Annotated in this window: 102 protein-coding genes and 1 tRNA gene (1 of these 103 only partly in view); 35 read left to right on the forward strand and 68 right to left on the reverse strand. The window is 72.1% G+C overall.

Translation table 11 applies throughout. The annotated features are described in order from the left end of the window. Positions 1–101: 101 nt before the first annotated feature. The 3 genes from AB0B40_RS19270 to bldG all read right to left on the reverse strand — a co-directional run bounded on the left by AB0B40_RS19270 (position 102) and on the right by bldG (position 4,007). Positions 102–2,507, reverse strand: a complete 2,406-nt coding sequence (locus tag AB0B40_RS19270) for a sodium-translocating pyrophosphatase (RefSeq protein WP_345053379.1) — start codon at positions 2,505–2,507, stop codon at positions 102–104. Between the two features lie 350 nt (positions 2,508–2,857). Continuing rightward, positions 2,858–3,292, reverse strand: coding sequence for an ATP-binding protein (locus tag AB0B40_RS19275; protein WP_345053376.1), 435 nt, complete (start codon positions 3,290–3,292; stop codon positions 2,858–2,860). A gap of 373 nt (positions 3,293–3,665) precedes the next feature. After that, complete coding sequence (gene bldG, locus AB0B40_RS19280) at positions 3,666–4,007, reverse strand: anti-sigma factor antagonist BldG (RefSeq protein WP_009189842.1); 342 nt, start codon at positions 4,005–4,007, stop codon at positions 3,666–3,668. Positions 4,008–4,088: 81 nt separating this feature from the next. On the opposite strand from bldG, the gene AB0B40_RS19285 reads away from it, so the two are divergent. After that, complete coding sequence (locus AB0B40_RS19285; protein ID WP_362264637.1) at positions 4,089–6,698, forward strand: DEAD/DEAH box helicase; 2,610 nt, start codon at positions 4,089–4,091, stop codon at positions 6,696–6,698. Between the two features lie 95 nt (positions 6,699–6,793). Here AB0B40_RS19285 and AB0B40_RS19290 read toward each other — a convergent pair whose 3' ends face one another. The 7 genes from AB0B40_RS19290 to ssd form a co-directional block, all read right to left on the reverse strand. Next, the gene (locus AB0B40_RS19290) at positions 6,794–7,243 is read right to left on the reverse strand and encodes an Rv3654c family TadE-like protein (RefSeq protein WP_362264639.1); all 450 of its coding nucleotides are present in this window, start codon (positions 7,241–7,243) and stop codon (positions 6,794–6,796) included. Positions 7,244–7,404: 161 nt separating this feature from the next. Continuing rightward, positions 7,405–7,797 (reverse strand): TadE family type IV pilus minor pilin, encoded by a 393-nt coding sequence (locus AB0B40_RS19295; protein WP_362264642.1) that lies wholly within the window; start codon positions 7,795–7,797, stop codon positions 7,405–7,407. Next, positions 7,784–7,984 (reverse strand): DUF4244 domain-containing protein, encoded by a 201-nt coding sequence (locus AB0B40_RS19300; protein ID WP_345053366.1) that lies wholly within the window; start codon positions 7,982–7,984, stop codon positions 7,784–7,786. Before AB0B40_RS19300 ends, AB0B40_RS19295 begins: the two co-directional genes overlap by 14 nt. A 111-nt stretch (positions 7,985–8,095) precedes the next feature. Continuing rightward, the gene (locus AB0B40_RS19305; protein ID WP_362264644.1) at positions 8,096–8,875 is read right to left on the reverse strand and encodes a type II secretion system F family protein; all 780 of its coding nucleotides are present in this window, start codon (positions 8,873–8,875) and stop codon (positions 8,096–8,098) included. A gap of 58 nt (positions 8,876–8,933) precedes the next feature. After that, on the reverse strand, positions 8,934–9,851 hold the full coding sequence (locus tag AB0B40_RS19310) for a type II secretion system F family protein (RefSeq protein WP_362264646.1): 918 nt from the start codon (positions 9,849–9,851) through the stop codon (positions 8,934–8,936). 151 nt (positions 9,852–10,002) lie between these two features. Further along, positions 10,003–11,193, reverse strand: coding sequence for a TadA family conjugal transfer-associated ATPase (locus AB0B40_RS19315; RefSeq protein WP_362264648.1), 1,191 nt, complete (start codon positions 11,191–11,193; stop codon positions 10,003–10,005). Next, entirely contained in the window at positions 11,190–12,296 is a 1,107-nt protein-coding gene (gene ssd, locus AB0B40_RS19320) for a septum site-determining protein Ssd (protein ID WP_362264650.1), read from the reverse strand. Before ssd ends, AB0B40_RS19315 begins: the two co-directional genes overlap by 4 nt. A 592-nt stretch (positions 12,297–12,888) precedes the next feature. On the opposite strand from ssd, the gene AB0B40_RS19325 reads away from it, so the two are divergent. Further along, the gene (locus AB0B40_RS19325) at positions 12,889–13,719 is read left to right on the forward strand and encodes an HAD-IB family hydrolase (RefSeq protein WP_345053352.1); all 831 of its coding nucleotides are present in this window, start codon (positions 12,889–12,891) and stop codon (positions 13,717–13,719) included. 349 nt (positions 13,720–14,068) lie between these two features. On the opposite strand, the gene AB0B40_RS19330 is transcribed toward AB0B40_RS19325, so the two are convergent. Then, positions 14,069–14,893 carry an oxidoreductase gene (locus tag AB0B40_RS19330; RefSeq protein WP_345053350.1) on the reverse strand — a complete coding sequence of 275 codons (825 nt, stop codon included), beginning with the start codon at positions 14,891–14,893 and terminating at the stop codon, positions 14,069–14,071. A gap of 101 nt (positions 14,894–14,994) precedes the next feature. On the opposite strand from AB0B40_RS19330, the gene AB0B40_RS19335 reads away from it, so the two are divergent. Next, positions 14,995–15,975: an ATP-binding protein gene (locus AB0B40_RS19335; protein WP_362264652.1), complete on the forward strand. Its 981-nt coding sequence runs from the start codon at positions 14,995–14,997 to the stop codon at positions 15,973–15,975. A gap of 3 nt (positions 15,976–15,978) precedes the next feature. Here AB0B40_RS19335 and AB0B40_RS19340 read toward each other — a convergent pair whose 3' ends face one another. Beyond that, positions 15,979–17,244 (reverse strand): hypothetical protein, encoded by a 1,266-nt coding sequence (locus tag AB0B40_RS19340; protein ID WP_345053345.1) that lies wholly within the window; start codon positions 17,242–17,244, stop codon positions 15,979–15,981. A 336-nt stretch (positions 17,245–17,580) separates the two neighbouring features. Between AB0B40_RS19340 and AB0B40_RS19345 the strand changes: the two genes are divergently transcribed. The 6 genes from AB0B40_RS19345 to AB0B40_RS19370 all read left to right on the forward strand — a co-directional run bounded on the left by AB0B40_RS19345 (position 17,581) and on the right by AB0B40_RS19370 (position 25,517). Beyond that, positions 17,581–19,938 carry a SulP family inorganic anion transporter gene (locus AB0B40_RS19345; protein WP_362264654.1) on the forward strand — a complete coding sequence of 786 codons (2,358 nt, stop codon included), beginning with the start codon at positions 17,581–17,583 and terminating at the stop codon, positions 19,936–19,938. Between the two features lie 91 nt (positions 19,939–20,029). Further along, positions 20,030–21,985, forward strand: a complete 1,956-nt coding sequence (gene acs, locus AB0B40_RS19350; protein WP_345053343.1) for an acetate--CoA ligase — start codon at positions 20,030–20,032, stop codon at positions 21,983–21,985. A gap of 204 nt (positions 21,986–22,189) precedes the next feature. Continuing rightward, positions 22,190–23,632, forward strand: coding sequence for a Na+/H+ antiporter NhaA (gene nhaA / locus AB0B40_RS19355; protein WP_362264656.1), 1,443 nt, complete (start codon positions 22,190–22,192; stop codon positions 23,630–23,632). A 125-nt stretch (positions 23,633–23,757) separates the two neighbouring features. After that, positions 23,758–24,246: a phage holin family protein gene (locus tag AB0B40_RS19360; RefSeq protein WP_345053338.1), complete on the forward strand. Its 489-nt coding sequence runs from the start codon at positions 23,758–23,760 to the stop codon at positions 24,244–24,246. Beyond that, positions 24,243–25,178 (forward strand): alpha/beta hydrolase, encoded by a 936-nt coding sequence (locus tag AB0B40_RS19365; protein ID WP_345053336.1) that lies wholly within the window; start codon positions 24,243–24,245, stop codon positions 25,176–25,178. The genes AB0B40_RS19360 and AB0B40_RS19365 overlap by 4 nt, the downstream gene beginning before the upstream one ends. A gap of 159 nt (positions 25,179–25,337) precedes the next feature. Beyond that, positions 25,338–25,517, forward strand: a complete 180-nt coding sequence (locus AB0B40_RS19370; protein WP_237538643.1) for a hypothetical protein — start codon at positions 25,338–25,340, stop codon at positions 25,515–25,517. Positions 25,518–25,532: 15 nt separating this feature from the next. On the opposite strand, the gene AB0B40_RS19375 is transcribed toward AB0B40_RS19370, so the two are convergent. From AB0B40_RS19375 to nth, 3 genes are all read right to left on the reverse strand, one after another. Further along, a complete protein-coding gene (locus AB0B40_RS19375; RefSeq protein ID WP_345053331.1) occupies positions 25,533–26,732 on the reverse strand; it encodes a MarP family serine protease in 1,200 nt (399 codons plus the stop codon). Positions 26,733–26,821: 89 nt separating this feature from the next. Beyond that, on the reverse strand, positions 26,822–27,517 hold the full coding sequence (locus AB0B40_RS19380; RefSeq protein ID WP_362264659.1) for a CoA pyrophosphatase: 696 nt from the start codon (positions 27,515–27,517) through the stop codon (positions 26,822–26,824). Between the two features lie 55 nt (positions 27,518–27,572). Then, a complete protein-coding gene (gene nth / locus AB0B40_RS19385; protein WP_345053326.1) occupies positions 27,573–28,634 on the reverse strand; it encodes an endonuclease III in 1,062 nt (353 codons plus the stop codon). A gap of 275 nt (positions 28,635–28,909) precedes the next feature. Between nth and AB0B40_RS19390 the strand changes: the two genes are divergently transcribed. Then, on the forward strand, positions 28,910–29,584 hold the full coding sequence (locus AB0B40_RS19390; RefSeq protein ID WP_073887802.1) for a Crp/Fnr family transcriptional regulator: 675 nt from the start codon (positions 28,910–28,912) through the stop codon (positions 29,582–29,584). A 169-nt stretch (positions 29,585–29,753) separates the two neighbouring features. Further along, on the forward strand, positions 29,754–30,593 hold the full coding sequence (locus AB0B40_RS19395) for a nucleotidyltransferase domain-containing protein (protein WP_362264662.1): 840 nt from the start codon (positions 29,754–29,756) through the stop codon (positions 30,591–30,593). Positions 30,594–30,646: 53 nt separating this feature from the next. Here AB0B40_RS19395 and AB0B40_RS19400 read toward each other — a convergent pair whose 3' ends face one another. From AB0B40_RS19400 to AB0B40_RS19415, 4 genes are all read right to left on the reverse strand, one after another. Next, on the reverse strand, positions 30,647–31,477 hold the full coding sequence (locus AB0B40_RS19400; RefSeq protein WP_362264664.1) for an MBL fold metallo-hydrolase: 831 nt from the start codon (positions 31,475–31,477) through the stop codon (positions 30,647–30,649). After that, positions 31,474–32,361, reverse strand: coding sequence for an NUDIX hydrolase (locus AB0B40_RS19405; protein ID WP_345053320.1), 888 nt, complete (start codon positions 32,359–32,361; stop codon positions 31,474–31,476). The genes AB0B40_RS19400 and AB0B40_RS19405 overlap by 4 nt, the downstream gene beginning before the upstream one ends. A 64-nt stretch (positions 32,362–32,425) precedes the next feature. Then, complete coding sequence (locus AB0B40_RS19410) at positions 32,426–32,890, reverse strand: RidA family protein (RefSeq protein ID WP_345053318.1); 465 nt, start codon at positions 32,888–32,890, stop codon at positions 32,426–32,428. Further along, positions 32,887–33,057, reverse strand: coding sequence for a DUF4177 domain-containing protein (locus tag AB0B40_RS19415; RefSeq protein ID WP_107069317.1), 171 nt, complete (start codon positions 33,055–33,057; stop codon positions 32,887–32,889). The genes AB0B40_RS19410 and AB0B40_RS19415 overlap by 4 nt, the downstream gene beginning before the upstream one ends. Before the next feature lie 106 nt (positions 33,058–33,163). Between AB0B40_RS19415 and AB0B40_RS19420 the strand changes: the two genes are divergently transcribed. After that, positions 33,164–34,141, forward strand: coding sequence for an ArsA-related P-loop ATPase (locus AB0B40_RS19420; RefSeq protein ID WP_345053314.1), 978 nt, complete (start codon positions 33,164–33,166; stop codon positions 34,139–34,141). Then, positions 34,138–35,517, forward strand: coding sequence for an ArsA family ATPase (locus tag AB0B40_RS19425; RefSeq protein ID WP_362264667.1), 1,380 nt, complete (start codon positions 34,138–34,140; stop codon positions 35,515–35,517). The genes AB0B40_RS19420 and AB0B40_RS19425 overlap by 4 nt, the downstream gene beginning before the upstream one ends. Positions 35,518–35,891: 374 nt before the next feature. Here AB0B40_RS19425 and wblA read toward each other — a convergent pair whose 3' ends face one another. Then, positions 35,892–36,230 carry a transcriptional regulator WblA gene (wblA, locus tag AB0B40_RS19430; RefSeq protein WP_063777071.1) on the reverse strand — a complete coding sequence of 113 codons (339 nt, stop codon included), beginning with the start codon at positions 36,228–36,230 and terminating at the stop codon, positions 35,892–35,894. Between the two features lie 570 nt (positions 36,231–36,800). Between wblA and AB0B40_RS19435 the strand changes: the two genes are divergently transcribed. Next, positions 36,801–39,140: a transglycosylase domain-containing protein gene (locus AB0B40_RS19435; protein WP_362264669.1), complete on the forward strand. Its 2,340-nt coding sequence runs from the start codon at positions 36,801–36,803 to the stop codon at positions 39,138–39,140. A gap of 478 nt (positions 39,141–39,618) precedes the next feature. On the opposite strand, the gene AB0B40_RS19440 is transcribed toward AB0B40_RS19435, so the two are convergent. Beyond that, positions 39,619–40,086 (reverse strand): GatB/YqeY domain-containing protein, encoded by a 468-nt coding sequence (locus AB0B40_RS19440; RefSeq protein WP_345053304.1) that lies wholly within the window; start codon positions 40,084–40,086, stop codon positions 39,619–39,621. A 92-nt stretch (positions 40,087–40,178) separates the two neighbouring features. Between AB0B40_RS19440 and AB0B40_RS19445 the strand changes: the two genes are divergently transcribed. The 3 genes from AB0B40_RS19445 (at position 40,179) to AB0B40_RS19455 (ending at position 42,321) form a co-directional block, all read left to right on the forward strand. Further along, complete coding sequence (locus tag AB0B40_RS19445) at positions 40,179–41,105, forward strand: metallophosphoesterase (RefSeq protein ID WP_362264671.1); 927 nt, start codon at positions 40,179–40,181, stop codon at positions 41,103–41,105. 317 nt (positions 41,106–41,422) lie between these two features. Further along, positions 41,423–42,181, forward strand: a complete 759-nt coding sequence (locus AB0B40_RS19450; RefSeq protein ID WP_362264672.1) for a Pr6Pr family membrane protein — start codon at positions 41,423–41,425, stop codon at positions 42,179–42,181. Positions 42,182–42,247: 66 nt separating this feature from the next. Then, positions 42,248–42,321: transfer RNA gene (locus AB0B40_RS19455), tRNA-Pro, on the forward strand. Between the two features lie 432 nt (positions 42,322–42,753). Here the strand turns inward: AB0B40_RS19455 and AB0B40_RS19460 are convergent. The 3 genes from AB0B40_RS19460 to AB0B40_RS19470 form a co-directional block, all read right to left on the reverse strand. Beyond that, on the reverse strand, positions 42,754–42,999 hold the full coding sequence (locus AB0B40_RS19460) for a hypothetical protein (RefSeq protein WP_345059164.1): 246 nt from the start codon (positions 42,997–42,999) through the stop codon (positions 42,754–42,756). Continuing rightward, complete coding sequence (locus AB0B40_RS19465) at positions 42,999–43,256, reverse strand: hypothetical protein (RefSeq protein ID WP_345059166.1); 258 nt, start codon at positions 43,254–43,256, stop codon at positions 42,999–43,001. The genes AB0B40_RS19460 and AB0B40_RS19465 overlap by 1 nt, the downstream gene beginning before the upstream one ends. A gap of 257 nt (positions 43,257–43,513) precedes the next feature. Continuing rightward, positions 43,514–43,963, reverse strand: a complete 450-nt coding sequence (locus AB0B40_RS19470) for a hypothetical protein (protein ID WP_362264675.1) — start codon at positions 43,961–43,963, stop codon at positions 43,514–43,516. A 369-nt stretch (positions 43,964–44,332) separates the two neighbouring features. Between AB0B40_RS19470 and AB0B40_RS19475 the strand changes: the two genes are divergently transcribed. Beyond that, positions 44,333–44,872: a winged helix-turn-helix domain-containing protein gene (locus AB0B40_RS19475; RefSeq protein ID WP_362264677.1), complete on the forward strand. Its 540-nt coding sequence runs from the start codon at positions 44,333–44,335 to the stop codon at positions 44,870–44,872. After that, positions 44,869–45,396, forward strand: a complete 528-nt coding sequence (locus AB0B40_RS19480) for a transposase (protein WP_362264731.1) — start codon at positions 44,869–44,871, stop codon at positions 45,394–45,396. Before AB0B40_RS19475 ends, AB0B40_RS19480 begins: the two co-directional genes overlap by 4 nt. 5 nt (positions 45,397–45,401) lie before the next feature. Here AB0B40_RS19480 and AB0B40_RS19485 read toward each other — a convergent pair whose 3' ends face one another. From AB0B40_RS19485 to AB0B40_RS19495, 3 genes are all read right to left on the reverse strand, one after another. Continuing rightward, on the reverse strand, positions 45,402–45,668 hold the full coding sequence (locus tag AB0B40_RS19485; RefSeq protein ID WP_345054978.1) for a DUF5958 family protein: 267 nt from the start codon (positions 45,666–45,668) through the stop codon (positions 45,402–45,404). Between the two features lie 44 nt (positions 45,669–45,712). Further along, the gene (locus tag AB0B40_RS19490) at positions 45,713–46,252 is read right to left on the reverse strand and encodes a hypothetical protein (protein ID WP_362264679.1); all 540 of its coding nucleotides are present in this window, start codon (positions 46,250–46,252) and stop codon (positions 45,713–45,715) included. Between the two features lie 446 nt (positions 46,253–46,698). Then, positions 46,699–46,956: a hypothetical protein gene (locus AB0B40_RS19495; protein WP_345054983.1), complete on the reverse strand. Its 258-nt coding sequence runs from the start codon at positions 46,954–46,956 to the stop codon at positions 46,699–46,701. A 619-nt stretch (positions 46,957–47,575) separates the two neighbouring features. Between AB0B40_RS19495 and AB0B40_RS19500 the strand changes: the two genes are divergently transcribed. Together AB0B40_RS19500 and AB0B40_RS19505 are read left to right on the forward strand one after the other, a co-directional pair. Beyond that, positions 47,576–48,589 (forward strand): ATP-binding cassette domain-containing protein, encoded by a 1,014-nt coding sequence (locus tag AB0B40_RS19500; RefSeq protein WP_362264681.1) that lies wholly within the window; start codon positions 47,576–47,578, stop codon positions 48,587–48,589. Then, the gene (locus AB0B40_RS19505) at positions 48,586–49,416 is read left to right on the forward strand and encodes an ABC transporter permease (RefSeq protein ID WP_362264683.1); all 831 of its coding nucleotides are present in this window, start codon (positions 48,586–48,588) and stop codon (positions 49,414–49,416) included. The genes AB0B40_RS19500 and AB0B40_RS19505 overlap by 4 nt, the downstream gene beginning before the upstream one ends. On the opposite strand, the gene AB0B40_RS19510 is transcribed toward AB0B40_RS19505, so the two are convergent. The 4 genes from AB0B40_RS19510 to AB0B40_RS19525 all read right to left on the reverse strand — a co-directional run bounded on the left by AB0B40_RS19510 (position 49,395) and on the right by AB0B40_RS19525 (position 56,557). After that, positions 49,395–52,637, reverse strand: coding sequence for a BTAD domain-containing putative transcriptional regulator (locus AB0B40_RS19510; RefSeq protein WP_362264685.1), 3,243 nt, complete (start codon positions 52,635–52,637; stop codon positions 49,395–49,397). The two genes, AB0B40_RS19505 and AB0B40_RS19510, sit on opposite strands and share 22 nt — an antisense overlap. Positions 52,638–52,727: 90 nt before the next feature. After that, positions 52,728–54,545, reverse strand: coding sequence for an APC family permease (locus AB0B40_RS19515; RefSeq protein WP_362264686.1), 1,818 nt, complete (start codon positions 54,543–54,545; stop codon positions 52,728–52,730). 183 nt (positions 54,546–54,728) lie between these two features. Continuing rightward, positions 54,729–56,060: a diaminopimelate decarboxylase gene (gene lysA, locus AB0B40_RS19520; protein WP_362264688.1), complete on the reverse strand. Its 1,332-nt coding sequence runs from the start codon at positions 56,058–56,060 to the stop codon at positions 54,729–54,731. Positions 56,061–56,074: 14 nt separating this feature from the next. Further along, positions 56,075–56,557 carry an SAV_915 family protein gene (locus AB0B40_RS19525; RefSeq protein ID WP_362264689.1) on the reverse strand — a complete coding sequence of 161 codons (483 nt, stop codon included), beginning with the start codon at positions 56,555–56,557 and terminating at the stop codon, positions 56,075–56,077. Between the two features lie 281 nt (positions 56,558–56,838). Here AB0B40_RS19525 and AB0B40_RS19530 point away from each other — a divergent pair, with 281 nt between their 5' ends. Continuing rightward, positions 56,839–57,405, forward strand: a complete 567-nt coding sequence (locus AB0B40_RS19530) for a universal stress protein (RefSeq protein WP_345054996.1) — start codon at positions 56,839–56,841, stop codon at positions 57,403–57,405. A gap of 328 nt (positions 57,406–57,733) precedes the next feature. Here AB0B40_RS19530 and AB0B40_RS19535 read toward each other — a convergent pair whose 3' ends face one another. Beyond that, a complete protein-coding gene (locus tag AB0B40_RS19535) occupies positions 57,734–58,123 on the reverse strand; it encodes a hypothetical protein (RefSeq protein ID WP_362264691.1) in 390 nt (129 codons plus the stop codon). A gap of 200 nt (positions 58,124–58,323) precedes the next feature. Here AB0B40_RS19535 and AB0B40_RS19540 point away from each other — a divergent pair, with 200 nt between their 5' ends. Beyond that, positions 58,324–60,384 carry an NAD(+) synthase gene (locus AB0B40_RS19540; RefSeq protein ID WP_362264693.1) on the forward strand — a complete coding sequence of 687 codons (2,061 nt, stop codon included), beginning with the start codon at positions 58,324–58,326 and terminating at the stop codon, positions 60,382–60,384. 24 nt (positions 60,385–60,408) lie between these two features. Here AB0B40_RS19540 and AB0B40_RS19545 read toward each other — a convergent pair whose 3' ends face one another. Further along, positions 60,409–61,125, reverse strand: coding sequence for a TIGR03943 family protein (locus AB0B40_RS19545; protein ID WP_345055004.1), 717 nt, complete (start codon positions 61,123–61,125; stop codon positions 60,409–60,411). Then, positions 61,122–62,141 (reverse strand): permease, encoded by a 1,020-nt coding sequence (locus tag AB0B40_RS19550; RefSeq protein WP_362264695.1) that lies wholly within the window; start codon positions 62,139–62,141, stop codon positions 61,122–61,124. The genes AB0B40_RS19545 and AB0B40_RS19550 overlap by 4 nt, the downstream gene beginning before the upstream one ends. A 158-nt stretch (positions 62,142–62,299) precedes the next feature. Here AB0B40_RS19550 and AB0B40_RS19555 point away from each other — a divergent pair, with 158 nt between their 5' ends. Then, positions 62,300–64,135 carry an NAD(P)-binding protein gene (locus AB0B40_RS19555; protein ID WP_362264733.1) on the forward strand — a complete coding sequence of 612 codons (1,836 nt, stop codon included), beginning with the start codon at positions 62,300–62,302 and terminating at the stop codon, positions 64,133–64,135. A gap of 28 nt (positions 64,136–64,163) precedes the next feature. On the opposite strand, the gene AB0B40_RS19560 is transcribed toward AB0B40_RS19555, so the two are convergent. Then, positions 64,164–65,969 (reverse strand): prolyl oligopeptidase family serine peptidase, encoded by a 1,806-nt coding sequence (locus tag AB0B40_RS19560; protein WP_362264697.1) that lies wholly within the window; start codon positions 65,967–65,969, stop codon positions 64,164–64,166. Between the two features lie 209 nt (positions 65,970–66,178). On the opposite strand from AB0B40_RS19560, the gene AB0B40_RS19565 reads away from it, so the two are divergent. Further along, on the forward strand, positions 66,179–66,970 hold the full coding sequence (locus AB0B40_RS19565; protein WP_362264699.1) for an SURF1 family protein: 792 nt from the start codon (positions 66,179–66,181) through the stop codon (positions 66,968–66,970). A 151-nt stretch (positions 66,971–67,121) separates the two neighbouring features. Here the strand turns inward: AB0B40_RS19565 and AB0B40_RS19570 are convergent, their stop codons facing one another. The 7 genes from AB0B40_RS19570 to AB0B40_RS19600 all read right to left on the reverse strand — a co-directional run bounded on the left by AB0B40_RS19570 (position 67,122) and on the right by AB0B40_RS19600 (position 73,592). Beyond that, positions 67,122–68,255 carry a hypothetical protein gene (locus tag AB0B40_RS19570; protein ID WP_362264701.1) on the reverse strand — a complete coding sequence of 378 codons (1,134 nt, stop codon included), beginning with the start codon at positions 68,253–68,255 and terminating at the stop codon, positions 67,122–67,124. Between the two features lie 143 nt (positions 68,256–68,398). Next, entirely contained in the window at positions 68,399–69,079 is a 681-nt protein-coding gene (locus tag AB0B40_RS19575; RefSeq protein WP_345055016.1) for a SigE family RNA polymerase sigma factor, read from the reverse strand. 324 nt (positions 69,080–69,403) lie between these two features. Next, complete coding sequence (locus AB0B40_RS19580; RefSeq protein ID WP_362264704.1) at positions 69,404–70,480, reverse strand: aspartate-semialdehyde dehydrogenase; 1,077 nt, start codon at positions 70,478–70,480, stop codon at positions 69,404–69,406. Next, the gene (locus AB0B40_RS19585) at positions 70,480–71,751 is read right to left on the reverse strand and encodes an aspartate kinase (RefSeq protein ID WP_345055021.1); all 1,272 of its coding nucleotides are present in this window, start codon (positions 71,749–71,751) and stop codon (positions 70,480–70,482) included. Before AB0B40_RS19585 ends, AB0B40_RS19580 begins: the two co-directional genes overlap by 1 nt. A 168-nt stretch (positions 71,752–71,919) precedes the next feature. Further along, the gene (locus tag AB0B40_RS19590) at positions 71,920–72,582 is read right to left on the reverse strand and encodes a DUF5063 domain-containing protein (protein ID WP_345055024.1); all 663 of its coding nucleotides are present in this window, start codon (positions 72,580–72,582) and stop codon (positions 71,920–71,922) included. Then, complete coding sequence (recR, locus tag AB0B40_RS19595; RefSeq protein ID WP_345055026.1) at positions 72,575–73,174, reverse strand: recombination mediator RecR; 600 nt, start codon at positions 73,172–73,174, stop codon at positions 72,575–72,577. Before recR ends, AB0B40_RS19590 begins: the two co-directional genes overlap by 8 nt. A 73-nt stretch (positions 73,175–73,247) precedes the next feature. Then, positions 73,248–73,592, reverse strand: coding sequence for a YbaB/EbfC family nucleoid-associated protein (locus tag AB0B40_RS19600; RefSeq protein ID WP_094215804.1), 345 nt, complete (start codon positions 73,590–73,592; stop codon positions 73,248–73,250). Positions 73,593–73,853: 261 nt separating this feature from the next. On the opposite strand from AB0B40_RS19600, the gene AB0B40_RS19605 reads away from it, so the two are divergent. Then, positions 73,854–74,603 carry an SLATT domain-containing protein gene (locus AB0B40_RS19605; protein WP_345055033.1) on the forward strand — a complete coding sequence of 250 codons (750 nt, stop codon included), beginning with the start codon at positions 73,854–73,856 and terminating at the stop codon, positions 74,601–74,603. Between the two features lie 302 nt (positions 74,604–74,905). On the opposite strand, the gene AB0B40_RS19610 is transcribed toward AB0B40_RS19605, so the two are convergent. After that, on the reverse strand, positions 74,906–77,038 hold the full coding sequence (locus AB0B40_RS19610) for a serine/threonine-protein kinase (RefSeq protein ID WP_362264707.1): 2,133 nt from the start codon (positions 77,036–77,038) through the stop codon (positions 74,906–74,908). Positions 77,039–77,272: 234 nt separating this feature from the next. Between AB0B40_RS19610 and AB0B40_RS19615 the strand changes: the two genes are divergently transcribed. The 3 genes from AB0B40_RS19615 to AB0B40_RS19625 all read left to right on the forward strand — a co-directional run bounded on the left by AB0B40_RS19615 (position 77,273) and on the right by AB0B40_RS19625 (position 80,242). Further along, positions 77,273–78,628: an aspartate aminotransferase family protein gene (locus AB0B40_RS19615; protein ID WP_345055037.1), complete on the forward strand. Its 1,356-nt coding sequence runs from the start codon at positions 77,273–77,275 to the stop codon at positions 78,626–78,628. Between the two features lie 155 nt (positions 78,629–78,783). After that, positions 78,784–79,479, forward strand: a complete 696-nt coding sequence (locus AB0B40_RS19620; protein ID WP_345055039.1) for a GntR family transcriptional regulator — start codon at positions 78,784–78,786, stop codon at positions 79,477–79,479. A gap of 112 nt (positions 79,480–79,591) precedes the next feature. After that, a complete protein-coding gene (locus AB0B40_RS19625; RefSeq protein WP_345055041.1) occupies positions 79,592–80,242 on the forward strand; it encodes a hypothetical protein in 651 nt (216 codons plus the stop codon). A gap of 79 nt (positions 80,243–80,321) precedes the next feature. On the opposite strand, the gene AB0B40_RS19630 is transcribed toward AB0B40_RS19625, so the two are convergent. The 3 genes from AB0B40_RS19630 to AB0B40_RS19640 all read right to left on the reverse strand — a co-directional run bounded on the left by AB0B40_RS19630 (position 80,322) and on the right by AB0B40_RS19640 (position 83,912). Continuing rightward, positions 80,322–82,145: a 5'-nucleotidase C-terminal domain-containing protein gene (locus AB0B40_RS19630; RefSeq protein ID WP_345055044.1), complete on the reverse strand. Its 1,824-nt coding sequence runs from the start codon at positions 82,143–82,145 to the stop codon at positions 80,322–80,324. Between the two features lie 187 nt (positions 82,146–82,332). Further along, positions 82,333–82,545 carry a hypothetical protein gene (locus tag AB0B40_RS19635; protein WP_362264710.1) on the reverse strand — a complete coding sequence of 71 codons (213 nt, stop codon included), beginning with the start codon at positions 82,543–82,545 and terminating at the stop codon, positions 82,333–82,335. An 83-nt stretch (positions 82,546–82,628) separates the two neighbouring features. Continuing rightward, on the reverse strand, positions 82,629–83,912 hold the full coding sequence (locus tag AB0B40_RS19640; RefSeq protein WP_345055048.1) for an adenylosuccinate synthase: 1,284 nt from the start codon (positions 83,910–83,912) through the stop codon (positions 82,629–82,631). Between the two features lie 197 nt (positions 83,913–84,109). On the opposite strand from AB0B40_RS19640, the gene AB0B40_RS19645 reads away from it, so the two are divergent. Both AB0B40_RS19645 and AB0B40_RS19650 read left to right on the forward strand, forming a co-directional pair. After that, the gene (locus AB0B40_RS19645; protein ID WP_362264712.1) at positions 84,110–84,949 is read left to right on the forward strand and encodes a diacylglycerol kinase; all 840 of its coding nucleotides are present in this window, start codon (positions 84,110–84,112) and stop codon (positions 84,947–84,949) included. Positions 84,950–85,074: 125 nt separating this feature from the next. After that, positions 85,075–86,586: an APC family permease gene (locus AB0B40_RS19650; protein WP_345055053.1), complete on the forward strand. Its 1,512-nt coding sequence runs from the start codon at positions 85,075–85,077 to the stop codon at positions 86,584–86,586. A gap of 50 nt (positions 86,587–86,636) precedes the next feature. Here AB0B40_RS19650 and AB0B40_RS19655 read toward each other — a convergent pair whose 3' ends face one another. From AB0B40_RS19655 to AB0B40_RS19730, 16 genes are all read right to left on the reverse strand, one after another. Then, entirely contained in the window at positions 86,637–87,857 is a 1,221-nt protein-coding gene (locus AB0B40_RS19655; protein WP_362264714.1) for a cytochrome P450, read from the reverse strand. Positions 87,858–87,947: 90 nt separating this feature from the next. Further along, positions 87,948–88,613: a response regulator transcription factor gene (locus AB0B40_RS19660; protein WP_345055058.1), complete on the reverse strand. Its 666-nt coding sequence runs from the start codon at positions 88,611–88,613 to the stop codon at positions 87,948–87,950. Continuing rightward, positions 88,610–89,962 (reverse strand): histidine kinase, encoded by a 1,353-nt coding sequence (locus AB0B40_RS19665; protein ID WP_345055127.1) that lies wholly within the window; start codon positions 89,960–89,962, stop codon positions 88,610–88,612. Before AB0B40_RS19665 ends, AB0B40_RS19660 begins: the two co-directional genes overlap by 4 nt. Before the next feature lie 177 nt (positions 89,963–90,139). Next, positions 90,140–91,087 carry an alpha/beta hydrolase gene (locus AB0B40_RS19670; protein ID WP_362264716.1) on the reverse strand — a complete coding sequence of 316 codons (948 nt, stop codon included), beginning with the start codon at positions 91,085–91,087 and terminating at the stop codon, positions 90,140–90,142. Positions 91,088–91,324: 237 nt separating this feature from the next. Further along, positions 91,325–92,536: a kynureninase gene (gene kynU, locus AB0B40_RS19675; RefSeq protein ID WP_345055064.1), complete on the reverse strand. Its 1,212-nt coding sequence runs from the start codon at positions 92,534–92,536 to the stop codon at positions 91,325–91,327. After that, positions 92,529–93,377, reverse strand: coding sequence for a tryptophan 2,3-dioxygenase family protein (locus AB0B40_RS19680; protein WP_345055067.1), 849 nt, complete (start codon positions 93,375–93,377; stop codon positions 92,529–92,531). The genes kynU and AB0B40_RS19680 overlap by 8 nt, the downstream gene beginning before the upstream one ends. A 182-nt stretch (positions 93,378–93,559) precedes the next feature. After that, positions 93,560–94,867 (reverse strand): MFS transporter, encoded by a 1,308-nt coding sequence (locus AB0B40_RS19685; RefSeq protein ID WP_345055069.1) that lies wholly within the window; start codon positions 94,865–94,867, stop codon positions 93,560–93,562. 109 nt (positions 94,868–94,976) lie between these two features. Then, positions 94,977–95,390 (reverse strand): DUF3151 domain-containing protein, encoded by a 414-nt coding sequence (locus AB0B40_RS19690; protein WP_345055072.1) that lies wholly within the window; start codon positions 95,388–95,390, stop codon positions 94,977–94,979. 79 nt (positions 95,391–95,469) lie between these two features. Beyond that, positions 95,470–96,924 (reverse strand): MFS transporter, encoded by a 1,455-nt coding sequence (locus AB0B40_RS19695; RefSeq protein WP_345055074.1) that lies wholly within the window; start codon positions 96,922–96,924, stop codon positions 95,470–95,472. A 63-nt stretch (positions 96,925–96,987) separates the two neighbouring features. Next, positions 96,988–98,010 carry a class II fructose-bisphosphate aldolase gene (fbaA, locus tag AB0B40_RS19700; protein ID WP_345055077.1) on the reverse strand — a complete coding sequence of 341 codons (1,023 nt, stop codon included), beginning with the start codon at positions 98,008–98,010 and terminating at the stop codon, positions 96,988–96,990. A gap of 143 nt (positions 98,011–98,153) precedes the next feature. Then, positions 98,154–98,702 carry an orotate phosphoribosyltransferase gene (pyrE, locus tag AB0B40_RS19705; protein ID WP_345055080.1) on the reverse strand — a complete coding sequence of 183 codons (549 nt, stop codon included), beginning with the start codon at positions 98,700–98,702 and terminating at the stop codon, positions 98,154–98,156. Between the two features lie 10 nt (positions 98,703–98,712). Continuing rightward, the gene (locus AB0B40_RS19710) at positions 98,713–99,501 is read right to left on the reverse strand and encodes an aldose 1-epimerase (RefSeq protein WP_345055130.1); all 789 of its coding nucleotides are present in this window, start codon (positions 99,499–99,501) and stop codon (positions 98,713–98,715) included. Between the two features lie 87 nt (positions 99,502–99,588). Next, a complete protein-coding gene (locus tag AB0B40_RS19715; RefSeq protein ID WP_345055082.1) occupies positions 99,589–100,419 on the reverse strand; it encodes an SRPBCC family protein in 831 nt (276 codons plus the stop codon). 59 nt (positions 100,420–100,478) lie between these two features. Further along, entirely contained in the window at positions 100,479–102,113 is a 1,635-nt protein-coding gene (locus tag AB0B40_RS19720) for a polyamine aminopropyltransferase (RefSeq protein WP_362264720.1), read from the reverse strand. A 99-nt stretch (positions 102,114–102,212) separates the two neighbouring features. Beyond that, positions 102,213–102,737: a DUF2617 family protein gene (locus AB0B40_RS19725; RefSeq protein WP_345055087.1), complete on the reverse strand. Its 525-nt coding sequence runs from the start codon at positions 102,735–102,737 to the stop codon at positions 102,213–102,215. A 332-nt stretch (positions 102,738–103,069) separates the two neighbouring features. Then, positions 103,070–103,456: a hypothetical protein gene (locus tag AB0B40_RS19730; RefSeq protein WP_362264722.1), complete on the reverse strand. Its 387-nt coding sequence runs from the start codon at positions 103,454–103,456 to the stop codon at positions 103,070–103,072. Between the two features lie 140 nt (positions 103,457–103,596). Here AB0B40_RS19730 and AB0B40_RS19735 point away from each other — a divergent pair, with 140 nt between their 5' ends. Next, the gene (locus tag AB0B40_RS19735) at positions 103,597–104,781 is read left to right on the forward strand and encodes a pyridoxal phosphate-dependent aminotransferase (RefSeq protein WP_345055092.1); all 1,185 of its coding nucleotides are present in this window, start codon (positions 103,597–103,599) and stop codon (positions 104,779–104,781) included. Positions 104,782–104,841: 60 nt separating this feature from the next. Here AB0B40_RS19735 and AB0B40_RS19740 read toward each other — a convergent pair whose 3' ends face one another. Continuing rightward, positions 104,842–105,372, reverse strand: coding sequence for a YbjN domain-containing protein (locus AB0B40_RS19740; RefSeq protein WP_345055094.1), 531 nt, complete (start codon positions 105,370–105,372; stop codon positions 104,842–104,844). A gap of 401 nt (positions 105,373–105,773) precedes the next feature. Then, entirely contained in the window at positions 105,774–108,371 is a 2,598-nt protein-coding gene (gene clpB, locus AB0B40_RS19745; RefSeq protein WP_345055097.1) for an ATP-dependent chaperone ClpB, read from the reverse strand. A 125-nt stretch (positions 108,372–108,496) separates the two neighbouring features. On the opposite strand from clpB, the gene AB0B40_RS19750 reads away from it, so the two are divergent. Continuing rightward, positions 108,497–108,910 (forward strand): TIGR03618 family F420-dependent PPOX class oxidoreductase, encoded by a 414-nt coding sequence (locus AB0B40_RS19750; RefSeq protein WP_345055099.1) that lies wholly within the window; start codon positions 108,497–108,499, stop codon positions 108,908–108,910. Between the two features lie 139 nt (positions 108,911–109,049). Here AB0B40_RS19750 and AB0B40_RS19755 read toward each other — a convergent pair whose 3' ends face one another. Continuing rightward, positions 109,050–109,385, reverse strand: coding sequence for a hypothetical protein (locus AB0B40_RS19755; RefSeq protein ID WP_345055102.1), 336 nt, complete (start codon positions 109,383–109,385; stop codon positions 109,050–109,052). Between the two features lie 312 nt (positions 109,386–109,697). Between AB0B40_RS19755 and AB0B40_RS19760 the strand changes: the two genes are divergently transcribed. Then, positions 109,698–110,708, forward strand: coding sequence for a helix-turn-helix transcriptional regulator (locus AB0B40_RS19760; RefSeq protein WP_345055105.1), 1,011 nt, complete (start codon positions 109,698–109,700; stop codon positions 110,706–110,708). Between the two features lie 4 nt (positions 110,709–110,712). Further along, entirely contained in the window at positions 110,713–110,877 is a 165-nt protein-coding gene (locus AB0B40_RS19765; RefSeq protein WP_362264726.1) for a hypothetical protein, read from the forward strand. On the opposite strand, the gene AB0B40_RS19770 is transcribed toward AB0B40_RS19765, so the two are convergent. The 3 genes from AB0B40_RS19770 to AB0B40_RS19780 all read right to left on the reverse strand — a co-directional run. After that, on the reverse strand, positions 110,840–111,868 hold the full coding sequence (locus tag AB0B40_RS19770) for a LuxR C-terminal-related transcriptional regulator (RefSeq protein WP_345055110.1): 1,029 nt from the start codon (positions 111,866–111,868) through the stop codon (positions 110,840–110,842). The two genes, AB0B40_RS19765 and AB0B40_RS19770, sit on opposite strands and share 38 nt — an antisense overlap. Positions 111,869–112,053: 185 nt before the next feature. Next, positions 112,054–113,160: a substrate-binding domain-containing protein gene (locus AB0B40_RS19775; RefSeq protein ID WP_345055112.1), complete on the reverse strand. Its 1,107-nt coding sequence runs from the start codon at positions 113,158–113,160 to the stop codon at positions 112,054–112,056. Positions 113,161–113,527: 367 nt separating this feature from the next. Beyond that, positions 113,528–113,589: the 3' end of a helix-turn-helix domain-containing protein gene (locus AB0B40_RS19780; RefSeq protein ID WP_345055113.1), read on the reverse strand. It continues 388 nt past the right edge of the window; only the last 62 of its 450 coding nucleotides appear in the window; its start codon lies off the right edge, out of view — the gene reads right to left on this strand; the stop codon is at positions 113,528–113,530.

Consider the following 113,589-nt stretch of genomic DNA (forward strand, 5'->3'; position numbering starts at 1 on the left):
TGATGCTGGCGTCGGCGGTGACGCGGGCGCAGGAGCCGGAGCGGATGGCCGCCGCCGCCGCCGCGCACCGCCCGCCCGTCGACCAGGCCCTTCGTCCTGACCTACGAAACCACCGCCGCGTCGGGTGAGTTGGCGACCCGCTCGGTGCTCTCGTCGTCCCCGACGGCGATGCCGCGCCGCTTGGAGACGTACACGGCGATGACGATCACCAGGAGCGCGAGGACCGCGACACCGATCCGCACTCCGAGGTTCTTGTCGTCACCGTAGGAAAACCTGATCACCGCCGGTGCGATGAGCAGCGAGACCAGGTTCATGACCTTCAGCAGCGGGTTGATCGCGGGTCCGGCGGTGTCCTTGAAGGGGTCGCCGACCGTGTCGCCGATCACTGTGGCGGCATGGGCCTCACTGCCCTTGCCGCCGTGGTGGCCGTCCTCCACCAGCTTCTTCGCGTTGTCCCAGGCGCCGCCCGAGTTGGCCAGGAACACCGCCATCAGCGTCCCCGCGCCGATGGCGCCGGCGAGGTAGGAGCCGAGAGCGCCCACACCGAGCGTGAACCCGATGAAGATCGGCGCCATGACGGCGAGCAGGCCCGGCGTGGCCAGCTCCCGCAGGGCGTCCTTGGTGCAGATGTCGACGACACGGCCGTACTCGGGCTTCTCGGTGTAGTCCATGATCCCGGGGTGCTCGCGGAACTGCCGCCGCACCTCGAACACGACCGAACCCGCCGACCGCGACACCGCGTTGATGGCCAGCCCCGAGAAGAGGAAGACGACCGCGGCTCCCGCGATGAGGCCGACGAGGTTGTTGGGCTGCGAGATGTCCATGGACAGGCTGAGCGGCGCTCCAGGCCCGGACAGCTTCGCCCCGACGTCCTGCACGTTGGTGGTGATCGCGTCGCGGTACGACCCGAACAGCGCCGACGCGGCGAGGACGGCGGTGGCGATGGCGATGCCCTTGGTGATGGCCTTGGTGGTGTTGCCGACCGCGTCCAGGTTGGTGAGGACCTGCGCACCCGCGCCCTCGACGTCGCCGGACATCTCGGCGATGCCTTGCGCGTTGTCGGAGACCGGCCCGAAAGTGTCCATGGCGACGATCACGCCGACCGTGGTGAGCAGGCCGGTGCCGGCCAGGGCGACCGCGAACAGCGCCAGCATGATGGACGTACCGCCGAGCAGGAACGCGCCGTACACGCCGAGCCCGATGAGCAGGGCCGTGTACACGGCCGACTCCAGGCCGACCGAGATGCCGGACAGGACGACGGTGGCCGGACCCGTGAGGGAGGTCTTGCCGATGTCCCGCACCGGGCGGCGGGTGGTCTCGGTGAAGTAGCCGGTCAGCTGCTGGATGACGGCGGCGAGCAGGATGCCGATGGCCACCGCGACCAGCGCCAGGATGCGCGGGTCGCCGTCCTTGCCCTTGATCGCGGCGTCGGTGACACCGGCGAGACCCGCGTACGTCGACGGCAGGTAGAAGTAGACCGCGACCGCGACCAGCACCAGCGAGATCACCGCGGAGATGAAGAAACCGCGGTTGATCGCGCTCATGCCACTGCGGTCGGCACGGCGTGGGGCGACCGCGAAGATGCCGATCATCGCCGTGATGACGCCGATGGCGGGCACCAGCAGCGGGAAGGCCAGTCCGGAGTCGCCGAAGGCTGCCTTGCCGAGGATCAGCGCGGCGACCAGGGTCACGGCGTACGACTCGAAGAGGTCGGCCGCCATGCCCGCGCAGTCGCCGACGTTGTCGCCCACGTTGTCCGCGATGGTCGCGGCATTGCGCGGGTCGTCCTCGGGAATGCCCTGTTCGACCTTGCCGACCAGGTCGGCGCCGACGTCGGCGGCCTTGGTGAAGATGCCGCCGCCCACCCGCATGAACATCGCGATCAGGGCGGCACCGAGGCCGAAGCCCTCCAGCACCTTCGGCGCGTCGGCCGCGTACACCAGCACCACGCAGGAGGCGCCCAGCAGGCCGAGCCCCACCGTGAACATGCCGACGACGCCGCCCGTGCGAAATGCGATCTTCATCGCGGTGTGCGAGACGGTGGTGAGATCCTTTTCGGGCTCGCCTTCCGCCGGGGTGGCTTCCCGGGCCGCCGCGGCGACCCGCACGTTGCTGCGCACGGCGAGCCACATGCCGATATAGCCGGTGGCCGCCGAGAACAGCGCTCCGATCAGGAAGAACACCGAGCGGCCGGCCCGCTGATTCCAGTCGTCCGCGGGCAGCAACAAGAGCAGGAAGAACACGGCGACGGCGAATACGCCGAGCGTGCGCAACTGCCGGGTGAGATAGGCCTTCGCGCCTTCCTGGACCGCCTCGGCGATCCGTTTCATGCTGTCGGTGCCCTCGCCCGCCGCGAGCACCTGACGTACCAGGATCCCCGCGACCACCAGCGCGGCCACGGCGACCGCCGCGATGACGGCCACGAGGATCCGGTTGTCGTCGGTCAGGACCGCGGCTGCGAGGGATGTGGGGTGACCCAACTGATGAGGGGTAGAAAGCCCCGCCATTCGTCCTCCTTGACGCTTGGGCTGAGCTCAAGATGTGGACGGATTGTAGGTACCCCTGAGTGATCTAAAAAGGGGACGGTAAACGGAATCAGCCTTCTCATGCTCTTCAGCAAATGATCGAGGTAACGACACGTAGCCCGAAAGGGGTAATGCCCTAAAAGCATTGACGACCGCATTGGCTCTTGATCGAATTATCGGGCCATTGATCGTGAATTACTTCACGAATTCCGGGCGCTCATCGGAAAACACGACAAGGGCCCTGCTCAGCAGGGCCCTTGGGGTGTGCACGGCGAACGTGGGGGTGTGCACGGCGAACGTGTGCCGCGGCTCGGAGGCGAGCGGCGGGCAGCTCAGACGAGTGCCGTGGCCGGCGGTGTGATCGGCCAGGTCATGCGGATCAGGCCGCCGTTCTGCCCGGTGGTGACCTCCACGTCGTCGACGAGGCCGCTGATGACCGCGAGGCCCATCTCGTCCTCCTCGACCTCCGCGTCGGCGTCCGGGCCGCCGCCGGGCGTGTCGCTGCCCGGCGTGGCGTGCGGCGCCTCGTCGCCGACCTCGATGGAGAACTGTTTCTCCTCTTCGATCAGCGCCACCTTCACCGGTGCCGTGACGCCGCTGCTCTGGTGCAGTCCGACAGCACGGGAGCACGCCTCGCCCACGGCGAGCCGGACCTCGTCGAGGACGGCCTCGTCCACTCCGGCCCTGCGCGCCACCGCTGCCGCCACCAGCCGGGCGGTCCGGACGTGCTCGGGCAGCGCGCTGAAGCGGAGTTCGACGGTGGCCATGCATCCCCCTCGCGACTACGGGCGTGCGGTCGGGGGCGGGGCCGTCGAGCGCCCGCAACCCCTGCTGTACTTCGGTGCCCCGGGCCGCTTCACCGGCCCGGAACCGGACCATCGAGCGCCTGGCACCGGGACCGTCCACTGGCCCGGACCGGACCGCTCACCGGCCCGGCACGGGGCCGGGGCGGCCATCGGTCCGGCCGGAAGCGGTCATCTGCCCGGCACGGACACCGGCCCGGCACGGTCACCGGCCCGGCACGGACACCGATCCGGCACCGTCCCCGGCACGGACACCGGTCCGGACCGGCCGACAAACCGGCCGGGTCCGGCGACGTCCGGCCCCGGCAGGAGCCCGACGCCGGCGACCGGTCCGAGGTCAGTCGGTGGCCGCCACCGCTTCGTCGACCGAGGTGTGGATCGGGAACACCTTGGTGAGACCGGTGATGCGGAAGATCTTGAGAATGCGCTCCTGGTTGCAGACCAGGCGCAGCGAGCCCTCGTGGGCACGAACACGCTTCAGGCCGCCGACCAGCACGCCGAGCCCGGTGGAGTCGAGGAAGTCCACGCCCTCCATGTCGACGACGAGGTGGAAATTCCCGTCGTTCACCAGCTCGACCAGCTGCTCGCGCAGCTTGGGCGCGGTATATACGTCGATTTCGCCACCGACCTCGACGACCGTACGATCGCCGACGGTACGGGTCGACAGGGACAGGTCCACGGATCCTCCAGCACCTTGCTATCGAGCGGTCGCCCCTCGGGCATCTCGGCTTACGGCCCTCAGGACGCTTCGCCAGCCGCGATGGCATTCAATCACTTACCGGCAGGCGTGCACGACGCCTTGACTCCATTGTCCGTCACGCCAGTGACACACTCGGTGCCAATGGCCAAGAATCACCGATCCGATCGAACCCCGGCGGACCCGGCGTCCCGCCCGTCTCCGGGCGCGGTCCTGGACCGGCTCGCCTCGGGGCCGAGCCGGGCTGCGCGCATCACTCATACGGAGCACTTGCCCCCGCGCACGGGTCGCCATGCCCTCTGGCCTGACCGTATTCGGGCCGAGGTGATCGCGGCCGTCCAGGCGTGCGGCATCGAGCACCCCTGGGCGCACCAGGCGCTGGCCGCCGAGCACGCCCTGGACGGTGACTCGGTGGTCGTCGCCACCGGCACCGCCTCCGGCAAGTCCCTGGCGTACCTCGTGCCCGTCCTCTCCACCCTCCTGGACGGCTCCGATGCGCCGAACGGCCGCGGCGCCACCGCCCTCTACCTGGCTCCCACCAAAGCGCTCGCGGCGGATCAGTGCCGCTCGGTGAAGGAACTCTCACAACCTCTCGGCAGCGCCGTGCGCCCCGCCGTGTACGACGGTGACACCCCGTTCGAGGAGCGCGAGTGGATCCGCCAGTACGGCAACTACGTCCTCACCAACCCGGACATGCTGCACCGGGGCATACTTCCCTCCCACCCGCGCTGGTCCTCCTTCCTCAAGTCGCTGCGGTACGTCGTCATCGACGAGTGCCACACCTACCGTGGCGTCTTCGGCTCACACGTCGCCCAGGTACTCCGCCGGCTGCGCCGCCTGTGTGCCCGCTACGGCTCCTCCCCCGTGTTCCTGCTGGCCTCGGCGACCGCCGCCGAGCCCTCGGTCGCCGCCCGCCGGCTGACCGGTCTGCCGGTCGTGGAGGTCGCCGACGACGCCTCCCCGCGCGGGGAGCTGGTGTTCGCCCTCTGGGAGCCCCCGCTCACCGACCTGCGCGGTGAGAAGGGCGCACCGGTACGGCGTACCGCCACCGCGGAGACCGCCGACCTGCTGACCGACCTCACCGTGCAGGGCGTGCGCTCCGTCGCCTTCGTACGCTCCCGGCGTGGCGCCGAGCTGATCTCGGTCATCACCCAGGAGAAACTCTCCGAGGTCGACCGCTCCCTGGTCCGGCGGGTCGCGGCCTACCGAGGCGGCTACCTCCCCGAGGAGCGCCGCGCCCTGGAACGCGCCCTGCACTCGGGCGAACTCCTCGGCCTCGCCGCCACGACGGCCCTGGAGCTGGGCGTGGACGTCTCCGGCCTGGACGCGGTGGTGATCGCCGGCTACCCCGGCACGCGCGCGTCCCTGTGGCAGCAGGCGGGCCGTGCGGGCCGCTCCGGCCAGGGCGCCCTCGCGGTCCTGGTGGCCCGCGACGATCCGCTGGACACCTTCCTCGTCCATCATCCCGAGGCCCTGTTCGACCAACCGGTGGAATCGACGGTCCTCGACCCCGACAACCCCTACGTCCTCGCCCCGCACCTGTGTGCCGCCGCCGCGGAGCTGCCGCTGACCGAGGAGGACCTGGACCTCTTCGGCCCCGCCTGCGCGGACGTGCTGCCGCAGCTGGAGGCCGCCAAGCTGCTCCGCCGCCGTACGAAGGCCTGGCACTGGACCCGCCGGGAGCGGGCCGCCGACCTCACCGACATCCGCGGCGCGGGCGGCCGTCCCGTGCAGATCGTCGAGGAGGGCACCGGTCGCCTGCTCGGCACCGTGGACGCGGGCGCCGCGCACTCCACCGTCCACGAGGGCGCCGTCCACCTGCATCAGGGCCGTACCTACCTGGTGCGTTCCCTGGACCTGGAGGACTCGGTCGCCCTGGTCGAGCAGGCCGACCCGCCGTACTCGACGGTCGCCCGCGACACCACGGCGATCTCCATCCTGGAGACGGACACCGAGATCCCGTGGGGCACCGGCCGCCTCTGCTACGGCTCGGTGGAGGTTACCAACCAGGTGGTCTCCTATCTCCGCAGACGCCTGATCACCGGCGAGGTGCTGGGCGAGACGAAACTCGACCTCCCCCCTCGTACGCTGCGCACCCGCGCGGTGTGGTGGACGGTCACCGAGGACCAGCTGGACGAGGCCCGCATCACCCCGGAGATTCTCGGCGGCTCCCTGCACGCCGCCGAGCACGCCTCCATCGGCATGCTGCCCCTCTTCGCGACCTGCGACCGCTGGGACATCGGCGGCGTGTCCGTCCCCCTGCACCCGGACACCCTCCTGCCCACGGTCTTCGTCTACGACGGCCATCCCGGCGGCGCGGGCTTCGCCGAGCGTGCCTTCCACACGGCCCGCGCCTGGCTCTCCGCCACCCGCGAGGCCATCGCGTCCTGCGAGTGCGAGGCCGGCTGCCCGTCCTGCATCCAGTCCCCCAAGTGCGGCAACGGCAACGACCCGCTCCACAAGAGGGGCGCGGTACGGCTGCTCACGGTGCTGTTGCGTGGGGCACCGGAGGAGCAGCCGACGGAGGAGACGCCAGGGAAGCCGACGGAGGGGACGGACAGGCCCGGGGAGGAGTCCCGTACCCCGACGGAGAGGACGGAGCAGCCCGCGGAGGAGTCCCGTACGCCGACGGAGGAGTCCCGTAGGCCGACGGAGGGGGCGGAAGCCGGCTAGAGCGTGTCGGAGGGAGCCGGGCGAGGTGGCGACGGGCCTTAGGTCATCCCGGCCGGCCCCGGGGGCTGGTCATCCCGGCCGGCCCCGGGGGCTGGTCATCCCGGCCGGGCCCGGGGGCTGGTCATCTCGGCCGGGACCGGGGGCTCGCTCGGCGGGGGTTCGCCAGGCGGTACCGGACCCGCCGGCCCCGCTCTCGCCCTGACCTCCGCCGTGAACGGCCCTCTCCCGGCAGCCGCCGTCACGTCCGAGGTGTCGCCCACGATCGCGCACCGCACCAGCCGTACGCCCTGGGCCGCCGCCAGCCGCCCGGCCCTGGCACAGGCCGCCGTGCCGCCCTCGGCCCAGTGGTCCGCCGCCGCGAGTGCCGCGAGGTCGGCGCCGCCGGCCGCCCGATGCCGTACGGCGACGGCCTGCCCGAGTGCGAGCACGGCGCCGAACACCGCGCACAGCACGGCGATCGCCCCCAGGCTCCACACGGTGGCCGACCCCCGGTCGGACTCCTCCCGCCGGTCCCGGCGTCCTCGTCGCCGGTGCCCCACGTTCACCCCGGCCCACCCCGTGCCCAGCCGCGAACGACACCACCGGCCCACCGCCCTAGCGGGGTCCTCCCGGCCGGTCAGCCCCTTCGAGCCCGTCCCCCGCCCCCGGCCGGCCCACCGCCCCTGCCCCGGACATCGCCGCCCGGCGTCCGGCTCAGCCCCGCGCTTCACGGCCCCGCCTCCCCCACTCGCACCGTGGTCCCCGCCCCCGGGGTGTCCTCGGCGAGTGCCACGGCCTCCTCGCGTACCTCGAACGGCAATCCGCTCAGCACCGGCGGCTCGGCCACCACCGTCACCCGGACCCGGTCGCCCTCGCGCCCGACGGTCACCCGTGCTCCGCGCGGCGCCGCTTCCCGGGTCACCGTCACCACCGCCTCGGCCGGATCCTGACGGGCGGCGGCCCGGGCGCCCGCGCGGGCCGCGTCCACGCACTCGATCTGCGCCGCGACCACGAGCAGGCCCCAGACCAGCGCCATCGTGAACGCGACCAGCACGGAGAGCACCACAGCCGCCTCCGCGGTCACGAACCCCCGGTCGCCGCCCCGCTCACATCCGCGCACTGAGGGCCTTCTTCACGATGGCCGCCAGCTCCGCCCGGACCTGACCGCTGGTGACGACCTCGTACAGCAGCACCGCGAACCCGACCGCCGCGATGATCCCCATGGCGTACTCGGACGTCACCATTCCGGCGTCCCGACGGCTCGTCCCGCACAACCGGACCGCCGTCTTCCTGATCTTCCCGAACATCTCAACCCCCGTAAGGTTCTGGCCCTTGGCTTTTTCCGCGCTCATCTCGCCTCATCACGCGCTCATCCCGCGCTCATCCCACGTCTGCGTGCCCGTCCGTTCCCGTGCGCCTCACCCCCCTCCCTTCGCCCGGCCGGCCAGCCCGATCACGACGGGCAGCACTCCGACCGCGATGAAGGCGGGCAGGAAGCACAGACCGACCGGCGCGGAGATCAGTACGGCCGCCCGGCGCGCCCGGGCCGTCGCCGTGCGGGCCCACTCCGCGCGCGCGTCCGACGCGAGACGGGCCACCGGGCCGGCCGCGGGAAGTCCGGACTCGTCGGCCCGTTCCAGCAACCGCGCCAGGGCACCGGCGCCGGGCAGCAGGGCCAGAGTCCGCCAGGCGTCCGCCGGTGCACCGCCGAGCCGGACCTCCGCCGAGCCGCGCGCGAGCGCCTGCCCGACGGGGCCGTCCAGGGCCTCGCCCACCGCGTGGGCGGCGATCACCGGACCGGCACCTGCGGCGATGCAGGCCGCCAGCAGATCGGCCGCGAGCGGGAGTTGACGCGCGGCCCCGGCGGTATCGATCGCCTCCGCCCGGCCGGCCGCCGTCTGCCCGGCCCGCCACCGCCAGAGCAGGACGCCGACGCCCACCCCCAGCACGGCCCCGACGGTCCCGCCGGCCAGCACCCACGCACCGCACGCGGCCCCGGCCGGCGGCAGCCACCGCCGCACGGCATCCGGGATCGCGAACGCCGTTCTGCCGGAGGACACTTCCCGCCCCAGCAGCCCGGCCACCCGGCGCCGGGCCTGCCGCCGTCGGCGCACCAGGTCCAGCCGTCGCACCCCCCAGCCGAGGGCCAACACCGCGATCCCGGCCATCCCCAACCTGTGGACAACTTCCCCGCTCACACCGCCCGCCCTTCCTCACCTCTCGGACACTCGCGCTTCGCCCACCCCGGACCGCGTCTCACAGCGCCTCGGCCTTCCGTACGATCCACACCGCCCACCACACCCCGGCCCCCTCGAACACCGCCCCGGCCGCAAGACAACCGAGGCCGGCCGCGCTGTGCAGCAGTACGCGCAACGGGTCCGCGCCCATGGCCGCGCCCAGGAGCAGGCCGAGGGCGGGCAGTGCGGCGAGCAGCACCGCGGTGGCCCGGGCTCCCGCCAACTGGGCCCGCAGGTCCCCTCGCTGGTCCCGCTCGGCGCGCAGGGCCCCCTCCAGCCGGTCCAGGCCGGCGGCGAGTCCGGCACCTTGGTCCACGGCCACCTGCCAGCACGCGGCGAGTCCGAGCAGGCCCTCAGCACCCGGTTGCCGTGCCGCCGCGGCCAGCGCGCCGGGCACGTCTCCGCCGAACCGCGCCGCCGCCACCACGGCGGCCTGGGCGTCGCCGAATCCGCCGGACTCGCCGCCGGACTGGCCGCCGAATCCGCCGCAGTCCCGGGCGGCCCGCAACAGCGCCGCCCCCGGCTGCCGTCCCGCCCGCACCTCCCCGGCGAGCACACCGCACAGGGCGATCACCGCGTCGGCCCGCCGCTCCCGGTCGCAGCGGGCGCGCCGGGCCAGCCGCACCCGGCGCAGCACCGGCACCCCGGCCGCCCCCGCGACGACCGGAATCACCGAGGAACCCAGCAGGGCGATCACCAGTCCGGCGGCCAGCGCCCACCACTCCGCGCCCAGCCGGCTGCCCCACCGCCGCAGTTCCGCGAGGACCTGCTCCGGGGCGGGCGGTCCGGTCGCCACCACCCCGCCGCCGGCCAGCAGCAGCCGGGCCTTGCGCACCCCGTAGTGCCGACCGCCCAGCAGCCAGACCATCGCGCCGATACAGAGCAGCGCGGCGCCCACGGACGTCTCACCGATCACTTCCGTCACCTCTCTCGTCATTCCCCAGGGCCTCACCCGCTCCGGAATCCCGACCCGCACGTGGACCCCGACCCGCTCCGGAATCCCGACCCGCTCGTGGACCCCGACCCGCACGTGGACCCCGACCCGCTCGGGAATCCCAACCGGCTCGTGGATTCCGCCCGGTCGAATCTCACCCGTCCGTGAACTCGTCCGAGGAGCCCAGGAGGTGCCGCAGCCGCTCCCACCCCCGCTCCCGCGCGAACGCCCGCTCGCCCCAGCGCAGTGCCGGTACCGTCCGCACCAGCCCGGTGGCGTCCCGCTCCAGCACATGCACCTCGTCGATCCGGCGCCGCCCGGACCGGTCCCGCACGAGGTGCACCACCACCGAGACGGCGGCTGCCAGCTGGCTGTGCAGCGCGGCCCGGTCCAGCCCGGCGGCCGTGGCCAGCGCCTCCAGCCGGGCCGGTACGTCCGCGGCGGCGTTGGCATGGATCGTGCAAGCGCCGCCCTCGTGGCCGGTATTGAGGGCCGCGAGCAGATGCACGACCTCGGGTCCGCGCACCTCGCCGACGACCAGCCGGTCCGGCCGCATCCGCAGCGCCTGCCGTACGAGGTCCTCCAGGGTGACCAGGCCCGCGCCCTCCTGGTTGGCGGGCCGGGTCTCCAACCGGACGACGTGCGGGTGGTCCGGCCGCAGCTCGGCCGAGTCCTCGGCCAGCACGATCCGTTCGCCCGGTCCGACCAGGCCGAGCAGTGCGCTGAGCAAGGTGGTCTTGCCGCATCCCGTGCCGCCGCTGACCAGGAAGGAGAGCCGGGCTCCCAGCAGCGCCCTCAGGATCCGGTCGCCGCCGGGCGGCACCGTCCCGGCCGCGACGAGCTCCTCCACGGTGAAGGCCCGGGGCCGTACCACCCGCAGGGCCAGGCAGGTACAGCCGACGGCGACCGGGGGCAGCACCGCGTGCAGCCGGGTTCCGTCGGGCAGCCGTGCGTCCGCCCAGGGCCGGGCGTCGTCCAGCCGGCGCCCGGCCACGCCGGCCAGCCGCTGGGCAAGGCGCCGTACGGCCGCCGCGTCCGGGAAGGTCACCGGGGTCAGCTCCAGGCCGCCGCCGCGGTCCACCCACACCCGGTCCGGGGCGGAGACCAGGACGTCGGTGACGTCCGGGTCCGCGAGCAGCGCTTCCAGGGGACCGGTGCCCACGAGTTCGGACCGCAGGTGCTCGGCGGCGCCGAGGATCTCCGCGCCGCCGAGCACCCGGCCCTGTTCGCGCAGTGCCTGGGCCACGCGCGCGGGTGTGGGTTCGGCACCGCTCTCGGCGAGCCGGCGGCGGACGCCGTCGAGCAGGGCCGCGCCGTCGGCCCGGTCGAGTCCGGGCAGGGTCATCGGGTGCCTCCCGCCTCGACCAGCGCGCGCTCCCAGAAGTGCGCGCAGAAGCGGGCCAGTGGGCCGCGCCCGGACGCGCCGGGGGGCTTCGCGCCACCCTGAGGGCGCAGCAGCGCCGGTTCGACGGGGACCTCGCCGGCCAGTGGCAGGCCGAGCAGCCGGGCCACCTCGTGGCCGTCCAGGCCGGGTGCGTAGGGCCCGCGGACCGCTACCCGCAGGTCCCGTACGACCATGCCGACGGCGGAGGCGACACGGCCGGCGGCTGCGAGCGCCCGCAGTTCCGCCGGGACGACGAGCAGCGCCAGGTCGAGCTGGGCGAGGGCTTCGGCGACCCCGTCGTCGAGACGGCGGGGCAGATCCACCACGACCGTGCCGCCGCGTCGCCGGGCGGCGGCCAGCACGGCGCGCACCGCGGGCGACGGAACGGCGACGCAGTCGCCGCGGTCCCAGCTGAGCACGCGGAGGGAGTGCAACTGGGGCAGCGACTCCTCCAGGGCGCCGCCGCCGACCCGGCCGCGGGAGGCGGCGAAGGCGGGCCAGCGCAGCCCTTCGGCCCCCTCGCCGCCGAGAAGTACGTCGAGTCCGCCCCCGAGCGGATCGGCGTCCACCAGAAGGGTGCGCAGCCCCTCGCGCGCGGAGGTGACGGCGAGCGCGCACGCGAGCGTGGACGCTCCGGCCCCACCCCGGCCGCCGATCACTCCGACGGTGAGGGCCGGGCGGCCGACGCCCTCGGCGACGTCGGCGATACGGTCCACAAGCCACGCCTCGCCGTCGGGAAGCATCAGGACATGGTCGGCACCGATCTGGACGGCTCGTTTCCACACCCCCGGGTCATCCTGGTCACGGCCGACCAGCACCACTCCGGGACGGCGCGCGGCACCGCTCACCCGGCGGGCGGCGTCGTCGCCGACGAGCACGAGCGGGGCCGCCGCCCAGCCGTCGCCGGATTCCGGTACGCCGTGATGGACCTCGGGTGTGGCGCCCGCCGCCGCGCACAGGCGCAGCAGATCGTCCAAGAGCGCCGCGTCCTCGGTGACGATGAGCGGCCGGCATGCCCGGCCGCCGGGGCCGGGCGGCGGATCGTGGGTGACGGTTCCGGTCACGGGTGTTCCCCCTTCGCTGCGTGGGCCCGCGCAACCCCGCGGGCACGCGATTCCCAAAGGTGTGAAGAACCTGCAAACGGTCTCCATATGAGCGGCCGATAGGAACCGGCCATACGCACACCGGCAATCGGAACCGGCCATGAACTCGCCGGAGCCGGAGGGCGCTGGAATCACGGTGCAGCGAGCCGCGAAATAATGTGGATCTTGGTCGATAACTGTGGACAACCCCGACCCTGTGAATAACTTCGTCACCCCTACCGGTGACTCGTGTACTGATCCGTGTGCGAGTTCCACAGAGCAATCCGATGATTACGGTGCGTTACCGATCACGGGCAGGCGGAGGCGGCGGCCATGGCGGTGCGACGCCGGCCCTGGGGCTGTGTGACGAGAGGAGAGGAGGGAGAAAACCCATCCGGACATGCGACGACCCCCGCCGGGGGGGAGAGCGGGGGTCGTCCCCACGGCCGACTCGGGGGGGGAGGAGTCGGGCCGGGTTAGCACGGTCGCGAACGATCCGTGACTTCCATGGTGTACCCGAGAGCCCTCTCAGGCAAACCCACGCGCCCCACCTTACGCCGAATGGTGGGCGCCTATGCTCTGGGACGTGGAAAACCACTCCTTGCCCCGTGCGGCAGCCTTCTTTGACCTGGACAAGACGGTCATTGCGAAGTCGAGCACGCTCACCTTCAGCAAGTCCTTCTACCAAGGCGGGCTGATCAACCGCAGGGACGCCCTGCGTACCGCATACGCCCAGTTCGTCTTCCTGGCCGGCGGCCTGGACCACGACCAGATGGAGCGCATGCGGGAGTATCTCTCCGCGCTGTGCCGAGGCTGGAACGTCCAGCAGGTGCGGGAGATCGTCGCCGAGACCCTGCACGACCTGATCGACCCGATCATCTACGACGAGGCCGCCTCGCTCATCGAGGAGCACCACGCGGCCGGCCGGGACGTCGTGATCGTGTCCACCTCGGGCGCGGAGGTGGTCGAGCCGGTCGGCGAACTGCTGGGCGCGGACCGGGTGGTCGCCACCCGCATGGTCGTGGGTGACGACGGCTGCTTCACCGGAGAGGTGGAGTACTACGCCTACGGCCCGACGAAGGCCGAGGCCGTCAAGGAACTGGCCGCGTCCGAGGGCTACGACCTCGAGCGCTGCTACGCCTACAGCGACTCGGCGACCGATCTGCCGATGCTCCGGACCGTCGGGCACCCGCACGCCGTGAACCCGGACCGCGCGCTGCGCCGCGAGGCACTCGCGCGCGGGTGGCCGGTGCTGGAGTTCCGCCGCCCGGTCCCGCTCAAGAAGCGGCTGCCCACGTTCTCCGTGCCGCCCCGCCCGGCGCTGGTCGCGGCGGCGGCCATAAGCGCGGCGGCGGCGACCGCCGGGCTCGTCTGGTACACCAGCCGGCGTCGCGGCACGACCTGACCGTCGCCCGTTTCGCCACGTTTGATCCCGAAAGTAAAGAAGTGCGGGCAGGGGTTCCGCTTCATCCCGGCTCGGGGTACAAAGAACGTAGGCCCGCGAGACCAAAGGACATCCGCGAGGATCCCCTACTACTACGCACTTGGCCCACGGACCCAGCATGAACACCGGGCACCCACGCGACGTCGACCCGTCGATTACGGGCCAGCCGCACCAGGTGACGGGCAAAGCATCCCGACCTGATGGGCGACATTTCGAGGACGCTTGGTAACCGGGTGAGCATGCCAGCGGCGGTACGAGCACTCGTACCGCCGCAACCCTTGTCCGGGAAGCTCCTCCGCCCGGGAACCCCTCAGGCCGCGCCGCGCTGCAGCGCCTCGCACACCGCCGTCGACTCGCGCGCGCCCAGCTCCACCGCCCGGCCGCAGTGGGTGATCCACGCCGCCATGCCCTCGGGGGTGCCGGAGACGTAGCCGTCGAGGGCGGCCAGGTAGGAGGCGCGGCCCAGCTCGGCATAGCCGACCTCGGCCGGGCAGACCGCCTTCGGGTCCAGGCCGCTGCCGATCAGCACGATCCGCTCGGCCGTGCGCGCGACCAGGCCGTTGTGGGAGACGAAGGGCCGCAGCGCGAGCAGCTCGCCGTGCACCACGGCGGCCGTCACCAGCGCGGGGGCCGAGGTGCCGGTGATGATCAGGTCCGCCAGCCCCTCCAGCCGGCCCGAGACCTCCGCCGCGTCCGGCAGCGGCAGCTCGATCAGCGGCTCGTCCACCGGTTCGCCGGCCTGGCGCGGCCTGCCGACCCGGTCGTCGCCGCTCGCCGCGGCCACCAGGTGCAGCCGGGCCAGCACCCGCAGGGGCGACTGGCGCCAGATGGACAGCAGCTGGCCCGCCTCGGCGGACAGCCGCAGAGCCGCGCCCATCACACGGGCCTCGGTGTCGACACTGAAGTCGGTGCGCCGCCGCACCTCCTCCAGAGCCCAGTCCGCGCCGGACAGCGCCGCCGAGCCGCGGGCTCCGCGCAGGGCCGCCTCGGAGGTGATCTCGTTGCTGCGGCGCCGCATGACCCGGTGCCCGTAGACCCGGTCCACGGCCTTGCGCACGGATTCGACGGACTCGGCCACACCGGGCAGTGCCCCAAGGGCCGCGAGCGGATCGGCGGCCGCACCTGTCGTACTCATGAGTACGACAGTACGCACCCGGCCGCCCCACCCCACGAAGGAGTGGTCTTCTTCACTCTCCGACGACACGCACAGCTATCTGCCAACTACTGTTGGTGAACATGAAAATTGCTTTCGTCGGAAAGGGCGGCAGCGGCAAGACCACGCTCTCCTCCCTCTTCATCCGCCATCTCGCGGCCGTCGGCGCCCCGGTGGTCGCCGTCGACGCGGACATCAACCAGCACCTCGGCCCCGCACTCGGCCTCACCGAGGAGGAGGCGGCGGCGCTGCCCGCCATGGGCGATCGGCTGCCGCTGATCAAGGATTACCTGCGCGGCAGCAATCCGCGCATCACCTCGGCCGCGACGATGATCAAGACGACCCCGCCCGGCGAGGGCTCGCGGCTGGTCCGGGTGCGGGAGCCCAATCCGGTCTACGACGCCTGCGCGCGTCCGGTGGAACTCGACGGCGGCGCCGTCCGTTTGATGGTCACGGGCCCCTTCACGGACGCCGACCTGGGGGTCGCCTGCTACCACTCCAAGACCGGAGCGGTGGAGCTGTTCCTGAACCACCTCGTCGACGGCCCCGACGAGTACGTCGTGGTCGACATGACGGCCGGTTCGGACTCCTTCGCCTCCGGCATGTTCACCCGCTTCGACATGACGTTCCTCGTCGCCGAACCGACCCGGAAGGGGGTCTCCGTCTACCGCCAGTACAAGGAGTACGCCCGCGACTTCGGCGTCGCCCTGAAGGTCGTCGGCAACAAGATCCAGGAACCGGACGACATCGACTTCCTGCGCGAAGAGGTCGGGGACGACCTGCTCGTGACGGTCGGGCGCTCCGACTGGGTGCGTGCCATGGAGAAGGGCCGCCCGCCCCGGTTCGACCTCCTGGAGGAGGCCAACACCCGCGCCCTGGAGACTCTCCGGGCCACCGTCGACGCCACTTACGCGCGGCGCGACTGGGAGCGCTACACCCGCCAGATGGTGCACTTCCACCTGAAGAACGCCGAGAACTGGGGGAACGAGCGCACCGGGGCCGACCTGGCGGCGCAGGTCGACCCCCACTTCGTGCTCGGCGAGAGTGTGGCGACGCCCGTCTGACGCCTACCGCTTGTCCGCCGGCGCCCCGGGAACGCCCTTGGGCGCCGGGGCCGGCCGGCCGGACAGGAAGGACGCCCAGCCCTGCCGGGGTGCCTCACCCACCTCCAGGGTGCGCAGTCTCGCCAGGGTCTGCGGGTCCTGGGCGTCCAGCCAGTCGACCAGCTGGTGGAAGGACACGCAGCGCACCTCCGGCTTGGTGCACACCTCCTTCACCACGTCTTCGACGGCACGCATGTAGGTGCCGCCGTTCCACGACTCGAAGTGGTTGCCGATGATCAGGGGCGCGCGGTTGCCGTCGTAGGCGCGGTAGAAGCCCTTGAGCAGGCCGTCGCGCATCTGGTCGCCCCAGTAGTCGAACTTGTCCGGGTCGCCCTGGGTCTCGGTGCCGGACTGGTTCACCATGAAGTTGTAGTCCATGGTCAGCTGCTCATAGGTGTGGCCCGGGAACGGCACCAGCTGCATCGACAGGTCCCACAGTCCGTCCTTCCTCTTGGGCCAGACCTGGTCGTTGACCCCGCTGGAGTCGTAGCGGAAGCCCAGCTGGCGGGCGGCCTTCATGAAGTTCTTCTGCCCTTCCAGGCAGGGGGTGCGAGCGCCGATCAGCTCCTTTTCGTAGTCGAAGGGCAGCGGGGCGTCCGCCTTCCTCCCGGTGTTGGTCTTCCAGGACTCCACGAACTTCTTGGCCTGGGCGATCTCGCTCTTCCACTCGTCCACCGACCAGGTGCCGACCCCGCCGTCCGGTCCGCAGAAGTGACCGTTGAAATGGGTGCCGATCTCGTTGCCCTCCAGCCAGGCCTGCCGGACCTGCTCAAGGGTGTCGGCGATGCCCTGCTCGTCGTTGAAGCCGATGTCGGAGCGGCCCGGCGAGTGCTGTGGTGGCTTGTACAGGTCACGTTTCTCCTCGGGCAGCGTGTACACGCCGCTGAGGAAGTACGTCATGGTCGCGTTGTTCTCCTTGGCGACCTCGCGGAAGTGCGAGAACAGCTTCTGACTGTCCTCGCCCGCGCCGTCCCAGGAGAACACGACGAACTGCGGGGGCTTTTGACCAGGGCTCAGCCGCTCGGGGACGGGCAGATGAGGCTGTGATCCCGTGTACGCGGTGGATCCGTCGCCGATCAGCCGGAAGACGCTGCCCGGTGCCGGTGCCCCCTTCCGCGGGCCGGACGCCCCTTCCTTCTTGCCGGTGGAGTCGGTCGCGCAACCAGCGAGCGACGCCGCACAGGCCGCGGCGACCATCGCGCCGACGGCGATCCTGTGGGTGGCGGCCATGTTCCGCCCACCTTCTTCCTTCTCTCAGACACACGCTGATGAGGGCCGTTTCGGGTGATGTGCCGGGCTTGTCCCGGCGGCGCCGCCAAGATGACACGGGACCGAGAAGGAATTAGTACGACAAGCCGATCAAATGATTAGTTCACTCCTGAAGGCGATCTTCTGACCCATTTGCCCCGGAAAACTATGCTTTACCTTTACATCGCATTACGGTTCTTTTACCGAGCGTTGATCCATCCCGCCGATGCACGCCGTGACCCACGGCCGCGACCGACCCCGCCCACACGCGGGTCCCATCCCAGTCCGCGACCGCGCCGCCCCGGAGGAGACGGGAACATGTCAGCCTGCGCACCGCCTCACACCCCGCACCCCCACCCGCCGCACAGCCCCGCACCGACGCGCCGACGCCTGCGCGTCGAGGGCGCCGACCTGTCCGCGTCCGTCGCGGTCTTCCTGATCGCCCTGCCCCTCTCCCTCGGCATCGCCCTGGCCACCGGCGCCCCGCTCCAGGCCGGTCTCGTCGCCGCCGCGGTCGGCGGAATCGTCGCCGGACGGCTGGGCGGCTGCCCCCTCCAGGTCAGCGGGCCCGCCGCCGGACTCACCGTCGTCACCGCCGACCTGATCGACCGTTACGGCTGGCGGGCGACCTGCGGCATCACCGTGCTCGCCGGTCTCGCCCAGCTCGGCCTCGGCTGTCTACGGGTGGCGCGCGGCGCGCTCGCGGTCAGTCCGGCCGTGGTGCACGGCATGCTCGCCGGCATCGGCATCACCATCGCCGTCGCCCAGCTGCACATCGTCCTCGGCGGCAGCCCGGACAGTTCCGTCCTCGCCAATCTGCGCGATCTTCCCGCGCAGTTGGCCGGCCTGCACCCGGCGTCGGTGTCGATGAGCGTGCTGACCCTGGCCCTGCTGCTGGCCTGGCCGCGGCTGCCCGGGCGCGCCGGCAGGCTGCTGCGCGGGGTGCCGGCAGCTCTGGTAGCCGTCACCGGAGCCACGGCTACCGCCGCCCTCACCGGCCTCGCCCTGCCCCGGGTCGACCTGCCGTCCTGGCGCAGCCACGCTCTCGCCGGACTGCCCGAGGGTCCGGTGCTCGGCGTCGTGGCCGCCGTGCTCACCACCACTTTGGTGTGCAGCGTGCAGTCGCTGCTCGGTGCGGTGGCCGTCGACAAACTGGTCGCCTCCCGTTCCGGCCCCCAGTCCCGCGTCGGCCGCTCCGGTCTGGACCGGGAGCTGCTCGGGCAGGGCGCCGCCAACATCGTCTCGGGAGCCCTCGGCGGGCTGCCGGTCGCGGGTGTGGCGGTGCGCAGTACCGCGAACGTGAAATCGGGTGCGGTCAGCCGGAACTCCACGATGCTGCACGGCGTTCTCGTAGTAGTCGCCGCGCTGCTGATGGTCCCGCTCCTGGAGGAGATCCCGCTCGCCTCCCTGGCCGCCCTGGTGATGGCCGTCGGCATCCAGATGGTGTCCCTGCACCACATCCGCACGGTGACACGCCACCGGGAAGTGCCGGTCTACGCCGTGACCGCACTCGGCGTGGTGTTCCTCGGCGTCCTGCAGGGCGTGTGCCTCGGCATCGCCGTGGCCGTCGCCATCGCCCTGCACCGCCTCACCCACACGCGCATCACCCACGAAGAGGAGAAAGGAGTCCACCACGTACGTGTCCGCGGCCAGCTGACGTTCCTCGCGGTGCCCCGGCTCAGCAGAGCCCTGCATCTCGTACCCCAGGGCGCCCACGCCGTCGTGGAGTTGGACGGTTCGTTCATGGACCACGCGGCGTACGAGTCGCTGCAGGACTGGCGCAGTGCCCACACCGCGCGGGGAGGAAGAGCCGAGCTGGCGGGCCGGCGCGGCGGAATCCGCACCGCCGGACAGGTCCCGTCCGCCGGGTGCCGGTGCCGCCCCTGGACCCCCTGGCGCAACCACCAGTCCTGCTTCGCCGGTACCACCGCCGCACCGGTGGGGCAGGAGGCCGCAGGAGAACTGGCGCGTGGCATCAGCTCGTTCCAGCGGAACACCGCGCCGCTGGTGCGCGAGGAGCTGGCGCGGCTGGCCCGGGAGGGCCAGCGGCCCGCGCAGCTCTTCCTCACCTGCGCCGACTCCCGGCTCGTCACGTCGATGATCACCGCCAGTGGTCCCGGCGACCTGTTCGTCGTCCGCAACGTCGGCAACCTGGTGCCGCCGCCGGGCGGGGAACACGGCGACGACTCGGTGGCGGCCGCCATCGAGTACGCGGTGGACGTGCTCGGGGTGCGCTCGATCACGGTGTGCGGGCACTCCGGGTGCGGGGCGATGCAGGCGCTGGCCACCACCGGGGCCGGGGGCGGGAGCACTCCGCTGCAGCGGTGGCTGCGGCACGGGCTGCCGAGCCTGGCACGGATGGCGGGCGGCCGGCACGACCGGGCCCGGCTGGCCGGGCGGGAACCCGCGGACGAGGTGGAACAGCTGTGCCTGACCAATGTCGTCCAGCAACTGGCGCACCTGCGGGCGCACGGGCCGGTCGCCCGCGCCCTGGCCGCGGGAGAACTGGAGCTGCACGGCATGTACTTCCACGTGGGCGAGGCACAGGCGTACCTGCTCGCGGGAACGGAGGGAGGAACGGTGTTCGAGGACGTCAGGGAGAACGTCAGGGAGGGCGTCGGCCGAGGTGAGGGGGTACACGGACCGGTAGGCTCGACAAACCGAGGACAGGTCTAAACCAATTTTCCGGTCGACCCTTGTCATCGGACCCCCGGTCTGATGAGCTGTGGCCTGGGACACAACGGACACCCTTCGAACGGGAGATGTCGTGAGCAACGAAAGCCTGGCCAACCTGCTCAAGGAAGAGCGCAGGTTCGCGCCACCCGCCGACCTGGCCGCGGACGCCAACGTCACCGCGGAGGCGTATGCACAGGCCAAGGCTGACAGGCTCGGCTTCTGGGCCGAGCAGGCCCGTCGGCTGACCTGGGCCAAGGAACCGACCGAGACGCTGGACTGGTCGAACCCGCCGTTCGCGAAGTGGTTCAAGGACGGCGAGCTGAACGTCGCGTACAACTGCGTGGACCGGCATGTGGAGGCCGGGCACGGGGACCGCGTCGCCATCCACTTCGAGGGTGAGCCCGGCGACACCCGCGCGATCACCTACGCGGAGCTGAAGGACGAGGTCTCCAGGGCCGCCAACGCCCTGCTGGAGCTGGGCGTGCGAAAGGGCGACCGCGTCGCCATCTACATGCCGATGATCCCGGAGACCGCGATCGCGATGCTGGCCTCGGCCCGGATCGGCGCGGCGCACTCGGTCGTCTTCGGCGGCTTCTCGGCGGACGCGCTCGCGACCCGGATCCAGGACGCGGACGCCAAGGTCGTCATCACCGCCGACGGCGGCTACCGGCGCGGCAAGCCGTCCGCGCTCAAGCCGGCCGTGGACGAGGCGGTCGAGAAGGCGGGCAATGTCGAGCACGTGCTCGTGGTGCGCCGAACCGGCCAGGAAGTGGCCTGGGACGGCGAGCGGGACGTGTGGTGGGACGAGCTGGTGGGCCGGCAGTCCGCCGAGCACACCCCGGAGGCGTTCGAGGCGGAGCACCCGCTGTTCATCCTCTACACCTCCGGCACGACGGGGAAGCCCAAGGGCATCCTGCACACCTCCGGCGGCTACCTCACCCAGGCGGCCTACACCCACTGGGCGGTCTTCGACCTCAAGCCGGAGACGGACGTGTACTGGTGCACGGCCGACGTCGGCTGGGTGACCGGGCACTCCTACATCGTGTACGGCCCGCTGGCCAACGGCGCGACGCAGGTGATGTACGAGGGCACGCCGGACACCCCCCACCAGGGCCGGTTCTGGGAGATCGTGCAGAAGTACAAGGTCACGACCCTCTACACCGCGCCGACCGCGATCCGGACGTTCATGAAGTGGGGCGACGACATCCCCGCCAAGTTCGATCTGAGCAGCCTGCGCGTCCTGGGGTCGGTCGGTGAGCCCATCAACCCCGAGGCCTGGGTCTGGTACCGCAAGCACATCGGCGCCGACCGGACGCCCGTCGTGGACACGTGGTGGCAGACCGAGACCGGCGCCATGATGATCACACCGCTGCCCGGTGTCACCGAGACCAAGCCCGGTTCGGCGCAGCGCCCGCTGCCCGGCATCAGCGCGACCGTCGTCGACGACGAGGCGAACGAGGTGCCCAACGGCGGCGGCGGCTATCTGGTGCTGACCGAGCCGTGGCCGTCGATGCTGCGCACCATCTGGGGCGACGACCAGCGGTTCATCGACACCTACTGGTCCCGCTTCGAGGGCAAGTACTTCGCCGGGGACGGGGCGAAGAAGGACGACGACGGGGACATCTGGCTGCTGGGCCGGGTGGACGACGTGATGCTCGTCTCCGGGCACAACATCTCCACCACCGAGGTGGAGTCGGCGCTCGTCTCGCACCCGTCGGTCGCCGAGGCCGCCGTCGTGGGCGCCGCGGACGAGACCACCGGCCAGGCCATCGTCGCGTTCGTCATCCTGCGCGGCACGGCCACGGAGGACGACAAGCTCATCGGCGACCTGCGCAACCACGTCGGCGCCACGCTCGGGCCGATCGCCAAGCCCAAGCGGATCCTGCCGGTGGCGGAGCTGCCGAAGACACGCTCCGGCAAGATCATGCGCCGCCTGCTGCGGGACGTCGCCGAGAACCGTCAGCTGGGCGATGTCACCACCCTGACCGACTCCACGGTCATGACGCTGATCCAGGACAAACTGCCCGCGGCGCCCAGCGAGGACTGAGCGGACGGGAAGAGTGAGCCGCACCCCGTGGGACACCCGGCCGGCGAACGTGCCGGGTGCCCCACGCGGGTCTACGGTGAAGATCACCGGACCTGGCACGCGCCAGCTTAGGTAAACTAAGCAAAGTGTCGCGCGACGCGGCACGTCAGGTGCGCCGGGAAGTCTGGTCGGCATGTGAGTTTCGCCTGCCCCGGAGGTCTCCCCGTGACCGCGCCCCGCGCCCGCACCACCGCCCGCAAGGCCCTCGGTCGTCTGTCCCTGCCCGAGCGGACCTACGTCGCGGACGCGCTGCGCACCGAGACCGTCGGCGGCATCCTGCTGCTCCTCGCCACCGTGGCGGCGCTGCTCTGGGCGAACCTCCCCGCTCTGCGCCACAGCTACGCGAGCGTCAGCCACTTCCACCTCGGCCCCGAGACCGTCGGCCTGCACCTCTCCGTCGCCCACTGGGCCGCCGACGGACTGCTCGCGGTGTTCTTCTTCGTCGCCGGCATCGAACTCAAGCGCGAGCTGGTCGCAGGCGATCTGCGCGACCCCAGGGCGGCCGTCCTCCCCGTCGTGGCGGCGCTGTGCGGGATGGCCGTACCCGCGCTCGTCTACGCGCTCACCAACCTCGCCGGAAACGGCTCCCTGCAGGGCTGGGCGGTGCCCACCGCCACCGACATCGCCTTCGCGCTCGCCGTCCTCGCGGTCATCGGCACCTCACTGCCCAGCGCCCTGCGCGCCTTCCTGCTCACCCTCGCGGTCGTCGACGACCTCTTCGCGATCCTGATCATCGCGATCTTCTTCACCGCACAACTGAACTTCGCCGCCCTCGGCGGGGCCGCCGCCGCCCTCGCCGTCTTCTGGCTGCTGCTGCGCAAGGGAGTACGCGGCTGGTACGTGTACGTGCCGCTCGCCCTCGTCATCTGGGCGCTGATGTACAACAGCGGCGTGCACGCCACCGTCGCCGGCGTCGCGATGGGCCTGATGCTGCGCTGCACCACCCGGGAAGGGGAGGAGCACTCACCCGCCGAACACATCGAGCATCTGGTACGGCCCCTGTCGGCCGGTCTCGCCGTACCCCTGTTCGCCCTGTTCAGCGCCGGTGTCCCGATATCCGGCGGGGCGCTCGGGGACGTGTTCGCCAAGCCCGAGACGCTCGGCGTGGTGCTCGGCCTGGTCGTGGGCAAGACCGTCGGCATCTTCGGCGGGACCTGGCTGACCGCCCGCTTCACCCGCGCGCAGCTCAGCGCGGAGCTGGCATGGGCCGACGTCTTCGCCGTGGCCTCGCTCGCCGGGATCGGCTTCACGGTCTCGCTGCTCATCGGCGAGCTGGCCTTCGACGGTGACACCGTGCTCACGGACGAGGTGAAGGCGGCCGTCCTCACCGGGTCGCTGATCGCGGCGGTGTGCGCGACAGTGCTGCTGAAGCTGCGCAACGCCCGGTACCGCAGGCTGTGCGAGGACGAGGAGCGCGACGAGGACCTCGACGGCGTACCGGACGTCTACGAGCAGGACGACCCGGCGTACCACCTCCGCATGGCCGAGATCCACGAGCGCAAGGCCGCCGAACACCGGCGGCTGGCCGCCGAACGGGCCGCCGCGGCACGCCACGGGCTTGCGGAAGTACCGGGCGGGGCAGGCGAGGAGGGCGACCGTCCGGCATGATCTGACGAGACGGTACAAAACAAGACGGCCGCGCGCGCACGACGGCTACCCGGATGGCCGTACGAGCAGGACGGCCGTTCCCCACAGTGCACGTGCGGCACAACAGACTTCTGAGGGAGAACGCGATGAGCGCACCCGACGGCAGCCCGGTCGGCGCCGAACGCAGCATCGGCCAGCTGTTCGCCTCGGCGACGACCGAAATGTCGGCGCTGGTGCACGACGAGATCGCGCTGGCCAAGGCCCAGCTCAAGCGCGACGTGAAGAAGGGCGCGGTGAGCGGCGGCGCGTTCTCCATCGCCGGCGCGGTGCTGGTGTTCTCCCTGCCGATGCTCAACTTCGCCCTGGCGTACGGCATCAGGACCTGGAGCGGCTGGAACCTGGCCGTCTGCTTCCTGCTGTCCTTCGCGGCCAACGTGCTCGTCGCCGGGCTCCTCGCGCTCCTGGGCGTGGTGTTCGCGAAGAAGGCCAAGAAGGGCCGCGGCCCGCAGAAGGTGGCCGCCTCGGTGAAGGAGACGGCGGGCGTCCTGCAGAACGCCAAGCCGCATCCGCGCCCGGAGCTCGCCGAGGACCGGGCTCCCGCGGCCATCGAGGCTGTGGCACGCTCGTCGTCATGACGGACCCAGCCGCCCTCTCGCCCGTGCGGATCGACCTCCCGGACGGGAGGCAGGTCACTCACCGGGACGTCGCCGCCAACGGCGCCCGCTTCCACATCGCCGAGCTGGGCGACGGCCCCCTGGTGCTGCTTCTGCACGGCTTCCCGCAGTTCTGGTGGACGTGGCGGCACCAGCTGGCCGCGCTCGCGGACGCGGGATACCGGGCGGTGGCGATGGACCTGCGGGGCGTCGGCGGCAGCGACCGCACGCCCCGCGGGTACGACCCCGCCAACCTGGCCCTGGACGTCACCGGCGTGATCCGCTCGCTCGGCGAGCCGGACGCCGCGCTGGTCGGACACGACCTCGGCGGCTACCTGGCGTGGACGGCGGCGGCCATGCGGCCCAAGCTCGTGCGGCGCCTCGCCGTGTCGTCCATGCCGCATCCGAGGCGCTGGCGCGCGGCGATGCTGCGGGACGCCCGGCAGACGGCCGCGAACTCCTACATCTGGGGCTTCCAGCGGCCATGGCTGCCGGAGCGTCAACTGACCGCCGACGGGGGCGCGCTGGTGGGCCGGCTGATCCGGGACTGGTCCGGGCCGCGGCTGCCCGAGGACGCGGCCGTGGAGACGTACCAGCGGGCCATGTGCATCCCCTCCACGGCGCATTGCGCCATCGAGCCGTACCGCTGGCTGGTGCGTTCCCTGGCCCGCCCGGACGGCGTGCAGTTCTACCGCCGGATGAAGCGGCCGGTGCGGGTGCCCACGCTGCATCTGCACGGCTCCCTGGACCCGGTCACCCGCACGCGCAGCGCGGCCGGTTCGGGCGAGTTCGTCGAAGCGCCCTACCGCTGGCGGCTGTTCGACGGCCTCGGCCACTTCCCGCACGAAGAGGACCCGGCGGCCTTCTCCACGGAGCTGGTCAACTGGCTCAAGGACCCCGAGCCGGACCGGTGACGCACCGCCCGGACGGTGAGCCGTGGGTGACGGGCCGGCCGCGCGTGGTGTGCCGGTTCCTGAACGCCTGTCCCCCGAACGGCCACATGCCTTCCGCATAGGCCAATTGGGGGGCGTGCGGGCGGTTATCGACCTTGGGGCGGGGGCACACGTCGGGGTATGGGCTGGACGCACGACTACAGTGACGCACCCCGCAACCGCCGCTCGGCCACGGGCCTGAGCACGCCTCAGCGAGGCACCCCGCAACTCGCGGAAGGCGACCTGCGGGTGGGGATTCCGCGCATCCTGCGCCGCCGGGCCCGCTGGGTGTCCGTGCGCCTGCGTCACCCGCGGAGCTGACCGCCCCGCGTCGCCCTACAGGGCGCAGCTGTCCGTACCCACCTGCTCGTTCGCCGTACGGCCCCGCTCGACGTCGGCCTGGATCTCGTCGGCCGTCAGGGCGTAGCCCGTGTCCGCGTCGTCGAGGGACTTGGCGAACACCACGCCGTACACCTTGCCGTCCGGAGTGAGCAGCGGGCCGCCGGAGTTGCCCTGACGGACGGTGGCGTACAGCGAGTACACGTCGCGGCGGACCGTGCCGCGGTGGTAGATGTCCGGGCCGTTGGCCGTGATGCGCCCGCGCACGCGCGCGGCACGCACGTCGTACGAGCCGTTCTCCGGGAAGCCGGCGACGATCGCGCCGTCCCCGCCGCTCGCGTCCCGGGTCGTGAACCGCAGCGCGGTCGCCCTCAGGTCCGGTACGTCGAGTACGGCGATGTCGCGCTTCCAGTCGTACAGCACGACCTTGGCGTCGTACCTGCGGCCCTCGCCGCCTATCTGCACCGTCGGCTCGTCCACCCCGCCGACCACGTGCGCGTTGGTCATCACGCGGCGGTCCCCGAAGACGAAACCGGTGCCCTCCAGGACCTTGCCGCAGCTCTGGGCGGTGCCGGTGACCTTGACGATGGAGCGCTGGGCGCGCAGGGCGACCGGGCTGTCGGCGAGGGCCGGGTCGGGCGGCCGCACGTCCTTGATCGGCTCGTCGGAGAACGGGCTGAAGACCTGCGGGAAGCCGTTCTGCGCGAGCACGGAGGAGAAGTCCGCGAACCAGGTGTCGGCCTGCTGGGGCAGGGCCCGGGAGACGCCGAGGAGCACCTTGGAGCCGCGGACCTCCCTGCCGAGCGTGGGCAGGGTCGTGCCGGCCAGGGCGGAGCCGATCAGCCAGGCCACCAGGAGCATCGCGATGACGTTGACCAGCGCGCCGCCGGTGGCGTCCAGGGCGCGGGCCGGGGACCAGGTGATGTGCCGGCGCAGCTTGTTGCCGAGATGGGTGGTCAGGGCCTGGCCCACGGAGGCGCAGACGATGACGACGACCACCGCCACGACGGCGGCGGTGGTACCGACCTCCGCCTGGCCGGTCACGGCGTCCCAGATGACGGGCAGCGTGTACACGGCGACCAGGCCGCCGCCCAGGAACCCGATCACCGACAGGATGCCGACGACGAAGCCCTGGCGGTAACCCACCACCGCGAACCAGACGGCCGCGACGAGCAACAGGATGTCCAGCACGTTCACTGCTTCAGGCCTCGCCTACTCACTCCGCTCCCAGCAGCTCGGCCGGGGCCCCGGGGTGCCCCGGGGGATACAGCACGGGGATCACCCTGTCATGCGTGCCAGTCGAGCGGGACCTGCTTCTGCCGGTCCCAGGGACGCTCCCAGCCCGCGTAGTGCAGGAGACGGTCGATCACTCCGGCGGTGAAGCCCCAGACCAGGGCCGATTCGACCAGGAACGCCGGACCGCTGTGGCCTCTGGGGTGGACGGCGGTGGCGCGGTTGGCGGGGTCCGTGAGATCCGCCACGGGGACGGTGAAGACCCGCGCGGTCTCCTTCGGGTCGACGACGCCCACCGGGCTGGGCTCGCGCCACCAGCCGAGCACGGGGGTGACGACGAACCCGCTGACCGGGATGTACAGCCGGGGCAGCACGCCGAAGAGCTGCACGCCGGACGGGTCGAGCCCGGTCTCCTCCTCGGCTTCGCGCAACGCGGCCCGCAGGGGGCCCTCACCCTGCGGATCGCCGTCCTCCGGATCCAGCGCGCCACCCGGGAAGGACGGCTGCCCGGCGTGCGAGCGCAGGGAGCCCGCCCGCTCCATGAGCAGCAGCTCCGGGCCGCGCTCCCCCTCGCCGAACAGGATCAGCACGGCCGACTGCCGCCCGGAGCCGTTCTCCGGCGGCAGGAAGCGGCTCAGCTGGAGCGGCTGGACCGTCTCGGCGGCGTGCGCCACGGGTCCCAGCCAGTCCGGCAGCCCCTCCTTGCTGAGCGCCACCCGACCGCCCTGTGTCTCGCTTGCCCTGGTCATCGCCACCCCCGTCGCTCTGCCCTCTCCAACGCCCGAGGACCCCGAGATCGTTCCGTCACGCGGCCCCCAGCGGCGGCGCGGGTTTGCCGCCGGCGTCCAGGTACGCCTGCGGGGGCCTGAGCCGCTGCCCCGGGAAGCCGCCCTTCTCGTACTTCAGGAGCTTTCGCGCCTTCTCCGGGTCCGTCTCGCCCTCGCCGTAGGCCGGGCAGAGCGGAGCGATGGGGCAGGCCCCGCAGGCGGGCTTGCGGGCGTGGCAGATCCGGCGGCCGTGCCAGATCACGTGGTGGGACAGGTCGGTCCAGTCGCTCTTGGGGAAGAGGGCGCCGACGGCGGCCTCGATCTTGTCGGGGTCGGTCTCGTCCGTCCACTGCCAGCGGCGGACCAGCCGCTGGAAGTGGGTGTCCACGGTGATCCCGGGCCGCCCGTAGGCGTTGCCGAGGACGACGAACGCCGTCTTGCGCCCCACCCCGGGCAGCTTGACCAGATCCTCCAGCCTGCCGGGCACCTCGCCACCGAAGTCCTCGGTGAGGGCCTTGGAGAGCCCTATGACCGACCTGGTCTTGGCCCGGAAGAAACCGCAGGGACGCAGGATCTCCTCGACCTCCTCCGGGTTGGCGGCGGCGAGGTCCTCGGGGGTGGGGTACTTGGCGAAGAGCGCCGGAGTGGTCTGGTTGACCCGCAGGTCGGTGGTCTGTGCCGACAGCACGGTGGCGACCAGCAGCTGGAAGGGGTTGTCGAAGTCCAGCTCGGGGTGGGCGTACGGGTACACCTCGGCGAGCTCGCGGTTGATGCGGCGGGCCCGGCGGACCAGGGCGGTGGCGGTCTCGCCGGCCGGCGACCCGACCGCGATCTTCTTGACGGGCGCGGCCTTCTTCACGGCGCTCTTGCCGGGTACGGCCTTCTTCGCGGCGGCCTTCGCGGGTACGGCCTTCTTCCCGACGCTTTTCGCGGGTACGGCCTTCTTCGCCACGCTCTTCGCAGGCGCGGCCTTCTTCGTCGCCTTCCTCGCGGCCTTCTTCGCGGGCGCTTCCTGCGTGGAGTCCGTCTCCGCGAGACCGACAGGCTTTTCAGCCGATTTACCCGTTTTACTACTTCCTCCGGGAGCGCGTTCGCCCACAGCGGAATCACGACGTACAACCACCCGCCCAGCCCCCTTGGCCTGTGCTCTCACCGGCGATTTGGACACCCGGCCAGCCTAAAGCCCGGCACCGACATCCGCTCCGGACCCGGTATACCGGCCCCCGATTGGACCCCTGACGCTTACCCCGGGACACCTGTGCGGCATCCTTGTGACAGATCACACTGTTTGGACCGTCCGGCAAAATGGGGAACACGGTCCCCTGGCACGTGGGGGAGCAAGATCCCCTGAGCAGGTCGACAAGGAGAGAACTCGTGGACGACGTTCTGCGGCGCAACCCGCTCTTCGCGGCTCTCGACGACGAGCAGGCCGCGGAGCTGCGCGCCTCCATGAGTGAGGTGACCCTCGCCCGCGGCGACTCACTTTTCCATGAAGGGGACCCCGGCGACCGGCTGTACGTCGTCACGGAGGGCAAGGTCAAGCTGCACCGCACCTCCCCCGACGGCCGCGAGAACATGCTCGCCGTCGTCGGTCCCGGGGAGCTGATCGGTGAGCTGTCGCTGTTCGACCCGGGCCCGCGCACCGCGACCGCGAGCGCGCTGACCGAGGTCAAGATGCTTGGTCTGGGCCACGGCGACCTCCAGCCCTGGCTGAACGTCCGCCCGGAGGTGGCCGGCGCCCTGCTGCGCGCCGTCGCCCGCCGTCTGCGCAAGACCAACGACGCCATGTCCGACCTGGTCTTCTCCGACGTCCCCGGCCGCGTGGCCCGCGCCCTGCTGGACCTCTCGCGCCGCTTCGGCGTGCAGTCCGAGGAGGGCATCCACGTCGTCCACGACCTCACCCAGGAGGAGCTGGCCCAGCTCGTCGGCGCCTCCCGCGAGACCGTGAACAAGGCCCTCGCGGACTTCGCCCAGCGCGGCTGGCTCCGTCTGGAGGCGCGCGCCGTGATCCTGCTCGACGTGGAAAGGCTGGCCAAGAGGTCCCGCTGACCGTGTGCCGCTGACCGCCCCCGGGAGCCGGCGGCCCGGCTGCCCGGCTGCCCGTTCCGGCTGGTCGCCAGGTGCCGGGCGGGCTGCCTTCCCGCCGGGCCCACGCGCCGCGCGTAAAGCGGCGCGTAAATCAGCGGCCCGGGGCGGCCGCGCGCGGCACAGTGAGGGCATGGCCGAAACCGTCCGCCGTCGCGGACTCGACGCCCAGGGCTTCATCGAGCGCGAAGGCTCCCTCGCGCGCGTACCGGACGCCTTCCGCCCGGTCGTGGCCGCCGCCCGCGACCGGATCCCGGACGTCTTCGGCCCACGGCTGCACAGCGCGTACGTCTACGGGTCGATCCCGCGCGGCACCGCGCGCGTGGGGCGCAGCGACCTGGACCTCCTGATCGCCCTGCGCGAGGAGCCGGCCGACGCCGACCGGGACGCGGTACGGGCCCTCGGCGAGGCGGTCGACGAAGAGTTCGGGCAGATCGACGGCGTCGGCACGCTGCTCCACGGCCGGGGGCGGCTGCTGAGCGAGCCGGAGCGGTACGACCTCGGCTGGTTCGTGGCCTGCCTGTGCACCCCGCTGCTCGGCGAGGACCTCGCCGAGTACCTCCCCCGCTACCGGCCCGACTCCCTGCTCGCCCGCGAGACCAACGGTGACCTCGCCCGGTGGCTGCCGCGCTGGCGGGAACGGATCGAGGGCGCCCAGGACACCGAGGAGGCCCGGCGGCCGCTCGTGCGCTTCATGTCCCGGCACCTCGTCCGCACCGGCTTCACCCTGGTCATGCCCCGCTGGCAGGGCTGGACCAGCGACCTGCGCGAGATGGCCGAGGTGTTCGCCGCCTACTACCCCGAGCGGGCCGCACAGCTGCGTACCGCGGCACGCCACGGCCGGGAACCCGTCGGCGATCCGGTCGTCCTGCGGTCGTACGTGGACGACCTCGGGCCCTGGCTCGCCGAGGAGTACGCGCGCGTGCACGGCACCAAAGCGCCCCGCCCGGACCAGCATGCCCCGTGCGGCTGAGGCCGGACCAGGCACCAGACCCCGCGAGCCCGGCCTGATCCGGACGGCAGGTGCTAGATCAGCCCGTGCTCGCTGAGGTAGTCCATCTGGGCGCGGACCGAGAGTTCCGCGGCCGGCCACAGCGAGCGGTCCACGTCTGCGTAGACGTGGGCGACGACCTCGGCCGGGGAGCTGTGGCCGTTCTCGACCGCGGTCTCCACCTGGGCGAGCCGGTGGGCGCGGTGGGCGAGGTAGAACTCGACGGCGCCCTGGGCGTCCTCCAGGACCGGCCCGTGACCCGGCAGCACGGTGTGCACGCCGTCGTCCACCGTCAGGGACCTCAGCCGCCGCAGGGAGTCCAGATAGTCCCCGAGCCGGCCGTCGGGGTGCGCCACGACCGTCGTACCGCGCCCCAGGACGGTGTCACCGGTCAGCACCGCCCGGTCGGCCGGGAGGTGGAAGGACAGCGAGTCCGCGGTGTGTCCGGGGGTCGGTACGACCCTCAGCTCCAGGCCGCCGACGGTGATCACGTCTCCCCCGGCCAGGCCCTCGGCACCGAGCCGCAGGGCCGGATCGAGGGCACGCACGCGCGTGGCGGTCAGCTCGGCGAAGCGGGCGGCGCCCTCGGCGTGGTCGGGGTGGCCGTGGGTCAGCAGGGTCAGGGCTATGCGCTTGCCGGCCTTCTCGGCCGTGTCCACGACGTTGCGCAGGTGGTGGTCGTCCAGCGGGCCCGGGTCGATCACCACGGCCAGGTCGGAGTCGGGCTCTGCGACGATCCAGGTGTTGGTGCCGTCCAGGGTCATCGCGGAGGGGTTGGGCGCGAGGACGTTGACCGCCCGTTCGGTGGCCGGCCCCGAGAGGACTCCGCCCCGGGGCTGGCCCGGCAGAGCGGCTGCGTCGGTCATGCGGGGCCTCCACCGGTGGTCGAGGGGGTGGTCGTCGGGACGTGCTTGGTGAACTCGTCGTGCCCGGGCCAGGACAGGACGATCTCGCCGTCCCGGAGACGGGCACGGGCCAGCACCGGCGTCATGTCGCGCGCGGGCGCGGCGGCCAGCGCCTCGGCGCCGGTGCGGTACGGAAGCAGCTGGCGCAGGGTGGCGACGGTGGGCGGCATCATCAGCAGCTCGCCCCTGTCGTACCCGGCGGTGGCCTCCTCGGGGCGGATCCACACCGTGCGGTCGGCCTCCGTGGAGGCGTTCCGGGTGCGCTGGCCCTCGGGCAGGGCGGCCACGAAGAACCACGTGTCGTAGCGGCGGGCCTCGAACTCCGGCGTGATCCACCGGGTCCAGGCGCCCAGCAGGTCCGAGCGCAGCACCAGGCCACGCCGGTCCAGGAACTCGGCGAAGGACAGCTCACGCGCGACCAGGGCGGCACGGTCGGCCTCCCAGTCGTCGCCGGTGGTGTCGCCGACGACCGATTCCGGGCCGGGCCCGGCGAGCAGCACGCCGGCCTCCTCGTAGGTCTCCCGTACGGCAGCGCAGACGATCGCCTGGGCGCCCGCCTCGTCGACGCCGAGCCGCTTGGCCCACCACGCGCGCGTGGGTCCCGCCCAGCGGATCCGGCGGTCGTCGTCACGGGGGTCGACACCGCCCCCGGGATACGCGTACGCGCCTCCGGCGAAGGCCATGGAGGCGCGTCTGCGCAGCATGTGGACGGCCGGGCCGTCCGGGGTGTCCTTCAGGAGCAGAACCGTGGCCGCGCGCCTGGGGGTCACCGGAGTGAGCGTGCCCTCCGCCAGCGCGCGTATGCGGTCCGGCCACTCCGGGGGGTACCACTGACCGTTCGCCATGGCCGGAGGCTATCCCGTACAGGGCGAATGTTCGAGGGGTGCCCGAGGTCAGCGGACCCGTGGCCTACTGGGCCAGCTCCACCTGGATCTCGACCTCGACCGGCGCGTCCAGCGGCAGCACCGCGACGCCCACCGCGCTGCGGGCGTGCACGCCCTTCTCACCGAGGACCTCGCCGAGCAGTTCGCTGGCGCCGTTCACGACACCGGGCTGACCGGTGAAGTCGGACGCCGAGGCGACGAAACCGACGACCTTCACCACGCGCGCGATGCGGTCCAGGTCGCCGACCACGGACTTCACGGCGGCGAGCGCGTTCAGCGCACAGGTGCGGGCCAGCTCCTTGGCCTCCTCCGGGGTGACCTCGGCGCCCACCTTGCCGGTGACCGGCAGCTTGCCCTCCACCATCGGCAGCTGGCCGGCGGTGTACACGTACACGCCGGACTGCACGGCCGGCTGGTAGGAGGCCAGCGGCGGTACGACCTCCGGCAGGGTCAGGCCGAGTTCGGCCAGCTTGGTCTCGACCGCGCTCACGCGTGCTTCTCCCGCTTCTGCCGCTTCAGGTAGGCCACGAGCTGCTCGGGGTTGTTCGGCCCGGGCACGACCTGGACGAGCTCCCAGCCGTCCTCGCCCCAGGTGTCCAGAATCTGCTTCGTGGCATGGACGAGCAGCGGCACGGTTGAGTATTCCCACTTGGTCATGGGCCGACTGTAGCGGCTGCTGCGGACGGGGCCGGCGGGTCCACCACGACCCCGTTGTCCACAGCCTCCCGCGTGGCCGTCGCCCGGAATGGTTAGTCTCGAAGACGTGAGCAGGCTCCAGGTCGTCAGCGGCAAGGGCGGGACCGGAAAGACGACGGTCGCCGCCGCACTCGCGCTGGCCCTCGCGACCGAGGGGAAGCGGACGCTTCTCGTGGAGGTCGAGGGCCGGCAAGGAATCGCACAACTCTTCGAGACAGAAGCGCTCCCGTACGAGGAGCGCAAGATCGCGGTCGCTCCGGGCGGCGGCGAGGTGTACGCCCTCGCCATCGATCCCGAACTGGCCCTTCTGGACTATCTCCAGATGTTCTACAAACTCGGCGGCGCGGGCCGGGCCCTGAGAAAACTCGGCGCGATCGACTTCGCCACCACCATCGCGCCCGGCCTCAGAGACGTCCTGCTGACCGGCAAGGCGTGCGAGGCCGTGCGCCGCAAGGACCGGTCCGGCCGGTTCGCGTACGACTACGTCGTCATGGACGCCCCGCCGACCGGCCGCATCACCCGCTTCCTGAACGTCAACGACGAGGTGGCGGGCCTTGCGAAGATCGGGCCGATACACAACCAGGCGCAGGCGGTCATGCGGGTGCTGAAGTCGCCGGAGACGGAGGTGCACCTGGTGACACTGCTGGAGGAGATGCCGGTCCAGGAGACCGCCGACGGCATCGCCGAACTCCGCGCGGCACGCCTGCCGGTCGGCCGGGTCATCGTGAACATGGTCCGGCCCGAGGTGTTGGACGCGGCGGATCTGGAACTCGTACGGACCGTGGAGCGTTCCTCTGTGGCACAGGCGCTCTCGGCCGCCGGGCTGGGCGGGGCCCGACGGGGCGGGAACGCCGAGAAGCTGGTCGACCCGCTGCTGGAGCAGGCCGCGGAGTACGCCGAGCGGTACGCGCTGGAGCAGGAGCAGCGCGCGGTCCTCGGTGAGCTGGGCCTGCCGCTGCACGAACTGCCGCTGCTCGCCGAGGGCATGGACCTCGCGGGCCTGTACGAACTCGCCACCGAGCTGCGGAAGCAGGGGTTGTCATGAGTACGGACCGGGCGGAGGCGCGGGAGGTCACCGAGGGACACGGCACGGCCGAGGCGCAGGAGGCGCCCCGGCGGCTGTCCTCCGCGCGCGTGCTCGACATCGATCCGCTGCTGGACGACCCCGGGACGCGGATCGTGGTGTGCTGCGGCTCTGGCGGGGTCGGCAAGACGACGACCGCGGCGGCCCTCGGGCTCCGGGCGGCCGAGCGGGGGCGCAAGGTGGTCGTCCTCACCATCGACCCGGCCAGGCGGCTGGCCCAGTCGATGGGCATCGACTCCCTCGACAACGTGCCGCGCAAGGTGAAGGGCACCGAGGGCGACGGCGAGCTGCACGCCATGATGCTCGACATGAAGCGCACCTTCGACGAGGTCGTGGAGGCGCACGCGGATCCGCAGCGGGCCGCCGCGATCCTGGCGAACCCCTTCTACCAGTCGCTCTCGGCGGGCTTCGCGGGCACGCAGGAGTACATGGCGATGGAGAAGCTGGGCCAGCTGCGGGCGCGGGACGAGTGGGACCTGATCGTGGTCGACACCCCGCCCTCCCGCTCGGCGCTGGACTTCCTCGACGCGCCCAAGCGGCTCGGCTCCTTCCTGGACGGCCGGCTCATCCGCCTGCTGACCGCACCGGCGAAGCTCGGCGGTCGCGCCGGGATGGCCTTCCTCAACGTCGGCATGTCGATGATGACCGGCACGATCGGCAAGCTGCTGGGCGGTCAGCTGCTGAAGGACGTCCAGACGTTCGTGTCCGCCATGGACACCACCTTCGGTGGATTCCGCACACGCGCGGACGCCACCTACAAGCTGCTCCAGGCGCCCGGCACGGCCTTCCTGGTGGTGGCGGCCCCGGAGCGGGACGCGCTGCGTGAGGCCGCGTACTTCGTGGAGCGGCTGGCCGCGGAGAAGATGCCGCTGGTGGGTCTGGTGCTGAACCGGGTGCACCGCAGCGGCGCCGGCCGGCTGTCGGCCGAGCGGGCACTCGCCGCCGCGGAAAATCTTGAGGACCCCCGCATTGTCGATCAGGCGGACGGGAAAGCTGGACTTCGTAACTCTCCCGACACGTACGGCAGTTCACAACCTCCCGCATCCGAGACCGCAGCCGCTGCTTCCGAGGAAGGCTCCCCCGCCGACGCGGAGCGCCCCGTCGACCGGCTCACCGCGGGCCTGCTGAGGCTGCACGCCGACCGTATGCAGCTGCTCTCACGCGAGCAGCGCACGCACGACCGCTTCACCGCCCGCCACCCCGAGGTGGCGGTGGCCGAGGTACCAGCGCTGCCCGGCGACGTCCACGACCTCGCGGGCCTGCGGGACATCGGGAATCGGCTGGCGGCCGAACGGCCGGAACACCCAGAGCACCCAGAGCACCCAGAGCACATATAGGCATGCCTCATGCGCTTGCGCATGCACGGCCCACCTGGGGCTGGGGCGCGAGGTGGCGCCTCTCGCGCTCGCACGGCGCGCCTCGGCACTCACACGGCGCACGTCATGCGCATACGCGGCGCATCGCGGCGCTCACGCGGCACAGGTCGTACGCGTACGCGGGCGCGTCCCGGCACACACAGGGCGCAGTGGCGCGGCCCTGCGCGTGTGCGCGTGCACACCGGCTCGGCACGGCGATCGCACCCCTGCCGCACCCGGTCGCCCTGCACGGACACGGGGACGGGGACGTACGCCGGGCGGTGGCCGCGACCGAAGCAGCCGTGCCGGAACGATATGCCCCGGGGACGTGCCAGATGTACCGAAGGGGGGTGCCTTCAGCTCACGGCCGCGTAGTTCTCGTACACCTCGTCGTTGTCGAGGGGCACGATCCCGGTGCCCCGCTCATACTCCGAGCGGGCGGTTTCCAGCAATCTGCGCCACGAGGTCACGGTGGGCCGCCGGCGCAGCAGTGCGCGGCGTTCCCGCTCCGTCATGCCTCCCCACACGCCGAACTCGACGCGGTTGTCCAGCGCGTCCGCCAGGCACTCGGTGCGTACCGGACATCCGGTGCACACCGCCTTGGCCCTGTTCTGCGCTGCTCCCTGAACGAACAGTTCATCCGGATCGGTAGTGCGGCAGGCAGCCTGCGCACTCCAGTCGGTTACCCAGCCCATACCGGCGCCGTCCTCTCCCGAATCGAGGCTCCCCCACGGCGGCAGCGGCATATTCACCGCCGCCAGTTGAGGACGTTACGGAAGGTGGGGACAGCGCAACACCCCCTTCGGGCCCAATCTTGAATGGCCCGAACGGACTATGGGTAAGCGGCAGATCACCCGCGGGAGTGAGCTGACGACATGCGTGATCATCCCGGCAAACCGGGGCAGTCGTGGTACGTCACACCGGGCGCCAGGTGACACACGCGGGGGATTCGGGCTCATTCCCCTCGGGGAGCGGGCACGTTCCCCGAGGATTCCGGGCCGCGTCCGGAACGATTCGGGGTCGCCGGACGTATGGATACATGACCGCACTGCTGTGACAGTTGAGAGCAGCTTAGGCCAAGGCCTGCGCGCGTGTCCGGCGAATGGGAACGTAGGGCTTCTGCTTTGCCGCGCCATGACAGCCATGACGCGGACCGACGCGCCCGGGCGGTTCCCGGTCCGGTTACGTCACGATCCGGCACTCGGAACATCCCGAGAGGCGGTCGCTCCCTCGGAACGCTCAACAGTACGGATTAGGCTGCCCCCATGCCAAAGAAGCGCTCGGGCGGCGGTCTGTCGCCCATGCAGCAGGCCGCCAAGTTCCTCGGTGTCAGTGTTCTCGCCGGCGCCGTGATGGCGGGCATCGCGCTGCCCGCGGCCGGCGCGCTGGGTCTCGCGGCCAAGGGCTCGGTCAAGGGTTTCGACGAGATCCCGGCCAACCTGAAGAGTCCCCAGCTGAGCCAGCGCACCACGATCCTGGACAACCAGGGCAACCAGATCGCGACCGTCTACTCCCGCGACCGTACGGTGGTCGACCTCAAGGACATCTCGCCGTACGTGCAGAAGGCGATCGTCGCGATCGAGGACGCGCGCTTCTACAAGCACGGCGCGGTCGACCTCAAGGGCGTGCTGCGCGCGGTGAACAAGAACGCGCAGGAGGGCGGCGTCGCCCAGGGCGCCTCCACGCTCACCCAGCAGCTGGTGAAGAACTACTTCATCGAGGAGGCCGGCGACGACCCGACCAAGGTCGCCGAGGCCACCCAGCAGACCCTGGGCCGCAAGATCCGCGAGCTGAAGTACGCCATCCAGATCGAGGACAAGCTCGGCAAGAAGAAGATCCTCGAGAACTATCTGAACATCACCTTCTTCGGCGAGCAGGCGTACGGCGTCGAGGCCGCCTCCCAGCGCTACTTCTCCAAGCACGCCAAGGACCTGAACCTCCAGGAATCGGCGCTGCTGGCCGGCATCGTGCAGTCCCCGAGCCGGTACGACCCCGTCAACGACGAGGCGGAGGCCACCAAGCGGCGCAATACCGTCCTGCAGCGCATGGCGGAGCTCGGCGACATCTCCCAGAAGGAGGCCGACCAGGCCAAGGAGAAGCCGCTCGGCCTGCACACCAGCCGCCCCAAGAACGGCTGCATCACGGCGGTGAAGGGTGCCGGCTTCTTCTGTGACTACGCCCGCCAGGTCGTCCTCACCGACCCGGTCTTCGGCAAGACCAAGGAGGAGCGGGCCAGGCTCTGGAACCAGGGCGGCCTGACGATCCGTACGACGCTCGACCCGCAGGCGCAGGAGTCCGTGCAGGCGTCCATCAAGGACCACGTCTACAAGAGCGACCCCGTGGCGACCGCCGCGACCGTCGTCGAGCCGGGCACCGGCAAGATCCTGGCCATGGGCCAGTCCCGCCCGTACGGCGTCAACACCAACAACGACGAGACGACGATCAACCTGTCCGTGAACCAGGACATGGGCGGCGGCGCCGGCTACCAGCCCGGCTCGACCTTCAAGCCGATCGTCGCCGCGGCGGCCGTCGAGGGCGGCAAGGCCCCGACGCAGGAGTACTCGTCGCCGTACGAGATGGCGTACCCGAGCCCGGTGTCCGCGTGCAACGGCAAGGTCTGGCGCAACGACCCGTACCGGCCCGCCAAGCTGAAGAACGAGAACGAGTCCGAGCACGGCCCGTACGGCATGTCGGAGGCGACCGCGAAGTCGGTCAACACCTACTACGTGCAGTTGATCAGCGACATCGGCATCTGCCCGGTCGTCGACATGGCCAAGAAGATGGGCGTGGCGCGCGCGGACGGCCGCAAGATCGACCAGGCGCCCTCCATCGCGCTCGGCACCCAGGAGATGTCCCCGCTGACGATGGCGAGCGCGTACGCCACCTTCGCCTCGCGCGGCATGTACTGCACGCCGGTCGCCATCGAGTCGGTCACCAAGAAGGTCGGCAGCGAGCAGAAGTCCCTGGCGGTGCCGAAGTCGACCTGCTCGCGGGCGATGTCGGAGAAGACCGCCGACACGCTCAGCACGCTCCTCAAGGGCGTGGTCGAGGACGGCACGGGACAGGAGGCCGGCCTCGGCAGCCGCCCGAGCGCGGGCAAGACGGGCACGACGGACGAGCGCTACGCGGCCTGGTTCGTCGGCTACACCCCGAACATGGCGGGCGCGGTCTGGGTCGGCGACCCGCAGCACAAGCGCAAGATGACCAGCATCACCATCGGCGGCATCCCGCACGACAAGGTCTACGGCGGTGAGGTCCCGGGCCCGATCTGGCGCGACATGATGACCGGCGCGCTGGAGGGCAAGCCCGCACCGGACTTCCACCTGATCGACATCCCCGACGCCAACGACGAGGGTGACCAGGGAAAAGGCGACCGGGGGGGTCAGGACGGGAACAACGGGGACACGACGGGACAGGTGATCGGGGGGCTGATCGGCGGTCTGACGAACGGGGGAACGGCCAACGGCGGAGCCACGGGTGACACCTCCACCGGCGGCATCGGCGGGACGTTCCCGAAGCCGACGTTCTCCCTCCCCGGGAACTTCATCCAAGGCCAGGGGAACGGCGGGAACAACGGGAACGGCCACGGGGGCGGCCGGCACTAGCCGGCACCGGCGCCTTCGCGGTACGACGGCGGGACCGCACCGGCTGGGACAGCGGGGCCGCACTTCCGGCTGGGACAGCGGGGCCGCACTTCCGGCTAGGACAGCGGGACCGCCCCTCCGGCTAGGACGACGGGATCGCACCTCCGGCTAGGACAGCGGGGCCGCACCTCCGGCTAGGACAGCGGGGCCGCACCTCCGGCTGGGACAGCGGGGCCCTCCGATACACGACAGCGGGGCCGCACCTCCGAGAGGGGTGCGGCCCCGCTGTCGTAGAGACGGCCCTGGATACGGCCGCAGAGTCAGCCGCCGCCAGGCCGTAGAGACGACCGCGGTGACGCTCGTCGTACAGACGGGCCCTGCCTACGGCTCTCGGACGGGCCCTGCCTACGGCTCGCACGGACGGCAGCGGAGGCCACGAGCCTGCGAGGCTACGAGCCTGCGGAGCTGCGAGGCTGCCGGGGGGCGATGGCCGGATTGCTCAGCCCTGGAGCAGCCTCTTCACCGCGGCGGCGACCCGACCGCCCTCGGCCTGGCCGGCCACCTTCGGGTTCACGATCTTCATGACGGCGCCCATGGCCCGCGGCCCCTCGGCGCCGGCCGCCTTCGCCTCTTCCACGGCCGCGGCGACGATCGCGTTCAGCTCCTCGTCGGACAGCTGCTTGGGCAGGTACTCGGCGAGCACCTCGCCCTCCGCCTTCTCCCGCTCGGCCTGCTCGGCACGGCCACCCTGCGCGAAGGCGTCGGCCGCCTCACGGCGCTTCTTCGCCTCACGGGTGATCACCTTGAGGACCTCGTCGTCGGACAGCTCCCGCTTCTCCTTGCCCGCGACCTCCTCCTTGGTGATCGCGGCGAGCGTCAGCCGGAGCGTCGAGGAACGCAGCTCGTCACGCTCCTTGATCGCGGCGTTGAGGTGGTCGTGCAGCTTCGACTTGAGCGTGGTGGTCATAGCCCCGATTGTCGCAGGTGCACGGCCGGCCACGCCCGTGGATTACCGGCGGCCGGTCTCAACCCGGTCAACCGGTCTGACACGATGGGCATATGCGCGCGCGATACGGAATTCCCCTGGGGATCGTGGCGGCCGGCGCCGCCGGCCTGGTGTATGCGGCGGGCTTCGAGGCCCGCTCCTTCCGCCTCCGACGGGTCACCGTGCCCGTCCTGCCGCCGGGCATGGGCCCGCTGCGTGTGCTCCAGGTCTCCGACATCCACATGGTCAGCGGCCAGCGCAAGAAGCAGCGCTGGCTGCAGTCGCTGGCGGGACTGCGCCCCGACTTCGTGATCAACACCGGGGACAACCTGTCGGACCCGGAGGGCGTCCCCGAGGTGCTGGACGCCCTGGGCCCGCTGATGGAGTTCCCGGGCGCGTACGTCTTCGGCTCCAACGACTACTACGGCCCCAAGCTGCGCAACCCCGCCCGCTACCTGCTGGAGAAGACGAGCGGACGTCACGGCCTGAACGGCAACCCCCCGGCGGTGGGCGTGATCCACAACCCGTGGGAGGACCTGCGGGACGGCTTCGACACGGCGGGCTGGCTGAACCTGACCAACACCCGCGAAGTCCTCAAGGTCGAAGGCGTCTCCATCGAGCTGACCGGCCTGGACGACCCGCACATCAAGCGCGACCGCTACGCCCAGGTGGCGGGCGGCCCGTCGGGCACGTACGACTTCTCCATGGGCGTGGTCCACGCCCCCTATCTGCGCGTCCTCGACTCCTTCACGGCGGACGGCTACCCCCTGGTCCTGGCCGGCCACACGCACGGCGGCCAGCTGTGCATTCCCTTCTACGGCGCCCTGGTCACCAACTGCGACCTGGACACCGACCGCGTGAAGGGCCTGTCCACGCACACGGCGGAGGGCCGGACGTCCTACCTGCACGTCTCGGCGGGCTGCGGCACCAACCGCTACACCCCGGTGCGCTTCGCATGCCCTCCGGAGGCGACGCTGCTGACGTTGGTGGGCAGGGAGTAGCGGGCCGACCGGGGCAGGCGACCGGGGCAGGCAGCCGGCAATACGGCGGGGAAGCCTCCTGGCACGGGGCCGCGCGCAGCAGGAAGCTGGACGGCAGCAGAAAGCTGATCGGCAGCAGCGGGTGAACGGCGGCAGGCGGGTGAACGGCGGGCAGGCGGGTGAACGGCGGGCAGGCGAGTCCGCGGCGGCAGGCGGGTGAACGGCGGCAGGCGGGTCCGCGGCGGCAGCCATGGCCGTGTAGCAGCCACGGCCATCACCTCACCCACCCGGCCCAGCCCACATGGCCCCGCCCTCTCCCGGCTCCTAGCGTGAGGGGCATGACCGCCCCGATACCCCGGGACATCCCGGACCTGCCCGCGGTCCCGGGCCCACCCATACTGCTGCCCGCGCCGGTCCCGGCCTCGGCGGTGGTGGCCCCGGTCCGCCGCCCCGCGATCGCGATCTTCCGCCTCATGACCGCCGTGGCGGCGGCCGGCGGCGTCGCGCTGGAACTCCTGCTGGGCCCCCCGGCCCGCATCCTGAGCTACTTCAGCGTCCAGGCCGGCATCCTGCTGACCGTGGTCATGCTCCTGTCGGCGGCGAGGGCCTGGCGGGCCCGACGCGCTCTCCCCTCCGCCGTGACGGGCGCCGCGCTGCTCTACGCCGTGGTCGGCGCACTGGTCTACCACCTGCTCCTGGGACATACGACGCCCCCGTTCTCCATGACCGGCGCGGCGACGGCCCCGGTACGGTGGCACGCCCAGTGGACGGCGCTCCAGGTCCTGCACCTGCTGGTCCCGACCGCGGCGGTACTGGACTGGCTCCTCCTCACTCCGGCGGGGCGCCTGCACCTCCGCCAGACCGCGGCCTGGCTCCTCTATCCCCTGGCCTATCTCGCCTTCACCCTCATCCGGGCCGCCTTCCTGCCGCCCTCGGATCCGTCCCGCTACCTGTACCCCTTCCTGGACGTCACGGCCCACGGCTACCGCAGCACGCTGGCCAACGCCCTCCTCCTGGGCCTCGCGGTGTACGCCCTGTCCGTACTCCTGGTGGCCCTGGACCACACCCGCCCGACGCCGGTCCGCCGCCGCGTCTAAACCGGATTTCGTCTACAGCCACCGGTGGGCTAAAGTAAACGTCGTCGCCGCGACAAACAGCGACATCGGGGTGTGGCGCAGCTTGGCAGCGCGCTTCGTTCGGGACGAAGAGGTCGTGGGTTCAAATCCCGCCACCCCGACGCCGTAGTACCAGGCCAGGGGTCTGATCCGCACAGCGGGTCGGGCCCCTGAGTGGTTTCTGAGGTTGTCTTGGGAGCGGTTTGGGAGCCGACTTCGAAGTTCGACTCCCAGGGGGATACCCATTCCGTTCCCACCGAGGGCACCCGGCAGATCACGGGGAGGCCGTCGAGCGTAGGCACGCGTGAGGTGCGCGCCACAGCGCGCACGACACTGGCGCGGATGACATATGGCCGTCGCGTACGCCGTTCTCCTGCCCTTCTCCGCCATTCCCGGCCGGCCTCAAGGCTCGCGGCCGCCATGAGCTGTCAGGCCCATGCCCGTTACCAGGCCAGGTGAACGTCAGGCCCCGGCCTGGGACGTAGCCGGCAGAATCGGCTGTGCTCCACGGAGGGCGCCCCAATTACCGGCCGAGTAGAAGGCGGTGATCCGGTTCAAGGTCCCCCGAAGCGACGATCACCGGTTTCTCGGCCACACGGAGTGATGATCTCCCAGTCCTTTGCGGGGTCCCCGGTTAGAAGGTACTCGCTCAGATACATGTCCGTGTCCTCGTGAAGGTCGTCCTCCAGGTTCCAGACGGACTCGCACTCGGGGCAGAGGAAGAACCTCTGGCCCGTGTCCTTGCGCTCGTAACAGCGCACCCAGTCCTGGCCGCAGTGCGTGCAGGCGACCTTGTTCATCAGTTCCAGCTCCTCGGGAAGGCCGTGATCACTTCGTTGCCGTGTTCGACGGTGATCGAAATATGTTCCTCCCCGGCGTTGTAACCCACCTGCCGGCCCATGGGGATGATGTAGGTGGTACGAGCGCCCTGCTGGTTGACCGAGACTGCCATGGCGCGCCGACTCCATGCCTCGTCGACAGTTTCCAGCACGCCCTGGTTGCCCGTGTCGAAGACTCCTTGAGCGGGCTTCGCGGGGTTCTCCCGGGTGTGTTGCATGAGGTGAGTGATGCGGTGCCCCTCGGCCGAACCCGGACCGTAGTCCAACCCTTCGGGCGAGCGATACCAGCCGCCCCCGAGGTCCTCCAGCTCACAGCCGTACAGACCCAGCGGGTCCGACCAGGTGCCGGGGTGGCGAACGTAAGCCGCAGGGTTGGGGGCCGGCTTCAGGCCCAGGGGGTCCTGGCTGAGTTAGCAGGCCGTCTCGGGGTCCCCCACGCCAACTCGGAGTGCGCCCCAGGCTCCTGTCGGCAGCTTCAGCTCGTGAGTCGCGTCAAGGCATCGTCGTACCCAAGGGCGTTCTCAGGAAGCAGCTCTTTCATCCTGGTGAAGAATTCTGTGCCGGACCGACGCAAGGCGTCCACGAGTTCACGTTCCCCGACGGACACGGTCCGCTTGACGTCATCGTAGGTGAGTGACACGAGGACGAGTCCACCACCCAGGCGTTTGAACGACAAACGGATCGGCTGATCCGGGAAGTAGGTCGACGCCTCGCCCTCGTTCGTGAGTTTCAGGACCATATCGCTGATATAGGCCCAGAGTTCGTCGACATAGTCCCAGAGTTCCTGATCCAGGATCCGTACGCCATTGATGGCCATATCGATGGCTCCCTCGACATACGAAGGATCCGCTGCAGGAGAGCCTGCCTCCGCCACGTCGACGAACGATCCCGACTTGGTGCGCAGGTAGGATGTGACGTCGATCATATAGCCAGCCTACTTGCCGAGAGTTCCGGGATAGAAACGCCATCTGCAGCGGCTGGGCCACGGCAGCGTCGATGGTGACCGACTCGACTCCACTGAACGCGACGCCGGCGAAGGCACCTCCGACGAGGCTGCGTGACGCCTGCCGTGTATCCATGCCATGGGTGACCTTGTTGAGCGCAGTCGTAAGCGCAGTCATCGCGACATCATCCCCAGCCTTGCTTGACCGCTTCCGGTAGCGGCGGGAACGACACGACCATCTCATCGGCGTGCGTCGCTCTGTACGGGGACTACCTCGAATGCCTCTACTGACCTTCAAAGCGTGGTGTCGTAGGGGCTGACGCCTCATGATCCCTGCGGTATGCCGACCGCATGAGGTATGCGCAAGGGGGCGGACTGACCGACGAACGGCGATTCTTCCGCGAAAAGTTGAGGATGGAGGCCGCTGCGCGGTTCGCCCTGGGCGACGAGAGCGCGGCCATCGCGCACGACCTGCGGGTCAGCATCCGGTCGGTTCAGCGGTGGCGCAGGGCCTGGTCGCAGAACGGGCCGAGTGCCCTGGCCTCCAAGGGCCCGGCATCGCTGCCGCTGCTCAGTGACGAACTGTTCGCCGTCCTCGAGCAGGAGCTGGCCAAGGGCCCGGTGGCACACGGCTGGCCGGACCAGACCTGGACCCTCTCACGGATCAAGACGCTGATCGGGCGACGATTCCACAAGAGCTACACCGTGCAAGGGGTGGCCGCCCTGTTCAAGCGGCACGGCTGGAGCTGCCAGGTCCCCGCCCGGCGGGCGATCGAGCGGGACGAGAACCTTGTGGCCGGCTGGGTGAAGGAGACCTGGCCCCAGGTGGAAGGACCGTGGCGGCGCTCGACGCCTGGCTCGTCTTCGAGGACGAAGCCGGATTCTCGATGACGCCGCCGGCCACCCGCACCTGGTCCCGCCGCGGCCACACCCCAGTGATCCGCGTGCGAGGCCGATCCCGCCGCCGCTTATCGGTGGCCGCCCTGGCCTGCTTCAAGACCGGCGAACCCTCGCGGCTGATCTACCGGCCCTGCCCGGACGCCCGGCCCGACGGGCGCAAGAGCTTCTCCTGGAAGGACTACCGCGACCTGATCCAGACCGCCCACCAGCAGCTCGGCGGCCCGATCGTGCTGGTCTGGGACAATCTCAACACCCACCTGACGGCCGGAATGCGCCGCTACATCGCCGACCGCGACTGGCTCACCGTCTTCCAACTGCCGCCCTACGCACCCGCCCTTAACCCGGTCGAGGGCATCTGGTCCGTCCTGCGACGCACCACCACAGCCAACCGCGCCTTCGCCGACCCCGACGATCTGATCACCGCCGTCCGGCGCGGCCTACGCCAGCTCCAGTACCGCCCCGACGTCCTCGACGGCTGCCTCACCGGCACCGGCCTCCGGCGCCAGCCACCATGACGACATCACGCATTCAAGGTCAGTAGTTCGTAGGCCGGAAGTGCTTCCATTCCGAAGCGCCACTTCGTGAGCATCACCGCCGGCGTGTGAGTAGGGCGGATGCCGGAACGCGCGATGCTCTCCGGCACGTCCTCTTCACGAGCGCGAGCCTGCCCGCAGAACAGCACCAGTGCGTGCAGGACTCTGCGTTGGTCACCCTCTGAGAGACCCTTGAACCACTCGACGCCCTCGTCTACAGACCTGAGCCCCTGAGCGAGTTCGTTCAGGATCACCTCGTGCGCGTACAACACAGACTTCCCCCGTGGTTCAGACCGAGTTACGTCTCGGCGTCGTTGTCCGACGGGTCCTGCCGCTTCAGTCGCTTGAGCACGCGCGACGTCGCGGGCACGGCAGTCTCAGACCACCAGCGTCGCGCGTGCGGAGCCGCGATCTGCGCAGCCTTCGCCCCGACCAGCAGCGCGGCAGCGATCGCAACCACTCCCAGATCGACAGGCGTACCGGTGCCACCGGATGCACCCCGGTCAGTGGCACCGACCGGCTCGGCTTCGGCGACGCTCACGTCGTCGTCAGGGAACGACTCGGCGGGCTCGGGCGGAGTCGGCGCATTGGCCATGTCGTTCAGCAGAGCCGGGAGAGTCTCATCGCTCCACGTCGTTGTGGTCCACTGGCGGTAGTAGTGCAGGGACCTGGCGTTGCCCCTGGAATGATCCTCTTGGGTGCCGTACTTCTGTCCCTTGTCGGTCAGGGAGTACGCGCCTGGCTCGCCTGTCAGGTAGCCATAGCTGCGCAGCAGCGCGTTCATCTCCCGCCCGGTCTTGCCGATCTCCCGGCCGAGCACAGTTGCCGATTTACCCACCGCTCCCGCACCTCTCCGCTCGGCCGGGCGCGGACAGGCGCCCGGACCCCCAAGGCAGGAAAAGCTACCCGGTGCCACGGCCTCGTGCAGGGCAGTTGCGGCACTCGTTATGCGCGGCTCATGGGTCGAGGCACCTCGCCAGTACGACCTTGGGCTCGGGGCCGGGAAGGAGGTCTCCGCGGCGCGTCCGGAGGGCCGGTGGCCGGTCTGGGCCAGCGGGCGGTGCGTGCCGGGGGCGTACTGCCAGGTGGTCGTCGTGCCGTCGGGGTCGGTCTGCTCGGCCAGGCAGGTGTCGTCCCAGGTCAACTTCGCTCACTCGACTGGGGAACCATCCTCCGGCAACCGGTACTTGGCGATGCGCCGGCCCGGGGGATCGTAGGAGTGGCGTCGCGGCGAGAGCCTCCTCCGAGCCGTGACGCGGCTCGGAGGAGGCTCTCGTGCCGGCATCAGTAGCAGGTCGGAAGCGTCCTGACGTCGCGCTCGAACCAGTAATTGCTGAGGTTGACGTCACTGACGTACACGTTGCGATTACCTGAGTCGTCGTCCGTACGCAGCCAGACCACGCTCCCGTGGCCGTTGTTGTTGTAGTACTCGCCCGTGGTGTAGCAGTAGAAGTAGTTGCTGGCCGCGTACAGCGTGCCCGCGTGGGACGAGTTGCTCGTGTCCGGGCTCCAGTGGCTCCACTGGGTGACCACGGTGGTCATGTAGACCTTCGCGAAGGCCGGCTGCGCCTGAGCCTCAGAGGTGCACGTCACTACCCCCGCCGCGGCGACCAGGACTGCGACGAGTCCGGCTCGAATGGATCGTGCAAGCACGGTGTTCCCCCTAGGAGTCGTCCTGCCATGCCATGCCACGCACGGCTGGCTGCGACCGAGCGGTCCGACCCGGCCGCTCGACATGCTCGCCCGCCACGAGACCCACGAGCAATGATTTCGAACTCCATCGAAACGTTCCGTCGCCCCCGCGGGGCCGTCCTGAACCGCGCCCGCATCCACGTCCGCGCGAGGCGCCTGCGCCAGCACGGGGGCAGAGTGTTGGCCAGTTTTTGAGGTCGGTGTGCAGACAGCCAGTCGGGGGGCAGCGGCGAGCCAAAGCGGGTCGGGGAGACGACTCCGTAGTCGCTCGCGGGCACCTGGGCCACCTTGGCGTCCGGCACGCCGTCCGGTGTCCGTTCGGGGGCGGTGGCTGTCAGGCCGCTGACAGGGGCGGCGGCCGATGACAGCGGGCTGTCAGTGGTCTGTCAGCCTGCCCCGGCACTGTCCTGTCCATCGAGAGCAGCGAGTACCGCGAGAGCGGGCGAGCGGGGAGATGGGGAGGGCACAGATGTCGTACGCCATCCGGGCCGAAGGTCTGGTCAAACGTTATGGGGACATGGTCGCGCTGGACGGCGTGGACCTGGAGGTGCCGGCCGGCAGGGTGATCGGTGTGCTGGGGCCGAACGGGGCGGGCAAGACCACCACCGTGCGGATCCTGTCGACGCTGCTGCGGCCGGACGGCGGCCGGGCCATGGTCGGCGGCCACGACGTGGTGCGGGATCCGGTGCGGGTGCGCCAGCTCATCGGGCTGACCGGGCAGTACGCCTCGGTCGACGAGGCCCTGTCCGGCACCGAGAACCTGGTCCTGCTGGGCCGGCTGCTCGATCTGTCGAAGCGGGGGGCGCAGGCGCGGGCCGCCCAGTTGCTGGAGCAGTTCTCGCTCACCGAGGCGGCGAACCGGCCGATCAGCACCTTCTCCGGCGGAATGCGCCGCCGCCTCGACCTGGCCGCGAGCCTGGTCGGCCGGCCGCAGGTGCTCTACCTGGACGAGCCGACCACCGGGCTCGACCCGCACGCCCGCGGCGAGGTGTGGGACGTGGTCCGGCGCCTGGTGGACGACGGTTCCACGGTGCTGCTCACCACGCAGTACCTGGAGGAGGCGGACCAGCTCGCCGACAGCATCACGGTGTTCGACCACGGGCGGGTGGTCGCCGAGGGCCGCCCCGGCGAGCTGAAGCGCCGGATCGGCGGGCAGGTCCTCCACGTGCGTCCGTCGCTGACGCGGGACGTGCCCCGGGTGACCGCGATGCTGACCGAGCTCACCGGCACCGCGCCCGCCCAGGACGGTGCGCACGGGGTGCTGACCGTGCCCGCCGACGACCCGCTGCTGGTGTCCGCCCTGGCCCGCCGTCTGGCCGCGGACGGCATCGGCACCGACGAGATGGGGCTGCGCCTGCCCAGCCTCGACGAGGTCTTCCTGGCTCTGACCGGGCGCCCCGCCACCGACGGCGAGCAGATCGACCGCGAGCAAAACGACCGCACGCACAACGACGACGTCAATTCTGAGAGGAGCGCGGCATGAGCGCTCAGACCATCGGCCCCGCCCGCACCGCCGGCCAGGCCGCCGCCCCCTTGCGCGTCGGTGCGGTCCGCACCGTACGGCACAGCCTGGCCCTCGCCGGGCGCGGCGTCACCAAGTTCGTCAAGTCCCCGATGCAGCTCACCGATGTGGTGCTGACGCCCGTCATCTCCCTGCTGATGTTCGTCTACCTCTTCGGCGGCGCCATCTCCGGCGGTCACGGCCACGCGTACCTGCAGATGGTCACCCCCGGGGTCATGGTGATGACCGTGTTCCAGGCGAGCATAGGCATCGGTGTCTCACTCAACGCCGATGCGAGTACCGGCATGTTCGACCGGTTCCGGTCGATGCCGATCGCCCGCTCCGGACCGCTCATCGGTGCCGTCCTCGCCGATTTCGTGCGCTATGTGATCTGCCTGGGCACCCTGCTGGTCCTCGCCCTGGTCATGGGCTACCGGATCGGGACGAACCCGCTGTTCATGCTCGTCGCGCTGGTCCTGCTCATCGGTTTCGCGCTGAGCTTCTCCTGGCTGTCGGTGTACATCGGCATGCTGGCCAAGACCCCCGGGTCCGTGCACGGTCTGATGACGATCGTCGTGCTGCCGCTGACCTTCGCCAGCAACGTGTTCGTGCCCGACCGGACCATGCCGGGCTGGCTGCGGACCTGGTCGGACGTCAACCCGGTCAGCCTGATGGCCGACACCGTGCGCGGTCTGCTCAACGGCGGCGCGATCGCGGACCCGCTGCTCGGCAGCCTCGGCTGGATGGCCGGTATGGTCGCGGTCTTCTTCCCGCTGGCGATGCGCGCCTACCGCAAGAACGCCGGGTGATCCCCGTCCGGACCAAGGGCAGGAGCACGACGAGCGGGAGCACGACGACACGGCGATGACACCGGCCGGCCGACTTCCTCGGCCAGCCGGTGCAGCGCGTCCGGCCGCGCCAGCGCGGCACCCTCGTCGAACGCCGCACGGTATGCCCGCTCGCCGAGCCGCCCGGTCAGCCGTTCGGCGAGTTCGCGCAGCTCCGGCTCCCCCGCGTCGAACGCGCCCCGCATCACCTGGCTCATGCCGAGCGAGCGCGCCGCACCGGCCGGGTCGCCCTCCAGCGCGAGCAGCCCGCCGAGCAGCTCGGCGACCCAGGCGAGGCCCGCCCCCGCCCCCTGGGCCAGCAGCCCGCCGGCCGCCTCGGGCAGCAGGGCCCGGGCCCCCTCCGCGTCGCCCGCGGCGAGCCGGTTCTCCATCCGGGTGGAGACGATCAGGTCCCGGGCCAGCCCCTCGGGGAGAGACCGGCCGCGGACGAACGACTCCAGCTCGTCGAGTACCCGGTCGGCGCCCGCGAGATCGCCCTCCCTGCGGTACAGGTTGGCCATCCCCGCCACGATGTTGGCCTCCAGATGGCGGTGACCCCGCTCCCGCGCCTGCGCCTGGGCCCACTCCAGGTCGCGGCGCGCGCCGGCCAGGTCGCCGCTGCGCCGCCGCTCGCGGGCCAGGCGCACCCGGCCGAGGTCCAGGTAGTCGTCGGTGCCCAGCTCCGAGCTGAGCGCGACGACCCGTTCGAAGGTGGCGATGGCCTGCGCGTGCTCGCCCCGCAGGGAGTGGTCGCGGCCGACCGGGAGCAGGCTCATCACCAGGCCCCACCGGTCGCCCACCGCCTCGAAGCCGCGCAGCGCCGCCAGCCGGGAGGCCTCGCCGGTGCGCAGATCACCCCGCTCGGTCAGGACGAAGTCGTACGCGAGGTGGGCACTGGCCCGCACCCACGGATCGGGCGACCGGAGCGAGCGTGCGAGGCGGTCCTCGGGGGACTCCGCGAGGCGGTCCTCAGGGGACTCCGACTCGACGTCCGTGACGGTGAGCTGGGAGATGCGCAGGAACAGCCCGGCCGGGTGGAACTCGCGGGCGCCCGCCGAGTCCACGTCCGCGATCAGCGACCGGGCCCGGGGCGGCGCGTCACCGAGGGCACGCAACTCGGCGAGGGCGGAGTCGAGTTGTGAACTCATGCCGCGCACGCCCCAGTACCAGGAGAGCGCGCCGACGAACCGGGCGGCCAGGTCCCCGTCCCCGGTGTCCACGGCCCACCGCAGCGCATGGTTCAGATTGGGGTGTTCGGCGTCGAACACGGCGATCGCGTCGAGCTGCCGTCCGGTACGCAGCCGGGGTTCGTGGTCCTCCGCGAGGGCGAGGAAGTACCGCGCGAACCGGTCGGCGATGTCGTCCCCGGAGTCGTCGAGCCGGGCGGCGGCGTAGGCGCGTACGGTCTCCAGCATCCCGTAGCGCGGTTCGCCGTCACCCGGGTCCGAGGCATCGGCCAGTGACTTCTCGATGAGCCCGTCGAGGGTGTAGAGGACGTCGTCGGCGGGGAGCACCTCGTCCGCGCAGACCGCTTCGAGCGCGGCGAGCGTCGCCCCGCCGGGGAACGCGGACAGGCGGCGGGCGAGGACGCGTTCGGGTTCGTCGAGCAGGTCCCAGCTCCACTCGACGACCGCGAGCAGGGTGCGCTGGCGTGGCAGGGCGGTGCGGCTGCCCGAGGTCAGCAGCCGGAACCGGTCGTCGAGGCGGCGGGCGATCTGGCCCACGCCCATCGAGCGCAGCTTGGCGGCGGCCAGCTCCAGGGCGAGGGGCAGCCCGTCGAGCCGCCGGCAGATCTCGACCACGGCGCCGACCGTGGCGCGATCGAGGGCGAAGCCCGGCCGGACGCTCGCGGCCCGGTCGACGAACAGCCGTACCGCGGCCGACCGTGCGGCCTCGGCGGGTTCCGGGGCGCCGGCGGGCACATCGAGCGGGCCGAGATGGCACAGCGCCTCGCCGTCGACGGCGAGGGCCTCCCTGCTGCTGGCGAGGATGCGCAGCTGGGGGAGGCGCTGCAGGAGTCGTACGGCGAGTTCGGCGGCGCTTTCGACGAGGTGTTCGCAGTTGTCGAGGACGAGCAGGGCGTCGCCGATGTCGAGCAGCTCCGCCAGCCGGTCGACCGGTGCGGGGCCCTGGGGGCGCCCGGCGTCGTAGAGGGCACCGTCCGTGGAACCGACCGCGCCGAGCACGGCGTCGGCCAGCTGCCCGGGCGTCCCGACTCCGGCGAGCGGCACGAACCAGACGCGGCCACGCTCCAGCGCCCGGTCCCGGCCGACGGCTTCGAGGGACAGCCGGGTCTTGCCGGCGCCGCCCGGGCCGACGATGGTGACCAGGCGGGACGCGGCCATCAGCGCGGCCAGCTGGGAGAGTTCGCGCTCGCGGCCGACGAAACTGGTCAGCCGGGGTGGCATCCGGTTCGCCGCCGCCTGCGGCCGGGCCGCCACCGGACGCTCCAACTCCCCGCGCAACAGCGCGAGGTGGATCTCCCTGAGAGCGGCCGACGGGTCCACGCCCAGTTCGTCGGCCAGCCGCTCGCGGATCTCCTCGTACGCCGCGAGCGCGTCCGACTGCCGGCCCGCCGCCCACAGGGCGCGCATCCGCAGCTCGGCCAGGCGCTCGCTCAGCGGGTCGGCGGCTGCCGCCGCGCCCAGGTCGGGGAGGATCTCCGCGTGCCGGCCCAGTCGCAGTTCGGCCTCGAAGAGGTCCTGGGCCGCCGCGGCCCGCAGGTCGCCGAGGCGGGTGACGGCGGTGGCGGCGAAGGGCGCCTCCCGGACGTCGGCGAGGGCCTCGCCCTGCCACAGTCCCAGCGCCTCGCGCAGCACGGCCGCCGCCTCGTCGTAGCGGCCCTCCGCGCACCGCTTGCGGCCCGCGGCGGCCAGCTCCTCGAACCGGGCGGCGTCGACCTCCACCCCCTCGTCCGCGGTGAGCCGGTAGCCGCCGGCGGCGGACTCCACCCGGCCCGCACCGCCCAGCGCCCTGCGCAGCCGGGACACCAGGGACTGCAGCGCGTTGCCCGCCTCGGCCGGCGGCTCCTCGCCCCACAGCCCGTCGACCAGCGCGTCCACGGACACCACACGCCCGGCCTCCAGGGCGAGCCGGGCACACAGCATGCGCAGCCGGGTCCCCGAGACGGCGGTCGGCGGCACCTCGTCCGCGTCATCCCCGTGTCCCCGCACCTGGACAGGGCCCAGCAGAACCACGCGCACGGTGCTCCCCCAATGATCAACCGACGACGCGACACAGCATCCAGCACGGGCCCTGTCCGGTAAAGGCGGAAGCGGGAGCGATACGGCTCCTCACAGTTCGAGCCGGTACGGCAGCAGGCACACCGCCACGTCGGTGCGGGCCCGCAGCACGGTGGCGAGGAGCAGTCCGCGCTGGTTCTGGAGGATCTCGTAGCGTCGGTGGCGGGGTTGGACCTCGGGAATGAGTACGGCGATCTGGCGTCCGTCCCGCGCGGCCCGCTCCGCGTAGTCGACGACCGGCTGCACCAGGGACCGGTGCGGGCTGTCGATCACGTCCAGGCGTACGCCCGGATTCCAGCGGTCCCACGCCTCCCGCAGGGCGCGCCGCCGGTCCGGGTCGTCGTGCACGGCCACCGCCACCACCTCGTCGCCCAGCGCGAGGGCCGCGCCGAGAGCGTGCCGGGCGAGCCTGCTGACCTCGCCGAGGGGGACGATGACCAGGCTGGCGGTACGAGGCTCCGGCGGGGCGGGGACGCGGCCGAGACCGAGTTCCTCGCCGACGGCCGTGTAGTAGCGCTGGATACGGGCGAACAGCAGCATCAGCAGCGGGACCGCCACCACGACCACCCAGGCGCCCTCCAGGAACTTGGTGGTGAGCAGGATGACGCCGGCCAGGGTGGTGAGCAGCGCCCCGGTGCCGTTGATCAGCGCCCGGCGTTTCCAGCCGTCCGGTTTCCGGCGGGCCCAGTGCAGGACGAGACCCAGCTGGCTGAGCGTGAACCCGATGAAGACGCCGATCGCGAAGAGGGGGATCAGCCGGTGGGTGTCCGCGCCGGTTGCGAGCAGCAGCAGCGCCGCCAGCAGGGCCAGGGCTGCCACGCCGTAGCGGTAGACCGGGCGTTCGGCACGCAGGCCGAACAGGTGGGGCAGGCGGTGGTCGCGGGCCAGCAGGCTCATCAGCACCGGCAGGCCGCCGAAGCTGGTGTTCGCCGCGAGGAGCAGGACGAGGGTGACGAGGAGGTTGGTCGCGTAGTAGAGCCAGCCCGTGCCGAACGCGCCGGCCGTCAGCTGGGCCAGGACGGTGACCTGGCCGCGCGGGGCGACGTGGTCGCGGCGGATCAGGACCGCGAGGCCGAGGAGCATCACGCCGAGGAGCGCGCCGAGCATCAGTTCCGTGCGCTGGGCGCGCCGCACGCGCGGGGGCCGGAACGTCGGTACGGCGTTGGCGATGGCCTCCACTCCCGTCAGCGCCGAGCAGCCGGACGAGAACGCCTTGAGGATCAGGAGCAGCCCGAGGGACTCGTGGGCCGGGAAGGCCAGGTCCGTGCCGACCGTCGCCGCCGGCTGTGAGCGGAGCAGGTCCACGACGATGACGCCCAGGATCGCCGCGATGAACAGCGCGGTGGGCAGCATGAGCACCCGGGCGCTCTCGGTGACGCCCCGCAGGTTCACCGCCGTCAGCAGGGCCAGGCCCACCAGGCAGACGAGCAGCTTGTCGTGGGCGAGGGCGGGGAAGGCGGAGGTGAGCGCGTCGGCGCCGGCGGCCAGACTGACGGCCACGGTGAGCACGTAGTCGACGACCAGACTGGCCGCGCCGAGCAGGCTGGCGGTCGGGCCGAGGCTCTTCCTGGCCACGGCGTAGGCGCCTCCGCCGTCCGGGTGCACGGCGATGACCTGGCAATAGGACACCACCAGCGTGGTGAGCAGGAAGACGATGGCCAGGGTGACGGGCAGCGCCGCGGAGAGCGCGCCGGTGCCCGCGGCCACCAGTGCCAGCACGATCGCCTCGGGGCCGTACGCCACCGAGCTGAGCGCGTCCAGGGACAGCGCCGCGAGGCCCTCCAGGCTGGTCAGATGGTGTTTGTCGCCCTCGCCCGGGCGCAGCGGGACTTTCGGTCGCAGCTCGCGACGTGCCAGGCCATGGACCATCGGGACCTCGTCGGGGCCGGTCGGGCGGTGGGACAGTGGGACGGTCGGGCGGTCGGGCGATGGGGCGGTCGGGCGGTCGGGACTCAGTCTGCTGCGTGCGGCGGTGGCTCGCCTCCCGGTGTGCCCCGGGCGGGTCGGCCGGCGTGGTGAGGGAAGGCCGGCCCGCCCGGGAGTCGGTCCGGACTACAGGCCCACGTCGCGGCCGCGGATGTCCGCCAGGGACTCGCGCCGGACCAGGAGGCGGGCGAGTCCGTCACGTACGGCGACCACGGGCGGACGGCCGACCAGGTTGTAGCCGGAGGCCATGGACAGGTGGTAGGCGCCGGCGACGGGCACGGCGAGCAGGTCACCGGGGCGTACGTCGGCGGGGAGGTCCACGTCGGCGGCGAGGATGTCGCCGGCCTCGCAGTGCCGGCCCACCACGGTCACCCGGGCCGGGGCCGCGGTGCTGTGCCGGCCGGTCAGCCGGGGTGCGTACCGGGCGCCGTACAGAGCCGGGCGCGGGTTGTCGCTCATACCGCCGTCGACCGCCACGAACACGTGGTCACCGGTGTGCTTGACGGACAGGACCCGGTAGACGGCGATGCCCGCGGGCCCGGCGATGGCCCGCCCCGGTTCGATGATGAGGCGGGGTACGGGGAGCCCGGCCGTCCCGCAGGCGTCGGCGAGTTCGGCGCGGACCCTGCGCGCCAGCGCCGTCAGGTCCAGGACCTCCTCGCCGGGGCGGTAGGCGATGCCGTGGCCGCCGCCGAGGTCGAGCTCGGGCAGGACCAGGCCGTGCTGCTCGTGCAGGCGGCTCATGAGTCCGACCAGGCGGCGTACGGCGACGAGGTAGGGCTTGACGCTGGTGATCTGCGAGCCCAGGTGGCAGTGCAGGCCGGTGAGTTCGAGCTGTGGCTGGTCGAGTATGCGGGTGATGGCGTGCTGGGCGTAGCCGTCGGCGATCGACAGGCCGAACTTCTGGCCGTCGGTGCCGGTGCGGATCTTGTCGTGGCCGCCCGCGCTGATGCCGGGCACCACCCGGACCATGACCTTCTGGTGGCCGTCCGGGCCGACGGCGGCGGCCAGCCGGGCGATCTCGGCGGGGCTGTCGATGACGATGCGGCCGACGCCCAGGCGCAGGGCGGTGTCCAGGTCGTGGGGGGACTTGGCGTTGCCGTGCAGCACGATCCGCTCGGGCGGGAAGCCGGTGGTGACGGCGAGTTCGAGTTCGCCGGCGGAGCAGACGTCCAGGCCGAGACCCTCCTCGGCCGTCCAGTGGGCCATCGCGCGGCACAGGAACGCCTTGGCCGCGTACAGGACTTCGGCGTCGGGGAAGGCGTGCCGGTAGGTACGGCACCGGTCGCGGACCTCGGCCTCGTCCAGGACGTAGACGGGGGTGCCGAAGCGGTCGGCGACCGCGGCGAGCGGTACACCGCCCACGGCGACGTCGCCGCGCAGGGGCTCGGTGGTGGAGGCGGGCCACACCGAGAGGCCGGCCGCGGCGGTGGTGGTGGGCTCGTGAAGCGTCGTCATGGTGGCTGCCCTTCTCAGGCGATCCGCAGCGCGGGGATCTCGGAGGTGACCGGCTCGACCGGGGTGACGGGGGCGACCGGCACGACCGGGGCCGCCGGGACGACCGGGGCCGCCGGGACGACGGGCTTAACCGAGTCAACCGACTCGGCCGCCGCAACCGGCTCGGCCGACGCGACCGACGCGACCGGTGTGACCTGTGTGACCGGCGCGGGTGCCGGGGCGGTGAACTGCGGGTCGACCGTGACGGTGGTGACGCCGAGCGGTGCGGTCAGTGCGCGCAGGGCGGGCTCGGCGAGCCGGATCCACGCATGGCCGGGGCCCAGGGTGGCGGTCAGCCGACGCTCGCAGGTGAAGCCGACGGCCGTGCGGGCGCCGAGCGGGGTGCGGAAGAGCCGGGCCGCACACCCGGATCGACCCGGCCGGACCGGGACGTACAGGGGTCCGGCCGGGAACCGATCGAAGGGTTCGGGGTCGTCGTCGTGGCGGAGTTCTGCCATGGGGTGCCTCCCGGAAGGCAGGGCGCGGTGCGCGGTGGTCGGGGATGCCCCGGCGGCGGGGAGGCGGACCGGGGCTCGTCGCCGACGTTATGCCCGCACTCCCCCGCTGACGGACAGGCTCTGACGGGACGCTGACGGCGAGTCGGGCGACCTTGACGGGATGCTGACAGGTCTGGGGAGCGGGAGGGGACCGGCCGTCAGAAGAGTGCCAGGAACGGGCGTGCGGGCTGTTTGAACGGGTCCGTCCGGGGTCAGATGGACGACGTTCCGAGGAGGATCAGATGTCCGAGTCCCGCCCGTCCTCAGCCCCTCGCGTCCTGGCCGGCGTGAGCGGCTCCCCGGGCAGTCTCACCGCCCTGGCCCGGGCCGCCGAGGAGGCCCGGTGCCGCGGGGCGGAACTGTGGCCGGTGCTGGCCTGGGAGCCGCCCGACGGGGATCTCGTCGTGCGCAGGTCCCCGGTCGCCCCCGTCCTGGCCGGGGAGTGGGAGGAGCTGGCCCGGGAGCGGCTGGTCAGGGCGCTGTGTGCCGTGTTCGGCGGTACGGACACCGGGTTGCCGGGGCAGGCCCTCCTCGTCCGGGGCGCTCCCGGGCCGGCCCTGGTGCGGACCGCCGACCGGGACGACGACGTGCTCGTCCTCGGTGCCGGAGCACGCGGCCGGCTGCGCCGGGCACTGTGGCCGTCGGTCGGCCGGTACTGCCTCGCCCACGCCGGCTGTCCCGTGCTCGCGGTACCGCCGTCCCCGCTGCGTGCCGCGCTCGCCGCTCTGCATCGCCGGAACGCCCTGGGACTGCGGCTGGACACGCGGCTCCTGGCACGGGAGTCCGGGACCGTACGGCCCGGCGCCTGAACCGTCCGCCCGCACCGCGGCCACGCAGACCTCGCCGACGTCCCCCACCGCCCGTCACCGGCGGGCAGTGCCGGGCCAGGACGGCGGCCCCGGTTCCGCGTCTCCACCACGGCGGTGGACAGCCTGTCCTCCGCGGTGACCCGGTGCGCCCGGAGCCGCCGCCAGAACGGGCCGTCCCCCGGCGACCGGCTCCGGCACGTCCGGCAACCGCCGTCCGCGCCCGGAGCGTCCCCTCCCCACAAACAACCCGCCACCCCGCGCCCGAAGCCGCCCCCACCCCACAAACAAGCCGCGCCCAGGGCGCCCCCGAGGCGTGGCTCGGCTCTCGTCAGGCGGTGCCCTCGGCGCGGTCTCGCCTCGCGAAGGTGATGACTGCGCAGGCGGCGGCGGTCGCGGCGAGGCTGCCGAGCATGATGAGGCCCACGCCGATCACGAAGAGGCCGGTGGAGTCGTCCGACCAGTCGTAGAAGGCGGCGGAGGTCAGGCCGGCCGAGGTGCCGAGCACCGCGCTCACCGGGTGCCGCCGGACCGTGGCCCAGTACACCGGCACCAGCAGGGTCAGGACCAGCCCGATCACCTGCCACGCCTCGTACGGGCCGGTCGCCGTGCCGTCCGGCCCCACGTCCCACTGCTGGTCCCAGCCCAGCCAGGCGGCCCACGCCGCGGGGGCGGCCACGGCCGGCGCGCACGCGGGCAGCAGCCGGGGAAGGGGGGTCATCAGTCCATGCCTCATGCCCATACCCTTCCGCCGCACACCGTCGCCGGACAGCGTCGGAGTACTCAGCCGCGTCCGAGTACACGGCCGAGTACACGGGCGAGTACGCGTCCGAGTACACGGGCGGGTCCGGGGTACTGCGAGGCCGGGACCTAGGCTTCTTCCTGGAGGAGATCCGCTTCGTCCGTGCAGTCTGTTGAATCATGAAGGAAGCCCCGTTGAACTTCTGGTCGATCTACCAGCACGGCTTCGCGCGCGTCGCCGCGTGCACGGGCCACACCGTCATCGCCGACCCGCCCGCCAACGCCGAAGCGGTCCTGCGCCAGGCACGCCGGTGCGCGGAGGAGGGGGTCGCCGTCGCCGTCTTCCCCGAGCTGGGCCTGTGCGGCTACTCCATCGAGGACCTGCTGCTCCAGGACGCGCTGCTCGACGGGGTCGAGTCCGCGCTGCGGACGGTCGTGGCCGGCTCGGCGGACCTGCTGCCGGTGCTGGTCGTCGGCGCCCCGCTGCGCCACCGCCACCGGATCTACAACTGCGCGGTGATCGTGCACCGGGGCCGCGTCCTCGGTGTCGTACCGAAGTCGTACCCGCCGAACTACCGGGAGTTCTACGAGCGCCGGCAGATCGCCGACGGCCACGACGAGCGGGGCGGGACCATCCGCGTCGCGGGCGCCGAGGTGCCGTTCGGCGTGGATCTGCTGTTCGCGGCCGAGGACGTGCCCGGGCTCGTGCTGCACACCGAGATCTGCGAGGACATGTGGGTGCCGGTGCCGCCGAGCGCGGAGGCCGCCCTCGCCGGGGCGACCGTGCTGGTCAACCTCTCCGGCAGCCCGATCACGGTCGGCCGGGCCGAGGACCGCAGGCTGCTGTGCCGCTCGGCGTCCTCGCGCTGCCTGGCCGCGTACGTCTACGCGGCGGCCGGACTGGGCGAGTCCACCACCGACCTGTCCTGGGACGGACAGACCATGATCTACGAGAACGGGGTGCTGCTCGCCGAGAGCGACCGCTTCCCGCTCGGCGACCAGTACGCGGTGGCCGACGTCGATCTGGACCTGCTGCGCCAGGAGCGGCACCGGATGGGCACCTTCGACGACAACCGCCGGGCACACGGGGCGCGCACCGGCGGCTTCCGGACGGTCTCCTTCGAGCTGGACCCGCCGCTCACCGACCTCGGGCTGCGCCGGCGCGTCGAGCGGTTCCCGTTCGTGCCCGCCGATCCCGACCGGCTCGCCCTGGACTGCTACGAGGCGTACAACATCCAGGTCGCCGGGCTCCAGCAGCGGCTGGCGGCGATCGGCGGCCCCAAGGTCGTCATCGGGGTGTCCGGCGGTCTCGACTCCACCCACGCGCTGATCGTCGCCGCCCGGGCGATGGACCGCGCCGGCCGGCCGCGCAGCGACATCCTCGCCTTCACCCTGCCCGGCTTCGCCACCAGCGACCACACCAAGGACAACGCCCACAAGCTGATGCGCGCGCTCGGCGTCACCGCCGCCGAGCTGGACATCACGGCGACCGCACGGCTGATGCTGAAGGAGATCGACCACCCGTTCGCCTCCGGCGAGCCGGTCTACGACGTCACCTTCGAGAACGTCCAGGCCGGCCTGCGCACCGACTACCTGTTCCGGCTGGCCAACCAGCGCGGCGGCATCGTCCTCGGCACCGGCGACCTCTCCGAGCTGGCGCTCGGCTGGTCCACGTACGGCGTCGGCGACCAGATGAGCCACTACAACGTCAACTCCGGGGTGCCGAAGACGCTGATCCAGCATCTGATCCGCTGGGTCATCAGCAGTGAGCAGTTCGACGACGAGACCGGCAAGGTCCTGGCCGCGATCCTGGACACCGAGATCAGCCCGGAGCTGGTGCCGGGCGAGGAGATGCAGTCCACGGAGTCGAAGATCGGCCCGTACGCGCTGCACGACTTCACGCTCTTCCATGTGCTGCGCTACGGCTTCCGCCCCTCGAAGATCGCCTTCCTGGCCTGGCACGCCTGGCACGACGCGCAGGCCGGTGCCTGGCCGCCCGGCTTCCCCGAGGTCGAGCGGGGCTCGTACGACCTGGCCGAGATCCGGCACTGGCTGGAGGTGTTCTGCCGCCGCTTCTTCGCGTTCGCGCAGTTCAAGCGCTCGGCCATGCCGAACGGACCGAAGGTCTCGGCCGGCGGCTCGCTCTCGCCGCGCGGCGACTGGCGCGCCCCGTCCGACGGCAACGCCGAGGCGTGGCTCAGGGACCTCAGCCGCTTCGACCTGCCGGGGACACCGGCGTAGGCGCGCCGCCGGGCGGCGGCGCGCTCAGGTGTTCCAGGTCTCGTCGTACGGGTCGTGCGGCACCGGGACCGGCCTCACGGAGGTGACGTCCAGGTACGGGACCGGACCGTCGTTGACCGGGTCGCGGCCCAGGCGGGGCGTGTAACCGCCCGTCACCTCCAGCCAGGCGTCCGGCCGCAGGACCGGCGGCAGCTGTCCGGTCAGCGCGATCTTCACCGGCTGGGCGTCCGCGGCACAGCAGTTGAGGGCCATGCGGACCAGGTAGGGGGTGCCCGAGCGGTCCAGGGCGAGGAAGCCGGTGACCCGGACGGGCCGGCCGTGCAGGGAGCGGCCGTGGCCGTAGGCCGCCCGGGAGGCGTAGTCGACGACGGACAGCGGGACCGGGTCGCCGGCGGGCAACCGGCCGTAGCCGTAGGGCCGCTGCAGGGCCGTGCCCGAGCGCAGGGCGCTGTACGAGCCGAGGGCCGGCGGAGCGACCAGGATCAGGGCGAGGAGCGGCAGCAACAGCAGCCAGGCGACCCGGGGTTCGGGGTGCGCGTGCCCCCGCGGGCCGCCCCGCCGGTGGCGCCGGCGCTCGTAGCGGACCGTCGCCAGGGCCGTCGCGATCAGCACCGCGCCCGACACCATGAGCAGCGGGCGCAGCCCCGCCTTCACGTAGCGCAGGGCGAGGTCGGTGGCACCGGCGTGCAGCAGGACGGCACCGAGCAGGAACAGGACGGCCGCCTGGGCGTGGCGGTTCACAGCAGCACCGCGCCGGTCAGCACGGCGCCCGTGACGGCCAGCGCGAAGGTGGCCGGCGCGAACCGGAGCGCGAAGCCGCGGCCGAAGGTGCCGGCCTGCATCGCGAACAGCTTGAGGTCGATCATCGGGCCCACCACCAGGAACACCAGCTTGGCCGTCGGGGAGAACTGGGTGAGGGAGGCCGCGACGAACGCGTCCGCCTCCGAGCAGATGGACAGCAGGACGGCCAGCACGGCGAGGGCCAGCACCGAGACCGCCGGGATGCCCGCCGCCGCGCTCAGCCAGGCCGCCGGAACCGCCGCCTTCAGCGTGGCCGCGGCCGTCGCGCCGAGCACCAGGAAGCCGCCGGCGTGCATGACGTCGTGCCGTACCGACCCCCAGAACGCCTCCCCCTTGCCGGCACCCTCGTGCGCGCCGTGGGCGGGCGGGCGCAGCCAGTCCGTACGGCCCACCCGCTGCCACAGCCAGCCCATCGTGCAGGCCACCAGCAGGCTCCCCAGGAACCGGCCCGCGACCATCTCCGGGTGCCCGGGGAAGGCGACGGCGGTGGCGGTCAGCACCACCGGGTTGATCGCCGGCGCGGAGAGCAGGAAGGCGAGGGCGGCGGCGGGGGACACGCCCCGGCGGACCAGCGCGCCCGCCACCGGAACCGACGCGCACTCGCAGCCCGGCAGCACCGCGCCCGCGATCCCCGCCACCGGCACGGCCAGCGCGGGCCGGCGCGGCAGGGCGCGCGCGAAGAAGGACGCCGGGACGAACACCGCGATCGCCGCCGACAGCAGCACACCGAGCACCAGGAAGGGCAGCGCCTGCACGGTCACCGCCACGAACACCGTCATCCAGCTCTGCATGGCCGGGGAACCGAGCAGCCCGCGGATCGGGGACTGGGCGAGCACGGCGAGCATCAGAGTGAGCGTCAGCACCAGCGGGGAGCTGAGCCGGCGGCCCGGGTGGTCGGGCGCGGGCCCGGATCGTCGTACGTCCGCACCCGGCGGTGCGTCTTCGCTGATGGCCACGGCTGGTTACCTCCGGCTGCTGCTCTCCCTCCCCCTGCCTACGCGGCAGGCGCGGCGGGTGTTCAGCCATTGCGGGAACCGGGCAACTCCTTGGACCACTCTTTTCCCTCGTGGCGAGCGTTCCGTATCAAGGGGGGCCGGGGTCCCCGCAGGCGCACATGGTGGTGTGCGGTGACGACGGGCTGGCGCACCGGCTGGCCGCCGAGCTGCGCGGGGTCTACGGCGAACAGGTCGTCCTCGTCGTACCGCCCAACGGCCGCACGGCACGGCCGCCCGTGGTCGGACGGGCGCGGGCCGCGTCGGCCGCGCTGTTCGACCGCGTGGTCAGCGCCGCGGTGGGCTCCGTCGGCCGGACGGGCGGGGCCGGGCAGCCCGCCGCGGCGGCCGACGGCGGGCGCGTCGACGGCGGGCGCGTCGGCGGCGAAGGGACGCTGGAGGCCGTCGAGCCGACCGACGCGGTGCTCGCCGAGGCCGGGGTGGCACAGGCCGCCGCGCTGGCCCTCGTGTACGACGACGACGAGACCAACATCCGGGCCGCGCTGACCGCCCGCCGGCTCAATCCCCGGCTGCGACTCGTCCTGCGCCTCTACAACCGGCGGCTGGGCCAGCACATCGAGGAACTCCTGGACCAGGCCGCCGCGCTGGCCGCCGGGGACGGGGAGGGCGGTCCGGGCAGCGGCACCGAGACCTCCACGACGGTGCTGTCCGACGCCGACACCGCCGCTCCCGCGCTGGCCGCCACCGCCGTCGCCGGCACCAGCAAGGTCGTCCAGACCGAGGGGCTGCTGCTGCGGGCCGTGGAACGGCCGCTGTCCGCGGACGGACCCGGCACCGGCGGGCTGTGCACCCTCGCCCTGCTGTCGGGCGGTGACCCGGACGGCGCCGGGGAACAGCAGCCGCGGCTGCTCCCCGACGACGACGAGGTACGGCAGGCCGCCGGACGGCACGCCGTGGTCCTGGAACAGGTCTCGTCCGCGGCCGGTACGCCGTCCGCCGCGCCCAGCCGCCGGATGACCGGCGTCATGCCGCTCGCCTCCCTCTTCTCCCGGCGGCTGCGCTGGTCCCTGGCCGGGCTGGCCGGCTGCGTGGCCGGCCTCGCCGTCGCCCTGTGGCTGGTGACCGGCATCCATCCGCTGCGCGCCTTCTACGTCACCCTCCTCGACCTGTTCGCGATCGACGACCCGGCCCTCGGGGCGTCCCTCGGCCGGCAGCTCCTGCAACTGCTCTCCGCGCTGATGGGGTTGCTGCTCCTGCCGGTGCTGCTGGCCGCCGCGCTGGAGGCGCTCGGCACCTTCCGCACCGCCTCCGGCCTGCGCAGGCCGCCACGCGGTCTGAACGGGCACGTGGTGCTGCTCGGCCTCGGCAAGATCGGCACCCGCGTGCTGACCCGGCTGCGGGAGCTGGACGTCCCCGTGGTGTGCGTCGAGTCCGACCCGGAGGCCCGGGGGCTCGCCACCGCCCGCCGGCTGCGGGTGCCGGTGGTGCTCGGGGACGTCACCCAGGAAGGCGTCCTGGAGGCCGCCCAGATCCACCGGGCCCACACCCTGCTCGCGGTGACCAGCGCGGACACCACCAACCTGGAGGCCGTGCTGTACGCGCGGAGCGTGCGGCCCGATCTGCGCGTGGTGCTGCGGCTGTACGACGACGACTTCGCCACCGCCGTGTACCGCACCCTCCGGGCCGCCTATCCGCACGCGCTGACCCGGAGCCGGAGCGTCACCCACCTGGCCGCCCCCGCGTTCGCCGGGGCGATGCTGGGACGGCAGGTACTGGGGGCGGTCGCCGTGGAGCGCAGGGTGCTGCTGTTCGCCGCGGTCGACGTGGACAGGCACCCCGAGCTGGAGGGACGCACCGTGGCGGAGGCGTTCCGGGCAGGGGCCTGGCGGGTGCTGGCACTGGAGGGCCGGACCGACACCCCGGCCGGCCACCTGCTGGCGAAGGGCGACAGGGTCGTCGTCGCCGCTACGCGCAGAGGGCTCGCCGAGTTGCGGTGAGCCCTCCGCGGGCGGGCTGGAAACCGCCCTACGCGGCCAGGTGCCGCTGCGCGAAGTCCAGCTCCAGTCGCACCTGCTTGATCCGCTCCTCCACCACCAGCGAGCCGTGCCCCGCGTCGTACCGGTACACCTCGTGGACCGCGCCCCGGGCCTCCAGTCTCTTGACGTAGTTGTCGATCTGACGGATCGGGCAGCGCGGGTCGTTGACGCCCGCCGAGATGTAGACCGGGGCCGTGACCCGGTCGACGTACGTGAGCGGGGAGGACGCCTCGAAGCGCTCCGGGACCTCCTCCGGGGTGCCGCCCAGCAGGGTGCGGTCCATGGCCTTCAGGGCCTCCATCTCGTCGTGGTACGCGGTGACGTAGTCCGCGACCGGGACCACCGCGATGCCCAGCGCCCAGGCGTCCGGCTGGGTGCCGACGCCAAGCAGCGTGAGGTACCCGCCCCAGGAGGCGCCGGTGAGGACCAGACGGGCGGGGTCGGCGAGCCCGGAGGAGACCGCCCAGTCGCGCACCGCGGCCACGTCCTCCAGCTCGATCAGGCCGACCCGGTGCTTGAGGGCGTCGGTCCAGGCGCGGCCGTAGCCCGTCGAGCCGCGGTAGTTGACGCGGACCACCGCGTAGCCCTGGTCGACCCAGGCGGACGGGCCCGCCGCGAAGGAGTCGCTGTCGTGCCAGGTCGGGCCGCCGTGCAGGTCGAAGACGGTGGGCAGGGGGCCCGTGGCGCCCGCCGGCTTCTGGATCAGCGCGTGGACGCGCCCGCCGGGGCCCTCCACCCAGACGTCCTCCACCGGCACCGAGGGCGGGCACGCCATGCCCGGAGGGTCCAGCACGACGGTGCCGGCCGTGGAGCGCACCGCCGGCGGCTCGGCGGCCGACGACCACAGGTACTCCACGCTGCCGTCGGGGCGGGCCGTCGCGCCGGAGACCGTGCCCGGCGGGGTGGGGATGCGGGTCAGCTCCCCGGCCGCCAGGTCGTACCGGAACATCTCGCTGCGGGCCTCGAAACCGTGGACGACGAGCAGGGCCGAGCCGTCCGGGAACCACTCGGCGCTGACGTCACCCGGCAGGTCCAGGGCCAGGTCCGTCTCCTCGCCGGTCGCCACGTCCCACACCAGCGGCTCCCAGCGGCCCCGGCGCTGGTGGCCGATGAGCAGCCGGGTGTCGCCCTCGACCGGGGCGAAGCCCAGCACCTCCAGGCCCAGCTCCTCGGTGCCGCCCTTGGTGTCGTCCAGCTCCGCGACCGTCGTACCGTCCGGGCGGAGCACGCGCAGGGCGGAGTGCATGGCGTCGCCGTGCTCGGTGTGCTCCAGGGCGATCAGGGAGCCGTCGTGCGAGAGGTCGCCGACGCCCGCCGACTCGCGGTGCCGGTAGATCTCCACCGGGTCCGCGCCCGCCCGCGCCAGGTGGACGGTCGTGCCGTCCTCGTCCGTGGAGCGGCCGACGACCGCCGTGCGGCCGTCGCGGGACAGGGCCAGACCGGCCGGGTAGGACGGGCCGAGACCGGGCACGGCCGGCTCGGCCGCCCCGCCCGCGAAGGGCTGACGGCGCCAGACCCCGAACTCGTCGCCGTCCTTGTCGTCGAACCACCAGATCCACGCGCCGTCCGGGGAGAGCACGCCGTCCGTCGTGCCGTTCGGCCGGTCCGTCACCTGCCGCTGCTCGCCCGTCGCACGGTCCCAGGCGTACAGCTCGTACGTCCCCGTCGCGTTCGACACGAACAGGGAGTGGTCCGGCGCGTCCTTCGCCCAGTCGGGCAGCGACACCCGCGGCGCCCGGAAGCGCTTCTCCCAGTCCGGCATGTCCGGCGTCTCCGGCATCCTGCTCTCACTCATCGCCCCAGTCATGCGCCCATACTGCCTGGCCGCGCCGACAATTGGGGTGCCGCTGTGCCCAGCCTGTGGATAACTTCCGGATCATGACCGCTCCGGCTACCACCGCTTCCCGGCGGACCATCCGCGCGTCCCGCTGATCTACTCGCTCAAGGCGGCCAGGGCCTGACCCGCGGCCGGGCCGCCGGGCCGGGCGCCGTACCGTGGAGGGCGTGTACCGCTTTCTGCTGACACCCCGCTGGTGGGGCATCAACGTCTTCGTGCTGCTCGCCATCCCGTTCTGCGTCTTCATGGGGTCGTGGCAGCTGAGCCGGTTCGAGGGCCGGGTGCAGGACCACCGCGCCGCGACCGAGCAGGCCGCGGCCGGCCGGGACGAGGCCGCGCGCCCGCTGCGGAGCATGCTGCCCGTCGACAAGAGCACGGTGGGGCGACGGATCACCGCGAGCGGGCGGTACGGCGAGCAGCTGCTGGTGCCCGGGCGGGAGCTGGACGGCAAGCGCGGCTTCTACGTCCTCACCCTGCTGCGCACCGACGCCGGCAGGGCGCTGCCCGTGGTGCGCGGGTGGCTGCCGGGTACGGCGGACTCCGCCAGGGCTCCCGCCGCGCCGGCCGGTGAGGTCACCGTCACCGGTGCGCTGCAGGCGTCCGAGACGCCGGGGGACAACGGGGTGGCCGCCCAGGGCGGGCTGCCCGCCGGGCAGACGGCGGCGATCAGCTCGGCGTCACTGGTCAACCTGGTGCCGTACCGGCTGTACGACGCGTGGGTGACGCTGGACAAGGCCGACGCCGGGATGAGGGCCGTGCCCGCGAGGGCGCCGGACGGTACGGGCCTGGACCTGAAGGCGTTCCAGAACCTCGGCTACACCGGGGAGTGGTTCGTGTTCGCGGGGTTCGTGGTGTTCATGTGGTTCCGGCTGCTGCGCCGGGAGGTGGAGTTCCAGCGGGACGCCGCCCTGGGCCTGGTGCCGGAGAACCCGCAGCAGACACCGGTCGCGAGCGGCTGACCCGCACCGGGAGCCGTAGCGGCCACCGGCCGTGTCCCCGCGGAGCGCTACACCCCGCTGTACCCCCGCGGCGCGCCACGCCCGCCGGTACCCCGCCGTACCCCCGCGGAGCGCTACGCCCGCCGGTACCCCGCCGTACCCCCGCGGAGCGCTACGCCCCCGCCAGTACCCCGGTGTAGTAGACCGTGCCCGCGCATGCCCCCGGCACCACCGCCGTCGCCGTCGGGGCGCCGCCCTGGGCCGTGTGGGTGACGGCGACACTGCCGTCGGCCGTGCCGTCCTCGGTGGCCAGCTGGGTCGTGGGGGCCGCCGCGCCGGTGGTGCCGGTCGTACCGCCGGAGTCGCCTGCCTCCTGGGTCGGCGTCGGGTCCGGCGTGGGGCCGCCCGTGTCGGTGCCCCCGGTGGTGGTGCCGCCCGTGGTGGGACAGGTCTCCGAGGGCACGAAGGCGAACTTCTCCTCGTACGCCGCGCCGGGCTGCAGCACCAGCGTGGCGACCTCGAGGGACGGGTCGGGCAGGGAGGCCGCCGCGTCCCCGGCCACGTGCCGGACTGCGGTGACCTTGGACTGGTCGGCGGCGCCCTGGGCCGCGGGCGTGATGCTGCCGGGGCCGGCGACCGTGCAGGCCGCCTGGGAGACGTTGGTGACGCGGAAGCCGCCGTAGACGACCCCCGCGGAGTCGGGGGCGTTCACGCTGCCGGAGGCGGAGCCCAGCTGGAGCGCCGTGCACATCGGGACGCCCGCGGCCACGGTGGCGGAGGGGTTGACGCTGCCGGGGGCGGTGCCGGTGTGACCGCCCTTGTCGCTCTTCTCGTCGTGCCTGCCGGGATCCTTGCCGGGCGCGACCGTCGCACCCCCCGGTGCCGGCGGGCCGCCCTTGGCGGTGCCCTTGTCCTTGCCCTGGCCGGTGCCGCCCTGGGCCTGGGAGGACTGGCCGGCCATGGCGGTGTTGGGGTCGCTGCCGCCGGCCTGGGAGACGTGCACGAGGGCGGGGATCGCGGTGCCGATGAACAGGGCCGCCGCGGCCATGCCGACCGCCGCCTGCCGCTTGCGGGCGCGGCGTGCGGGGACGGCCCGGCGCAGGTGCTCCAGCGTGCCGGAGCGCGGTTCGATGCCGTCGACCGCCGAGTGCAGCAGGCTGCGCAGCCCCAGTTCGTCCGGAGCGAGCCCGCCGAGCCCGCCGATCCCGTCGATCCCGTCGAGTCCGCCGAGCCCGTCGAGCCCGTCGATTCCTTCGATACCCGGTCCGAGCCTCTTGGGGCCCTTGTGGTCGGGGCCGTGGTTCACTGTTCCGTTCCCAGCGTGCGATTGCGTGTGCTCCGGCCCGTGACGACCCGTCGGCTCGTGCCGGCCGCGGGACTCGTCACGTTCATGGCAGTGGCGCTCATGGGAGTGACCGTCATGGGAATCGCCCCCTTCGGCGTTGCCGCTCATACCGTCTGCTCCATGGCCACCCGCAGCGCGGCGATGCCCCGCGAGCCGTACGCCTTCACCGAGCCCAGCGATATGCCGAGCGTCTCGGCGACCTGAGCCTCGGTCATGTCCGCGAAGTAACGGAGCACGAGGACCTCGCGCTGACGGCGCTGCAGACCCTTCATCGCCTTGATGAGGTCCCGGCGTTCCAGCTGGTCGTAGGCGCCCTCTTCCGCGCTCGCCATGTCGGGCATCGGCTTCGAGAGCAGCTTCAGGCCGAGGATGCGCCGACGCAGCGTGGACCGGGAGAGGTTGACGACCGTCTGCCGCAGGTAGGCGAGGGTCTTCTCGGGGTCGCGGACGCGCTTGCGGGCCGAGTGGACGCGGATGAACGCCTCCTGGACGACGTCCTCGCAGGAGGCGGTGTCGTCGAGGAGGAGCGCGGCGAGACCGAGCAGCGAGCGGTAGTGCGCCCGGTAGGTCTCGGTGAGGTGGTCGACGGTGGTCCCGACGGCCTCGGCCGCCACGGCATCCGCGGGTTCCTCGGCGCCGTCACGCTGACTGGGTATGCGGGCGGGCCGCGCTGCGGGCATGGGCGCGATCACCGGCATGCCGCCGGCCGTGCGGGGCCGGAGCCCTGCGCGGGGGCGCAGTGCCGTGCCGCCACGGACCACACTGAGTTCGAGTACCTCTGCCACGCCAGTTGGACACGCTTCCCCCCTCGGGGGTTGTACGTGCCGGACGTCACATGTGCGACGACCGGCGGTGCCTCAAGTGCCGACATGCGCCCCGCTCTTCCCTTATGTCCCATTTGAACGGGCGTCCCCACGCCCCGATCACGGCGTCCCCACGCCAGGATCATCACGTCCCCAGGTCCCGCAAGGGTGACCGCAAAGACGCTCCCCGCCGTCCGTACGGTTGCGGAAGACGGGGAGTTGAAATCCTCTGCCGCCAAGAGGGACGGTTCAAGTGGTTCGGACCATGCTCCCGGCCACACTTCTTACGCAGAGCCTACAAAGCCGTCAGGTACGGGCGGGCGGCTCCGCCGTCTCCGCCGCGATCAGCTCCGCGATCTGCACGCAGTTCAGCGCGGAGCCCTTGCGCAGGTTGTCGCCGCACACGAAGAGTTCGAGCGCGGTCGGGTCGTCCAGCGCCCGGCGCAGGCGGCCGACCCAGGTCGGATCGGTGCCCACCACGTCGGCCGGGGTGGGGAACTCGCCCGCGGCCGGGTCGTCACAGAGCACCACGCCCGGCGCGGTGGCGAGGATCTCGCGGGCGCCGTCGACGCCGACCTCGCGCTGGAAGCGGGCGTGAACGGTCAGCGAGTGCGTGGTGACCACCGGCACCCGTACACAGGTCACGGCGACCGGCAGCCTGGCAAGGCCGAGGATCTTCCGGGACTCGTCGCGGACCTTCATCTCCTCCGACGACCAGCCGTCCTCCCGGAGCGACCCGGCCCACGGCACGACGTTGAGCGCGACCGGCTCCGGGAACGGCCCGGTGTCGTCCCCGACGGCCCGCCGTACGTCCCCCGGCTTGGTGCCCAGCTCGGTCCCGGCCACCAGCGACAGCTGGGCCCTGAGCGTCTCCACACCGGCCCGCCCGGCCCCGCTCACCGCCTGGTACGACGACACCACCAGCTCGCGCAGGCCGAACTCGGCGTGCAGCGCGCCCAGGGCGACGATCATCGTCAGGGTCGTGCAGTTGGGGCTGGCGACGATCCCGCGCGGGCGGGACCGTACCGCGTGCGGATTGACCTCGGGGACGACGAGCGGCACGTCCGGCGCCAGCCGGAAGACACCGGAGTGGTCGACGACGACCGCGCCGCACGCGGCGGCGACCGGCGCCCACTCGGCGGCGACCTCGTCCGGGACGTCGAACAGCGCGATGTCGACCCCGGCGAAGGCGTCCTCCGTCAGGGCCACCACCTCGACCTCCTCCCCGCGCACGGCCAGCTTGCGGCCGGCCGAGCGCGGTGAGGCGATCAGACGGATCTCACCCCAGATGTCCGCGCGCTGGGACAGGATCTGGAGCATGACCGTGCCGACGGCCCCGGTCGCTCCCACGACCGCGAGCGTCGGCCTGCCGGTCAGTGCCATCAGCGGCCCGTGCCCCCGTAGACGACGGCCTCGTCGGTGTCCGAGTCGAGCCCGAAGGCGGTGTGCACGGCGCGGACGGCCTCCGGCACGTCGTCCTTGCGGGTCACGACCGAGATCCGGATCTCGGAGGTCGAGATCAGCTCGATGTTCACGCCCGCGTCGCTCAGCGCCTCGAAGAAGGAGGCGGTGACGCCCGGGTTCGTCTTCATTCCGGCGCCGACCAGGGAGATCTTGCCGATCTGGTCGTCGTAGCGCAGCGAGTCGAAGCCGATGCCCGGCCTGTTGCGCTCCAGCGCGTCGATGGCCTTGCGGCCCTCGGTCTTCGGCAGCGTGAAGGAGATGTCCGTCAGGCCCGTGGAGGCGGCCGACACGTTCTGCACGACCATGTCGAGGTTGATCTGGGCATCCGCGATGGTCCGGAAGATCGCGGCGGCCTCGCCCGGCTTGTCCGGCACGCCGACGACCGTGATCTTGGCCTCGGAGGTGTCGTGCGCGACACCGGAGATGATGGCCTGCTCCACCTTCTGGTCCCCAATCGGCTCACTGCTGACCCACGTGCCCTGAAGTCCGCTGAAGCTGGACCGGACGTGGATCGGGATGTTGTAGCGGCGGGCGTACTCCACACAGCGGTGGAGCAGCACCTTGGACCCGGAGGCCGCGAGCTCCAGCATGTCCTCGAAGGAGATCCAGTCGATCTTCTTCGCCTTCTTCACCACGCGCGGGTCGGCGGTGAACACGCCGTCGACGTCGGTGTAGATCTCGCAGACCTCGGCGTCGAGGGCGGCGGCGAGCGCCACGGCCGTCGTGTCGGAACCGCCACGGCCCAGCGTGGTGATGTCCTTCTTGTCCTGGCTCACGCCCTGGAACCCGGCGACGATCGCGATGTTGCCCTTGTCGAGGGACTCCCGGATCCGGCCCGGCGTGACGTCGATGATCCGGGCTTTGTTGTGGACCGAGTCGGTGATGACGCCTGCCTGGCTGCCGGTGAACGACTGGGCCTCGTGGCCCAGGTTTTTGATCGCCATCGCCAGCAGGGCCATGGAGATACGCTCTCCGGCGGTCAGCAGCATGTCGAACTCCCGGCCGGCAGGCATCGGAGACACCTGCTCGGCGAGATCGATCAGCTCGTCCGTCGTGTCGCCCATCGCGGAAACGACGACAACCACCTGGTTGCCGTTCTTCTTCGCTTCCACGATCCGCTTGGCGACGCGCTTGATGCCCTCGGCATCGGCTACGGAGGAGCCTCCGTACTTCTGCACGACAAGGCCCACGTGCGCTCCTCGCTCGGTTCGTTTATGTCGGCTCAGTCTATCGAGCGTCCGAATTCCACCACCCTGCTCCCGCATGGTGAGACATCGGACGCCCGCGACCGGCACCTGCCCAGCCTGCGGCGGAGCACGCGGCAAAGTGCCCCGGCTCACACCGGGCGGGGCCCGGCGCTACTCCCCGCGCCGGATACCCAGCGGAGCGCCGATCTCCTGCGCCATCACCCGGCCGGCCTCGAACTCCAGGGTCTCGTCGCCGATGTCCGCCTGGTCGGTGTCCAGGCCGTCCAGCTCCTCCAGGGGCTGGTTGAGGCGGACGTGGATGAGGACGGACTGCAGGGCCCGCAGCACCGCGGAGGCCGTGGGGCCCCAGTTGGAGAAGTAGGAGAACTGCCACCACCACAGCGCCTCGGTGGTGCGGCCCGCGCGGTAGTGGACCATGCCGTGCCGGAGGTCGGTGATGATGTCCGCGAGATCGTCGGAGATCCGGGCCGGCACCGGGGCCTTGCGCGGCTCGTACGGGTCGAAGACCTCGGAGTAGACGTCGACGGGCTCCAGCAGCCGGGCGAAGTTCTCGCGCAGCTGGTCCAGGTCCGGCTCCGGGCCCGGGTCGGGCTCGTAGCGGTCGTCGGGGACGATGTCCTCGTGCGCGCCCAGACGGCCGCCGGCCAGCAGCAGCTGGGAGACCTCCAGGAGGAGGAAGGGGACCGTCGATCCGGGTTCGTCGCCCCTCGCCACCTCCGTGACGGCCACCAGGAAGCTTTCGACCTGGTCCGCGATCTGGACCACGAAATCGTCCGGGTTCTGCGTCGAGTCGTGCAGCGTGGCGTCAGACATCTAGCAGTCGTCTCCCCTCGAAGGCGCGGCCGAGGGTCACCTCGTCCGCGTATTCCAGGTCGCCACCCACCGGGAGGCCGCTGGCCAGGCGGGTGACCTTCAGGCCCATGGGCTTGATCATGCGGGCGAGGTACGTCGCCGTCGCCTCGCCTTCCAGATTCGGGTCCGTGGCCAGGATCAGTTCCGTGACCGTCCCGTCGGCCAACCGCGCGAGAAGTTCTCGTATACGCAGGTCGTCGGGTCCCACACCCTCGATCGGGCTGATCGCGCCGCCGAGCACGTGGTACTTGCCCCGGAACTCGCGGGTGCGCTCGATCGCCACGACGTCCTTCGGCTCCTCCACCACGCAGATGACGGCGGGGTCGCGGCGCGGGTCGCGGCAGATGCCGCACAGCTCCTCCTGCGCCACGTTGCCGCAGGTCGCGCAGAAGCGGACCTTCGCCTTCACCTCAAGGAGGGCCTGCGCGAGCCGCTTCACGTCCGTCGGCTCGGCCTGCAGGATGTGGAAGGCGATCCGCTGCGCGCTCTTGGGACCGACGCCGGGCAACCGCCCCAACTCGTCGATGAGGTCCTGGACCACGCCTTCGTACAACGGACTGCCTTTCCTGGAGACCTTTCGGTACGTACCGTAGTTGGCTCCCGCCTCCGCTTGGAAGGCGGAGTCCTCAGAACGGCAGACCCGGGATGCCGCTGCCGCCGCCCAGCCCCTGGGCCAGCGGGCCCAGCTTCTGCTGCTGGAGCGTCTGCGCGTTCTCGTTGGCCGCCTGTACGGCCGCCACGATCAGGTCGGCGAGGGTCTCGGTGTCCTCCGGGTCCACCGCCTTCGGGTCGATCTTCAGCGCGCGCAGCTCGCCGGCACCGGTGACGGTCGCCTGCACCAGACCGCCGCCGGCCTGCCCGTCGACCTCCGTGTTCGCCAGTTCCTCCTGCGCCCGCTGCAGGTCCTGCTGCATCTTCTGCGCCTGCTGGAGCAACTGCTGCATGTTGGGCTGGCCACCACCGGGGATCACGATCAGCTCCTCGCCGTCTTCCGCGTCGTCGTCTCCGACGATTTCTCCGTCTCAATGAGCCTACGTGGTCCACGCGGTCACTGCCCCGCCACTCTTTCGAGTGAGAACGACGGCAGTCGTATACCTGATCAAGGCCCTCTTACGGGCGGAAAAGCGGGGAAAGCTCCCTCTGCGCCACCCGTTGGGCGGTAGGAAGGTGACCGCGCGTCGGCATGGAATGTCACGCAACGTGACCGGTCGTGAGCAGTTAGGGAGTGCCGGGTGGGTCAGCCGGAGATGCAGCCCGAGGGTCCGCCTCAGGACGGGCGGGGCGAGGGTGCGGCCGGGCTGCGGCCGGGCGATCTGACCGGGCACGCCTTCCCGCTCGGGGACTGGGGCGAGCCCGCCGAGCGGCTGGACGAGCTGTACCGGTGGGTGGAGCGCCGGGCGCTGGAGACCTCCGCCTGGTATCTGCGGGACCGGGTCTGGAAGCGGCGCGGGGCGCGCGTGCTGCGGGCCGGGGCGGCGACCGGAGCCGTGGCCGGGGCGGCACTGCCCCTGCTGGACCTCACGGGGGCGGCCGGCGGGGTGGCACCCTGGGGCTGTCTGGCGCTGCTGCTCGGGGTCGCCTGCGTCGGCGTCGATCGGTACTTCGGGGTCACGTCCGGGTGGATGAGGGACGTGGCCACCGCGCAGGCGGTGCAGCGTCGGTTGCAGGCGTTGCAGTTCGACTGGGCGTCGGAGTGCGTGCGGGAGGTGCTGGGACCGGCGGAGGGCACGGCGAGCGAGGCGGCCGAGCGGTGCCTGTCGGTACTGCGGCGCTTCTCGGAGGACGTCACGGAGCTGGTCCGCACGGAGACGACGGACTGGATGGTGGAGTTCCGTACCGGTACGGCCCCGCTGGGCATCCAGACGGCGGTGGCGTCGGTGCCACGTCAGGAGGCGGGCGGCCCGGGGGCCCGGTTCCCGCTGCCGCCGGCGAACGGAACCCGCCCCAACATGCCCCGGCAACGGCCACCGGAGCCGCGCTAGGGCCCCGGAGCCGCTTCCCGCCCCGCGCGTGTCGGCGGCGGTGCCGAAACGGCCGACGGCACCGCAGTCCCCAGGGGCCCGGGGACCTGCGCGACCGGCCACGACACACCGCACCCCACGACGCACCGGCACCCACGCCCGGCGGCGCACCGCTGTCGGCGTCGACGCGCGCGGTTTCGTCCCCTCCGGTGTCCAGCACGGCACATGCCCGTGCGTGCGGATGACGTCCTGGCCGTTCCCCGGGAGAGGTACGCCCGCCGTTCAACGACCGCACCGCTGCCGGGAGTCGGCGGCCGTCCCGGTCACTTCCTGTCGTACGTCAGGCTCTCCCCGCCGCCCGCCTTCGCCCGCTTCAGCCGCCCGCTCGGCAGCAGGGTGATGTCGGTGGCCTCGCCCGGGGTGCAGGAGGAGACGGGTTCACCGGTGGTGACGGTGGACGGCCCGATCTTCAGCGGCCCGTCACCGCTGGGCTGTTCGGCCAGTTCCGCCTCGAACACACAGTGGTACGACCCACCGCCCTCGGCCGGGCCGTCCGCGACCAGTGTCAGGACGTCGTCCCCCACCTTGCCCTGCCGGATGGTCAGCTCACGGGAGTTGGCCCCGCCCGCGTTGACGATGGTCGTCCGCCAGGTGCCCAGATAGGCGTCCGGTACCGCCCCGGCGCCGGTGGCGGAGGCCGACGGGGACGGGGACGGCGTCGAACCGGTCGGCGTGGGCGCTCCGGAGCCGGACGACGGCCCGGAGCCGGTGGCGGGCGCGGGGCCCACCGCGCCGCCGCCCTTGCCGTCGGGACCGCTGCCGTTCTTCATCAGCGCGTACACGGAGCCGCCCGCGCCCAGCGCCACCACCAGCGCGACCACGACGAGCAGTGCGGTGGACCGGCCGCCGCGCCGCTCCGGCTCCGCCGGGGTCCCGGCAACCGGCGGCCCGTACGGCGGCGTGGAACCGAGCCCGCCGTCGGCATAGGGGTGGTACGACTGCGGCCCCGCTCCCCAGCCCCCGCCGGCACCGGGCTGTTGCGGATACCCGTAGGCGGCGGGCGGCTGGGCGTGCGGATGCTGCTGGGGGTGCGGATGCTGCTGCGGGTGCGGTGCCCCGTACGCGGCTCCCGGTACGGCCCCGAACCCCAGAGGCGTCGGCGGCGGGACGGACGGCGGGGGCTGGGCGGAGACGACGGTGGGCGAGCGGTCGCCCCCCGCCGGCCCTCCGTCGGAGACGGCGGCGTGTTCAGGGGACGCCCCGGCACCACCGGACGACACATCGGATGCGGCGGCACCTGACGGCCCACCGCCCCCCTCACTCCCGGAGGGCACTCCCGCCGGGGCGCCCGCCGCATCCGCCGACGGCGCCCGGTCCGCACCGGCACTCGCTGCCGACGGTGACGGCGGCACGGGCGGTACGGAGGGGAAGCCCTCACCGGACGCACCCGAGCCCGGTGAGGCCGCCGCACCCGAAGCCGCGGCCGAACCGGCGGACGCCCCCCGCTCGGGGTTCTCCACCTCCAGCAGCCGCACCGCGTGCCGCCCCAGCTGCGCGACCAGCGAACTCGGCAGCCACGGGTCCCGGGACCGGCCCGCGACCACGGTGTCCTCCACCCCGGTCCGCTCCAGGACCACGTCCAGCGAGGGCCGCGCGCCGGGGTCCTTCCGCAGACAGTCCCGCACGAGGTCGGCGACCCCCTCCGGCACCCCCGTGAGATCCGGCTCCTCCTGGGCGATCCGGAACATCAGGGCGTGCGCCCCGCTGCCGGCGGTCCCGAACGGCAACCCCCCGGTCGCCGCGTACGCGAGCACGGACCCGAGGCAGAACACGTCGCACGCCGGGGTGATCCGGTCCCCCCGCACCTGCTCGGGCGCCATGAACCCGGGTGACCCGACGAGCGAGCCGGTCCGCGTGAGTCCTTCCCCACCGCTGGTCGCCGTCTCCAGCGCCCGCGCGATCCCGAAGTCGATCACGCGCGGCCCGTCGATGGTCACCAGCACGTTCGACGGCTTGAGGTCCCGGTGCACGATCCCGGCCGCGTGGATGTCCTGCAAGGCCTGTGCGAGCCCCGCCGCCAGGATCCGTACCGACCGCTCGGGCAGCGCCCCGTGATCACGCCCGACGACCTGCTGCAGGCTCGGCCCGGCCACGTACCCGGTCGCCACCCACGGCACGGCCGCCTCCGTGTCCGCGTCCAGCACGGGCGCGGTCCAGTACCCCCCGACCCGGCGCGCGGCCTCCACCTCCTGCCGGAAGCGGGCCCGGAACTCCTCCTGCGCGGCCAGTTCCTCGCGGACGACCTTCACGGCGACGGTCCGCCCCCGGTCCGACCGGGCCAGGTAGACGTGCCCCATGCCGCCCGCGCCGAGCCGCGCGAGCAACCGGTAGGCCCCTATCTTTCCCCAGCCTCCGGCCGGGGGGACCCCCAGATCCCCGGGTCCGAGATTCTCCATCCCCGCGCCGCCTTCCCCCCCTGTGGTTCCCCGGCGATCGAGAATAGTGCGCTGGTACGACCGGGAGCCCGGGCCCCCGTCTACGGTTCCGTAACAGGCGCTCCCGGGGCCCCTCCGCCGCCGCACGGCCGGGCCTGCCCGCCGTACCCGTCGACAACCTGTCGCGGATTGCCCCCGTCCAGGGAACAAGACGCCGATGTCGCTTGCGCATCGCGGACATTTACCCTCGCGGGCATGACCCCTCAGCCCAGCCCCGAAGCCGGCGCCGCAGTGAAGGCCGCGGACCGCGCGCACGTGTTCCACTCCTGGTCCGCCCAGGACCTCATCGACCCGCTCGCCGTCGCCGGCGCCGAGGGGTCGTACTTCTGGGACTACGACGGCACGCGGTACCTGGACTTCACCAGCGGTCTCGTCTACACGAACATCGGCTACCAGCACCCCAAGGTCGTCGCGGCGATCCAGGAGCAGGCCGCGAAGATGACGACCTTCGCGCCCGCCTTCGCGATCGAGGCACGCTCGGAGGCGGCCCGGCTGATCGCCGAGCGGACCCCCGGCGACCTGGACAAGATCTTCTTCACCAACGGCGGCGCGGACGCCGTCGAGCACGCCGTGCGCATGGCCCGTCTGCACACGGGCCGTCCGAAGGTGCTCTCCGCCTACCGCTCGTACCACGGCGGCACCCAGCAGGCGGTCAACCTCACCGGCGACCCGCGCCGCTGGGCCTCCGACGGCGGCACCGCCGGTGTCGTCCACTTCTGGGCGCCGTTCCTCTACCGCTCCCGCTTCTACGCCGAGACCGAGGAGCAGGAGTGCGCCCGGGCGCTGGAGCACCTGGAGACGACGATCGCCTTCGAGGGTCCGGCGACGATCGCCGCGATCATCCTGGAGACCGTCCCCGGCACCGCCGGGATCATGGTTCCGCCGCCCGGCTACCTGGCCGGCGTGCGTGAGCTGTGCGACAAGTACGGCATCGTCTTCGTCCTGGACGAGGTGATGGCCGGCTTCGGCCGGACCGGCGAGTGGTTCGCGGCCGACCTGTCCGGCGTGGTCCCCGACCTGATGACCTTCGCCAAGGGGGTGAACTCGGGCTATGTCCCGCTCGGCGGTGTCGCGATCTCCGGGCGGATCGCGGAGACCTTCGGCAAGCGCCCGTACCCCGGCGGCCTGACCTACTCCGGTCACCCGCTGGCCTGTGCCGCCGCCGTCGCCACGCTCCGGGTGATGGCGGAGGAAGGCGTCGTGGAGAACGCCCGGCGGCTCGGTGAGACCGTCGTCGGCCCCGGCCTCGCCGAGCTGGCCGAGCGGCACCCGAGCGTCGGCGAGGTGCGCGGTGTCGGCATGTTCTGGGCGCTGGACCTGGTGAGGAACCGGGAGACCCGCGAGCCGCTGGTGCCGTACAACGCGGCCGGCGAGGCCAACGCCCCCATGGCCGCGTTCGCCGCCGCCGCCAAGAAGCACGGCGTGTGGCCCTTCGTGAACATGAACCGCACGCACGTCGTCCCGCCGTGCAACGTCACCGAGGCCGAGCTGAAGGAGGGCCTGGCCGCGCTCGACGCCGCGCTGAGCGTGGCGGACGAGTACACCGTGTGACGACCCTCGCCGAGGGTGACGGGTGTGACCGAACCGTGGCTGCCGTCGGACCCGTCCCAACGCGTAAGGTGACGTGCTCGTAAGCAAGTGGGACCCGCGTAGATCGCGAGTCCGTACGAGTACGTCACCCGGACGTGTGAAGAGAGGCACGGATCATGCCCGGCAACGGCACCGTGACGCGCAGCACCCTGCGCCAGCAGATCGCGGACGCGCTCCGTGACGAGGTGCTGGCGGGACGGCTGCGCCCGGGCCGGGCGTTCACCGTCAAGGAGATCGCCGACCAGTACGGCGTCTCCGCCACCCCCGTCCGTGAGGCGCTGGTCGACCTGTCCGCGCAGGGCATCCTGGAGGCCGACCAGCACCGCGGCTTCCGGGTGCCCGAATACTCGGTCACCGACTACCGGAACATGATCGAGGCCCGCAGCCTGGTCACCGACGGCATGTTCCAGGCCCTCACCGCCGGCCACCCCGCCTTCCGGACCCCGCCGGACGACCCGCGCACGGCCGCGGCCCTGGCCACCGTGCGCCGCCGCGGCGAGGAGGCCCAGCGGGCCGCGACCGCCGGTGACCTCAGCGTCCTCATCGGCTACGACCTCCGGTTCTGGCGCGAGCTGAGCGCCCTGTTCGGCAACCCCTACCTCGGCGACTTCCTGCACCGCCTGCGCGTGCAGTCCTGGGTCTGCGCGGTGCAGTACCTGCTGCGCCTGCCCGGCCTGCGCGGCCGGCTGTGGGCGGGGCACACCGACCTGGTCGACGCGCTGGCCCGGCGCGAGGCCGAGGCCGCCCGAGCGATCGTCGCCGCCTCCAACGCCCACTCCCTGGCACTGCTGGAAAACCTGACCAGCGGGTAGATGACCGATACGGGCCGTCCGGGGGGAGCCGCCCCGCGGCCGTACCGACTACCCTGCCCTGACCACCTGCTGCCGTGCGTGACACGCGCTTGCCGATGCGAGGAGCCCTCTTTTGGCCTGTGACCTGTGGCTGGTACCGCTCGTGGACGTGTTGTGCCACACCCCGGACAACCCCTTCGCCGAGGAACTCGCGCAGTACGACAAGGCGTTGGCCGAGGCCGGCCTGCCGCCGGTGCCGGTGTACCAGTACATGCCGGGCCTGTCCGGTGACGTCGCCCCGGTCGCCGGCTTCGACTACGACGCCCTGCACTTCCTGCGCCGGGCGTACCTGCTCCAGGTCTGCGGGCTGCCCGTGACACCGGTGGACGAACTGGGCGGCGACTACGAGCAGCTGCTGGAGATGTTCGAGTCCACGGCCCAGCAGTCGCACCTGGTCTGGCACTACGACCACGCGGGCGCGTACGTACCGGTCGACTTCCCGCACCCGCTGTCGAACGAGGAACTGCTCGCCGGCGGCGGTCCCTTGGGCAGCGCCCAGACCCTGCTCCGGGAACTGCAGTACGTCGCCCCGGCCATCGGCATCGACCCGGCGAACCCCCCGGCGGCCCCGGCCCCTCCGGCGGCGCCGACCGAGCTGGAGGAACCGGCCGTCCCGGCCCCCTACGACCCCAGCCCCTTCGCCCGCGAACGGCACGTCTGGCTGGGCCTGCACGCGGCGGCGACGCGGTCCCTGGCGCAGGGCTCGATGATCGTGTTCAGCTGAGCGGCCCCCTGGAGCGCCGGCATGGCGCCGCCTGACCGCCTCCCCCCGTGCGGCGGAGGCGGTCGGAGACGGCGCGGCCTCAGAAGACCGGCGTGCCGTTCTGCGTCAGCTTCCAGTTGGTGACCGCGAAGTCCGCCGGGTCGAGCGTCTTCTTCGCCGTCACGTAGTCGATCATCAGCTGGCGGATCTCGTTGGTCGAGCTGTAGGCGATGTCCGCCGACGCGATGTGCGGGTAGCCCGAACCCCCGTTGGCCCGGTAGTTGTTGACGGCCACGACGAAGACCTGGTCGTCGGCGACCGGGGCGCCATTGCAGGTGAGGTTCCTGATCCTTGAGCCCTCCGGCTGCGCGATGTCGATCTCGTAGCCGACGCCCGCCGCCGTGTCGTACATGTAGTCCCAGAAGCTGTTGGCGTTGGTGAGGGTCGCGGTGTCGACCTTCGTGCCGGCCGGCACCTGGTGGTAGTACTTCGCCGCGAACTCCAGGTAGGCCTTCAGCTGGGCGCCCGTCAGCTTCTTGCCGTACAGGGTGTTGTCGTAGATGTAGAGCCCGGCGATGTCCTTGATGGTGACGCTGCCCTGCGGGATGTCGGCCGTGCGGCTGAAGGGCGCGGCGACGGAGATCAGCGGGAGCGCCGCGTCGGCCGCCGACAGCCCGGACTTCACCGTCTCCATCTGGACCTTGTGGATGAAGTCCATGATCGGGACGTCCTTCCAGCAGGAGTCCGCCGCGGAGAGGTCCTGCGTGCAGGTGCCGACGGCCGTGTTGACGTACTTCACGACCAGTTCGTGGTCGGCCTCCAGGAGTCCCTTGATCTCCGGGTCCTCGGCGACGTCCTTCGGGTTGAGGGTCTGCGCCTTCTTGCTCGTCACCTTCCACCGTCCGTGGTGGAGTTCGAGCTCGAAGTCGAAGACGCTGAGGCGGTAGCCCCAGCAGTACGGCTCGGACAGGAGCACCTCTTCGCCGGTCTCCGCGTTCTTCACCGTGTACGAGGGGACCTCCACGTGCGTGTGGCCCACCAGGATCGCGTCGATGCCCGGGACCTGCTCGGCGACGAGGTTGGAGGCGTTCTCCACGTAGGGGAGGGAGTCGCCCCAGGACGAGGAGCCGTCCAGGCCGGAGTGGTCGGTGAGGAAGACGACGTCACAGCCGAGGGCGCGCAGCCGCGGAACGTACTTCCTCGCCTGCTCCACCAGGCCCGGGAACACCATCTTCCCCTGGACGTTGTCCTTGTCCCACAGGGCGATGCCGGGGTTGGTGAGGCCGAGGATGCCGACCTTGATGTCCGGCGCGCCCGGCACGCAGATCCGCTTCACGGTGTACGGCCGGAAGGCCGGCCGCAGTGTCTTCGCGTCGAGGGCGTTGGCGCCGAGCAGCGGGAAGTGACACTGCTCCTCGAACTTCCGCAGCACCTCGATGCCGTAGTTGAACTCGTGGTTGCCGAGGGCGGCGGCGTCGTAGCGCATGTGGTTCATGGCGACGGCCATCGGGTGCCTGGGGCCGCGCTTGCCGTCGGTGCCGGTGATGGGGTCGACGCGGGCGAAGTAGTAGGCGAGCGAGGTGCCCTGGATGATGTCGCCGGCGTCGACCAGCAGCACCCGGTGCTCGCCCTTGGCCTCGCGCTGCTGCTTGATGAGGGTGGCCACCCGCGCGACACCGACGGAGTTGCCCGCCTTGTCGGTGTAGGCGGCGTCCTTGTAGTAGTCCCAGTCGAAGACGTGGCTGTGCAGGTCGGTGGTGCCCAGGATGGAGAACGACCAGGTGCGCGGGGCCTTTTCGGGCCGGTGACCGGGCTCGGCCGCCTGCGCCGTGCCGCTGCCGGCCGCTCCTGACGCGGCCACGGCGGCGCCGGTGACGGCCGACTTCTTCACGAACTCGCGGCGGTTCATGGGACTGAGGGGCATGCGAGGCTCCTGGGAAGGGCTGGGTTGAGGAGGTGCTGTGCAAGTGCCGTGCGGGGGCTACCCGCGTAGATGCTTCACGCACCCCCACCCCCCGGGAACCAGGACAAGGTCATGCCCAGGTCAAGGATGGTTCATGGGCGCCTCGTGCGGTGCCGTGCCGGACCGCCGGGTCACGGACGGGCCCGGGTCACGGACGGGCGACGAGCCGGATGTCCGGCGGCCACAGCACCCCGCTCGCCACCAGCAGAGAAGGACCGAGATGGATGGGGCACACCCGTAGCGGCGGCCTGTTGTGCCGGGCGACCTCGAAGACGGCGGGCTCGGAACAGTCGGTGCCGGCGGCCTGAACGCCTTCGCCGGCGTACGGTCCCCGGCAGCGTACGTCCCGGTGGATGCTCATACTCCGATTGCACCCCGCCCAACGGCGGAGCGCCCGCCGACCGGACCCGAAAGGCCGGTCGGCGGGCGCTCCCGCACGGGTGCCTACAGGAACGAGTTGATCTCGATCGTCTCGTCCCGGCCCGGGCCCACGCCGATCGCGGAGATCGGGGCGCCGGACATCTCCTCCAGCGCCTTGACGTAGTTCTGGGCGTTCTTCGGCAGGTCGGAGAAGGACTTGGCCTTCGTGATGTCCTCCGACCAGCCGGGCAGCGTCTCGTAGACCGGCTTCGCGTGGTGGAAGTCGGTCTGCGAGTACGGCAGCTCCTCGACGCGCTTGCCGTCGATCTCGTACGCCACGCAGACGGGGATCTGCTCCCAGCCGGTCAGCACGTCCAGCTTGGTGAGGAAGAAGTCCGTCAGGCCGTTCACGCGGGTCGCGTAACGGGCGATGACCGCGTCGAACCAGCCGCAGCGGCGGTCGCGGCCGGTGGTCACGCCCCGCTCGCCGCCGATGCGGCGCAGCGCCTCGCCGTCCTCGTCGAAGAGTTCCGTGGGGAACGGTCCGGCGCCGACGCGGGTCGTGTACGCCTTCAGGATGCCGATGACGCGGCTGATCTTCGTCGGGCCCACGCCGGCGCCGGTGCACGCACCGCCCGCGGTGGGGTTCGAGGAGGTCACGAAGGGATACGTGCCGTGGTCGATGTCCAGCAGCGTGCCCTGGCCGCCCTCGAACAGGACGACCTTGTCCTCCTCCAGGGCCTGGTTGAGGATCAGCACCGTGTCGGCGACGTACGGCTTGATCTGCTCGGCGTAGCCCAGCAGCTCCTCGACCACCTGGTCCACGGCGATCGCGCGCCGGTTGTACAGCTTGGTGAGGATCTGGTTCTTGACGTCGAGGGCCGCCTCGACCTTCTGGGTCAGGATCGACTCGTCGTAGAGGTCCTGGACCCGGATGCCCACGCGGTTGATCTTGTCGGCGTAGGTCGGGCCGATGCCGCGGCCGGTCGTACCGATCTTGCGCTTGCCGAGGAAGCGTTCCGTCACCTTGTCGACGGTCACGTTGTACGGCGTGATGATGTGCGCGTTACCGCTGATCATGAGCTTGGACGTGTCGACGCCACGCTCGTTCAGACCGCTCAGCTCGGAGAGCAGGACCGACGGGTCGACGACGACGCCGTTGCCGATGACCGGAACACACGAAGGCGAGAGGATTCCGGAAGGGAGAAGGTGGAGGGCGTACTTCTGGTCGCCCACGACCACCGTGTGGCCGGCGTTGTTACCGCCCTGGTAACGCACCACATAGTCGACGGAGCCGCCGAGCAGGTCCGTCGCCTTTCCCTTGCCTTCGTCACCCCACTGAGCACCGAGCAGCACAAGTGCGGGCACGCGCGTACACCCCTTCCGGGCGGGGCATGTCCAAGGTCGGGGGCGTGGGCGTAAGGTTCACCGCCGCGTACCACCGCGACCGTCGCTGGTCGCACAACCGTCGGACCGGATGCCCCGGAATAGACGAAGCCCCTGGCGCAATAGCGCAAGGGGCTCTTGCACAAAGATGCTACCCGAGGAAGCGAGGCAGGACCGAGGTGGCGACTTTCGCGACGTCCGATCAGCTGCTGGTGATCATCGATCCGGCGGCACGGCAGGCGGACGGAGAGTCCGTACGGATCGCGAAAGACGTGCTCAGCGCGGGTGCGGCGGCCAAACTGTGTCTGCCGGAGGGGCCGGACGAGTTCGCCCGCGCGCTGGGCCGCAGGGGGTCCCGGCGGCCGGTCGTGATCGGCGACGGACGGGCCCTGGCCCGGGCCGTCGCGCTGCTGCACCGGCGGCACGAGCTGGCCGGATGCGCGCTGTCGGTGGTGCCGGTGGGGGACACCGCGCTCGCCGAGTCGCTCGGGGTGCCCGGAGGCCCGGTGGCGGCGGCGCGGGCGGTCCTGGACGGCGTCGAGCGGCGCCTGGACCTCCTGGTGGACGACAGCGACGGCGTGGTGCTGGGCGCGCTGGGTATTCCGCCGGCGCCGGTGCGGGCGGCTGCCGCCGAGCCCCTGGCGGTCTTCTCGGGCCGCTCCTGGTACCGCTCCCTGGCGCGCACCCTGGCCCCCCGGCCCGTCCGGCTGTCCGCCGTGCCGCCCTCCCGCGCGGCCCGGCTGCGGGTGGAGGTCGACGGGGACAGGGTGGTCGACCTGGACCAGCCGGTGGAGGCGGTGTCGGTGACGCCGGGCACGGGCGGAGCGGCTTCGGTGGTGGTACGGCCGCTGTCGGTGGGCGCGGAGGCGACGCCCCTGCTGGCCCGTGGCCGCACGGTGACGGTCACCGGGGCGGACTTCCGCTACCGGGCGGACGCGACCGTGTCGGGGCCGGTACGCAGACGGACGTGGCGGGTGGCGGAGGGCGGCTGGGGGCTCGTCCTGCCCGCCGAACGGTGACCCACCCAGCCCCCTAAAGGTCTGGTGACAAATATTTAACCGGGCCGACCCCTTCCCGTGCCCACCCTTCGTCCACCATCCTGCTCCATCAGTACGCACGGACCGGACACGGAGGGGGCCACCCGATGGCTGTGGACGAGGGCGTTGCCCCGCAGACCGAGAGCGGCGACGACACAACGCTTCACCGGCTGAAACCCAACGCCGTCGGCCTGCTGGGCGTGGTGTTCATGGCCGTGGCCACGGCCGCGCCGATCACCGCCATGACCGGCAACGTGCCCTTCATGGTGTCGTCGGGCAACGGCGTCGGAGCACCCGCGAGCTATCTCGTGGCAATGGTCGTCCTGGCAATCTTTTCCGTGGGTTTCACCTCGATGGCGAAACACATCACGTCCACGGGCGCCTTCTACGGATTCATCTCCTACGGCCTCGGCCGCACCGTCGGTCTCGCCTCCGGGCTGCTCGCGACCTTCGCGTACGTCGTCTTCGAACCGGCCCTGATCGGTATCTTCTCCACCTTCGCCACCACCACCCTCAAGGACCAGACGGGCCTGCACGTGCCCTGGTGGGCCTTCGCCGTCCTGATGCTCGCGGTCAACGCCACCGGCACCTGGTTCGGGGTCAGCGTCGCCGAGAAACTGCTGGTGGTGCTGTTGGCGACCGAGGTCACCGTACTGGCGGCCATGGCCGTCTCCGTCGCCCTCCACGGCGGCGGGCCGCACGGGTTCACCTTCGCCCCGGTCGACCCGGTCAACGCCTTCAAGGGCACGTCCGCCGGGCTCGGGCTCTTCTTCGCCTTCTGGTCCTGGGTCGGCTTCGAGTCGACGGCGATGTACGGCGAGGAGTCCCGCGACCCCAAGAAGATCATCCCGAAGGCGACGATGATCAGCGTGCTCGGCGTCGGCGTCTTCTACGTCCTGGTCTCCTGGATGGCCATCACCGGCAACGGCGAGGCCGAGGCCGTACGGGCCGCGTCCTCCGCCAACCCGCTCGCCATGTTCTTCGACCCCACCGAGCGCTACGTCGGCCACTGGGCGGTCGACGTCATGCAGTGGCTGATGATCACCGGCTCGCTGGCCTGCGGCATGGCCTTCCACAACTGCGCCGCCCGCTATCTGTACGCCCTGGGCCGGGAGGGCGTCGTGCCCTCGCTGCGGCGCACCGTGGGGCGGACCCACGCCCGGCACGGCTCCCCGCACATCGCCGGCCTGGTGCAGACCGCCGTCAGCGCGGTGCTGATCGGCGCCTTCTGGGCCGCGGGCAAGGACCCCTACACCGGTACGTACGTCCTGCTCGCGATCCTCGGCACCATGGCGATCCTCGTCGTCCAGGCCGTGTGCTCCTTCGCGGTGCTGGCGTACTTCCGCTCCCACCACCCCGAGAGCCGGCACTGGTTCCGCACCTTCACCGCGCCGCTCGTCGGCGGTATCGCGATGCTCGCGGTCGTCGTCCTGCTGGTGTCCCACATGGGCGCGGCGGCCGGGCCGGAGTCGGGGTCACTGGTGCTGAAGGCGACCCCGTGGCTGGTGGGGCTGGTCGCGGCCACCGGCGTCGGCTGCGCCCAGTACCTCAAGCGGCGCTCCCCCGAGCGGTACGCGCTGCTGGGGCGGACGGTGCTGGAGGAGACGAAGGAGCGGTGAGCGTGGCCGGGCGGCCGTACCCCGGACGCCCCGGCGCACCTCAGCGCACCTCAGCGCACCTCCACCCGGAGCGCCGCGGGCCCCCGGATCACGAAGCCGGGCTTGCGCTCCGGCTCCGCCGCCAGGGCCAGCGTGGGGGCCTGCTCCAGCAGGGCCGTCATGGAGGCCGCCAGCTCCATACGGGCCAGGGGCGCGCCGATGCAGTAGTGGATGCCCGCGCTGAAGGAGATGTGCGGGTTGTCCTCGCGGGCGAGGTCCAGGCGGCCGGGGTCGGCGAAGACCGCCGGGTCGTGGTTGGCGGAGCCGAAGAGCATGGCGATCTCCGAGCCCCGCGGGATCGTCGTGCCGTCGATCTCGATGTCCTCCAGCACCCAGCGCTCGAAGAGCTGGAGCGGGGTGTCGTAGCGCATCAGCTCCTCGACCGCGGACGGGACCAGGGAGTGGTCGGCGCGCAGGGCCGCCAGCTGGTCCGGCCTGCGGAACAGCGCCCACCAGCCGTTCACCGTGGCGTTGACCGTCGCTTCGTGCCCCGCGTTGAGCAGCAGCACCGCCGTGGAGACCATCTCCTGCTCGGTGAGCCGGTCGCCCTCGTCATGGGCCGCGATCAGGCCCGACATCAGGTCATCCCGCGGCTCCTTGCGGCGGTCCGCGATCAGCCGGCGCAGATACTCCGAGAACTCCTGCGACGCCCGCACCGCCCGCGCCGCCGTGTCCGCGGAGGGGTTCAGCTCGTACATCCCGCAGATGTCCGCCGACCAGGGCCGCAGCTGCGCCCGGTCCGCCTGAGGGATGCCCAGCATCTCCGCGATCACGGCCACCGGCAGCGGCTCCGCCACGTCCGCCAGCAGGTCCCCGCCGCCGTTGCGGACGAGACCGCCGGCCAGCTCCCTCGCCAGCCCCCGGACGTACGGCTCCAGCCGCTCCACCGTGCGGGGGGTGAACGCCTTCGACACCAGGCGCCGGATACGGGTGTGGTCCGGCGGCTCCAGGTCGAGCATCCCGTGGTCGTTGAGGGTGTGGAACGGCTCGTGCTCCGGCGGGGGCGCGCTCCGGCCGAAGTCCTCGTGCGTGAACCGGTGCCGGTAGGTGCGGCCCAGCCGGCGGTCCCGCAGCAGCGCCGAGACGTCCGCGTGGTGCGGGACCAGCCACTGGTCGGTCGGGTCGTACCGGATCACCCGGCCGCGCGCCCGCAGCTCGGCGTAGGCGGGGTAGGGGTCCGCGAGGAAGTCCGGGTCCCAGGGGTCGAAAGCGAGGTCGGTGGGGCCAGCCATGCGGGGACGCTAGCGCGCCGTACCGGCGTCTGAACAGGGGTGCCGGACCCCCGTCCGCCTCAGCGCGCGAGCAGGCGCCGTGCCGGGCCGTCAGCCCGGTGTCACCAGACGGGCCTCGTAGGCGAAGACCGCCGCCTGGGTGCGGTCGCGCAGGCCGAGCTTCACCAGGATCCGGCTCACGTGCGTCTTGATCGTCGACTCCGCCACCACCAGGCGTCCGGCGATCTCCGCGTTGGACAGGCCCTGGGCGATGAGGACCAGCACCTCCGTCTCGCGTTCCGTCAGCTCGCCGTACGCCGCCCGGACGGCCGGCACCAGGCGGGGTGTGTCCGCCAGCCGGGAGAACTCGGTGATCAGGCGCCTGGTGACCGAGGGGGCGAGGAGAGCCTCGCCCGCCGCCACCACCCGCACCCCGTCGGCCAGCTGACGGGCCGAGGCGTCCTTGAGCAGGAAGCCGGAGGCTCCCGCACGCAGGGCCTGGTAGACGTACTCGTCCAGGTCGAACGTGGTCAGCACCAGCACCTTCGCCGTCCCGTCCGCGGCGACGATCTCCCGGGTCGCCTCGATGCCGTTCAGCTCCGGCATGCGGATGTCCATCAGGACGACGTCCGGAGCGAGTTCCCGCACCCGCTCCACCGCCTGCCGGCCGTTGACGGCCTCGCCGACGACCTCGATGCCCGGCATCGCGTTCAGCAGCACCGAGAAGCCCTCACGGACCATCATCTGGTCGTCCGCGATCAGTACCCGGATCGTCATGCCATGCCCCCGGCCGCCGTGGCCGCCGGCACCGGCAGGAACACCGTCACCTCATAGCCCCCCTCGGCCGTCGCGGCCGCCGTCATCTCGCCGTTCAGCATCGAGACGCGCTCCCGCATGCCCGTGATGCCGTGCCCGGCGCCGGGCGACGCCTTCACCAGGAGCGGGGCCGGGGGCGGGCCGTTGACCACGCGCAGGCCCAGGCCGCCGAGGACGTAACCGATCTCGACCCGGGCGCTCGCGCCGGGGGCGTGCCGCAGGCTGTTGCTCAGCGCCTCCTGCACGATCCGGTACGCCGACAGCTCCACGCCCTGCGGCAGTTCCCGCACCGCGCCGGTCACCGCCTTCTCCACCCGCAGTCCGGCCTCGCGCACGTTGGCGAGCAGGCCGTCCAGATCGGCCAGGGCGGGCTGCGGGGCGTCCGGGGCCTCGTAGTCCTCCGCGCGGACCACCCCGAGGACCCGGCGCAGTTCGGTCAGGGCGGCCACCGCGTTCTCCCGGATGGTGGCGAACGCCTTCTCCAGCTCCGGCGGCGGATTCTCCACCCGGTACGGCGCGGCCTCCGCCTGGATCGCGACCACCGACATGTGGTGCGCGACCACGTCGTGCAGCTCACGGGCGATGGTCGTGCGCTCCTCCAGCAGGGTGCGCCGCGAGCGCTCGTGCTCGGTCACCGTCTGCTGGGCGGTCACCTCCTGCCGGGCCTCCCGGCGGGTGTGCCGGACGGTGACGGCCAGCAGGACCAGCGCGGAGAGGATGACCATCGGGGCCACGTCGTCGTCGTAGTGCCCCGCACCGAAGACGACGACGCTCCAGACGCCGTAGAACGTGGTCAGCAGCCACATCCAGGCCGCGGTGCGCGGGCGGGTGCGTATCGCCACGACCGTGAGCACCACCAGGTGGGCGAGGAAGCTGCCCGGCACCCAGGGCCAGTCGTCCCAGGCGTCGGAGGCCGCCGAGGTGACCGCGGTGGCCGCGAGCGACAGCCAGAACGCCCCGACCGGACGCACCAGGGTCAGCAGCACCGGTGCCAGCGCGAGGAGCCCGCCCCCCAGCTGCGTCGCCCGGCCTTCGGGGAAGCTCACCGCGTTGGCGAGCAGTGCCACCATGCCGGCGGCGGCCACCAGCACGTGCGGGGTCCACGACGCGTACTCCCGCGCGCGGCCGGGCAGCCGGCGGGTGAGCGGACCGTCGACGGCCATGCGGGGCGTCGGGCGGTAGGCGAAGGCCCCGTGGAACAGGTCCTGCCGCAGCCCCCGCAGGGCGTCGACGGCCAGCCGGAACTCCGGGCTGCGCGGCCGGCCGGCCGCCTCCGGCGGTGTCGTCTGCGTGTGCGTCGTCTCGGTCACAGGGGAAGTCACAGGGGAAACGGTAGGCGCGGGCGCGGGCACGGTCGTCCCCTTGCAGAGGGGTCCTGCGGGATCCCTCTCAGGTACTACGGGCGGGGCCGGGGCCGGCTGCCCTGCCGTGCGGCGCTCGCGTACGACGGGTGTCACCGGGTCCGGCCCGGCTCCGTACCCCGCTGCTCACCAGGCCAGTTGGGCGATCTCCTCGGCCACCACGGCGCAGGCGTCCGCCGCCGGGTCGATCAGCGGGAAGTGCCCCACGTCCTCGAGCAGCGTCAGCCCGGCCGTCTCCCCGGCCTTCGCCGCCGCCTCCGCGTAGGACTCGGCCACCTGGTGCGGTACGTCCAGGTCGGCACGGCCCTGGACGAGGGTCGTGGCGATGCCCGTCGGCAGCAGGAGCGCGGGGTCCGCGTACGGGCGCCGTTCGTCGAAACGGTCCCGTCCGCCGAGGAGTTGCGGGCAGGCGCCGCCGCAGACGTCCAGCTTCCGCGCCACCTCCAGGTCCGCGATCGGGGCCAGCGCGACGACACCGCGCAACGGCACCGGGCGGTCGGTGCGCCAGGGGGCGTCGGCGGGCAGGACGTGACGGGCCGCCGCCCACAGTGCCAGGTGCCCGCCCGCGGAGTGGCCGGTCAGGACCGTGCGGCGGGAATCCGCCTGCGGGAGCGCCTCGCGGGCCAGCGCGGGGAGGGCGTCCAGGGCCGCCGCGACGTCGTCGAAGGTGTCCGGCCAGCGCCCGGCGAGCGGGGTGTCGGCGGCGTCGGCGGACGCCCCGCCCCCGGGTCCGGCCACCCGCCCCTCCCCCGTCTGCTGCCCCGGGATCAGCGGGTCGCCGCCGCGTCTGTACTCGACGTTGGCCACCGCGAAGCCCCTGCGGGCCAGGTAGTCCGCGAACGGGGTGATGTGCCGGCGGTCGTAGCGGGCGCGCCACGCGCCGCCGTGCAGGACGACGACCAGCGGGGCGAGGGGGGTGGCGGCCGACTCCGGGCCGGGGCGCGGGGCGTAGAAGTCGATCACCTGGTCGGGGTGGTCGCCGTACGCGGCGCTGACGTCGGGGTCGACCGGGGGGTGCGAGAAGGCCGACTCCTCTTCAGCGGCGGCGCGGGCTGCCGCGGCGTCGTCCGGCATGCTCCAACCTCTCAGCGAGACGGGGATACCTCCCAGGCTGTCGGCCCTGGGGGAGGGTGTGGCGGACCAGGTGACGACTCGGCCGTCGGCCGGGACGGTACCAGGCCGGTGACGTGCGGGGATACCGGGATGTCACGCACGGTGAGGGTCACACGGTGCAGTGGGGCCACCGGGGACCGGCGCGGGGCCGGGGCGCATCGGGCACGGGCCCGCCGGACCGCCTCGGCCCCGCTCCGGCTAGAGCAGTTCCTCCCCCAGTACCCGGGCCGCCCGCTCCACGTCGCGGAAGCCCACGTACAGCGGGGTGAAGCCGAAGCGCAGGACGTCGGGACGGCGGAAGTCGCCCACCACGCCCCGGGCGATCAGCCGCTTCATCACCTCGCCCGCGTCCGGGCAGCGCAGGGCGATCTGGCTGCCCCGCTCCTCGTGCCGTCCGGGGGTCAGGCACTCCACCCGGCCCGGCTCCGTGTACGCCCCGACGCACTCCAGGAAGAAGTCCGTCAGGGCGAGGGACTTGGCCCGTACGGCGTCGATGGACACGCCGTCCCAGACCTCCAGTGCCGCCTCCAGGGCCAGCAGGGACAGGATGTCCGGCGTGCCGACCCGGCCGCGCGGGGCGCCGGGTGCCGGGGTGTAGACGGGGTCCATGCCGAAGGGCTCGGCGTGGGAGTTCCAGCCCGGCAGCGGGGAGTCGAAGCGGTCCTGCAACTCGCCGCGCACGTACAGGTAGGCCGGCGAACCCGGCCCGCCGTTCAGGTACTTGTACGTGCAGCCGACCGCGAGGTCGACGCCGTGCTCGTCCAGGCCCACCGGCAGCGCGCCCGCGCTGTGGCACAGGTCCCAGACCGCGAGGGCGCCGTGGGCGTGGACCGCGGCGGTGAGGCCCGGGAGGTCGTGCAGCCGGCCGGTGCGGTAGTCGACGTGGTTGAGCAGCACCGCGGCCGTGCGCTCGCTGAGCGCCCCCGGCACCTCGGCCGGGGTCACCGCCCGCAGGGTGCGGCCGGTGAGCCGGGCCGCGGACTCGGCGATGTAGCCGTCCGTGGGGAAGGTCGTCGCGTCCACCAGGAGTTCGTCGCGGCCCTCGCCCGCCATGCGCACCGCCGCGACCAGCGCCTTGAAGACGTTGACGCTCGTCGAGTCGCCGACGACGATCCGGCCGGGGGCGGCGCCCACCAGCGGGGCGATCCGGTCGCCGATCCGCTCGGGCGCCGTCCACCAGCCGCTCTCGTCCCAGGAGCGGATGCGCAGTTCGCCCCACTGGCGACGGACGACGTCCGCCACCCGGTCGGGGACGTTCGCGGGCAGGGCGCCCAGGGAGTTGCCGTCCAGATAGACCCCGGCGGCGTCGGCCTCGTGACCGGAGCCGGTGTCCAGGACGAAGCGCTCCCGCAGGGCCGCCAGGTCGTCCGCCGCGTCCAGTTTCCCGGCTCGCAGGGCCAGCTCAGACATGGGACCTCGCCGTCCACAGCTCCGGGAACACGTTCTTGCGGGCACGCTTCTCCAGCCAGGCCACACCGGCGGAGCCGCCCGTGCCCGCCTTGGCGCCCATCGCGCGCCGGGTGGCGACCAGGTGGTCGTTGCGCCAGCGCCACACCAGCTCGGCCACGTCCGTCAACGCCTCGCCCAGCCGGGCGAGTTCGTCGCTCCCGTCACCCGCGTACACAGCCGTCCAGGCGGCCTCCACCGCCTCCGCCGGCTCGTACCGCCGGGAGACGTCCCGGTGCAGCACGGACGCGGGGATGTCGTGGCCGCGGCGGGCGAGGAGCCGTACCACCTCGTCGTACAGGCTCGGCTCGTGCAGTGCCTTCTCCAGTTCCGCGTGGACGCGCGGGGCGCCCCGGTGCGGTACGAGCATGGACGCGGACTTGTCGCCGAGCAGGAACTCCAGGCGCCGGTACATCGCCGACTGGAAGCCGGAACCCTCGCCGAGCGCGCTCCGGTAGGAGTTGAACTGTGCCGGGGTCAGCTGGCCGAGCGGCTTCCAGGAGGCGTTCAGGGCCTCCAGTTCCCGCACGGACCGCTTCAGCGCGGCGACCGCGGTCGGCACGTCCTCCGAGCGCAGCGCCTTGGCGGCCGTCTCCCACTCGTGCACGATCACCGTGAACCACAGCTCCATGACCTGGGTGGTCACCAGGAAGACCATCTCTCCGGGGTCGTCGGAGAGGGTGTGCTGGAGATGGGTGAGTACGTCCGCCTTCACATAGTCCTCGTACGGCGTCGTCCCCGCGAAGTCCAGGTTCGGGGTCTCGGGCTCAGCGGCCTCGGAAGGGAGGTGAGCCTGTTGGGACATCGCTGTCTCCTGATGTTGCTCCGGGTAGCGGTCCGCCCCTGCCGATGCCGGCACGGGGGCCCCGGTCCCCACCCCGCATCCTCCGCAATGCCCCCGGATACGGCAAGGCCCGCCCGTCGGCGGGCGGGCCGTTGCGGTGAAGAAGGGGGTGCATCCACACAGATCAGCACAGATCTGCGCAGCTACCCGGCTCGTGCGGCCGGGATGCGGCCGTCGCCGAGGGGGGCGCGGCCGAGGGGGGCGCGGCCGACGCCGACCAGCAGGGCGGCCAGGGCCAGCAGCAGGGCCGCCGCCAGAACGGCCGTGTACAGGCCGAGGGCGGAGGCCAGCGCACCGCCCAGGAGACCCCCGAGCGGCATGCTGCCCCAGGCCAGGACCCGGTAGGCGGCTGTCACCCGGCCGGTGAGCGCGTCCGGGATGCGGGCCTGCCGTTCGGAGACCGTGACCACGTTCCACACCACCACCATCAGTCCGTTGACGGCCAGCAGGGCCGCGGCGAACGCGGCCGAGGGGGCGAGCGTGAGCAGACCGAAGGCCGTCGCCGAACCGGCGGCGGAACCGGCCAGCAGCAGCCGAAAGGGCAGCCGGCGGGCCAGCGGGGCGGCGGCCGACGAGCCGACGACACTGCCCACGGCACTCGCCGTCAGAAGCAGCCCGTAGCCCGCGCCCCCGAGGTGCCACTGCTGCCGGGCGAACAGGACCATGACGCCCCAGGCGGCGGCGCTGCCCATGCCCAGCAGGACCGTCGCCAGCGCCAGTACGCGGACCACCGGGTCGCCGCGCAGCCAGCGCAGCCCCCCGGCGACGCCGTGCCGCGAGGACGCCGTCTTCCCCGGCCCGGACGGACCGCACGGCCCGGACGGCCGCGCCGGGCGGAAGCGGCCCCGGAGCCCGGCCAGCAGGGCGACTCCCAGCAGGTAGCTGACGGCGTCGATGCCGGCGGGCAGCCAGTGGGCGACCGCGAACAGGGCGGCACCCGCGGCCGGCCCCGCGAACTGGACGAGCACGGTCGAGCTGCCCTGGAGGAGGCTGTTGGCCCGGACCAGCGAGGCGGCGCCGGCCACGGCGGGGATCACCGCCTGCACGGCGGTGTCGAAGAAGATCTGAGCCGTTCCCAGCGCGAAGAGGACGACCAGCAGCAGCCAGATGCTCCCCGCGTCGAGCGCCACCGCCACCGCCAGGGCCGCCACGAGCAGCGCGCGGCAGCCGTCGGCGGCCAGCAGCACGGCCTTGCGGTCCCAGCGGTCGACCAGCCCGCCCGCCGGCAGCCCGAGGAACAGCCAGGGCGCCTGTGCCGCGGCGGCGGCCGCCGAGACCAGCACCGGGTCCCGGGTCCAGTACGTGGCCAGCAGGGGGAAGGCGCTCAGTTCCAGTCCGTCACCGAGCCCGGAGACCGCTGCCGCGATCCACAGCAGCCAGAAGTCCCGTGACAGCCCCCACAGCCGTGGCGCGCCCGCCCCGCGGGAGGTATCGCTTCGCGGCGCCGGCACGGAAATCCCCCTCCCCAGGCGGCGACGGTCCTCGGCGATGTGCGTGACACCGGCGGGCCCGTCCGCAGCCGGACGGGCCCGCCGGTCACCCCGGTGCTTCCCCCGCGGGTCAGCCCAGGGTCTGGGCGGCCGCCGGGGAGGAGTCCTTCAGGAACTGCGAGCAGCGCTCGTACTCCTCCTGCTCGCCGATCGCCTGCGCGGCGCGGGCGAGGGCGTGCAGGGCGCGCAGGAAACCGCGGTTCGGCTCGTGCTCCCACGGCACCGGGCCGTGGCCCTTCCAGCCGTTGCGGCGCAGGGCGTCCAGGCCCCGGTGGTAGCCCGTACGGGCATAGGCGTACGACTCCACGACCGAGCCCCGCTCGAACGCCTCGTCGGCCAGCTGGGCCCAGGCGAGGGAGGAGGTGGGGCACTTGGCGGCGACGTCCGCCGGCGCGGTGCCCTGGGCGAGCAGCTCGCGGGGCTCCGGCTCGTCGGGGAGGTGGGTCGGGGGCGGACCGCCGAGGAGGTTCTCGTGAATCGTCATGGGTTCAGTCTGGCGCACCGGCAGCCGGACGGCCGAGGCGCGGGGTGGATCACCCGGCCCGGACCCGGCACGGCCCCCGCTACCGCCGGCGCCCGCCCTCCAGCGGCGGCGCGGTCACGTTGCCGTGGGTGCGGCACTGCGGGCGGCAGCACTCCGGACCGGGCCGGCGGACCAGCGTGAAAGCCAGTACCGAGCCCAGCACCAGCACCCCGGCGCAGATCGGCATGGCCCGGTCGAACGCCGCGTCGAACGCCGTGGCCGACCGGTACGCCTCCGGCCCCATCCCCGCCAGCAGCGGCAGTGCCGCCACCGCCACCAGGCCGGCGGCCCGGGCCGCCGCGTTGTTGATGCCGCTGGCCAGGCCCGCCCGGGCGGTGTCGACGGAGGCGAGGACCGTGGCGGTCAGCGGGGCGACCAGGGTGACCATGCCGGCGCCCATCACGAGCAGCGCGGGAAGCACGTCGGTGAGGTAGTGCGCGTCCTGTCCCACCCGCAGCATCAGCAGCATCGCCGCCGCGCACAGCAGCGGGCCCACCGTCAGCGGCAGGCGCGGGCCCGTACGGTCCGCCAGGGCGCCCGAGCGGGACGAGAACAGCAGCATCAGGGCCGTGGTGGGGAGCAGGGCCGTACCGGCGGCGAGCGGCGAGTAGCCCGCCACCACCTGCAGCTGGAGCGCGGTGAGGAAGAAGAAGCCCCCGAAGGCCGCGTAGACGCACAGGGTGACGAGATTGACCGCCGTGAACTGGCGCGAGGCGAAGATGCCCGGCGGGAGCATCGGCTCGGCGCGGTGCCGCTCGACGTACACGAAGGCCACCGCCGCCGCGAGGCCCGCCACCGCGGTCAGGGCGACCGCCAGGGAACCGGCCCTGGCCTCGATGAGCGCGTACGTCACGAGGGCGAGGGCCAGGGCGCCCAGCGCGGCGCCGAGGATGTCGAAGCGGCCGTGGGCCCGGTCGTCGCCCGACTCCGGCACGTGCCGGAGCGCGACCGGCACGCACAGCAGCGCCAGCGGCACGTTGAGCAGGAACACCCAGCGCCAGCCGGGGCCGGCCACCAGCCAGCCGCCCAGGAACGGGCCGACGGCGGCGCCGATTCCGCCGAAGCCGGACCACAGGCCGACCGCCCGGCTGCGGTCGTCGGGGTGGAAGGACGCCTGGATGAGCGCGAGCGAGCCGGGGGTGAGGAGGGCACCGCCGACGCCCTGCAAGGCACGGGCGGCGATCAGTACGGGCGGGTTCGGCGAGAGGCCGCACAGCAGGGAGGCGGCGGCGAACCACACGACGCCCAGCAGGAAGACCTTCCGGCGGCCGAACCGGTCCCCGAGCGAGCCGCCCAGCAGGATGAGACCGGCCAGCGTGACCATGTACGCGTTGACCGTCCACTGCAGCGCGGCGAGGTTCGCGTCCAGGTCGCGGCCGATGCGCGGCAGGGCGACGTTGACGACGGTGGAGTCCAGCAGCGCCATGCTGGAGCCGAGGATCGTGGTGAGCAGGATCCACTTGCCCTGGGGCGAGGCCAGCCGGACATCGGGCATGCCCCCAGGTATACAGCGGGCCCGGCGGCTTGGACAGCCACCGGGCCCGCCGAGGGGTACCGCTTACTTGATCTTGTTGCCCGCCGAGCGCAGGTGCTGCGTGGCCTCGACGACACGCGCGGCCATGCTCGCCTCGGCCAGCTTGCCCCAGGTGCGCGGGTCGTAGGCCTTCTTGTTGCCGACCTCGCCGTCGACCTTCAGGACGCCGTCGTAGTTCGCGAACATGTGACCGGCGACCGGACGGGTGAAGGCGTACTGGGTGTCGGTGTCGAGGTTCATCTTCACGACGCCGTTCTCCAGCGCGGTCCGGATCTCCTCCTCGGAGGAGCCGGAGCCGCCGTGGAAGACGAAGTCGAACGGGGACTCCTTGCCGAACCGGGCGGCGACGCCCTCGTTCAGCTCCTTCAGCAGCTCGGGACGCAGTACGACGTTGCCCGGCTTGTACACGCCGTGCACGTTGCCGAAGGAGGCGGCGAGCAGGTAGCGGCCCTTCTCGCCCAGGCCGAGGGCCTCGGCGGTGCGGATCGCGTCGTCGACCGTGGTGTAGAGGGAGTCGTTGATCTCGTGGGAGACGCCGTCCTCCTCGCCACCGGTCGGGGTGATCTCCACCTCGAGGATGATCTGCGCGGCGCGGGCCTGCTCCAGCAGCTCCTGCGCGATCGCCAGGTTGTCGGCGAGCGTCTCGGCCGAGCCGTCCCACATGTGCGACTGGAACAGCGGGCCGAGACCGGCCTCGACGCGCTTCTTGGAGAGCGCGAGCAGCGGACGTACGTACCCGTCGAGCTTGTCCTTCGGGCAGTGGTCCGTGTGCAGCGCGATGTTGACCGGGTACTTCTCGGCGATGATGTGCGCGAACTCGGCGAGCGCGACCGCGCCGGTCACCATGTCCTTGCTGTACTGGCCGCCGAGGAACTCGGCACCGCCGGTCGAGATCTGGACGATGCCGTCGCTCTCCGCCTCCGCGAAGCCGCGCAGCGCCGCGTTCAGGGTCTGGCTCGAGGTGACGTTGATGGCCGGGTAGGCGAACTTGCCTGCCTTCGCCCGGTCGAGCATCTCGTTGTAGACCTCAGGGGTTGCGATGGGCATCTGTCCGCTCCTTGAGTGTGCGGGTCGGCGTGCTGCGTTACGGCCCTGACCTAGACCTTGGGGGTGACGTCATCGTCGCCCCCATCTTTCCAGACACGGGGCGCTGGTCCACGCCCCCGCCAAGTCCAGGTCAAAGGAGCGTGTCAGTCCAGACCCAGTTCATCCTTCGAGAAGGCGAAGCGGTAGGGGACACCCGCGCCGGCCTCGATCTTCTCGGCGGCGCCGGTCGCCCGGTCCACGATGGTCGCGACGGCGACGACCTCGGCCCCGGCCTCGCGCACGGCCTCCACCGCGGTCAGCGGGGAGCCGCCGGTGGTGGAGGTGTCCTCCACCACCAGGACCCGGCGGCCCGCGATGTCCGGGCCCTCGACGCGCCGCTGCAGCCCGTGCGCCTTGGCGGCCTTGCGGACGACGAAGGCGTCCAGCTTCCGCCCGCGCGCGGCGGCGGCGTGCAGCATGGCGGCGGCGACCGGGTCGGCGCCCATGGTGAGCCCGCCGACGGCGTCGAACTCCAGGTCCGCGGTCAGGTCCAGCAGCACCTGGCCGACCAGCGGGGCGGCCTCGCCGTCGAGGGTGATGCGGCGCAGGTCGACGTAGTAGTCGGCCTCCAGACCGGAGGAGAGGGTCACCTTGCCGTGCACCACGGCCTTGTCCTTGATCTGCTGAAGCAGCGCGCCACGTTCGTCCGTCATGCCGACCAGCTTAGAGCCGCCGCCAGCTCCAGGTGGTCGTGGCCTCCAGCGGTTCCAGCGGGGTGACCAGGCGCGGGAGGGTGTTCAGACCGTTGGGCGGCCCGGTCTGCGGCTCCACGCAGACGGCCTCCGCCTGCTCGTCGTAGACCACCACCCACTCCTCGCGGCTGGTCACCTTCAGTTCGAGCCGGCCGGGCCAGGTGAGGGTGACGTCGACGCCGCCGGGCATGCCGAAGCAGTCGTCCCAGGGGCCCGGCTTCGGGTCGATCCGGTTGCCGGTGGGCAGGTGGTCGTCGCCGCGCTCCTCCTGCCAGGCGGGCTTGAAGTCGAGCTGGGCGCCCGAGCCGCCGAGGTCGCGGTTGAACCAGGGGTGCCAGCCGAGCTGCGCCGGGAAGGAGTCGTCGTACGTCTCCACGGACATCGTCAGGGTCAGGGCGTCCTCGGCGAGCGTGACGACCTGGGTGACCCGGCCGGGATGCGGCCAGGGGTCGGTCAGCTCGTGCGTGATCACCGCCTCGTTCGCGGAGACGCGCGCGGTGCGCCAGTCGCCGTCGCGGGCGGTGCCGTGGATGGCGTGCGGCGGGGAGTTGAGCGGCATCTGGCGGACCGTACCGCCGTCCAGGAAGCGGCCGTCCCGGATCCGGCCGCACCAGGGCACCATCGGGAAACAGCCGTAGCGCTGTCCCTGCCTCAGCAGTTCCAGGGAGTCGACCTTCAGGCCGCTGATACGGCCGCCGTTGCCGGGGCTGACGCGGACCTCCGCGTCGCCTGCTGTCAGCGTGATGTCTTCGTTACTCAGCACGGGACGACAGTACTGCGGGGACCGGCCGGGGCGGCTGCCGCGGTCGCGTCGCGGTCGCCCGCGCCTTGCGAAGGGCGCCTGCGCTCAGCGGCGTCTGCGCAGTGCCCTGGACACGACGATCGCCGACGCCACGGCCAGCGCCGCCGCGGGCGCCGCCCAGCGCAGTGCCGACGTCGCCGTCATCGTCTGGGGCGGGGGCACCGGGGCGTACCGGCCCCGCGGCGGGGCGTGGTCGACCTCCTCGGCACTGCGGCCGATCATCGTCCGGCGCGCGTGCGCGGCCTCGGCGGGCGGTTCGCCGGTGTCCGCGAAGTCCCCGGAGAACCGGTCGGGGTACTCGACGCCGCTGTCGGCGTCGCTGCCGGTGTCGGCGTCGCTGCCGGTGTCGGCGTCCAGGGAGGGCGGGGGCACCTCGGTGTCGAAGACGGAAGACCGGGCCGGCCCGGTGTCCGCGGCGCCGTGCCCCTCCTCGTCCGGCTCGGGCCGCCGTTCGTCCCGCTCCGCCGCCAGGCCCTCCACGCAGCGGTTCAGCAGCCTGGTCGCCGCCGAGGACACCGCGTCCGCCGGCAGTTCGGTGATCCGTCCGTCCGCGGCGGCCGTGCCCTCGACCGTGACCGTGCAGCCGCCGTCGGTGTCCGTGAGGCGCAGGGTCAGGGCGAGCTTGACCGAGCCGCTCCCGCGGGCCTCGGTGGCGTCGCCCTCCACGGCGTACGTGCCGTCCTCCCGGGCCGTCACCCGCAGGGCGCCCCGGTAGGTGACGGAGTGGCCGCCGACGCGCAGCTTGAGCCGTCCGGCGACCGGTTCGGCACCCGCGTCCTGCTGCAGTCCGGGGACCGCCCGGGCGACGCGTACGGGGTCGGCCAGCGCGGCGCCGAGCCTCTGGGCGGGGACCGGGACGAAGACCTGGTGCTCCATGTCCGCTGAGCCTACCCAGTCATGACCGGAACTCACCCTGCCGTGAAGGCGACAAGCGCTCAGTAGCGCGGATGCACCAGCGTCGACGCGGGCAACCCGGCGATCCGGGTCCGCCGCGCCGCCTGCCCGTCCGCCACCAGCCCGGCCCGCGTCAGAGTCCGGGGCCGGTCGGCGCCGAGCCGCAGGGGTGGCGGGGTGCGGCCCGGGGCCGCCAGCAGGAAGCCCCAGTCGTGCGGTGCCCGGGAGGCGCCCGGCGGGCGGTCGGGGCCGGCCGCGAAGCCGGAGTCGTGGCCGGCCACCCGGTAGGGGGAGACGGCGAAGCCGGCCGTGCGCAGGGTCGCGGCGACGGTCCAGAAGGCGCGGGGACGGCTGGTCACGGGCCCGGCGTGCACCACCAGGCGGCCGTCCGCGGTCAGCGCCCGGCGGGCCAGGCCGTAGAACTCCTGGGAGTACAGCTTGGTGCTGGCGGTGATCCCGGGGTCGGGCAGGTCGGCGATCACGACGTCGTACGCCGGCCCCCGCACCGCCCGCAGCCAGGCGAGCGCGTCGGCGGTGTCGACGTGGACCCGCCGGTCGGTGAGGGCGTGCCCGTTGGCGGCGGCCAGGCCGGGGTCCCGGCGGGCGAGGACGACCAGGCCCGGGTCGAGGTCGACGACGTCGACGCGGCGCACCCCGCGGTGGCGCAGCACCTCGCGGGCGGCCAGGCCGTCACCGCCGCCGAGGATCAGGACACGCGCGTGCGGGCCGGCCAGGGCCGGGTCCACCAGGGCCTCGTCGTACCGGTGTTCGTCCCCGCCGCCGGCCCGGAGCCGGCCGTCGAGGAAGAGGTGGAGGGGGCGGCCGTGGGTGCCGCCCGCCAGCACGACCTCCTGTACGCCGGTCCGCACGGCCACCCGGACGTCCCCGCCGTACACGGCGCGGCGCGCGGCCCGTTCGAAGTCGCCGGCGAGCGCGGCGGCGGAGCCGAGGACTGCCAGGACGACGAGCCCGGCGAGCAGGAGCGTCCAGCGGGCGCGGCGGCCGAGGTCGCGGCGGAAGAGACCGAGGACCAGGGCACTGCCCGCGATCACGTTGACCGCGCCGGTCAGCAGCGCTCCGGTCAGCTGGCCCAGGAACGGCAGCAGGAGGAAGGGAAAGGCGAGGCCGCCGACCAGGGCGCCCACGTAGTCCGCGGCGAACAGGTCGGCCACCGCGCCGCCCGCGTCCTGCCGGCGGATGCGCTGGATCAGCTCCATCAGCAGCGGGACCTCGGCGCCGATGAGCAGGCCGATGGCGAGGGAGAAGGCGACCAGGAGGCAGCGCGGCCCGTCGGCCCACAGGCCGCCCCAGCCGGCGGTCCAGGCGAACACGGCGTACAGCGCCATCGCGCTGCATCCGCCGACCAGCGCGATGGCCGACTCCACCGCCCCGAAGCCGGCGGCGGCGTGCCAGCGCAGCCGCTTGGCGCCGAGGGAGCCGATCCCCATCGCGAACACCATCACGGACAGCACCACGGACGCCTGGGTGACCGAGTCGCCGATCAAGTACGAGGCGAAGGCGACCAGTTCGAGCTCGTACACGAGTCCGCAGGCCGCGCAGACGAAGACGCACACGAGGACCAGGAACCGCCCGGTGCCGGGCCGGACGGGCAGCCGGGCGGGCCCTGTCCAGGTGGGCGGGGCGCCCGGGGGCGCGGGGGCGTGCGGTTCGATCACGCTGCGACGTTACGTCACGCACTCGGGACGCTTCGTCACCCACACGTGTGGAAACGGGGGCAGTTGACACAGGGCGGGTTTATGCCGACCGCACGGTGATCAGCCGGTCTGGGCCACCTGCGCCCGCACCCCGACCCGGGTCCGGGTGGCCACCAACTGCCCGTCCTGCGGGTAGGCGTGCCAGGTCCGCCAGTGCACCTGCCCCTCGTGCCGCTGGGCCAGCATCGCCGTGAAGGCGTGCGGGCTGCCGGGGAAGACACCGGCGAGGCCGTGCGGATGGTCGGAGACGAGGGCCAGCAACTCCTGGGCGCGGCCGGCGAACGATCCGGGGGTGAGCACCTCCACGCGGGCGGCGAACTCGTACTCCCAGTCGTCGACGCGTTTGGCGACGCCCAGGGGCAGCGGTGTGCTGGATCCGGGGATGCAGGCGACCGTCTCCGAGCAGCGGCCCCGCTCCTCCTCCAGGAGCACCTGGTGGGAGGCCCCGAGCAGGCGCAACTGGAGTTTGGCGTCCGCGAGTTCGAGGTCGAGGGTGGCCAGGGCGGGCAGCGGTTCGCGACCCAGGGCCCAGGCGAGGTCGGCAGCGCGCGTATCGGTGTAGGAGGTGTTCAGGGTCGTGAGCATGGATCGGCTCCGCTAACACGCAAGGAGGGGGAGTTCGGCCATGTCAGCCCAGCCGGCCCGGCCGGGGTGGGGAGTCAGTGGGGACGTCCGAGGGGCTGCGTTGGCGATGTAGAGGGAATCATGAACGGGGGCGACACCACAGCGTTTTTACCCAAGTTCGTGCGGTTTCCATCCCTCAGAGGGCTGCACAGTTCAACTGTTCAACCATGGCGTACGCCGAGCGCGGATCCGGACGCGGCGAGCGCCCGCCGGATGTCCTGCCCGGCGGGCGCCCGCCCCGTGCGGCGGCCCGGATACGGATCCCCCTGTTCCGGAAGCTCAGCTGCCCCGTGTCAGCTGCCTCCCCCGCATCCGCCCCCGCCGCCGCACGAGGAACCCCCGCCGCACGACGATCCCCCGCCGCACGACGAGGAGCCACCGCAGGAGGAGGAGCCACCGCACGAGTGGCCCCCGTGGCCCCCGTGGTGCCCGCCGTGTCCCCCCGACGAGCCGGAGTCACCGCCACCGACCCACCAGCTGCTCGCGCCCGCCTCGCCCGCGTGGGACGAGGACGACGACCGGCGGGAGGACCCCCTTCGCCCGCAGCTCTTGCCGAGCGACACCCTGGTGCGCCGGTTCCGGCGGGCCTGGCTCGCCGAGATGACCATGACCACGACCACGACCACGACCACGACCACGACCACCGCCAGGATGATGCCTTCGATCACGTTGTCACTCATGGCGTCACCCTCCTTCCGTTCCCCCGAAGCGGCCCCCCGTGGGCCCCTCGCCTTCACCGCGTCCCGCGCGGTGCCGGGGGGATGCCCGGCCGGCACGACGCCCAAAGCAGAGTTGAGGAACTCCAGAGCTTGAGCGCAGGATGGCCGGCATGACCTCCAGCGCACGTCCTCATCTCAACCGCAGGCTCGCCGAATTCGGCACGACGATCTTCGCCGAGATGTCGGCGCTCGCCGTCTCGACCGGGTCGATCAACCTGGGCCAGGGCTTCCCCGACACCGACGGCCCCGAGGAGATCCGGGAGGCCGCCGTGCGGGCCCTGCGCGACGGCCGCGGCAACCAGTACCCGCCGGGCCCCGGCATCCCCGAGCTGCGTACCGCGATCGCCGCGCACCAGCAGCGCCGCTACGGTCTGGTCTACGACCCCGACAGCGAAGTGCTGGTCACGGCGGGCGCGACGGAGGCGATCGCGGCCTCGTTGCTGGCGCTGGTCGAGCCGGGCGACGAGGTGGTGGCACTGGAGCCCTACTACGACTCGTACGCGGCGAGCATCGCGATGGCCGGCGGCAGGCGGGTGCCGGTGACCCTCAGGCCGCACGAGGGAAGCTTCCGCCTGGACCTGGACGAGCTGCGCGCGGCGGTCACCGACCGCACCCGGCTGCTGCTGGTCAACACTCCGCACAATCCGACCGGTACGGTCCTCACGCGCGCGGAGCTGACCGCGATCGCCGAACTGGCGGTCGAGCGGGATCTGCTGGTGGTGACCGACGAGGTCTACGAACACCTCGTCTTCGACGACGCCGGACACCTGCCGCTGGCCGCGTTCCCGGGGATGCGCGAGCGCACGGTGAGCATCGGGTCGGCGGGGAAGACGTTCTCGTTCACGGGCTGGAAGGTCGGCTGGGTGACCGGGTCGCCGGACCTGGTCCGCGCGGTCCGCGCGGTCAAGCAGTTCCTGACGTACGTCTCCTCGGGCCCGTTCCAGTACGCGGTGGCCGAGGCCCTCGCCCTGCCCGACGCCTACTTCGAGGAGTTCCGCCGGAGCATGCGGGAGCGCCGGGACATCCTGGCGGAGGGGCTGACGGCCGCTGGCTTCGAGGTGTTCCGGCCGGCCGGCACGTACTTCATCACCACCGACATCCGTCCCCTGGGGGAGAAGGACGGCTTCGCCTTCTGCCGCGCCCTGCCCGAGCGGGCGGGCGTGGTGGCCATCCCCAACGCGGTCTTCTACGACGACCGGGAGGCGGGGGCGCCGTTCGTGCGGTTCGCCTTCTGCAAGCGGGAAGAGGTCCTCCGCGAGGCCGCGGAGCGGCTGCGGGGCATGTGAGAGCGGCGCACGTGCGGGTGCGGTCCGGGGGCGCCGAGCCCCCGGACCGGCCGGGACCGCCTACTCCTCGTCGCCCTCGGGCTCGTCGGAGTCGTTGACCTCCTCCTCCAGGCCGAGCTGCTCGACCAGCCACTTGTCGAACTCGATCGCGGCCCGCACCCAGCTGACCGTGGAGGAGACGAAGTGGTTGATGTCGACGCCCGTGCCGATCAGCATCTGGGCCTCGCCGATCAGGCGGACGGTGCCGTCGTCGTGGGTGTGGGTGTACACCTTGGGCCACAGGGTGCGGCGGTTCCAGTCGTCGAGGGACTCCAGCAGCTGCGGCTTCTCGTCGATCTTGTGGGGGCGGTCGTAGAACGTCCGCACCGAAAAGATCGCCTGCTCCTCCTCACCGCGGAACATGAAGTAGGTGCGGAACTGCTCCCACGGCGCGGCGAGGTCACCCTCCTCGTCGACGACGTACTTCAGCTCCATCTGGTCGAGAAGCTGCTTCACCAGGTCCTGATCCGGGAGGACGGGGCCCGCCGGTCCTTGGGGCTGCGGTTCGGGCTGGCCCCCGAAATTCGGAATCGAGGACGGGTCGATGCTCACCGTGTTTTTCCCTTCATGCGGATGCAGCCATCCTCCCCCATGCGGGGAGGGGGGTGGCAAGCCCCGACGGGGCCCTGTCGGCCTGTGGCTGACATGATCCGGCTGGACGGGTGCAGGGGGCGGGCGAAGGGGGGCCGGCGTGGCGGCACAGGGGCGGCGCGGAAGGCGGAATTACGCGGTGAGCGCAACAGGTGTGCCGAGAGCGGTGCGCTGGGCCCTGTGGGCCCTGTGGTGGGGTTGCCTGGCCTTCTCGGTGTGGTTTTTCCGGGAGCTGTACATCGCTATGACCAGCGTCTGAGCCGGCCGCCGGGGGGTTCCGGAACGCCGGCGGCCCCCGCGCCGGCCACCGCGCGGTGGTCGTGGCGGGGGCCGTACCGTGCCGGCGGCCGGAACCGTCCCGGCTACAGCGTCTTGCCCGTCGCCGGGCCGACCAGCAGGCCCTCGCCGGAGCGGTCCACGCGCACGGTGTCGCCGTCCTTGATCTCGCCGGACAGGATCTCCTTGGCGAGCCGGTCGCCGATGGCGGTCTGGACGAGGCGGCGCAGCGGCCGGGCGCCGTAGGCCGGGTCCAGGCCCTCCTCGGCGAGCCAGGCCAGCGCCTCCTGGGTGATCTCCAGGCTGAGGCGCCGCTCGGCGAGCCGCTTGGCCAGGCGGTCGATCTGGAGCTGCGCGATCCGCTCCAGCTCCGGCTTGGTCAGCGCGGAGAAGACCACCAGGTCGTCGAGCCGGTTGAGGAACTCCGGCTTGAAGGAGGACCGGACGACCTCCAGCACCTGTTCCTTCTTCTCCGCCTCGCTGGTGATCGGGTCGATCAGGAACTGGCTGCCCAGGTTGGAGGTGAGCACCAGGATGGTGTTGCGGAAGTCGACCGTGCGGCCCTGTCCGTCCGTCAGGCGGCCGTCGTCCAGCACCTGGAGCAGGATGTCGAAGACCTCGGGGTGGGCCTTCTCCACCTCGTCCAGCAGGACGACGCTGTACGGACGGCGCCGCACCGCCTCCGTCAGCTGGCCGCCCTCCTCGTAGCCGACGTAGCCGGGAGGCGCGCCGACCAGCCGGGCCACGCTGTGCTTCTCGCCGTACTCCGACATGTCGATGCGGACCATGGCCCGCTCGTCGTCGAAGAGGAAGTCCGCGAGCGCCTTGGCGAGTTCGGTCTTGCCGACACCGGTGGGGCCGAGGAAGAGGAAGGAGCCGGTCGGGCGGTCGGGGTCGGCGATGCCCGCGCGGGAGCGGCGTACGGCGTCGCTGACCGCCCGGACCGCCTCGCCCTGCCCGATGAGCCGGCGGCCGATCTCGTCCTCCATCCGCAGCAGCTTCTGCGTCTCGCCCTCCATCAGGCGGCCGGCCGGGATGCCGGTCCAGGCGGCGACGACGTCGGCGATGTCGTCGGAGCCGACCTCCTCCTTGACCATGGTGTCCCTGGCGACCTCCTCCTCGGCCTCGGAGGCGGCCTCCAGCTCCTTCTCCAGCTCCGGGATCTCGCCGTAGAGCAGCTTGGCGGCGGTGTCGAAGTCGCCGTCGCGCTGGGCCCGTTCGGCCTGGCCGCGCAGGTCGTCGAGCTTCTCCTTCAGCTCACCGACCCGGTTGAGGGACTGCTTCTCCTTCTCCCAGCGGGCGGTGAGGCCGCGCAGCTCCTCCTCCTTGTCGGCGAGGTCGCGGCGCAGCTTCTCCAGGCGGGCGAGGGAGGCCGGATCGGTCTCCTTGCCGATCGCCAGCTCCTCCATCCTCAGCCGGTCGACGGCGCGCTGGAGTTCGTCGATCTCGACGGGGGACGAGTCGATCTCCATGCGCAGCCGGGAGGCGGCCTCGTCCACCAGGTCGATGGCCTTGTCCGGCAGGAAGCGGGAGGTGATGTACCGGTCGGAGAGGGTGGCGGCGGCCACCAGCGCGCTGTCCGCGATCTGCACCTTGTGGTGCGCCTCGTACCGCCCCTTCAGACCGCGCAGGATGGCGATGGTGTCCTCGACGCTCGGCTCGGCGACCAGCACCTGCTGGAAGCGGCGCTCCAGGGCGGGGTCCTTCTCGATCCGCTCCCGGTACTCGTCCAGGGTGGTGGCGCCCACCATGCGCAGCTCACCGCGGGCGAGCATGGGCTTGAGCATGTTGCCCGCGTCCATGGCGGAGTCACCGCCGGCGCCCGCGCCCACCACGGTGTGCAGCTCGTCGATGAAGGTGATGATCTGACCGTCGCTGTCCTTGATCTCGGCCAGGACGGCCTTCAGGCGTTCCTCGAACTCGCCGCGGTACTTGGCACCGGCGACCATCGCGCCGAGGTCGAGCGCGACGAGCCGCTTGTCCTTCAGCGACTCGGGCACGTCCCCCTTGACGATCCGCTGGGCGAGCCCCTCCACGACGGCGGTCTTGCCGACGCCCGGCTCGCCGATGAGCACGGGGTTGTTCTTCGTCCTCCGGCTCAGCACCTGGACGACCCGCCGGATCTCCTGGTCCCGTCCGATGACCGGGTCCAGCCGGCCCTCGCGGGCGGCGGCGGTGAAGTCGGTGCCGAACTTCTCCAGGGCCTTGTACTGGCCTTCGGGATCGGCGGTGGTCACGCGGCGTCCTCCCCTGGCCTTCCGGAAGGCCTCCAGCAGCTTCTTCGCCTGGGCGCCCTGCTCCTTGAGCAGGTCGGCGGCGGCGCCGCCCTTCGCGGCGATGCCGATCAGCAGGTGCTCGGTGGACAGGTAGTCGTCCCCGAGGTCCTTCGCGCGCTCACCGGCGTCCGCGATCACGGACAGCAGCTCACGGTTGGGCTGCGGGGGCGCCACGGTGGACCCGGCCACGCTGGGCAGCGAGCCCAGGATCCGCTCCGCGCCCGCGCGTACGGCCGCCTGGTCGGCTTCGACCGCGGCGAGCAGATCGGTGATGTTCTCGTTCTCCTGCCCCTGGAGCAGAGCCAGCAGCAGGTGAGCGGGGGTGAGGTCCGGGTGCCCCTCGGTCAGCGCGCGATTGCTCGCCGCGTTGATGGCGTCCCGGCTCCTGTTGGTCAGCTCGGCGTCCACGTTGTCCGTTCTCCTCCTCGACCGCGCTCCACTGCTGACTTAACCAGCGTACACAAAGTTGAGTCTATCCAACTCAAGATGGGAAGGGGAGTGCTCGGCGGGCGTTCCACGGCTAGGTTGCGCCCATGACAAGGCACTCCGTGGACCCGACTTCCCCCGACGAGCCGTACCTCGCCTTCTGGCGCGAACGGCACCTGTGCACCCTGACGACCCTGCGTCCCGACGGCAGCCCGCACGTGGTGCCGGTGGGGGTGACGTACGACCCCGAGGCCCGGCTGGCCCGGGTGATCACCAGCGGCACGAGCGCGAAGGCCGGGCACGTGCGCGCGGCCGGCCCCGAGGGCGCCCGGGTCGCGGTGTGCCAGGTGGCCGGCCGGCGCTGGGCGACGCTGGAGGGACGGGCGCGCGTGCGGACCGAGCCGGAACGGGTGACGGAGGCGGAACGGCGCTACGCCGAGCGCTACGAACGGACACCCCGCCCGAATCCGGCACGCGTGGTGATCGAGATCGAGGTCGAGCGGGCGCTGGGACACCTGTGAAGAGTTTCAGCCACCGTGCCCACGGCCCCATAGCGGGAAATGTCCCCGCAAAACTACAGCGGCGTCACCGTGTTCAGGTCACGGTGACGCCGCTGCGGGGGGAAGCACCTGAGCGATGTGTTACGACGGGGGAATCGCTTCAGGCACTGCGGGGGGTGGCCGAGATGGTCGTGAGGTCGGACTCCTCCGGCTCGCACAGCCGGTGGTCCCGCTGGTCAAGGTTCACAAAGATCATTCCGTACCGGATGGCACATCGCACCGGCTGCGGCGCGCCACGCGGCTTGCGCAGGCACCGGTACGCCCGCACGTCGCCGTCCTCGTCCCGTGTGACGACGACCGGTTCACCGAACACGGTCACCATCAGCGAGTCACCGCTGTGGGGGATGGCGGTGACCAGGTCGATGAAGTGCCAGCCGGAGCGATAGGCCGTGGCCATCTCGCGACGGAAGGAACGGTCGTCGGGTGGAGTCGTCACATCAGCTCCCCGCCACACTGGCCGTCGACTTCGCTGCCGCTACGGCCGGCCAGACGCTGTCCGCCACCACATGCCCCTTCGGGGCGAGCGGCCAGACACTGTCGCCCGCGTCATCACCCCTGCCGCCGGACCCTCCAGCGAGAACCCCGACGGTCGCGACGGCGGCGAAGGTGGCGACAAGCACCGAGCGAAGCAATCTGTTACGCATAGTCGGCTTCGTCCTCACTTGAAGGTCCCCTCTTCCCCCGTCGAGTACGACGATGGCTCATTCGGGCACATCATTGCCACACGATCGGTGCATCATGTTCCTGCATGTTCAGGACCCTGGGGGGTGGAGATTTGGTAGTGAATCAGACTAAGGCGACACATCCCCATGCGGTGACCGAGATGTGCGAAGAAGGCGGCCAACTTTATGCCGCCGCCCTGCGTACCGGGCGAATCGCTCGGGACGACGTGGCGTCGGCACCCTGCCTCATGGAGTTCGCCCTCCTCCATCCCGACCCCGACGACCCGGACCTGCTGCGCCCGGTGCCGCCGGCCGTCGCCCTCGCCCAGCGGCTCAATCCCATCGAGCACGAGATCACCGAGCGCAGACGGCAGTCGATCCAGCTGTCCGACGTCTTCGCCCCCTTCATGGCGCTCGGCGCCCAGATGTCGACCACCAGCGACTCGATCACCGTGTGGGAGGGCAGCGAGCGGATCAACGCGGCGCTCAACCTGGCCACGTCCCAGTGCCAGACCGAGATGCTCACCGTCCAGCCGAGCGGCCACCGGCCCGAGCACAGCCTCAAACAGGGGCTGGGCCGCGACCGGCCGCTGATCGAGCGCGGGGTGCGCATCAGAACCCTCTACCCGCACACCGCCCGGTACAGCTCCGAACGGCTGGACTACGCCTCCCGGCTCTCCGACGGCAAGGTGGAGCAGCGCACCATCGACGGGCTGGTCGAGCGGCTCATCATCTGCGACCAGACCGTCGCCTTCATCCCGACCCGGGACGACCAGAAGGTCGCCCTGGAGATCCGTCAACCGGGCCTCGTGGGCTACCTCATCAAGGTGTTCGAGTTCATGTGGGACCGCGCGGTCCCGCTGAGCGCCGGCGCGCCCTACGAGACCGCCCCCGACGGCATCACCGAGATCCAGCACTCCATCGCGAAGCTGCTCGTGGAAGGCCATGTGGACGAGGCGATCGCCCGGCGCCTGGGCATGAACGTCCGTACCTGCCGCGCCCACATCGCCAAACTCGCCCAGGCCCTCGGCAGCGGCAGCCGCGCCCAGCTCGGCTATCTCATCGCCCAGTCCGGCATCCTGGACCGGAACCTGTGACGCGATGAGCGGAGCAGGGGCGCCGCGGGAAGGGGCCGCATCCGCCGCCGCCGACGCCGCCGACGCGCCGTGCCTCGTCGACTCCCTCGCCGCCACTCCCGGCAGCGAGAGCCGGGCGCGGCTCGGCTGTCTCATCGCCCGGTCGGCGGTTCTTGACCCGGAGCGGTGAGGGCGGTGCGGTGGCCGTCCAGGCCGACCTGGGCGATGCGGACGCCCAGCTGGGTCCGGCTGGCCGCGCCCAGCGTCTCCGACAGGCGGGCGATGTGGGCCCGGCAGGTGCGCACGCTGATGCCGAGCCGCTCGGCGATCACCGCGTCCTGGTGGCCCTCGGCGAGCAGCGCGGCGATGGACTGTTCGCGGTGCGAGATGCCCTCGATGCCCGTGTCGGGCAGGGGAGCCGTCAGCGGGATGGCGAGCCGCCAGAGGCGCTCGAAGACCGTCACCAGGTATTCGACCAGCGCCGGGTGGCGCAGTTCCAGGGCCATCGTGCGGTCGGCGTTGGCGGGGATGAAGGCCACCGTGCGGTCGAAGAGGATGAGCCGGTCGATGACCTCGTCCAGGGTGCGGGCCTCGACCGTGTCACCCATCAGCTCCAGGTAGTTCAGCAGCCCCTGCCCGTGCCGGGCCACGTGCGTGTACAGGTCGCGCATGCGTACGCCCCGGCCGCGCAGGGCGAGGGCCCGGTGCAGGCCCTCGGTCAGCTCGGCCTCCCGCCGGATGCCGCCGGGCTGCACGGTGAGCACCTCGGTGGTGCACGCCTCCGTCGCCTCGTCCATCGCGGCCTGGATGCGGGAGAGCCCGTCCAGGACGCGGATGGCGCTGCCCTCGGCCGGTGCCGCCGGCGCGGTCAGCTGCCGGCCCAGGCCCGCGTACCACTCGAAGGCGGCCACCGCCGAGCCCACCCGCCGCTGACTGGCGCTGACCTCGTCGTAGACCCCGCGCAGCAGCCGGGTCATGACCTCCTGCGGGGAGGTCGGCACCAGCCAGTCCATGTCGTCGGGGTCCGGGTGCAGCAGGGCGAGTTCCAGCAGGCAGGGCACGGGGTCGGCGTCCGTGCGCGGCACCCGTCCCCGGCGTACGGCACGGGAGTACACCCGGTCCCCGGCCTCGCACAGCCGGTCGGCACCGTGAGGATGCTCCTCCGCCCCGCGCCCGGCCATCGCCCATTCCACCCCCGGTGTGCTGCCACTTCCGCAGCGCAACTATGCGCGGCGCCGACCGGGTCCGCAACACGGCTCCCCCGACAGCGGCACTCGAAAAGTGCCGCTGCGCCCGGGTTTGGCACGGGCTCGCCCCGCACCATTGCAGCAAGTTGAAGGGCGCGCCAGGGCGGCGGGCACCGCGCCTAGCCGAGGCCGGCCGCCGCGCAGGCCGCCTTGTACTTGGCGGTGCAGATGTCACCGACCGAGTAGATGCCGTCGGCGACGACCGTGTCCTTGATGGACTTCTTGGTGAGCGCGCTCACCTGGACCAGCCTGGACGGGATGCCCTTGAGGGTGGGGCTGTCCACCCGGTCCTGGGTGAGGGCGTCGAACTGGATGTCCTTGCCCTGGATCTTGGTGACGGCCATCTGGGCGGCGGCCTCGGCCTCGGCCGGGTAGGACTTGTAGACGCTCATGTACTGCTCGCCCGTCAGGATGCGCTGCACCGCGTCCAGTTCGGCGTCCTGGCCGGTGATCGGGGGCAGCTGGGTGACGCCGGCCGCCTTCAGGGCCTTGATGACGCCGCCGGCCATGCCGTCGTTGGCGGAGTAGACGCCGGCGATGTTGTCCTTGCCGATCTCCGCGATGGCCTTGCTCATGCTGGCCTCGGCGTTCTCCGGCTTCCAGCCCGCGGTGTCGTAGCTCGCCGCGATCGTCACCTTGCCGTTCAGCTCGGAGAGCGCGCCCTCCTTGAACTGCTTGGCGTTCGGGTCGGTGGGCGAGCCGTTCATCATGACGATCTTGTCGGAGGTGTCGGCACCGGACCCGAGGGCTTCCAGCAGCGTACGGCCCTGCACCTCACCGACGAGTTCGTTGTCGAAGGAGATGTAGGCGTCGATCGGTCCCTCGGCGAGACGGTCGTAGGCGATGACCGGGATGCCCGCGTCCTTCGCCTTCTTCACCCCGTCGGCGACGGCGTGCGCGTCGACGGCGTCGAGCAGGATGACGTCGACCTTGCTGTCGATCATGCCCTGCAGCTGCTCGGACTGCCGGGCCGCGCTCGCGTCGGCGTTGGCGTACTCGACCTTGCCGTGCTGCTTGGTGAGTTCGGCGACCTTGCTCTTGATGATGGGGTAGTCGAACTTGTCGTAGCGGGAGTTCGCCTTCTCCGGCAGCAGCAGACCCACGGTGATGTCGTTGCCCTTGGTGGGGCTCGCGCTCGCGCTGTCCCCCGTCGCGTTCAGCACGCCGCAGCCGGCGAGCGAGAGGGTCATCGTGGACAGGACCACGGATATGGCGATACGACGCATTCGAGGGCTCACTTCAGGTGCGTTCCGGACGTGGGCGCTGCTATACGACCCAGGTGTCTGAAAAGACAACGCGGGTGGCGCACCCGGCGTCAAGAAGAATCACTTAACGAGTGCGCAACACCACGCTCAGCTGCATCTGTGAAGGTCACGCGAAAACCCCTTCAAGGGCTCTTTACGACCCCTTCACCCAAGGGGAGTTCACGGATCGGCAAAGATCCGGACAACCGGTCCGGGGCGACGCGGGCCGTGATCGCCGACGGTTCCGAGCCACACCCCGACTCGGTCAAAGGAACGAATGAACCCAGCCAGATGCGCGACATGACGAGAGGGGCCCGGAACCCGGGCCCCTCTCGTCCACGTGTGCGTGTCAGTCCTGCGGCTGCCGCTTCGGCCGCCACACCACCAGCGCGCTGGTCTGCTGGACCTCCT

Origin of the sequence: Streptomyces sp. NPDC042638, from assembly GCF_040647235.1 — a bacterium.
Lineage (GTDB): Bacteria > Actinomycetota > Actinomycetes > Streptomycetales > Streptomycetaceae > Streptomyces > Streptomyces rameus.

What these genes read in the sequence shown, in the direction of transcription:
- AB0B40_RS19535 (WP_362264691.1), bottom strand. Translation starts at nt 58,123, where the DNA reads ATGACCCCCCTTCCCCGGCTGCTGCCCGCGTGCGCGCCGGCCGTGGCC.
- AB0B40_RS19340 (WP_345053345.1), bottom strand. Translation starts at nt 17,244, where the DNA reads ATGGCCGCCACCCACAGGATCGCCGTCGGCGCGATGGTCGCCGCGGCC.
- AB0B40_RS19750 (WP_345055099.1), top strand. Translation starts at nt 108,497, where the DNA reads ATGACAAGGCACTCCGTGGACCCGACTTCCCCCGACGAGCCGTACCTC.
- AB0B40_RS19435 (WP_362264669.1), top strand. Translation starts at nt 36,801, where the DNA reads ATGCCAAAGAAGCGCTCGGGCGGCGGTCTGTCGCCCATGCAGCAGGCC.
- AB0B40_RS19370 (WP_237538643.1), top strand. Translation starts at nt 25,338, where the DNA reads ATGGGCTGGACGCACGACTACAGTGACGCACCCCGCAACCGCCGCTCG.
- AB0B40_RS19630 (WP_345055044.1), bottom strand. Translation starts at nt 82,145, where the DNA reads ATGCCCCTCAGTCCCATGAACCGCCGCGAGTTCGTGAAGAAGTCGGCC.
- AB0B40_RS19555 (WP_362264733.1), top strand. Translation starts at nt 62,300, where the DNA reads ATGGTGGTGTGCGGTGACGACGGGCTGGCGCACCGGCTGGCCGCCGAG.
- AB0B40_RS19590 (WP_345055024.1), bottom strand. Translation starts at nt 72,582, where the DNA reads ATGTCTGACGCCACGCTGCACGACTCGACGCAGAACCCGGACGATTTC.
- AB0B40_RS19560 (WP_362264697.1), bottom strand. Translation starts at nt 65,969, where the DNA reads ATGAGTGAGAGCAGGATGCCGGAGACGCCGGACATGCCGGACTGGGAG.
- AB0B40_RS19300 (WP_345053366.1), bottom strand. Translation starts at nt 7,984, where the DNA reads ATGTTCGGGAAGATCAGGAAGACGGCGGTCCGGTTGTGCGGGACGAGC.
- AB0B40_RS19365 (WP_345053336.1), top strand. Translation starts at nt 24,243, where the DNA reads ATGACGGACCCAGCCGCCCTCTCGCCCGTGCGGATCGACCTCCCGGAC.
- AB0B40_RS19270 (WP_345053379.1), bottom strand. Translation starts at nt 2,507, where the DNA reads ATGGCGGGGCTTTCTACCCCTCATCAGTTGGGTCACCCCACATCCCTC.
- AB0B40_RS19500 (WP_362264681.1), top strand. Translation starts at nt 47,576, where the DNA reads ATGTCGTACGCCATCCGGGCCGAAGGTCTGGTCAAACGTTATGGGGAC.
- AB0B40_RS19465 (WP_345059166.1), bottom strand. Translation starts at nt 43,256, where the DNA reads ATGCAACACACCCGGGAGAACCCCGCGAAGCCCGCTCAAGGAGTCTTC.
- AB0B40_RS19330 (WP_345053350.1), bottom strand. Translation starts at nt 14,893, where the DNA reads ATGAGTACGACAGGTGCGGCCGCCGATCCGCTCGCGGCCCTTGGGGCA.
- AB0B40_RS19765 (WP_362264726.1), top strand. Translation starts at nt 110,713, where the DNA reads ATGAGCGGAGCAGGGGCGCCGCGGGAAGGGGCCGCATCCGCCGCCGCC.
- AB0B40_RS19285 (WP_362264637.1), top strand. Translation starts at nt 4,089, where the DNA reads ATGGCATTCAATCACTTACCGGCAGGCGTGCACGACGCCTTGACTCCA.
- AB0B40_RS19635 (WP_362264710.1), bottom strand. Translation starts at nt 82,545, where the DNA reads ATGAGCATCCACCGGGACGTACGCTGCCGGGGACCGTACGCCGGCGAA.
- AB0B40_RS19470 (WP_362264675.1), bottom strand. Translation starts at nt 43,963, where the DNA reads ATGATCGACGTCACATCCTACCTGCGCACCAAGTCGGGATCGTTCGTC.
- AB0B40_RS19345 (WP_362264654.1), top strand. Translation starts at nt 17,581, where the DNA reads ATGTCAGCCTGCGCACCGCCTCACACCCCGCACCCCCACCCGCCGCAC.
- AB0B40_RS19495 (WP_345054983.1), bottom strand. Translation starts at nt 46,956, where the DNA reads ATGACCACCGTGGTCACCCAGTGGAGCCACTGGAGCCCGGACACGAGC.
- wblA (WP_063777071.1), bottom strand. Translation starts at nt 36,230, where the DNA reads ATGGGCTGGGTAACCGACTGGAGTGCGCAGGCTGCCTGCCGCACTACC.
- AB0B40_RS19400 (WP_362264664.1), bottom strand. Translation starts at nt 31,477, where the DNA reads ATGACCGACGCAGCCGCTCTGCCGGGCCAGCCCCGGGGCGGAGTCCTC.
- AB0B40_RS19650 (WP_345055053.1), top strand. Translation starts at nt 85,075, where the DNA reads ATGGCTGTGGACGAGGGCGTTGCCCCGCAGACCGAGAGCGGCGACGAC.
- AB0B40_RS19725 (WP_345055087.1), bottom strand. Translation starts at nt 102,737, where the DNA reads ATGCTCACGACCCTGAACACCTCCTACACCGATACGCGCGCTGCCGAC.
- AB0B40_RS19395 (WP_362264662.1), top strand. Translation starts at nt 29,754, where the DNA reads ATGGCCGAAACCGTCCGCCGTCGCGGACTCGACGCCCAGGGCTTCATC.
- AB0B40_RS19380 (WP_362264659.1), bottom strand. Translation starts at nt 27,517, where the DNA reads ATGACCAGGGCAAGCGAGACACAGGGCGGTCGGGTGGCGCTCAGCAAG.
- AB0B40_RS19655 (WP_362264714.1), bottom strand. Translation starts at nt 87,857, where the DNA reads ATGGCTGGCCCCACCGACCTCGCTTTCGACCCCTGGGACCCGGACTTC.
- AB0B40_RS19310 (WP_362264646.1), bottom strand. Translation starts at nt 9,851, where the DNA reads ATGACGAGAGAGGTGACGGAAGTGATCGGTGAGACGTCCGTGGGCGCC.
- pyrE (WP_345055080.1), bottom strand. Translation starts at nt 98,702, where the DNA reads ATGACGGACGAACGTGGCGCGCTGCTTCAGCAGATCAAGGACAAGGCC.
- AB0B40_RS19670 (WP_362264716.1), bottom strand. Translation starts at nt 91,087, where the DNA reads ATGCCGGACGACGCCGCGGCAGCCCGCGCCGCCGCTGAAGAGGAGTCG.
- AB0B40_RS19770 (WP_345055110.1), bottom strand. Translation starts at nt 111,868, where the DNA reads ATGGCCGGGCGCGGGGCGGAGGAGCATCCTCACGGTGCCGACCGGCTG.
- fbaA (WP_345055077.1), bottom strand. Translation starts at nt 98,010, where the DNA reads ATGCCCATCGCAACCCCTGAGGTCTACAACGAGATGCTCGACCGGGCG.
- AB0B40_RS19580 (WP_362264704.1), bottom strand. Translation starts at nt 70,480, where the DNA reads ATGGCACTGACCGGCAGGCCGACGCTCGCGGTCGTGGGAGCGACCGGG.
- AB0B40_RS19530 (WP_345054996.1), top strand. Translation starts at nt 56,839, where the DNA reads ATGTCCGAGTCCCGCCCGTCCTCAGCCCCTCGCGTCCTGGCCGGCGTG.
- AB0B40_RS19525 (WP_362264689.1), bottom strand. Translation starts at nt 56,557, where the DNA reads ATGGCAGAACTCCGCCACGACGACGACCCCGAACCCTTCGATCGGTTC.
- AB0B40_RS19620 (WP_345055039.1), top strand. Translation starts at nt 78,784, where the DNA reads ATGCCCGGCAACGGCACCGTGACGCGCAGCACCCTGCGCCAGCAGATC.
- AB0B40_RS19415 (WP_107069317.1), bottom strand. Translation starts at nt 33,057, where the DNA reads ATGACCAAGTGGGAATACTCAACCGTGCCGCTGCTCGTCCATGCCACG.
- AB0B40_RS19715 (WP_345055082.1), bottom strand. Translation starts at nt 100,419, where the DNA reads ATGGAGCACCAGGTCTTCGTCCCGGTCCCCGCCCAGAGGCTCGGCGCC.
- AB0B40_RS19610 (WP_362264707.1), bottom strand. Translation starts at nt 77,038, where the DNA reads ATGGAGAATCTCGGACCCGGGGATCTGGGGGTCCCCCCGGCCGGAGGC.
- AB0B40_RS19680 (WP_345055067.1), bottom strand. Translation starts at nt 93,377, where the DNA reads ATGTCCCAACAGGCTCACCTCCCTTCCGAGGCCGCTGAGCCCGAGACC.
- AB0B40_RS19540 (WP_362264693.1), top strand. Translation starts at nt 58,324, where the DNA reads ATGAAGGAAGCCCCGTTGAACTTCTGGTCGATCTACCAGCACGGCTTC.
- AB0B40_RS19450 (WP_362264672.1), top strand. Translation starts at nt 41,423, where the DNA reads ATGACCGCCCCGATACCCCGGGACATCCCGGACCTGCCCGCGGTCCCG.
- AB0B40_RS19405 (WP_345053320.1), bottom strand. Translation starts at nt 32,361, where the DNA reads ATGGCGAACGGTCAGTGGTACCCCCCGGAGTGGCCGGACCGCATACGC.
- AB0B40_RS19460 (WP_345059164.1), bottom strand. Translation starts at nt 42,999, where the DNA reads ATGAACAAGGTCGCCTGCACGCACTGCGGCCAGGACTGGGTGCGCTGT.
- AB0B40_RS19335 (WP_362264652.1), top strand. Translation starts at nt 14,995, where the DNA reads ATGAAAATTGCTTTCGTCGGAAAGGGCGGCAGCGGCAAGACCACGCTC.
- AB0B40_RS19505 (WP_362264683.1), top strand. Translation starts at nt 48,586, where the DNA reads ATGAGCGCTCAGACCATCGGCCCCGCCCGCACCGCCGGCCAGGCCGCC.
- AB0B40_RS19425 (WP_362264667.1), top strand. Translation starts at nt 34,138, where the DNA reads ATGAGTACGGACCGGGCGGAGGCGCGGGAGGTCACCGAGGGACACGGC.
- AB0B40_RS19660 (WP_345055058.1), bottom strand. Translation starts at nt 88,613, where the DNA reads ATGACGATCCGGGTACTGATCGCGGACGACCAGATGATGGTCCGTGAG.
- AB0B40_RS19480 (WP_362264731.1), top strand. Translation starts at nt 44,869, where the DNA reads ATGACGCCGCCGGCCACCCGCACCTGGTCCCGCCGCGGCCACACCCCA.
- AB0B40_RS19475 (WP_362264677.1), top strand. Translation starts at nt 44,333, where the DNA reads ATGAGGTATGCGCAAGGGGGCGGACTGACCGACGAACGGCGATTCTTC.
- AB0B40_RS19440 (WP_345053304.1), bottom strand. Translation starts at nt 40,086, where the DNA reads ATGACCACCACGCTCAAGTCGAAGCTGCACGACCACCTCAACGCCGCG.
- AB0B40_RS19360 (WP_345053338.1), top strand. Translation starts at nt 23,758, where the DNA reads ATGAGCGCACCCGACGGCAGCCCGGTCGGCGCCGAACGCAGCATCGGC.
- kynU (WP_345055064.1), bottom strand. Translation starts at nt 92,536, where the DNA reads ATGTCTGAGCTGGCCCTGCGAGCCGGGAAACTGGACGCGGCGGACGAC.
- AB0B40_RS19730 (WP_362264722.1), bottom strand. Translation starts at nt 103,456, where the DNA reads ATGAGTGACAACGTGATCGAAGGCATCATCCTGGCGGTGGTCGTGGTC.
- AB0B40_RS19695 (WP_345055074.1), bottom strand. Translation starts at nt 96,924, where the DNA reads ATGCCCGATGTCCGGCTGGCCTCGCCCCAGGGCAAGTGGATCCTGCTC.
- AB0B40_RS19760 (WP_345055105.1), top strand. Translation starts at nt 109,698, where the DNA reads ATGTTCAGGACCCTGGGGGGTGGAGATTTGGTAGTGAATCAGACTAAG.
- AB0B40_RS19515 (WP_362264686.1), bottom strand. Translation starts at nt 54,545, where the DNA reads ATGGTCCATGGCCTGGCACGTCGCGAGCTGCGACCGAAAGTCCCGCTG.
- lysA (WP_362264688.1), bottom strand. Translation starts at nt 56,060, where the DNA reads ATGACGACGCTTCACGAGCCCACCACCACCGCCGCGGCCGGCCTCTCG.
- AB0B40_RS19735 (WP_345055092.1), top strand. Translation starts at nt 103,597, where the DNA reads ATGGCCGGCATGACCTCCAGCGCACGTCCTCATCTCAACCGCAGGCTC.
- AB0B40_RS19325 (WP_345053352.1), top strand. Translation starts at nt 12,889, where the DNA reads ATGCTCTGGGACGTGGAAAACCACTCCTTGCCCCGTGCGGCAGCCTTC.
- AB0B40_RS19315 (WP_362264648.1), bottom strand. Translation starts at nt 11,193, where the DNA reads ATGACCCTGCCCGGACTCGACCGGGCCGACGGCGCGGCCCTGCTCGAC.
- AB0B40_RS19775 (WP_345055112.1), bottom strand. Translation starts at nt 113,160, where the DNA reads ATGCGTCGTATCGCCATATCCGTGGTCCTGTCCACGATGACCCTCTCG.
- AB0B40_RS19615 (WP_345055037.1), top strand. Translation starts at nt 77,273, where the DNA reads ATGACCCCTCAGCCCAGCCCCGAAGCCGGCGCCGCAGTGAAGGCCGCG.
- AB0B40_RS19275 (WP_345053376.1), bottom strand. Translation starts at nt 3,292, where the DNA reads ATGGCCACCGTCGAACTCCGCTTCAGCGCGCTGCCCGAGCACGTCCGG.
- AB0B40_RS19690 (WP_345055072.1), bottom strand. Translation starts at nt 95,390, where the DNA reads ATGACGATTCACGAGAACCTCCTCGGCGGTCCGCCCCCGACCCACCTC.
- AB0B40_RS19445 (WP_362264671.1), top strand. Translation starts at nt 40,179, where the DNA reads ATGCGCGCGCGATACGGAATTCCCCTGGGGATCGTGGCGGCCGGCGCC.